The organism is Coprococcus eutactus (assembly GCF_025149915.1).
Taxonomy (GTDB): domain Bacteria; phylum Bacillota; class Clostridia; order Lachnospirales; family Lachnospiraceae; genus Coprococcus; species Coprococcus eutactus.
The window spans coordinates 2,860,344-2,975,686 of record NZ_CP102278.1; the positions used below are offsets into that span (position 1 = coordinate 2,860,344).

The window sequence follows — 115,343 nt, forward strand, 5'->3', positions numbered from 1 at the left end:
ATATCCAATCCAAACGGAACAACTTCCCAGATAATCGATGCAGAATCCATGGAGTTTATTGCAAAGATATGTGATGGCAACGATATTACCATGGTGGTAGATGAGGAATATATGGACTTTGTGGATGATATCAGTGTCAACTCTGCCATTCCTCTTATATCTGAATATGAGAACGTGGTCGTACTCAGGAACACTACCAAATTCTTTGCTGTACCGGGACTCAGACTTGCATATATGGCCACATCCAATCCTGTTCTTAAAAAGACTCTGGAGATAACTGAACTCCCTTATAGCATAGGCAAGCTTGTAGAAGCCGCCGGAGTTGCCATGTTCACCGATAACGAATACATTTCCAAGTCAAGGGAACTTATAAGGACAGAGCGCAATCTTGTGTACTCAGCTCTATCAACCCACAAGACGATAAAGCTCTACAAACCATCTGCAAACTTTATTCTGATAAAACTGCTCAAAAATGATGTTTCCGCGGGAGATGTTGTGGAACACTGTCTTCCAAAGGGACTATACATAAGGAGCTGTGCGGATATCAGAGGTCTTGACAACAAATATATAAGATTCTGTTTTATGAACCCTAAGCAGGATGACCTGTTGGTCAACACCATTCTAGAAATTGTGTAATGCTAATTTAACGAGCATACGTTTTTTACCAGAATATTCAATCTGCGACCACTCGCAAAATATTCTGCGATTATAATTCAAATTTTAAAAAGGAGAATAAAGGCTATGGAAAACATTACAACAAAGATTACATCATCCTATAACAACGCACTTGATATAAAGGTGGTTGACGGACATTTCGCAACCAACCACTCCCATATCAACAAATACATTGACATGACAACTCTCAAGAGCAGAAGAAAAATGGCTTTGGCCGCTGCCAAATCCATGGCGACAGAGTACGTGGCAACCACCATCGTCGATACCATCGTTTGTATGGACGGCACAGAAGTCATAGGTGCATATCTGGCAAATGCGCTCACTGAGAACGGCATAGTGTCAATGAACCAGCACCAGACCATTTACATCATGACTCCTGAGGTTCACTCATCAGGTCAGCTGATCTTCAGAGATAATCTCCAGCCTATGATCAAAGATAAGAATATCCTCCTGCTTCTGGCTTCAGCCACAACAGGAAAGACTATAAAGCAGAGTATTGAATGTATCGAGTATTACGGTGGAACCATTTCAGGTATTTCAGCTATATTCTCGGCAACTGACGAAGTAGCGGGACACGAGGTTCACTCTCTGTTCAACAAGAAGGATATAGACGATTACGCATCTTATTCCGTTGACGAATGTCCTATGTGCAAGGCCGGCAAGAAGATCGAAGCCATTGTTAACAGCTATGGATATTCCATGCTGTAATACGATCAGATAGCTACAATATGCACATAATCATTACTGTATTGCATAAAAACACAGCCGCAGAATTGTATGTCAGCAATTCTGCGGCTTTAATCTTATTTTTCTGAATATGTAACCTTGTCTGGAACAAATTCTTTAACTGCGTCTGTATTCATCTGCATTTATACAATGTAATCTATTTTTATGTATTAATTTCTGACCCTCTATCTGATAATGTGTCCGAAAGGCACGTTATGCATGCAAACAATGCATCTAGCTATCCAAATAGTAAAATCACCCCCTAAAAAACCCCCTAAATTCGCTTATTTAACGCATTTGTGCCATTCTATTGACTTTGATTTTCCAGTAATGTATCGTGTGACCTACCAGCTGGAATACGAATTCTAAGGAGATTTTTATTTGACATATACAGGCAACAACAATATACATAACGAGATGATATTTGACCGTGCTTTCAAGAAAATATTAACCCTCTCATCAAAGGCCGTGACCAATATGATAAATGGTCTTTTTAGCACAAACTACGATCCTGATACCGCAACCATCAGCTATCACTGGACTGAACACCAAGCCGACAGCACCCTCAAGGCCACTCTTGCGGACACTATCCTGATACTAAACAACAAAGACGCATATCATATGGAGGCCCAGATCACCGAGGACCAGGAGATCATATTCCGCGTATTTTCTTATGGGTATGGCTATGCAGATGTCAACAAAGAAGCCATACCGGCGGACGATACAGCTCATCCCAATTTTGTCCTTCATTTTCCAAATCCCTGCATAATATTTCTTGGCGACGTCTCATCAAAAGTGCCAGACAAATATAATTTACAGCTTGATTTCGGAGATCAGAAAATCTATACCTACACTGTGCCAACGGTGAAGCTTGCCGATATCAGTGCGCAGGAACTGAACAACAGAAAGATGGTGATACTCATACCTTTTCACCTTTTAAAGCTCAGAAAACTCATGGCTAAAAACAGATCACATGACACTATCTGTTCGTTGAAAAAGCTCGTTGAGACTGATATACTTGGCAGTATAGAAACTAACCAGCAGCTAGGAAATATAACTCCTTCTGATGCTCATCAGCTCATATCGCTGACGAAGAAATTATATTCCTATCTGTATGAAACCTATACAGAAAGTGAGGAGGTACATGATATGATCGATCAGTCCCTGGAGCTTGAATCTGATGAACTTGTATTAAAAATGCAGGCGTTGGAGGAGAAACTTAAAGAATTAAACATCAAAACCGCCGAAGTAGACGCAGCAAATGCCAAGTTAGAATCTACTCAAGCTAAACTGAACTCTACTCAGGCTGAACTGGACTCTGCTCAGGCTAAACTCAGCGACGCCGAATCAGAAATTACACGACTCAAAAAGGAGCTTGAGCAGGCAAAGAGATAGCACTGTATTTGTATGTTGCTCCGCACAATTAAAACGACTGCCTTGGTGGCATGTGATTATCTATTATTGAAAACCACACACCATCAGGGCAGCCGTTTATCTTATATTATTCTATTTCCCAAGATAAAATTTCTTTGACCTTTTATGATATACGATCACTCCGGCCAGTGCACCGATCACCGCTGCCACAATAAACCATGCCCATGTCGGCACATCTTTGATATTGTAGCATCTGATGTTGATCCACATCTGGTTGATATCCTTGGTGGCATCCTCATCGAAATACTCCATGACCGCACTTCTCTCTATGGCGTCCTGTGACGGATACTGAGCCCCAAGCTGTCTGTTGACCTGTTCCGCAGGAGCTCTGAGAACGTAGTCAGGATCTGAGTTGTCCCCTGTGAAGAAATATCCAAGTGGATAATCAACAACATCCTCCTCGTCATCCTCTGCACCATAAGTGTAATCCAGATAAGAATATACCGTATCGTCATCCCCACCTGCTATGACTGAGGTATAACCAATGTAATACATGTTGCGGACTGCATTGTCAGGTCTTGACACAAAGTTGATAAACGCCTCGGCCGCCTGCTTTCTGTCAGCGTCACCGTCTATTCCATTTTTCAGCATGACCCATCCGTCAAAGTACAGATTTGTGCACTCCTCAGGGACCGCAAAGTCAAGCTTCACACCATCCTCCTCAGCCTGATCCATGGCATAAACTGCATCTCCTGACCACTGATAATTCGCAACAACCTTTCCTGTTATCATGTCTGCCTTACCGCTGTCAGTCTCAAATGAATACACATTATCCTTTATGTCCTGAAGAAGATCCTGTGACTTTGCTATAGTCTCAGGACTGACATCGTTCATGATATCCTTGAGCTGCTCTGAGTAATCATCCTGAGCCCTGAATTCAGTGTCCATCAGCTTGTCCCTCTGCAGTGCTCCGACTGCGGCAAAGTAGGAATCTCTGACATTGTCTTTTATGGTGATCTGTTTTGCAAACTTAGGGTTGTTGAGGACTGTCCATGTTCCCGCCTCGTCAGCAGTCATCTTCTCCGGATTGTACAGAATTCCCGTAATTCCAAACATGAAACCAGCCGCATATTTGCTCCAGGTCTCACCATTTATCTCATGAGTCTCAAATGTATCTCGAATATATGGCGACACACCATTTATATAATAATTCTTGTCGTTGTTCTCATCGAAAAAGCCATCGGACAAAGGCTCAAGCTTGTTCTCAGACATAAGCTTCATGATCATGTACTCCGAAGGACATACAAGATCATACACATCGCCGAGAGTCAGCATATTATAGAGATCCTCATTGGTACCGAAGCATGAATATTGAACATTCACCTTCACACCATAATTCTCGTAATACCAGTTCTCGAAATCCTCCACCATGGAATTCTCACCAAATATAGTTGTTCCATTGTCCAGTTCCAGGGCTTCGTCTTCATCCCAGCCACCCTCGTCAATGTACTCTTCCCAGCTGCACACCCTGAGAGTGACCTCTTTTTCAGTAGCAGATGCACCGTTGTTCTTGATGGACGCCGCATCATTCGCTGCACTGTCATTTGCTGAACTTGCAACTGACTGAGAGTCATCTGCCGAAGCTCCTGCATCCTCCGCCGCCATTACCGGCAGCATCTGTCCGGCAAGCAATGAAACAGCCATGACTGCTGCCGCCAGCTTTCTGGAAATCGAACGTCTAAAACATCTATGTCTTATCATCGCTCCACCCTCTCTATAATGTATCGCCCCTCTCTGCTTCGCGAGCGGGGCAGATCGGTGGAGCGCATTAAAATTATTCACTCCGTTCATAAGCGCTCCACCTCCTTCTTTCTTCCGGCCACATTCATAGCCACAACGATTATGACAACCAGTGCAAATATGACTGTTGAGAGCGCCCACAGGGCTGTCTTGATCTCAGTCTGTGAACCCTTTGTCGCATTTACAACGTAAGTACTTATGGTGTCAAATGTCGCAGGCTTGGTGTATGTCGCGATGAAGTAATCATCCAGTGACAGTGTAACAGCCAGCGCAAATCCCGAAATAATACCCGGAAGTATCTGAGGTATCACTACCTTTGTGAGTCCCTGGAAAGGTGTAGCTCCCAGATCTAACGCAGCCTCATACAGACTGCTGTCCATCTGCTTGAGCTTTGGCACTACCGACAGATATACGAAAGGTGCCGACAAAACCACATGGCCGATGACAAGTGGAACATAGCTGTCCTTGCTCATGCCGAATGCAACTATGAGCAGTATACATATAGAGAAACCTGTCACAACATCTGCATTTACAACAGGCACCTCATTCATGGCATTTATCGATGCTGAAGCCCATTTTTTTGAATAAAAAGCACCTATGGCACCGAGTGTTCCTAGAATGGTTGCTATCAGTGCTGAACCGGCAGCCAGAAGAACAGTTCCAACGATCATTGACCTCAGCTCATCTTTGGTGAACAGAGTCACATAATTGTGGAGCGACCATCCGTGAATGCTTCCGATATTTGCCGATGTCGTAAAGCTGTACACAGCCAGTATCAGTATAGGCATATATATGAGAAGCAGCATAATGCATATAAATATAATCTTAGACCATTTCTTCATTATAACAACGCACCTCCTCTGCTTCCACCGTCGTCATCCGTGTACTTGTTTGTCACAAGTGTGAATACAAGTATTATCACAAGAAGGACGAGTGCTATCATAGAACCGCCGTTCCAGTTGTATGCTGAGAAGTAGCTTCCTATCAGACTACCCATGATGTATGTGCTGTTGTAAAGCATGTCAAGCACAACATAGTTAGTCATCGATGGCAAAAATACCATAACTATTCCGCTGACGATTCCCGGAACGGTGAGCGGAAGTGTGACCTTGACAAATGTCTGGAAGCTATTTGCCCCAAGATCCACAGCGGCCTCCATAAGGCTGCCGTCAAGCTTCAATATGGTTGTGTATATAGGAAGTATCATAAATGGCAGAAAATCATATGTCATTCCTATAACCGAATTGAGAAACGGGTGGAATGCCAGATTGCCCTCTATAACCGTGAGTACTTCCTTGAGTGCTGTGATCCTCAGTGTGAAGTTGATCCACATCGGGAGCACGAACATCATGACAATTACCGATTTCCTTTTCATCTCACTTCTCGCAAGTATATATGCGATCGGATAGGCCAGCAGCAGACACACCAAAGTAGTCGCTATGGCAAGCAAAAAGCTGTATGCCAGAGTACCTATGGTGTTCGGGCTGGTAAAGAATCCCGTCAGATTGTCAAATGTAAACCTGCCCTCGCCGTTGGTGAAGGCATAATAAATAATTACAAACAGTGGTGCAACTACAAAGCATATGAGAAATAATGCGTATGGGATGCCCAGCTGTTTTCTTGAAAAACGTAAGCCGTTCATGTATATCCCTCCATTTCTTGAACATCAGCCCATTAAAAGTCGCCTTCGGCGAGGGGCTGACGCTACATGTCAAGTTTTCAGAGAAAACTTGACACACTTATCTCTTAAGTGAAAACTTCATCTTATCCTCTGGAATTATCAGGCTGACTCTGTCCTCCATGTTCCACAGGTACTCGTCATCCACGATAAAGTCCTCCTCATTGTCAGTTCTCACCACATAGCTGTAGTGGTCTCCCTTATATATAAGATTGATGATATGTCCGCAGAGTATACCAGCTTCCTCGTCATCACTCATGTCGATATCCTCTGGAAGTATAGATACTATTACCTTGATCTTCTCACGGTCTATCGCCTCACCATTTGCATCCACCAGCACGCCATCCTTCATGGCTGAACCCGGAACGATCTCCGTGAGGTCGCATGATACCTTACCGTCAAATACGCCGAGGGCATAATTCCTATTGACTGAGCTCTCAATCTTGTTGATTGCAGTCTCCGATATCATGATGTGTATTCCATCAGGTTCAACATTGAGGCCAACCTTGTCTCCAACCTTGGCGGACTTTGTGGTCTGAATAACTATCTCATTTCTTCCGGACTCAACGGTGATCTCATAGTGAACACCCTTAAATACTACGGAGGTCACAACGCCCTTTACAGCGCCCTGTTCAGGTGTAGTGATCATCACATCCTCCGGTCTTACTACGGCGTCCACCTTTGTTCCAATCTCCACGTCATCCAGACAGACAAATTCTGCACCACAGAATCTTACCTTTAACTTGCCCGTCATGATTCCGTTGAAGATGTTACTCTCGCCTATGAAATCCGCAACAAATGCGTTCTTTGGCTCATTATATATATCTTCAGGAGTTCCTATCTGCTGTATCTCACCCTCGCTCATGACAACTATCTTGTCTGACATGGTGAGCGCTTCCTCCTGGTCATGTGTTACATAGATAAAAGTGATTCCCAGCCTGTCATGCATTCCCTTGAGCTCTATCTGCATCTCTTTTCTCATCTTGAGATCCAGTGCGCCAAGAGGCTCATCCAGAAGAAGTATCTCTGGCTCATTGACAAGGGCTCTCGCTATAGCTATTCTCTGCTGCTGTCCACCAGAAAGCGTGGCGACTTTTCTGTCCTCAAAGCCCTCAAGGTCAACCATCTCAAGGACCTTCTTGACCTTCTTCACGATCTCTGCCTTAGGAAGCTTCTTGAGCTTGAGGCCAAATGCTATGTTGTCAAAGATATTCAGATGTGGGAACAGCGCATACCTCTGAAAGACCGTGTTGATAGGTCTCTTATTTGGTGGAAGCTTGCTGATATCCTGTCCATCCAGTAATATCTCTCCTGAAGTAGGAATCTCGAATCCTGCTATCATTCTAAGTGTCGTGGTTTTTCCGCAGCCTGAAGGGCCTAAGAACGTGACGAACTCGCCTCTCTTCACTTCGAGGTTAAAGCCGTCAACTGCTGTGAATCCATTGTCATAGGTCTTGACAATGTTTTTCAATTCAATGATATTGTTGGAATTATTGTTGTTTTTTTCCATTTATTTCCTCCTTAAGTATCGTGACATACTCCGTCACTTACTTACAGTGCCCCAACAAAGCGCATTTGTCATCTGCCATTCCAAATGGACGACAAGAGCGACCGCCCCGCCGTCAGCGGACAACAAATCCACGCTCCATGTATCACTGCTGTATATCTCACCAGCCCGGGGAGCAAATAACGAAAAGCCTATCTGATAGCTCTCCTCGCATGAGCACAACTTTATCTTGCCCTCATACTGTCGGGGAATCAAAAACATGTTAAGAAAAAACCCCTTTATGATACCGGGTGATGGCATGGATCACGGTTAGTAGCCCTATCCACCTGCCTCTCCATGTCGAGATACATTTTAAGGCACGATATCAAGGGTAAAATAGCTAACAGACTTCCTATTTTTCCCAAAATCCACGAAGATCATCCTGCATTTTATGCAGAAAAATCGACCCTGTCTCCAAACATTCCGCATATTCGCGGCTGCATCCCTGCAATTTGAAACAAAGTCGATTTATTCTAACATATAATCATTGGTAATGATATATATTTTCATTTAATTCTTTAACAAAACAGGTCGTTACCTGTTATTTCATTCTGAACAATTCCGGAATGACTCAAGAGGCAGTCACATTTTACTGAATCCATCAAATCCGAATCACTATTCAGATAATAGCTAATAAATTCTAGATCAGAAGTACCGCCAGCTGCACCAGTGCTGACAGCCATATGAGAACCACCAGATATATCTTTGCCGCTTTTGTCATGTCGAACCTCCACACACATCCCTTTTACAACTTGTTATTATTATGTTCTACGAGAGGGATTTTATGCCTGAACAGGCACAAGTTTACGCAAAGATCGTGCAAAAATCATCTGATGATACTTCTTTCCGTTTTCCCATATTTCCATGTATATACATACGTAAGCTTCATCTGCCCGTGCTCTGACTGCCATTCAAGATGTCCGTCTTTCATCCGAAAATCTATGCTCAGCTTGTCCGTGTCTATCTCTCCTGGCTGGTATGTTCCATCTTGGCCGTCACGAGATGCATCGCTTATACCAGCGACCTCGTATCTCACCTTCTCAACATCCGCCTCCACCTGCGCTTTGGCCATGTAACCAGCCGCAGAAAACATAGCCAGATCAAAAATCACGGATACAAAGCCAGCCAAAAGTATAGTCATAATCTTCTTAAACAGATAGGTTCTTACCTTTCTGTCATCGACTGGTTCAAGCCTTCCTCTATATTTTCTATTGTCAGACTGTCTATAATATACAACTGCCCCAGCCACCCAGAATACAACAACAATACACAGGCATATTCCAGGAAGCGACACTCCGGGGAGCCAGCGCCACCACCCTACATAATACTTTATGACCACCACTGCAAAACAAAGTGCACATGCAGCCGTGATACATGCTGATATCACGCTATCCCTGTCCCTTCCATCAACGATGCAATAATCTTCTCGTTCTCTCGGCAGATTTTCTAGCACACAATTATATTTCCTTCTGTCATCTGGAACCTCATATCCGGCCTTGCCCAGTTCTCTCAGGTACAGCCATGCGTCCAGGCAGGCAAGCCACAAACCAGCCATAGGGCAAAATGTTATAACACCCGTAACCATCATAACATCGCAAAATGTACTGACAATATCATCAAAAAACACACCACAGATCATTCCTGCAAGTGTAGGAACAGATACCACCACCGCGGTGGTCAGAATTATACGCATTACGCGTCTGTCATATTTTATCTTCATACGACTTTACCCCATTTTCGAACATCAAATAACTTATTATCTCCTACCTGCACTACATCAATGCCAGCCCCACAAACATCTTAACTGCTGTCTCTATGATCTCATCCGGGAACTCGAATCCCGCCGTGTGGAGCTGGGCATGATCCTCACCATCACCTATGCCAAAGAATGCCCCCTTTGTCTCCTGCAGATAGTATCCGAAGTCCTCCGACCACCTCATCGGCTCAGCAAGTTCTGTGACCACAATATTCTGGTCAGCAGCACATTTTCTCAGTTTGTCCACATTCACAGCATGATTTTCCGTTGCCGGGAACCGCTCTATCTCCTGTATATCAAGGGTGAAGCCCCCATCGTCCGCAGTATTTTGTGCAATCTGCTTTATCTCATCCACATACCCGGCAAATATCTTTTCTCTCTCAGCCCTCACCGTCATGCGCAGCGTTCCTTCTGATGCAGCCACACCGTAATTGGCACTTCCAATATCCATTCCGATGAGCGTCATCCTGACAAATCCCCTGCTGCGATTGTACTCCTCCGTAAGCTTCTCTACCTCCAGCAACAGCCTGGCAAGCGCAGGTCCCGGATTCTTTCCCGCCTCAGGATATGCCGCATGGCTGGCAGCACCAGCCATATGTATCTCAAGCCCCGTTGATGCGCATGCAAATGTTCCATCTATCGTCAGCACATGATTTCTCGGATATCCCGGTATGTTATGAAGTCCATAAACCTCACCTATATTCTTCTCAACTATAAGATCTCTGCACAGCCTTGCCCCGGCACCAATCTCCTCGCCGGGCTGGAAAATGAAATAGACGTCCCTGTTAATTATCTGATTCTGGCAAATCACTCCAGAATTGTCATTTATATCACACACATGCGTATTTCCGCATTTTTCCATTGCACGGGACAGCCAGGCCGCAGCCCCACATAATATACTGCTATGTCCATCATGCCCGCAGTAATGTCCCGGCTTTCCATCCTGCCCACACACTGCATCCATGTCTGCCCTAAACGCGATCGGCGTTCTTTCTTCATCCCCTATTATGTCATAAGAAGATTTCAGCACCGCATAAAACCAAGCACCTCTATCCACGATCTCAAGGTCAGTATTCTCCCTGAGAAACGACATGAGCATCGCCTTAGTCCGCATCTCATGCATCGAAGCCTCAGGAATACTGTGAAGCCTGCGCCTGAGGTCATATGTCTTTATCATCAGCTCTTTGTCAATTTCCATAATGCCTCCGCGCTCCTTCTCATCTATCACAGCCCAAGACACATCCTTATAATACCGAGTATCAGCATATGCACTGGATAGAACAGGTAATTCACCAGCTTATTCTGCCTGCCGCGCTTGCCATTGTATGTCAAAGTCAGTCCAAACCCCAACAGTGCCCACGGTTCCTTGAACATCGCCAGGTAGCAGAACGGTATTGCAATTGCGGACTTTTCATGAAATATATACAGGAAATATCCTATAAGTATGGCATGGTAGTCATAATCAACCGCAAGATTCATCGATATAAGACACACTATGGCAACTATCGGTATCGTTGCTATAAACCATACTGCCTTGGGAAGCTTCTCCATTTTTTTCCTCAGCACATCTATGATCCATATCATTGCCAGCACCATCGCCAATGTAAACATAATATTATTTGCATTCCATTCAAAGAATACGCCACTGGAGAACATGTCATAAGGGATCTCAGATATCACACCAAATATAAGCAGCATTCCAAGATACCTCCACTTGTTTCTCGTATGAAAATATCCTTCCACAAGCATATATATGAATATTGGGAAGGCTATCCGTCCCAGGACATCAAATACATCACTTACAGCCGATATTATTCCACCGTCCAGATACGGATACAGCAAAGTCTTATTCGTATGATCTATAAGCATTGAAATGAACGCTATATACTTAAGCTGTGCTCCGGAAAGCAGACCTATACCGTTCAATGTTATTTTTCTGCATGTTCCACAAGTTGTATCCTCTGCCTGCTCAATGTTATTTTTTGTTTTATAATTATGAACTTTCATGCAATTTCTCCTTTATTTTCCCAACATTTACTGATGTTTTAGTCCTAATAAGTATAGTGGTCGTTTTTAGAAACCTAGCACTGATGCACTACCACACTTTTCAACAGTGTTTTCACTATAAGTATAACATAACTGCATTGAATAACAGAGCTTAACTTTTTTTCAATACGCTTAAATTTATGACATTGCGCATTTACATGTAGTCAGCATATTTGCTGGATAAATAAACAAAATACCAGTCTGCAAAATCAGATGTTTTTTCTAATCTTTGCAAGCTGGTATTTTTATCACATGTATTTAGGTTTTCAAGAATTTTATTGTATAATAAACTCTTCTATTTCTTTCAAAATTTGATCAATCAGAGCATATGACTTATATGTTCAGATCGTATTTCTCCACCTCAAGTTCCACACATCCGTCAGTTTCAAATACAATATCCTGAGCATTGCGCGGTGTATATATAACTGTAGACAGCACTTGTTCCCCATCATTTACAAATATCTCTATGGAATTCCAATCCATCACTATTCTCATTTTTGAAAGACCATTGCCATTCTTGATTTTGACCTTGCGCACACAGTTTGTATCACGTATCCATCCCGCAAATGTTCTGTCTATCTCAAGCATTTGTGTTCCCGGGGTATAGCTGACATTGGTTTCATGAATCTCATCCTTTGCAAAGTGCATTGTAAAATGTCCGCAGTCAGCTTTCTTTATATCAACTGTCATATCGATAACTCTGCCGTTAATGCCTTCATATGTCTTCTCACCACGCAAAGTATCATTAACTACCAGCTTGTTCTGCCTGTATCCACAAAGCTCTCTGACCGGAGTCTGGATCAGCTTGCCATCAGAGATCATTAGCTCTCTAGGAACTGACATCATACATGCCCACTTCTGTCCACGTGGCAGCGTATTTACGCTGTCCCAAGACTGCATCCAGCCAATCATCACTCTTCGTCCATCAGGTGTCATTATAGTCTGCGGTGCATAAAAATCAAATCCACTGTCCACAGATACCGCTTTTTCATACTTAAAAATATGGTTCTCTTCATCCACATCGCCTATGAAGAATACCACGTTATTTCCATTGTGAAACTCTCCATCTGCTGACATGTCCTGTGGGGATACTATAAGCAGCTTATGTCCATCCATCTCAAAATAGTCTGGGCACTCCCATACTACGCCAAATCTGCCTGTTTCATCCTTTGCAAATACTGATTCAAATTTCCAGTTGTACATATCATCTGAAGAAAACAGTACAACCTGAGGGATTCCATCATATGTCCGGTTTCCAGTCAGCATATAGTACCTGCCGTCCTCATCCTTCCAGACCTTCGGATCTCTGAAATCAGCACGGCTGCATTCCTCTGGCATGATCTTCCCATCGACAACAGGATTGCCGGATATTTTTTCATAACTAATTCCATCGCCTACAGCCATACACTGGTTTTGTATAACATTCTTAGTTCCATCAGCCAGTTTTTCCTCAACTACTCCTGTATAGAACAATACATGCTTCCCGTCATTCTCTATAGCAGTTCCTGAAAAGCACCCAAATGAATCAAATTTCGAGTCTGGCGCCAGCGCAGTTGGAAGCTCTTCCCATTTTATGAAATCCTTTGAACTGGAGTGTCCCCAGTGCATCGGTCCCCACTCTGTACTGTATGGATGGAACTGGTAAAACAAATGTGCCTTTCCTCCATATATGGAAAACCCATTTGGATCGTTTAACCAGCCCACCGGAGTTGTGAGGTGGAACTCCGGCTTATCTGCTCTGTCTACTCTGTTCTTTTTTATATATTCATCTGCCTTCTGGCATGTGTACATACTATGTCCTCCTTCTGCTTGATTAGATTGTTTTTTCGGTTGTGCTGTCAAAGAAGTGCAGCTTATGTGGCATGAATACAAACGAAACCTTGTCGCCTATCAGGCTTATCTCATACTTTGATACTCTTGCAACAGTCTTGCTTCCCGCAAACTGGAAATACAGATTATTTTCATTTCCCGTCCACAAGAAGATCACGCCAGTTCTTCTGCGAAGGGATACAACCGACTAATTCAATATTCAACAAAAAGATCAAACCGCCCACACCCCTTTATTTATCTGAGGTGTTGGCGGTTTTTATCAAAACTTTTGTCCTATAAGTTTAAATATCGGAAACCAGTTTCTTTTTTATTACCTTACATAGAATATCATTCTGTCTACTGCGCATGCTCGAACTGATGCTCTTTGTAGTGATGAGCCTCCTCCAGCATCATGTCCTTGACCTTCATAAGTCTGACCTGGGTGCTTCGCTCATTCTCATCAAGCTTCATGCTTATATACTTTATTCCCTCCCGGGTCTCCGGGATGATGACATGCTCAAGAGCATTTACACGCCTTCTGGTCTTCTCTATCTCCGCTGCGAGCATCTGGCAGGACTTCTCCACCTCCGCCAGTCTCAGCATATCAGGAAGTATATCCGATAGGGACTTCACTGCATCGTCCAACTCTCCAGATGTAAATGCAAATCCATACGAATAGATGTCATTTGAATTTGCGCTTTTCGTCTTATAGTCGTACACCGGAATGTCAACACTCATTACATTCCTGTCGCCAAGGGCGATCCGCACCTCCTGCTTCGGAGCCATGAGCGCCGTGCTCAATGTCTGCTCATTCATACCCGCCTTCGCTATTACAAAGCCTGTGTTGGCAGCTTTGATACCTGCCTCAACCTTCTTTCTCAGTTCCATATTCTCTCTTGCCATGTCAAGGAACTGCCTCATCAGCTCATCTCGCTTATCCTTAAGGAGCTTATGGCCTCTGGATGCCGTGACCAGCTTCTTCTTAAGCCTTGTCAGCTCCATTCTGGTTGGATTAACCACAACATTAGCCATCTGTCTTCTCCTTTCTTCCAAATATATTCTCAAGCTACTTGACATGTATTACAAGGACAACGTGTATATGGCAATTTTGAATTTCGTACATTTAATTGTGTCCCCATTGCGGCATATATTGCCAACCGGGGGTCGCTTCCGCTTATTTCGGTCTGCAGCGGTACTAAGGTGCCGCTTGAGGCGCCACCTAAGGACCGGCGACCTCAAACTCCCCCTATTGGCAATATATGCCGCAATGGGGACGAACACAACCTACGCCTTTCAAAATTGCCTACCCACTACTTTCCGTAATACATGTCAAGCCACTTGTCGTCGATACGTTTCAGCTCGGCTCTAGGAAGAATGGAGAGAAGCTTCCAGCCGATGGCAAGTGTCTCCTCAATACTTCTGTCGGTGCCGTACCCCTGGGATACATACTCCTTCTCAAATGCCTCTGCAAACTTTGCATATATAATATCTATATCTGAAAGTGCCGACTCACCCAGGATAGTCATGAGCTCCTTGGCATCCTTTCCTCTTGAATAAGCAGCAAATAACTGGTTCATGGTGCTGGCGTGATCTCCTCTGGTCTTGCCCTCACCGGTTCCCTTATCCTTAAGTCTGGACAGTGACGGAAGTACATCGATAGGCGGTGTGACTCCCTTTCTATACAGCTCTCTTGAGAGAATGATCTGTCCCTCTGTGATATATCCCGTAAGGTCTGGTATAGGATGAGTCTTGTCATCCTCAGGCATGGTCAGGATCGGTATCATGGTTATACTTCCATTCTTACCCTTCTGTCTTCCGGCTCTCTCATACAGAGTTGCCAGGTCAGTGTACATGTATCCAGGATAACCACGGCGTCCCGGAACCTCTTTTCTTGCAGCTGATACCTCACGAAGTGCATCCGCATAGTTCGTGATATCCGTGAGGATTACCAGAACGTGCATGTTCTTCTCAAATGCAAGATACTCAGCGGCGGTAAGTGCCATTCTAGGTGTGGCGATACGCTCAACCGCAGGATCATTTGCCAGGTTGATGAAGAGGACTGTTCTATCTATGGCACCAGTCTCCTTGAAGCTCTCTGTGAAGAAGTTTGCCTCCTCAAATGTGATACCCATGGCTGCAAATACAACGGCGAATGGCTCATCTGTTCCGCGCACCTTTGCCTGTCTTGCTATCTGTGCTGCAAGCTGGCTATGCGGAAGTCCTGAGGCCGAGAATATCGGCAGCTTCTGTCCTCTTACCAGTGTGTTCAGTCCATCTATGGCTGATATACCTGTCTGAATGAACTCAGACGGATAGTTTCTGGCAGCTGGATTCATCGGCAGACCATTGATATCTCTTCTCTCATCAGGAAGTATCTCAGGGCCGCCATCTATAGGTCTTCCAAGTCCGTCAAATACACGGCCAAGCATATCTTCTGATACGCCGAGCTCCATACTCCTTCCAAGGAATCTTACTTTGCTGTTTGAAAGGTTGATACCTGTTGAATTTTCAAAGAGCTGTACCAGGGCGTCCTCACCATTTATCTCAAGGACCTTGCATCGTCTGATCTCGCCGTCCGCCAGCTCGATCTCACCCAGCTCATCATAAGCTACATTCTCAACTCCGTGCACCAGCATCAGAGGACCCGCAACTTCCTGTATAGTTCTGTATTCCTTTGGCATAGTCTTAGTCCTCCTTCTCTATAGCTTCCTGAAGCTCTTTGTCAAGCTCCCTGGATATCTTCTCGTACTCTTCATCCACATTCTCAGGAAGCACATATTTGAATCGTCCGATCTTTTCTCTGATCGGCATATTCAGAATATTTCTTATGCTTGCTCCACCGGCAAGAGCCTGCGCCGACTCCTCATAAAATGCCATGATGAGCTCCATCATCAAAAACTGCTTGTGAAGCGGTGTGTATGTGTCCACATCATGGAATGAGTTCTGGTGAAGAAAATCCTCTCTGATGGATCTCGCCGCCTCCATCTTCAGTCGGTCTCCCGCTGAAAGAGCATCCATACCTACCATCTTAACGATCTCATCGAGCTCTGCCTCCTCCTGAAGCAGTGTCATCATCTTCTGTCTGTCGACCATGAACTTTTCATTTACATTTTCCTCGAACCATTTGCCCATATTGTCCACATACAGAGAGTATGAGGTCAGCCAGTTGATAGCAGGGAAATGTCTCTTGTACGCAAGCGATGAATCCAGTCCCCAGAATACCTTGACGATTCGAAGTGTTGCCTGTGAAACCGGCTCGGAAATATCACCACCCGGAGGAGAAACCGCACCGATAACCGACAGTGCACCGGTTCTGCCCTCGCTGCCGAGAGTCTTGACCATTCCGGCTCTCTCGTAGAACTGCGCAAGTCTTGAACCGAGGTAAGCAGGGTAACCCTCCTCTCCAGGCATCTCCTGCAGACGTCCTGACATCTCTCTGAGCGCCTCAGCCCAACGGGATGTGGAATCCGCCATGAGTGCCACCGAGTAACCCATATCACGGAAATACTCAGCTATAGTTATACCTGTATATATAGATGCCTCTCTGGCCGCAACCGGCATATCCGATGTGTTGGCTATGAGGACTGTTCTCTGCATGAGCGAATGTCCGGTCTTCGGATCCTTCAGCTCTGGAAACTCGTTCAGAACATCCGTCATCTCGTTTCCTCGCTCTCCGCATCCGATGTAGACTACGATATCCGCCTCAGCCCACTTTGCAAGCTGATGCTGGATGACTGTCTTACCGCTTCCGAAAGGTCCGGGAACCGCAGCCACTCCTCCCTTTGCTATAGGGAAGAATGTATCCACAACTCTCTGTCCTGTGATAAGTGGCATAACCGGTGGTATCTTCTCCTTATATGGACGGCCCTTACGAACCGGCCACTTCTGCATGAGTGTCAGCTCCCTGTCACCCTTGTCTGTCTCAACCACACATACAGTCTCCTCAACTGTGAATTCTCCTGCCTTTATCTCTTTGATGGTTCCTGTCACGCCATAAGGCACCATGATCTTCTGTGTGACAACCACAGTCTCCTGAACTGTTCCTATCACATCGCCTGCCGACACCTTATCGCCCACTTTTGCTGTCGGCACAAACGTCCACTTGATATCTCTCTTCAGCGATGGAACTTCAACTCCTCGCTTCAGGTTATTGCCACATATCTTCATGATGTCATCCAGCGGTCTCTGGATTCCATCGTATATACTGCTTATAAGTCCCGGTCCCAGCTCAACTGATAGAGGCATTCCCGTTGACTCGACCGGTGCTCCCGGTGCAAGTCCCGATGTCTCCTCGTATACCTGAACTGATGCCTGATCTCCGTGCATCTCTATGATCTCGCCGATAAGTCTGCTCTCACTTACACGCACAACGTCGTACATATTTGCATCACGCATGCCCTCAGCGATGACCAGTGGTCCGGCGACCTTCTTAATCTTTCCTGTAGCCACTTAACAGCTCACGCTCCCTTCTATACTCACTCGCTCCATAGATAATTGCAAAATCGAATTATACCGATTTCGCAATTACCTATATCCGCTCGTTTCACCATTATTTTCTAATCATTCTTCATTAAATAATATGTCCGAGCCTACAGCCTGCTCAACGGATTTTTTTACTCCCGCTATTCCAGCCCCTGTATTGCCTGATATCCCCGGTATGAGAATGATCGCTGGCTTCATAACCTCTCTGTATCTGTCTATCTCTTTATTGAGATCCGAAGCCAGTGCCTCGGTCATATATATAACTGCATAATTGTCCTCCGCCAGCCTTTTCAGCAGCGTAACCCCATACTCCGGATCATCTACAGGAAATGTATCCAGGCCCAGAGTTGCAAATCCGTATATACTGTCATAATCGCCCATAACAGCTATCTTATACATACATCTCCCTTACCCTTTCCCTGATAGCCTCCTCCGGAAGCCGGTTCAGCTTGCATGTCAATATGATCCTGACTGTCTTTATCTCGTTGAGCCTCGCCAGAATGTACGCCACTATCGGTCCCACCGTAAATGGGTTGTACTTCTGAGGCTTTATCGTCTCTATGATACGGTTATCACACCATCTCTCAAATGCCGATGCTGACTCAGAAAGTGCCTCTGCCCCACCGGCGTATGCTGTGTCCGCAAGGTATCTCTCTATCTCCTCCATGCCAGCCACCGCAGCCGTCGCCAGCCTGTCAATATCCAGAGTGTTGCACTCCGCCATGGCTCTCTTCATGAAATCCTTGTTTTTGCCTGTCTTCATGGATCTCACCGCTATCTTGATATCTGCAACAGCCACCGTCGTCTCTGCATAATCCCTGAGCAGTCTGTCATCTGCCTTCTTCGCAGCCTGCATGATCGCCAGCAGTGTTCCTCTGTCTATCACAGCATCGCACATCTGACCGTCTCCGGCCTGTGCCATACAGTCCCAAGCCTCCCTCGCGCAGTCTCTCATGTGTTCTGGAAGTCTGTCCCACGCCTTATCACTTACGATGGACAACATCTTCTGACCGTCTATCTCGGAATTGTCGAAGAACACATGGGCAGGAGTTTCCCCGGCAACCACAGTCTTGATCGCCGCCTTGAGATTGTGATACAGATCCGGAAGTCTTATGACATCGAACACGGACATATCATTCACCATCTCGGCCACGGCAGCCCACGTCTTGTCGGTCTCCGCCCTAAGTATGTCATTTTCATCCATACTGGCATTATCACTATCGCCCCAGCCCTTCTCTATGATGAACTGAACCGCCTTCTTGTAGGAATCTGTGGCCACGAGCTGTTCTATGGCCGCCTGACTCATAAGCGACATCTCAAGCGCCCTGATCCTGGCAACCGCATATATATATTTGTCTGCCATCTGCCTACCTCCAGCTATCTGTTATCAACAAATAATAATTCATTTACTTTGTCTGCCAAATGTTCTCTGTTCGCGTCCAGCATCGCCCTGAATGAACAGTTTTCCTCGATTCCTCCGTAAATGAGAACAAATCCTCCATCTATATCACAGTTTCCATCGGACACCTTCAGGCTTCCTCCATGAGCTGCAGCTATCTGCTCTATCTGCTTCTCAGTCTGTGGTGTAAGTCGTTTTCTATCTTTCCTGGAGAAGCATATCTCTCCGCTTTTCGGCTGTACCGACTTCTCCAGACATCTGATGATCACCCGGAAATACTCCTCATCCGGAAGCGCCACCATTGCGTCATATGCCTTATCCAGCATATTTCCGATGATGGTCTGTTTTGCCGCAAGTATCGCCTGTCTCTTCTTGAGTTCCGATGAGGACTTCGCCCTGAATGATCCGGACTTTTCTGCCTGAGCAACCTTCTCACCGGTATCCTCATTCATCTTATCCACAGTCTTTTTGGCATTTGCAATGATGGAATCCGCGTTTCTGGCAGCCTGAGCTTTGATCTCTTCAGCTTCCTTCTGCGCTTCCTGAAGGATCTGTTCTACGATTGTATCTAATCCTGTCATAAAGTACATCCTCCTTACTATCGTCTATTGTTCATGCGCATGAAAAATTAAAGTTTGATTCCATTTACCGCAAGAATTGATACCAGAAGTGCAAGGATCGCATATGTCTCAACCATGGCTGGGAAAAGCATCGCCTTACCAAACTGATCAGGCTTCTTTACAACTATTCCAACTGCTGCAACTGCTGTCTTGCCCTGATGCATTGCTGATACAAGACCAACTACTGCTATTGGAAGACATGCTGCAAGCATCATAAGTCCCTGTGCTACTGTGAGCTCCTTCGGTGTTCCTGAAAGGATTCCTATGTTGGACAATGCTATGAATCCAACAAGAAGTCCGTAGATACCCTGTGTACCCGGAAGAAGCTGGATGATAAGAACCTTTGCGAATTTGCTTGGATCCTCACTTACTACACCTGCTGCCGCCTGACCAGCAACTCCTACTCCATATGCAGATCCCATGCCTGCAAGAATTACTGCAAGCGCAGCTCCCACTAATGCCAAAACCGTTCCCATTGTCATAATATTTTCTCCTCCTAAAATTGGTTTTTTATTTCTTATTTCTGCACTTCTGTACCACTTACTATATCTACGTACTTCGTATTCTCCCTGAACGGCCTGAATGGATTGCCGCCGCCCTCGTAGAATTTGCCGAAGAACTCTACATACTGGAGACGGCATGTATGCACGTATGCTCCAAGCATGTTGATCGCAAGGTTGAACAGATGTCCTACTATAAATACGATGACGAACACTATGGCTCCGAATATTCCATCGCCAGCCATGCTTCCCATCTGGTTTATTACCTGTGCTATAACTCCCGTCGCAAGTCCCAGTGCAAGAAGTCTGGAATACGACAGCAGATCTGACAGCCAGCCTGTCAGGTTGTATATGTCATACAGTCCAAGTGCCAGTCTGAGCGCCGGATTCTTGTGGTCTCTTCCCGACATGAGCACGATGATCACAGCCCCCGCAATCGCCAGTCCGTAGCTTGTATTCCTAAGCCATCCAGGGAAATTGAACTGCATCTGTGCTATGGATGCGAACAACTCCGTCGGCATGAGCATCAGCACAAGTCCCGTGATGAGCATGAACCAAGATAGCACGTCGCATATGAACGCCTTCACATCGCCTTTCTTCAAGCACATATATCCCTTTAATGCCAATCCGCCGAACAAATGTATAAGTCCGAACAGCAGCGAGAAGAGCAAAAGTTTCATCGGGTCGTCGAGAGGCGCAAACCATACTGGCTTGAATGTCACCTCATGGTGGAAAAACGTCCTCGATACCACCGTTATCAGGTCTCCGAAGAAACCGCCAAATAATATTCCCCATATCAGTGTGGATATACCACAATACATGAACAGACGCAGGGACTTTTGAAGTCCGTTCTCCATCCTCGGGAATTTCCTGATCAAAATAAAACATGCCAGGAATATGATGAGTCCATACGCCGCATCGGACAACATGAGTCCGAACAGGAATATATAGAATATCGCCATCGGTGTGGTTGGATCCATCTCACCCTTGCCCGGAAGTCCAAATGACTCTAGTACGCCCTCCGCCGATGCGAACATCTTCGGATTCTGCAGTTGTATCGGTGCAGCCTCATTCTCCGGAACATCATATACATCAGCCATCAGACTAAAATTCTCATTGAGTACAGCCACTACCCTGTCTGCATCTCTTTCCAGCACATAACCCGATATGACAAATGTACTCTTAGACTGGAGAAGGCCTCCAAGAACCTGATATTTGTCCGCCCTTATGCGATAGTAGTCAGCCAGAAGTCTCAGCTTATTCCTGTCATCAGCCAAGGATACGAGTTCTTTCGTCTTGTCCTCTATACACTGCTCAAACTCCCGTATATCCTCTTTATACTTCTCCATTTTCTGCTCGGGTGTCCTTCTGGAGAAATAGGAGATTCTTGTAAATCCATGGGATCTCAGTATCTCCTCCACCCTCTGTGATACAGGTTTAAGGGCTATTGCCACCATACAAGTCTGGTCCTTATCAGATCCTACAACAGCGACTGTGTATCCCGCCATCTCCGGTTCCGCAGAGCTTATATATCCATGTATATCTGTCTCCGTAAGTCCCGGTGGCATGGTTCCGATCATCACATCCGTCTTCTCGGTTCCTGTGGTATTGATCGGTATGTCCATATTCAGCCACGGCACCAATCCGTCTATGGCCACCTGACATTTGACTATTCCCGCCTCGCATCCGGCTATGTCCTTGCTGATCCCCTGGATCTTTTTAACCTTACAGTTATAATCCCGTCTGCCAGCTATGATCTCCTGAATGTCAGCCTCTGACGCCTCCTGCCGTCCTTCCAAGCTGGCAAATATGGATTTCTCCTCCGGAACATACTTATCAAGTATCTGTAAGGCTTCATCTGTATTCTGTACTCTCTTCTCGTACTTTGCTCTCTGGCTTGTGGTACTCATCTTCCTGAAGTCATCAGTCTCTTCGTTATTAGTCTGTATCTCAACCATTCCCAGCGACTGGAGCTTCTCAAGAATTGCTTTTCTGTCCCTCTTCATGGCACAGATCTCAATCTTTTTCATAGGAAGTACCGCCATATATTTACCCCCTTTCCATATTCAAATGTTGATTAAATTTCAATTTCGTATACGCTTGCTGTACATTTAATATCAGCTTGCAGAATTGGTCAGCCAACCAGCTCCGATATGATCATGGATGTAACTTCACTCTCCATGGATGTGGCTCGGTCTCTAAGATGTCCTATCTCTGCCGTGGCAACATCCATAGCCTTCACCGTCAGCTTTTCCTCCTCTGTCCTGCGGTTTCCCTCAGCGTTTTTCATACTCTCTTTCGCACTCGCCCCTGCAGCCGCTATCATATCTGTGGCCTCTTTTCTTGCAGCAGCTACTGTATAGTCAGCTTCCTCCCTTGCCTTGCGGACTATCTCCGCAGCCTGAGCTTCCGCATCTGTTATTGTCTTCATAGTCTCCTGCAGCATAACATTCCTCCCTTCTGTGAAATTGAGCAGACACATACTTTATCAAAGCATCACTTTAGATTATTATGTGAAAACTCAAGTAATATTATTTTATAATGATATTGCTATATTGTAAATAAACATTTTGTAAAGTTTGTACAAACCCCTTGATATTTTTTTATTGTTAATGTACAATGTGACTATGTTGATAATACTTATGTTTATCCATTAATCATTTTTCTTCCTTTTAACGCAGTTTGATGTCGAATTATTGATGCATTTCGACGAAACTGCATAAAAAAGAACCCATGAACAGTCTTGACCAAACTGTCATGGGTTTCTTTTTTATGTTGTTCTGTTTTTATGAAATGTATGATTATCTCTCGTCCCAGCAGGCAATAACGGTTGCGGAAAAACGAAGTTGTAAGACATTTTTACTCTATCATTCCAATCCTTCTTACATGGCGCTCGTCATTTGAAAATGGTGTGTCGAGGAATATATCCACTATCTTGAGAGCCAGTCCCGGTCCTATGACTCTTGCTCCCATAGCAAGCATATTCGCATCGTTGTGCTCTCTGGTAGCCTGAGCTGAGAAGCAGTCGTGGCAGAGCGCAGCTCTGATACCCTTTATCTTATTTGCCGATATGGATATTCCTATTCCTGTTCCGCAGATGATGATTCCCTTATCACACTCGCCTGAAGCCACCGCCTTTGCTGCAGCCTGTCCATATATCGGATAGTCTACAGACTCTGTGCTGTAGCATCCAAAATTCTTGTACTCAAGTCCTCTCTCCTCAAGGTGCTTAATGACCTCCTGCATAAGCTCATATCCGCCATGATCACATCCAAGTGCTATCATAATTCATTCTCCTCCTTACTTCTTATTGTGCATGCGCATTAAAAGGCGCTTCGCGCGGCGCATGCGTCTTCGTAAGGAATCTCCCGCTTACGCGGGTCCTCCTTACTTCTTATTGTGCATGCGCATTAAAAGGCGCTTCGCGCGGCGCATGCGTCTTCGTAAGGAATCTCCCGCTTACGCGGGTCCTCCTTACTTCTTATTGTGCATGCGCATTAGAAGGCGCTTCGCGCGGCGCATGCGTACTTCGCAAGGAATCTCCCGCTTACGCGGGTCCTCCTTACGAAATTAATTAACATTTTATTATTCTGTGGCCTGCGGCCTTTATGAGTCTGTTCATGATGGCATAGCCCATGTCGCCCTCTTCAAAAGACTCACTGTATATATACTGTGCACCTATATCATCACATGTTCTTAACAGACTGTAAAGTCCTGCTGAAACTGTTATCTCATTCTTCTTGCTTCCGGCGTCATATATATTCTCACACACACCGTCATTGTAAAGGCCTACATTCTCAGTATCGCACAAAATAGCTGTCTTATACCCCTGTGCTCTCTTCTCAGCAACCAGACTTCTTATCCGCTCCGCGGCAACCAGCCTTTCGCCCTCGACTATACTGAGTTCGCCCTTTGGCGCATAATGAGTATATTTCATTCCCGGCGCCTTTGGTCTCAGGGCATTATTCATCCCTGTTATCGCTGGATCAATGGTCACATCCCCAACGATATTCTTTATCATTTCAGGGGTTATATATCCAGGTCTAAGTATGGTCGGTCTGTCACCTGTCATATCAACAATGGTCGACTCTATACCGATTCCAACCGCACCGCCGTCGATGATCATATCTATTCTACCATCCATATCCTGCTGCACATGATGTGCCGTTGTCGGAGATGGTCTTCCAGACAGATTTGCACTCGGCGCCGCAATGTACACCCCCGAGTCCTTTATAAGCTTCATTGCCACTGGATGGGAAGGCATCCTTATTGCCACAGTATCAAGTCCTCCTGTAGTGGTATGCGGCACGACCGCTTTCTTATTTAAAATGATGGTGAGCGGTCCCGGCCAGAACGCCTCCATCAGCTTCTTAGTGTCATCACTCACATATTCCGCAAGTTCATATACGCTGTCGGTATCCGCTATGTGCACTATGAGCGGGTTATCCGAAGGTCTGCCCTTCGCTGAATATATCTTGTGGGATGCATCCGGATTCAGAGCGTCCCCTCCAAGTCCATACACCGTCTCCGTTGGGAATGCCACAAGTCCGCCGGATCTCAGTATCTCAGCGGCCTGCTCATACATATGCTCATCATCCACGCCGGCCTTTGCTATTATCGTATTCATCGTTTTCAACCTCTGTCTCTGCAAATGCGGACACCTGTAACAAATGGCACCGCATACTCTGGCTAGTGCATTCAGCACCAGCATTTCAAATCACTATACGCCCATATTTTAGCCCAGCATAGTATCGCTGTCAAATGCATATAGATTATTGATAAGGAAATCAGGGATATATATCATGAAAACACAGCATAAACATTTTCTCCTGATCCTGGCGATCATTGCCTCGGTATCACTACCTCCAGTTATATGTTACCAGCGCTACGTGAAATCTTTGGGAACACACAGTTCATCCACATCGGTCAAAAATGGCAGCACCCCAACTGGCAAAGGAAATAAAACATCTGAAAGTCATGGAAACGAAGCTGACAAAACTCATATTTCAGAAGGCGACACCAGTCAGACCGATAAACAGGATAATTGCAATGACTTTTTAATTCTCATAGACCCCGGTCACGGTGGCTTTGATCCCGGAAAGGTGAGCCCTGATGGTATTGAGGAAAAGAAGATCAACCTAGAGATCTCCTTGAAACTGCAGGATGCCCTGGCGACAAAAGGCTTTTCAGTATCTCTGACTAGAGATTCAGACCGCTCACTGAACAGCCTGGATGCTGGCAGCAAAAAGTCATCCGATCTGCATTACCGGACCAACAGAGCTGCCGAGCTTAATGCCGATCTATACATAAGCATTCATCAGAACAGCTACTCCGCCGAATACGTCCACGGTGCACAGGTCTTCTACTATTCCACCTCCAGTGCAGGAAAATGCCTTGCAGAAACCATACAGCAATATTTGATTTCCGATGTGGATCCTGGCAACACCAGAATGCCCAAAGGTAATTCCGAGTATATGGTGCTTGTGGAAAGTCCCTGCACTGCGGTCATAGTTGAGTGTGGTTTTCTGAGCAACAGCCAGGAATGCCTGAAGCTGTGCGATCCCGAATACCAGACTAGACTTGCCAGTGCCATCGCAAAAGCAGTGAAAGCATGGTATGACTCGCAGACATGATAAGGTCCCACCGTGACAGCCGGCAGGACCAGTTTAAGCTCTATTACTGATATGTGTAATTCCGTGCATATTAAAATAAATAACTATACACTATCCCCATACTTTGTGTGCCTTATCCCCCTATAGGCATCACCCCCTGACGTATATATTTTCCCGTCGGCAAATGTGCAATGTGATTTTGTGATGTGATGTATTAACCCCATATACCCTGTAAATAAATACCTGTTTGCCTCTGAGAATATGTGAGCAATGACCTATTCGCTATCTCTCTGGGAATTGTATCTGAAACGATAAGGATCAGACAGAATTTATAGAATAATATAGAATTGAACTCACCTGTAATGAGTTGACCCGCTCACAGACTCACCATACATCATATGCGGCATTAATCCAACCCCTTTTCCTCATATTTAATGAAAACTTCATAAAGAAATCCATACTGTATTAATGTAAACGTTTACGATATGAAAGTTTATGAATTGTTAATCAATTTTCCAGTTTTTTCTCCCTACAGACTATTTACTTGTTTGACAAATGTGGTAAACTATAATACACATTTTAATTAGGTGTTTATTTTATTATAAAGGGGGTCGATTCTATTGAAGATTGAACGTTTAAGTGAAAATCAGATAAGATGCACACTCAACAAAGCAGATTTAAACGAAAAGCATCTCAAGATTTCTGAGCTTGCATATGGCTCTCAGAAGGCAAGAGAGCTATTTAGAGATATGATACAACAGGCCTCTGCAGAATTAGGATTTGAGATCGATGACACTCCACTTATGGTTGAAGCAATTCCTGTTTCCTCCGACTGCCTCATCCTGATCGTAACTAAGGTTGAGGATCCCGAGGAACTTGACACTCGTTTCTCAAGATTTTCAAAGGTCAACGAATACGATATAGATGACGATGATGATTTTGATGACTGCGATGATGTATATGATACGGATTCTGATTTCGACGAAGAAGCCGATGATGACAGTGAAAACAATGGCAACACTGTTGCGAGGATACAGATCAGCGGTTCTGAGAATGTTCCAGAAGAGATTAAGAGGGTTTTGGAGGGACTTCTGAAGAATCTTTCCGGACTTACAGCTGTGTCTTCCGATTCAGCAAGCACCTCATCTGACAGTTCAGCAACTGAGGATCAGAACAGTGCCGAGGATCAGAAAAACCTTCAGGCACTATATTCATTCGACTCACTTGAAACCATCATACGTGCGTCAAAGCAGATCGCTTCATTCTACTTTAGCGAGAACTGCCTGTACAAGAATCCGGCAAACAACAGGTACTATCTGCTCATATCCAACAGCAGCAACACTGCTCACGAACTCGCAAGGGTATGTAGTATCATTGCGGAATACGGTGTTATGGAAGACATGACATACGCGATGCCGGCACACTTTAAGGAGCATTACATCTCTATCATAACAGAGGATGCAGTCCAGACATTGTCTGCATTATAAGGCTGTAAGGCACTGTAGAGAATATTTATGAAGAATATTTGTAAATGATATTATATCAAGCTATTTTATTTCTGCACAAAAATGAAATGCCAGAGACCGTTTCAAGTTTTGTGTAAACGTTAAAAACTGATATAAGATTTGTGAATAGTTACAAATGGGCAGAGCCGATTTTCCGGATTCTGCCCATATCTGCATTATACAGTAGTTTTTAGGCATGTCAATAAAACCTGCCTAAAATTGACTGCTTTACAGGTTCCGTCCCGCCAGACGTTCTTCAAAATAAATTTCAAGCTGGGAATGGATCTGTCCCCAGTCCTGCCTGTGTCCGGTCCATTTTTTCGTGATATCCATGGTTGCCAGATACAGCATTTTCAAAAGGCTGTCATCCGACGGAAAAACCGTTTTGCTTTTGGTCACTTTCCGGAGCTGGCGGTTGAATCCTTCAATGGCATTTGTGGTATAAATCAGCCGTCTTACTGCCTCTGGATATTTGAAATAAGTGGACAGTGTTGCCCAGTTATCATGCCAGGATTTATAGATTTTCGGGTACTTGGAATCCCATTTATCCTTGAACAGTTCCAGTTCATTTAAAGCGGTTTCTTCCGTTGGAGCCGCATATACAAGCTTCAGATCAGCCATCAGTTTTTTGATATCTTTGTAAGAAACAAACTTCGTTGAATTACGGATCTGATGGATGATACACTGCTGAATCTCTGTTTTTGGATAAACAGCCTCGATTGCCTGTGGAAATCCATTTAAACCATCAACGCATGCAATCAGGATATCCTCAACGCCTCTGTTTTTTAATCCATTCATGATAGAAAGCCAGAACTTCGCACTTTCGTTTTCTCCAACATACATTCCAAGAACATCTTTTTTCCCATTCATATCGATACCAAGGGCAATGTAAACCGCACGTTTTACAATACGTCCTTCACTGCGGACGTGATAGTGGATTGCATCCATAAATACTACAGCATACACTTCTTCCAAAGGGCGTTCCTGCCATTCTTTTACAATCGGCAGGATTTTGTCTGTGATCCGGCTGATTGTGCTGTCAGAAATATCAATATCGTATAATTCACGCATGTGGGATTCAATGTCTCCAGTTGTCATTCCCTTGGCATACATGGAAAGTATTTTTTCTTCCATGTCCTGAGTTACGGTATTCTGATATTTTTTAATCAGCTGTGGTTCATAATCACCATTACGATCCCTTGGGATTGCCACATCCATATCTCCATAACTGGTGTGCATGGTTTTGCTGGAATGTCCATTTCTACTATTGTCTGTTTCTTTGTTTCGATAGTCGTACTTGGAATATCCTAATTCTTCATCCAGTTCTTCATCCAAAGCACCTTCCAAAATGACAGACATCATGTCACGCATGATACTGTTTACATCGGTGCCGTCTTTGATGCTGATATCATTATTCTTCAGATAATCACGCATCATTTCTCTCATTGCTGCTTTTTGTGGGCTGTCTTTTCTTCTTGCCATAAAAATAACCTCCAAACTGAGTAATTTTATCTTACATCAGTTTGGAGGTTTACACAAACTTTGGGATGCTCCCAAATGCCAAGTCAAGTACCAACCTGACCTGGCATTTCATTTTTTTGAATTTCCTTTTTGGATTTTCTATATGATATCGAACATATTCTATATGTCTATATCGTCATTTTCTATCACTGCTTTTGGATTCGTGTAGAACAATTCATTCATATAGTCCTCACCATACTTGCGTTCTATGTACTCAGCACACTCCCTGAGGTAAGGTGCTTTATCTTCTGAATCCAATGCATCTGATGCCACAAAATGAACCAATTCTTCCTTGAGAAGTTTTCTTGAAAAACTTTTGATATCATGTCCGAGACCTCCCACAACAGCCGCTGCACTTATCTGTACATATGCACCGAGCTGTATAAGCTCTTCCACCTTATCCTCATCGCTTTCAAGGCATTCATACTGCTCCACATCTGCTACAATCGGAATATATCCATCCATGTTGATATCTCTTATTGCTTCCGATATAGTCTCAAAATCTATATCGTACTGAAATCTGATCATGACATACTTGCTGTCAGCCATCGAATCCAGCTGACCAGAGATTATCTTCTGATGATTCTCATCATTGTATTCTATCTCTCTTCCAAGATATACCTTATAGTACGGATCTATCCTGCCAGCCTCTATGTTAAGCTGCTCCACGATCCTGTCCAGTTTGTCACCATCCATGATTGGATTCTTCTTGTTATATGGCGGTGTCGCCACTATTGTACGAATTCCCTCATCATAGGCAATTCTGAGCATCTCTGCTGCTTCTCTCAAATCGTCCGGGCCATCTTCCATCCCTGGCAGTATATGACAGTTAATGTCAATCAATCCCTTTATTTCCTGCCCGGGAGGATTTGTTCCATCAGTTTTCATATATATCTCCATTCTTTATAGTATACAACGCTTATTATTTGGCAAGTATACTACTCAGCCTCCTTTTTTGCAAGGTAATCGTTGATCTCCTGTTCAAGCTCAACTGCATCCAGTCCGTGAACTGCTGCTGCCTCCTCAAGACTCTCTCCTGCTGCTGCAAGACACCCTATGCAATGCATTCCTGCTGCCATGAGAATCGCCGCATTACCGGCATCTATTGCCAGTATATCATTTATAAGCATATCTTTACTTATCTTTGCCATATTATATATCCTCCTATGATTACTCGTATTCAGCACTTCTCATTATATTATACCCTTTTTTAAATGTCTATCCCTTTTATCTATATTGCCGGCGTCACAATTGTCTATATCGTTCTTTCTTATTGAGTCTTATTGAAAAATATACCTTGTTGATAAATATTATTATTACTTGCTTATTATTGTGTTTTGTTTTACAATAAGCGTGTGATTATTTTTACTTTATAAGGAGGAAACAATTATGGCATTCGTTATTGGCGATTCATGTATCGGTTGTGGTTCATGTGCTGGTTCTTGTCCAGTAGGCGCTATCAGTGATAATGGCGGCGTATTTGTTATCGATGGTTCACAGTGCATCTCATGTGGTGCTTGTGCTGGTTCTTGCCCAGTAGGAACTATCTCAGAGGAGTAATTCATACGATACGATACGATGTCAACATCATATCGCATGGTATCAATTATATATCTAAACTACAACTATTAAAGAAAAAGGAAACGGATTCTGTCCGTTTCCTTTTTTGTTTATTTTTGTATATTTTTATTGTCTATTCTGACACGTAAGTATATGACTCGTTCTGGCATACGACCATCATATCAATATACTCTTCCCTTGAGACAACAATTTCCTTGTTCTCCACAGGATCATAATATCTGACATCCTCATCATTGTAGCTTACTATGAGGACATATCTTCCATCATCTATTCTTGATATTACCGGTATTCCATCGCTGACATATCCGAGCAGCATGTCGAGGGACAGACCAGTCACATTTATTCCCTTTTTCTTGCCCAGCGTGTTTAATACAGTCACCGGATCGCTATACTGTTTAATCTCATCTTCAGTCACCTGTACACCCTGATAGTTCAAAACCATGTATAGGCAATCTGTAAGTGATGCATCCACTGTACCTGTGCTGTGGTGGAATATTCCCGCAGCTATGGTGTTGTACTCCTGACTCTCCATCTTTCTGTATATCACCTCACCATCACTGGATACCACTATTCCCGCCACGGACTCAGCATAATTTATTGCATCTCCCGCAACGTCATATATCTTGGAAAGGCCGAGGTTATCATATACATGATATGTAACCTTTTCCCTCTCTATCGTCATTATCATATATGAATTCTGATCATCTATTTTTTCCTTAGTTATGTTCAGGTTCGGAATGTAACTGAGATATATATTTTCAGGGACTGTAAAATACAGTCTGTCATAGCCTGTTATCGATGAGTTGTGTACTGTGCCTATGGTCTGCTTGCTGTCATCTTCCTTGAATGTGATAAAGTCATCCTTTATGGCAACAAACTTGCCGTTTGACTTCTCCCCCCTTGTCAGGTAGAGAAGATTGGCATTCACATCCACCTGCATAAGATAGCATCCATCCTTGGCATACTCTTTTATCTGTGAACCGTCACTTCCAACTATATACAATCTCTTTGCAGGAATATTATCTCTCGATTCCTCACTGTACTTCGTCTCAGAAAATGACTCAAGATCGGCATCCACTCCAGCATCCGCTATGTCCGACACTCCATACACCATGTCTGAATCCTTAAATCCATAACATATCAGACACTCGCCATCCCCGGCTGTTATGTCATAGCTGTTTCCCGTCTTCATATTCATAAGGGTTATTCTGGTATTCTGGCTCTGATCCTCATTCTCACCAAATGCCATGACTGACATGTCGGCTGACACTTTCACATCTCCAGCTGACAGATTTTCAGCAATATATGACTGCTTTCTGTTTTTTATATCCACAGCATTTACCTTGCCGCCCATCATATAATAAAACTTCTGTCCGTCATAATACGTGAGTCTCGAAGTTTCTGTCTTCATCGCCTCATATGGTACATTACACTCCACAAACAGAAGCTCATCGACCTCAAGTGTACTGTAGTCAAATGTAAACAGACCAATTCCTAATTTACCTTCATGATCTCCCCTGTTCATGTATCCATATACAGAAAACGTCAGATTACCGTCATCTGCAAACTCCATGATATTTATATTATGTGCATCATATGTTGCTGCATCCTCTGTATAGTCGTCAGCACAGAAACTATAAACACGAATTATCTCTCCCTGGTCATAATCGTACATCCACAGCTGTCCATTTCTGACAAATGCTATCTTCCTGTTGTTCTCAACGTACCGGTACTCAAGATCATCAGATGAAACTATTCCTATCTCGTACACGTTGTTGAGAGCATCTATTCCCGTCCTGTCAAAATACTCATCAACATACCGGTCATAGCTGAACATTGTAATCTTAGGCTCTGTATGCGATGTCTCTTCAGCCTGTCCACCCTGACTTTCTTCATCTGTATATGAATATTCCTCATCATATGAAGCATCGCCATATGAAGCATCGCCATATGAAGCATCGCCATACGAATCCTCGCCATCAGCTTCACTGTCACTCACCTCCACAAGGCTATACCCAGCCTTATAAAATTCCTTGACAGCATAATAGCTTGTGACATCCTGATCCGTGATGGAGCTCGCGTTATACTCCATCTCGATCACAGCATAATTGACATCTATCTCTTTTATATATATGTTGATGTCGCTGACCACCGTCGGCTTCAGACCATCCCACATGATGTCCGCATAGTCATTTGCCAGATTGACATGTCCAAGGCCAAATGAATCTCCTGTTGATGCGCCTGCATACTCCGTCTTATAGGTTCCTATAACAGACTCCGTCTCAAGTGCATTGAAGTCAAATGAAGCATCATGAAAATCCTGAACAGCCTTCAGAAGTTCCGCCTCATGGTAATCATCATTTACAACTATTCTGGTATAATACGATGCTGCCAATCCCTTCTCAGAGCTTGCCTTTACCACAAGCATGTATTCCATATCCTTCTTGAGATCCATCCGCACATTTATGTCCAACTCATCATATCCTGAACCATTGTCCGCCGCCTCGATATCACCCTTCTCAACAAGTGAATCCCCGGCTATAGACCTTATCTCATATGAATATCCGCTGGCATATTTTTTATCATTCTGCACCAGTATCTCTATATGCTTCTGCTCATCTATAGGTGTTATAGAATCCCTCAGAAGAGTTATATCCACATCGCTGGTATATCCGTGCATGCAATTGAGCAGAGTATCGCCATAGCTCACATAAGCTAGTGGCAATTCTGCATCATTCATCTCTTTAGCCAGATTCTTATAATTTCTATTCTCAAATATATTGACGAAGTAAATCGTGATGACAAATACCATTATCATTACAATCACTCTCACAAGTACATTTATTTTCTTCTTCACTTATCCAATTGACTCCTTTATCAATAAAACCTTCTTCTGCGCCTTCTATGTCTGTCTCGTCTGACACAGAACTCATTGCACACAAGCATCTCTATGATATTTCTCATAACACAATTCACATCACCTGGTCCATCAGGTACATACGGTGGCTCCTCCTGCCCTAAAGCTGCAGCCTCCGGACCGGATACCTTGTATTCATCGGGGATGTCTCCCCTCTCGTTAAGGTCACCATAAACCTTTCTCGCAATCTTTCTCATCTCTTCCCTGTCTGGGTATTCAACTAGCATTGAACTTCCCTCGTATTCAAGCTTATCGCACTCTTCCTCGACCGCATCGCTGATCCGCTTTATATTATCAGGATACATTTGCTTCATGTACTCTATATCCCGGAGCAGCTCATCAGAATCATACATACTGCCTGGAAGAAGAATACCTGACAATCCTTTTCCGGAAGCCTCTGCATATTTCAGATTGTAGACTCCTCCATCTTTTATCAGTCCCTTGAGATTCATGTCATACGGACTATATGGAATATATCTGAATTCTTCACTCATACAAATCTCCCTATCTGCATTGTTGTGTATCTATTACATAAGTATGCAGATAGGGAGAATATGTGACCGCAAATACTGTTTATTTATCTCCAAATGAAATTCCCAGTGTTCTTGCCTCGCTTACTATATCATCATCAGGTGATACATATTTCAGCTTTCCGGCACTCTCTGAAAGCGGTATTGCTGTTACCTTATTGTCAAGGAATACAACCAACTTGCCAAAATCCTTTGCCTTTATGAGCTCTGCAGCCTTAGCGCCAAATCTCGAAGATATAACACGATCATATGCATCCGGGCTGCCACCTCTCTGGGTATGGCCGGGTATTGCAATTCTTATATCCTGCGTTGTATATGCCTTGAGTTTGTCTGCAAGCTCATACGCAACTGACGGATATGGATTGTTTGCTATTACCTCTTTTCTCTTCTTCTTAGGGAGCTCTGCAACCTCCTTTGGAAGTGCACCCTCAGCAACTGCAACTATAGTGAATCCCTTATTGTCCTTAGTTCTCTTATCAATTGCCTTGTATACCTTCTCTATATCATATGGTATCTCTGGAAGCAGAATAACATCAGCTCCTCCTGCTATTCCCGCATGAAGAGTGATCCAGCCAACCTTGTGGCCCATGATTTCTACTATAAATATTCTGTTATGTGATGCAGCAGTGGTGTGAATACAGTCAATGGTCTGTGTCGCTATATCGACAGCACTCTGGAAACCAAATGTCATATCTGTTCCCCACAGGTCATTGTCTATGGTCTTTGGAAGTCCAATTACATTAAGGCCTTCCTCGCTGAGCATGTTTGCAGTCTTCTGTGAACCATTTCCACCAAGTACACAGAGACAATCCAGCTTAAGCTTCTTGTATGTCTCCTTCATTGACCTGACTTTATCAAGTCCGTCCTCTGTCGGCTCACCCATGAGTTTGAATGGCTGTCTGGAACTGCCCAGGATAGTTCCGCCTTTATTGATTATTCCTGAAAAATCTTCCGGCTTCATCTTAATATAATTTCCTCTCATAAGGCCTTTATAGCCCTCAAGGAAACCATAGATCTCTACCTCGTCAAAAAGCTCGTACAATCCCTTTGCTATGCCCCTCATGGTTGCATTCAATGCCTGGCAGTCACCGCCACTTGTCAAAAAACCTACTCTTAACATAACCCTGCACCTCTTTCTCTATAAATATGTGTAAATATAGTACATGTCATTCATATGACAGTCCTGTTTAAAGATACACTCTGCCCTCAAGTGCCCTGAGCAGTGTGACCTCGTCTATACATTCCAGATCGCCTCCGACCGGCACACCACTTGCAATACGGCTGACCTTTATTCCCGCCGGTTTTACAAGCTTGGATATGTACATTGCTGTTGCCTCTCCCTCCGGTCCTGAACCAGTTGCTATAATAAGTTCATCCACATCCTCACTCTGCAGCCTCCTCATAAGTTCGGATATCTTTATATCCGCCGGACCTATGCCAAGAGCCGGATTGATAACACCATGCAAAACATGATACACACCGTCAAACTGACCTGTTCTCTCGTAAGCTGCAAGATCACGGGGAGTCTCAACCACCATTATGAGTTTGTGGTTCCGGTTAGGGGAACTACATATAGGGCATACCTCCCTATCAGTTATAGTGTAGCAACAACTGCAGTATTTTATATTCTTCTTCGCGTTTACTATGGCATCCGACAGAGCAAATGCCCTGTCCTCCGGCATACTTATTATATGAAATGCCAGTCTCTGGGCAGTCTTTGTTCCTATTCCCGGCAGTCTACCCAGTTCCTCTATAAGCCTGTTTACTTCTCCTCCATAAACTTCCATTAGAATGGTAATCCTCCAAGTCCCATTCCGCCGGATATCTTGCTCATATTGTTGTTGTAATCCTCCTCCTGTGCTCTGAGAGCCTCATTCACTGCAGATATGATCAGGTCCTCCAGAGTCTCTATATCATCAGGATCAACAACCTCTGAATCCAGCTTTATCTCCATAAGCTCCTTTTTACCGGATACCTTAGCTGTAACCACTCCGCCACCTACAGACGACTCATATACCTTATCCTCAAGATTCTTTGTTGTCTCCTCCATCTGCTTCTGCATCTTCTGAGCCTGCTTCATAAGATTGTTCATATTGCCAGGCATCATGCCTCCTGGAAAACCGCCTCTCTTAGCCATTACAAAAATCCTCCTTAAATCTGTTTCTTTTATAGATTTTATTATTATTCCTGTTTTCTCTCAACTTTAAAATTGATAATATTCAGGATATTTTCCTGTTCAAGTTTAGTATTGTCCTTGTGTGAGTTCCTGGTACAGACTATTTCAAATTCCACACTCTTGCCAAGATACTCCTCTATGACACTCTTTACGTGTGCCACATTCTCCGCCTTTTCAAAATATAGCTTCGGAAGTTCATCATCCGTAAGCGGAATCATGAGCACCAGCTTCTTCCTGTCATCAGCAAGTATCAGCTTTGCTCTGCTGCCTGGATCATCATCATTTCTCTCGAGATATCTTCTCGCCGGACTTGAGAGTTTTCCAAGTATCTCATTCCAGTTGTCTGCTGCCCTCTGAAGATCCTCATACTCTGCCTGTGGAAGCTCCTTCGACAGCCTTTCCTGAAATGCCCTTATTGCGTCAGGATCTACATCTGTCCCTGCCGGCTTCTCGCCTGCACTAGATGACTGCTTCACCGGCTGCATCTGTATTCCGTTTGCCTGAAGCGCATCCAACTTCTCCTCAAGAAATCTCACCCTCTCAACGATGCTTGTGACATCCGTCTCCATCTGAGGCCGGCAAAGTTTTATGACCGCCATCTCAAGCACGATCCTCTTCTGTGTGGAATATTTTATACTCGCTGATGCATCAGAAAATACATTGATGTACCTTATGACAGTACTTTCATCCATGCCCACCGCAATGCCTCTGATCCGTTCAAGATTTTCCTTTGTCATATCCAGTCTGTCCCCCTCTGTCTGGGAGAGTTTTACCACCAGGATATTTCTAAGGAACCACGTAAACTCACTCACGAACCTGCCAAGTTCGCGGCCCTGCCACACGATCTCATCGACCACGTCTATCGCACCCTCGACATCCTCCCTGAGAACACACTCAAGCAGTCTTGCAAATGTATCTATATCCACTGCACCTATGGTCTCAAGTACCTTATCGTAGGTAAGCTTCTGACCGAGATTGAATGCTACGCACTGGTCAAGTATCGACAGCGCATCTCGCATAGAACCGTCTCCTGACTTTGCAACGTAATCGATAGCTTTTCTGTCAGCTTCAAGACCTTCTCTGTCCATCAGATCAGCCAGTCTGTCTGCTATGACATCCACCGGTATCCTCCTGAAATCATACTTCTGACATCTGGACGATATAGTTATCGGAATCTTGTGAGATTCAGTGGTCGCCAGTATAAATATAACATATGAAGGTGGCTCCTCCAGAGTCTTAAGCAGAGCGTTGAAGGCTCCAGGTGAGAGCATATGAACCTCGTCTATGATATATACCTTGTATTTTCCCTCAGTAGGTGGGTAGGCAACCTCTTCACGGATCTGTCGTATGTTGTCGACACCATTGTTGGATGCCGCATCTATCTCTATAACATTCAGAGAAGATCCATCAGCTATTGCACGGCAGCTTGCACACTCATTACACGGACTTCCGTCAACCGGATGTTCACAGTTACATGCCTTTGCAAATATCTTTGCTATAGATGTCTTTCCTGTTCCTCTCGTTCCACAAAATAAAAAGGCATGACCAAGTCTATCATTCTTAATCTGGTTTCTAAGAGTGGTAACTATATGATCCTGCCCCTTTACCTCATCAAAAGTATCAGGTCTCCATTTTCTATATAAAGCTACATACGACATGTCACTACCTACCTTTTTGTACGATAAAATGTGATTACACCCATAGCCCATGACATATATCCTTATATATCTGGATTTAGGGAAACTCATACACAGACTATTATATCTGAATTTACATTTTATATCAATCAGATAAGCAATATTTGGACAGTGTATTCCACGCCCCCTATTCTGAGGACGTCTCCTCCGGACAAAGGCCAATATCTATCTTTGCACATACATATCTCATTTACATATGTACCGTTTGTAGAAGAAAGATCCTTCACATATATCCTGCCGTTCTTCTCACCGATGACGGCATGTCTTCGGCTTATACTCCTGTCGTTTATGACGACATCAGCCGAGCCATCCCTGCCTACCGTCTGCTCACCTCCGGCCATATGTATCTCGAGTTTTTCTCCGCTCTGCCTGCCAGTCAGCTCCACCGATATATGTGCTGTCCGATTTTCTTCATGAACATCCGCAGCAAGTAGCGTGGTATCATCATCAGTATCATCAGGTTTCCTGAGTATCTGGGTTCCCTCACTCAAATTTACAGGAGGATTCATCGGATTTTGATCCACAGTTCTGTGCACATATTTTTCTGTATTTTGCCACTCGCTAATATATGATCCATCTTCCACCACGTCCGGATTACACGTCTGCCGCCTCAACATCTTCAATCCAGACGGATCACTGGTCATAACGGCTGGTGAACCAGGCATACCAACAGTCTCATCAGACACACCGGCGGCTATACCAGCCGACGCACCAGCTGGCACTCCAGCACTCCGAGGCATGGCGACATCATCCTTCCTCCGAAGCTCCAAATATAAAAACAGCTCAATGGCTGCCACCGCAACCGCCAGCATGAGCAGGCGAACATCCGCAATGTGTCCATAAACTGCACTTTGAAACACTGCCAGCCCAAGTCCCGCAGCTATAGTTATAACAAAGAGGATCAACAGCCATCTGTTTCTTAAATTCGACAAGTTCTTACATTCGAACGTTTTCCTACGCAAAAACAGATTTTCTCTTCTTGTGCCAGACTCACCAGCCAGCACAACACTGTTCATAGGCGCAGCTTCATCGCCAAACAACATGTCTTTCAGCGCATCATACTCATCACTGTTTCCACTGACCTCGCCGTGTTTTCCAAAGGCAGCTTTTTTTTCTCTGCATAAGACCTGCTTCTGCATCTCGCACACATCTTCACGCAATTTCTCCATATCAAAGTTGTCCATAACCACGGTCTCATACACTCCATACATGAAATCCACCAGTTTTCCATCACTGTGATCTATCCGTCGTATTATCTCCTCCGACAGATGTCTTACCTGCTTTTTCACATTCATATGCGCCCCCGGTGCATACACAAAACGGCACTCTTCCAAACCGACACTACAGAATATATATTCCGGTTTCAGCATGAGATTATCAGGATCGAGCATGTACTCCTCCGCCTCAACTACAGCATTGCATGCCGCCCCCATTACCGAGAGTGTCTGCTTTGCCGTAAGGAAATTTGCCTGCATATAATCCTTAAGACTCTTCTTTCCGTTTATCTTGTTATAGAGGAGCATTCTGCCGTCTATCGACCTGAACTCCGGCTGTATTATCCCTTCTACGAAATTGTTATAGAGCATATCAATCTCATATGAATTGACACTGTCCATCTCAGCTTCAACCACAAAAAATGAGTTTACACCTTCATTCTGACAGTAATTTACCATATGACTGCCACCTCCTCAGATTATTGCCTGTATTCCTGATCTCCCTCATTGTCTCAACTTTTTTACTCTTTTTATTCTCATCCACAAACTGTCCAATCCCGGGATATCTCTCCGTATAACTCACCTCATTCACACAGATTCCAAGCACCGCACTCGCCATGACGCCATGCTCGATTGCCCCCGTGTCTGTCATATATGACCTTGCCTCAACCTGCCCGGCAAACGTCGTCTTTTCTTCCACATTTGTCCTTATGACACTCTCTGCTGTCTGAGTGTCATCAGCATCTCCAAGCAGAATATATTCTTCTCTGTTGTAAAGCACTGTATATGCCTCCCCCGCCGCCACAGAATAGTTCATAACTATCACAAATAGATTGATCACCACAAATACTACACCGATCAAAACAGGTGTTATAAGACTCATTTCGATCATTAATGATCCTTCGTCATCCATCTTCACTTTACATTCCCCCTTCACCACAGTTTGAACACGGTCTCATATCCCCTATGTCATCCTTCTTCACTCTGTATACAGTACGCTTAAGTCCCGGACATTCCAGGGAATAATGATACTTATCCCCGCTCTGCGTTACATACAGAGTTCCACGACTTCGGTATCTCGCACACAGGCTGCACTGGGTAAGGCCTTCGCATTCCTTCTCAGCCGCGGTATATGAAACCTGCCTTATATTCAATTTTATATGAAAACAGCTTCTTGACTTGTGATAGACGTCACCGTTTTCCGCAACATATACATATGTACCCTCTGAATCTGCATCATTTGCCTTGTCATATCCCAGAAATGCTCTCTGGCGTATCCGTTCCTCGCACGGTATAGTCACATTGCCAATTACCGGAATACTGATCCTGATATCATATTCCAGCTTCACATATATGCAGTCATCGGCTTTTAACTCCGACTGTACTATGTTCAATCCAGAAAAGCTCCCGGCAACATATCTGTCAATCATATTCTGATCATCTATATAATCCCGCAGTTTTTTGTTTGCCGTGACCAGCGATACACCATCCTTGAACACCTCTGCTTCTCTTCCGGCATCCACACCATTCTCTATCTGTCTCCCAAGAAAACTGTACTCCGCCATATAAAGTGCAGTCTCATGCAGCCCCTCATACACTATTCCTCTGGTGTGGACCGCTCCTGCGACGCTCACTATTCCCAGCATCGCAAATATAAACACTGGCAGCACCATTGCAGCCTCAACACTTGCGCTTCCACGTCCAGAAAGAGTTGTCTTATATATCCTCCTGCCCGTTTTCTTCACGCTGCGGATATTTCTGATATGCGCTTGGAGAGGCGATCTGATCTTAAAATAAATAAATGGGATAACATTTTTGGAAATAAAAATATTTGCTATTAAGTTTTTAAAAAATGTTTTAATAATTTTTTTAGGATTATCATATCCGAGCCTGGCAACATGACAGGAGAACATATAACACCCCCTTTCCGAACGTTTTCGCCTACTTTTTAATACCCCGTTGATATCCTGAACCCGTGGCGGTAATAGCCGTCATCTATGCCATTTATCTCCGGAAAACTCTCTATGAATGGGGCAAATTTTTTCCTTTGCTCTATATCCACATCAATAGAAAATCCATATATCATATTCTTCATATCAAATGTCTCATCCTCCTGAGACAAATTTAGCTGTATCATATCTGCCATCCTGTAATATATGTCATTGTGTTTTTCAGCCAGCAAAATCGCCAGATATCCCTTGTAGCCTATGGCATCCGCCCCTTCATAGTCCTCATTCTGCATCGTGAGCAGATCTCCAAGGCTGTCTATATCCGTCTTCCACGTTTTTGAAGTCTTGATAAACTGCACATTATTCCCACACAGCATGCACCTTATGTCCGCAAGAGTCTCCGCATATGCCCAGCATCCGGCCAGCAGATATTTCACTGCAGAATATGTAACGCCCGGCAGCAGTGACAGCACAAATGCTATTGAATCTATGGCTGCCATCTTACTATCATCCGATAGAAGATATGCCAGATTTACCGGGAGACGGTGCGCTATGATCCTGTTCACAACACCTTTCAGATTGTCCCTGTCATTGTCCTTTCCCGCTATCATGTACTCAACCTCGCACTCCGCCGGCCGCTCCGCTTTCTTTGATGTGTATGTGTTGAACATCTCAATGGCATAACAGATTCCATAGAAATCATCTGTGACTCCCGTTTCATCCACAGCATCCCAATTGCCAAGCTGTTTTTTGAACGCATCAAGATCGTCAAATTCTATATCGGTCCACTTCTCATCGGCATCATTCCTGCTTCCCGACGGAAGATCCTCCTCACTGTAACTGGCGTCAGACGGTTCACCTCCTGACGGAGTTACTATTTTCAAGATTCCTCCCCGGAGTGTATGTTTAAGAACGTTCCTTGGATCCGTGCCTATCCACAGACTGTCGGTCGAGCTCTCATCATCCTGCCCATTGTCTATAGTGGTTTTCGTGTCCGTTCCTGCTTTTCTTTCAGTGGTTATCATCTCTAGAAGATCCTTTATGCCCTCTGTTTCTATATATATTTTCATATATTCTGTTATCTGCTTTTTCATATTTTCGCAGTCATTCTCAAGAAGCCCTCTGCAGTCGGCAAGCTCCACACTTTTCACCGTCATATCATAGTCATCACTCCCGTCAAATGTATATTCAAGGTAATCTTCTGCCATCTCCTCCATCTTTCCTTCCCCCTGTCCACCAAAATTCCTGTCAACAGCCAGCAGATGATATTCATCAAACAGTCTTCTGTTGTACGCCGCCTTGATTTCCTGGGCGGCACCATCAGCTGCCTCCGCAGCCCTGGCACCGCCCATACTGACTCTTACCATCTCCACAGATGTCAGGCCAAGTATCAGCAGGGACAGCAGCACAAGACACAGAAACACTGTAACCTGTCCTTTATTTCCCATATGTCCTCCGCTCTGTCATCATCAATAAATCTTCTTCGCATTCTTGTTTATGGAGTTCCAGATATTGTTTACCAGAGAGGTTATCTGCTGTTTAAATACTATGCACATCGCTATGAGGACCACCATTATAAGGATTATCTCAACCACTCCCATTCCTGACTCGTCTTCCATAAAATCATTCCATCTCTTCATAATTATTTTCCTCCTTGATTATTTTTCTGCTTTACATACTCTTTCTAAAAACTCATCACAGCTGGCAATACAACTATCACCATCACTACGCCGAGCAATACTATCATAGGAAACAACAGTCTCGTTCCTGCTTCCTCACCCTTCTTCCGGGCTAGCTCTTTCCTCGTCTGAAGCGCTGCCTGTTCCTCCCCCGCCATCATGATCATTATATCCTTCGTCCCTTTGCTGACATTCTGTGACAGCATTGACATAAGCTTCATGTATACCGGAATATTGATACGATGCCCCATATTGTAATATGCCTCGCCTTCTGGAATCCCGGCCTGTATCTCATTTAACGTGTATCGGAGTTCCTTCATAAGAGCGCTCTCATCATCATTCTGTACCATTCTCACAAATGAACCTCTTATAGTCACTCCTGCTCCCAGATAAAGGATCAGCCTGTCGACCAATTCAGGATAGTCAATCATGAGCTGCTGTTTCCTCTCCTTCTCCTGCTTTGAAAGCTTTGCCCTCGCGCCCATCCAGATGCATACTGCTGAGATGATACCCAGAAATATCACCGGTATAGCACCAGAACCGCCAGCCGTATCTTCAATGCTGTATCCCTCTATCTCCGAGGGGAGTTCTATCCGTCCGGAAGCCCTGTTCTCCATCTGGGTGTTTTTCACAAAATCGGAAATAGCCTTTTCAGCCTTCTCACCAGCATCAAGCACCCGCCCTGTAACACGGATGTTATATTCCCGCTCCGCGCTGTGCTCTCCATAGGACAAAACAGCCGTGAGCTTCACCAGTTCCGCGTCACCCTCATCACTCTTCAGCAATTTGCCTGTGGATGTCACAACATCCTGATCACTGCTTATCCATGCCACGTCAAGGCCTGTATCATCAAGTCTCTCTGGCAGATCCAGATCACTCTGAATACAGTCCGCACTCTCGTTCTCTCCGAGATAAATTTCCTCTATCTCTGTAAATCCTAGGTCAAACACATCCTCCAGCTCCGACTCGTCATACTCGATCGGTAGCACATCTACATTTACCTGTTTCTTCTGGCCATCAACCTCTGTCTCCAGTGTCTTGGTACCCTTATCACCCCCATAACCCGGCCTGTCAATTACCACCGTTTCAGGTCGCAGAGCGGTCCTGCCCCACAACAAAACTGCAAGCACCACCGAAGCAAGAACGACCACCAAGATCATGGATATCCTTTCCACATATACCCCACGGCACTTTGTTCTTGCATCCGCATCCGTGCAAGTGTATCCCCTCTTTATCCTCTGTATCGTCTTGTCCATATCCACATGCTTTTCCACCATGTCATAAATGATTCCCGCTAATTTTCTCAGCACGCTCTCACCGCCTTACACCCTTATATTTGTTATCTTTCGTCCCCAGGCCACCATCAGGAATATAACGATCAGGCAGACGGACATCGCGGCTATCCCAAATACATTTCCATACAGAGCATTCATATATCCCGGATTACACACCCGCATATAGAGAACTATCACAAATGGCATAGCAGACATTATGTTGTACTCCATCCGCTTTGCCGTTACCATCGTGTCGATCTCATCCTCCACCTCCAGCCTTTCCTCGATGGTCTGTACCATCTTCTTCATCATCTTTATGAGGTTTCCACCGGATCTGCCCGCTACCGCAGACACTTTGGCAAACTCCATGACATCATCAAGCCCCGATCTCTCAGCAAAATTCTTTAAAAGGATCTTCATATCGGTATTCATCTCAAGTCCCGCTATGATCATTTTGATTTCCCCCTGAATATAAGATCTACCCTGATACAGTCCCTCCATTTCCTGGTACACAGGCACAAAGGCCTTTTCCATAGAGTATCCGGCCGCCATATTCGCCGCCAGGGAAAGCAGCATCTCCTTGAATTCCATATTCAGCTTTTTCTGCATCCTTATACATTTACTCCGCGAGACCATCCTGAACATGGCGAGCAATCCCGGAACGCCTACAACACACACTGCTGCATTGTCATAAAACAACACTGCTATCGCCGCAGTCACAACCATATATGTGATAGCAATACCTATCTTTTCACCGGCTTTCAGCCTGTATACTCTGTAATCGGTCATACTGCCATCACTCCTGCTCCTGTGGGTTCCTTTGTCACTCTTATAAATCCTGCCGACATGAGTTTTGCCGTGTTGTGCAGATCATTTATTTTCTCCAATGTTCCTACTATCCGGCCATCTTCCAGCCCTCTCTCCCTAAACTCAAATAATTTATTCACCACAAATTCACCTCCTTCCAATCCGATCACCTCACATATCTCAAGGCATCTTCTTGATTTATCTCTTAGTCTTCCCAACTGGATTATTATGTCCACCGCTGATGCTATCTGCTGTCTTATAGCCAGCACCGGCATGTCAGCTCCCATAAGTACCATCGTCTCAAGCCTTGTCAGCATATCTCTGCTGGAGTTTGCATGCCCGGTGGACAGTGAGCCGTCATGGCCTGTATTCATAGCCGTGAGCATGTCAATTGCCGCCGCATCTCTGACCTCACCAACAATGATTCGCGATGGGCGCATTCTTAGACTTGTCTTGATAAGATCTCTTATGCTCACCGCATTTTCGCCTTCAACATTTGCACTTCTCGATTCAAGACTCACAAGATTGTCTATGCCCGTGAGCTGAAGCTCCGCCGAATCCTCTATGGTCACTATCCTCTCATCGTGTGGTATATACCCCGACAGAGCATTGAGAAATGTAGTCTTACCCGCACCAGTTCCGCCGGACACGATAATATTATATCCAGACACCACAAGCTTCCTGAGAAACTCTGCAACCTCAGTTGTTATTGAACCCAGTTGCAGAAGTCTCTCCATGGTCATTCCCTCCTTTGGGAATTTCCTTATTGTCATGACACAGCCGCCAAGGCTCACAGGGGGAAGAACCACGTTAACTCTTGATCCATCCTTCAGCCTGGCATCGACTATCGGAAACGACTCGTTTACCAGCCTGTTGCACTCTGCAACAATATGCTGGATTACCGACTTCAGTCTCTCCTCACTCTCAAATGTCCTGTCATAACGACACAACCTGCCAGCCCTCTCTATAAAAATATTGTCTGCGCCATTTATCATGATCTCCGTTATACTGTCATCATCAAGCATGTCCGAAAGCACATCCAGTCTTCTGAGGCTGTTGAACAGATCCCGTTTTATCTCTACCTTATCTCTGACACTCAGCGGTTTCTCCAAAGAATACTCAAGTATGCACATGTCGATAACACCACGTACCTGATCATCCTCTATATCACCAGATAGGTCTATGGTCTGCATGACCTTCGTTCTGATATTCTGCATATATTCACTATTTACCATTTGTCCATCACCTGGCTCTCAATGAATCTAATCATCTCCGCACTTCCCGGTGCAGCGTCTGGTACCCGGACCCGTTTCATCCTTTTTGCGACTTTTCCCAACTCCTCCGATTCGAGTAGCCTTTCAAATGTCCTGATCTTTTCCTGCGACTGCTCATCCGGCAGTTCAGGGACCACTATCACATCCAGAGCAGACAGCACAGACAGATCCTTTAGAACCGCCTGTCCAATATCAAGCACTATGGTCGTGTATCTTCCCCACACTCTTAGCTGTTCCAGCATCCACTCAACGTCAGATCTGTCAAGCTCCATGGCATCCAGATACGACCGCATGTATCCAAGGACACTGTAATCGTCAAGCTGCACTGTATTTTCACCTACATAATCCGTAAATCCGTCCGATCGCTCCTTTATGAGATATATGACATTCGATACCACATCTTCCCTGTCCTCAAATGAACTGAATTCTTCCAGACCTATATACAGCCCCCCACGGACCTCGTCATTCATGCACAGGCTTATCGCAAGCTTTGTCTTCCCGCATCTACCAACCGGAGATATAACACCATAGGATCTGAACAGCTTCCGCCTTCTCTCCGGCACATCGGCATCCATGTACTTCATAACTGCCCGGACTATATCCCTCGCCTTAGAGTACTTGAACAACACTCCGGGAACATTCCCACCGCCTGACTGTTCACCATATTCCAATGAACCAGACTCCGCTGATCCCCCGAACCATCCTTCGCCATATTTTGATATCTCCGAACCGGAATCTGTCCCGGCAGGTCTCTTTCCCGAAAGCACCACACATCTCTGCCCACGAAGTTCCTGCCATATATCTACATACAATTTCTCATCGATCAGCAATATATCCAGACTGTTTGCACGCAGATACCCCTGCAATTCATCGCGTCCAGAAAACGCCAACGCTAGAAACGGATTTTCCCTGTCTGAATTGATATGATTCATCAGACTCATCATGTAAGCCTTGTCATCATCATATATTCCTACTTTGTACTGCTGAATTGTCTCACCTCCATCAAATTCATCAAATACATCAATTTCATTCAACCACCCAAACAACCCTCAAAGGGTTGTGGCATAGTATAGTATTCCACCCAATATAGCGGCAGAAAAATGTACTCGTCTCTTTCCTACTCTCGAACATTCTGTTCTGTCTGATAATTTCTTACGATTCGTAATTGATAAAATAAACTCTTTTAAAAGATAAATAATAGAAATTACTCCCCCGGCCAAAAAGGAGTAGATCATAACCCTGTATATGTCCAGACCAACAAACGATCCGGCAACCGCCAGAAGTTTGATATCCCCGGCCCCCAAGGCTTTGATTAGAAATAATACATATAAGATCACCACCGGAATCACACATCCCTTTGCGCTGCTGAGGAGCCCTTCAGGCAATCCCCTCACAACAGCCGAAACGACAAATCCCTGTATCAGCCCCACAGCCACCAGTTTATTCGGAATCTTCCAACTCCGGAAATCAGTGACGACTGCCATACTGACCGTAGCGATCAATGGTATCAAAAAAATTATAAGCTGCTGTCCTCCTCTCTCTAAGTGGTAAGCACACATTACACCCCCATGAACCCTTTGTAAAGGGGTTGATTTATAAACAAATTTTTACTAATTTGTCCTTTTAATTTTTTGTAAAGTGTACTTTTTTACCCGCGCATTTTGCCGATATTTGCACAGTTCCAAAGGAGTCCAGCAAATACGCCATATAAAAGAAAGACCGTATATGACTGTCCCGATCTTATCAGACTGTCACACACGGTTTTCACTAGATTTTTTAACTTATCGGATTATGTCCTTTTTGATATCAATACTGGTTATTACTGTTTTTTCTCGCCGTCATCGCCTCGTCTATCGACTGTATCTCGCTGCGGCTTATCTCTATACTGTCCTTTAGAACACGTATATTGTTGAAATACTGCATCAGTTCCTGTGGTGGGTTACCCTTCGCCTGCTCATAAAAATACTTTCCGATCTCCACCATATTCCTGTCTATCATCTGGATCTCGTTGCTGATCTTGTTATTCAGCTTTGCTTTCTGTGCTGCATCTTTTGTCTCATCCACTGCATTATTTGCAAATTTCTTTGTCTTATTAAATACGTCCTGAAAAAAGTCTGCCATATCTCATTTTCCTCCATTATATTTATACAAAAAAGACCGGGAATGCGTGCAATGCACCTTTATCCCCGATCTTTTCTCTTTTATAGATTACTTACAGATCCATCGTATGCTCTGTAATCACATACTCTGTCATCATATGATCTGTCACAGCCTGACCGATATCTACTCGTCTATGTACTTGTTGAGGGTATCAACAACATCATTGAGATTGTATGGCTTTGCGATATAATCGTCCAGCTGATTCTCCAGAATCCTCTCCTTATCCCCGAACATTGCTCTGGCTGTAACTGCGATTATAGGAAGTCTCTTTCTCTTTTCCTTACGCTCTATCTCTCTGATCTCCTGTGTAGCTGCTATACCATCCATGACTGGCATCTGTACATCAAACAGAGCCGCGTCATATATCTTCGTCTTGAAAAGCTCAACTGCCTTCTGACCATTCTCCGCTATATCGTATGAGAAACCTGCCATACCGAGGAGCTTTCCGATAACCTGCTGGTTGACCGGTTCATCCTCTGCGACAAGAATCCTTGCCTTGCTGTGTGCATTGATGGAGAATACAGCCGGCTCCTCCTTCTCCTGAAGGAACTCATCCGCCGCATCAGCGCCCTTGATGACCTTAAGTGGTATCTCAACGATGAATGTGGAACCAATGTCTTCCTTGCTCTGTACTGTGATGTTACCACCCATGAGCTCTACGATCTGCTTCGTGATAACGAGTCCAAGTCCTGAACCGCCGTACTTTCTTGTATCGGATGCATCAACCTGACTGAATCTTATGAACAACTTGCTCATATTCGCCTCGGAGATACCGATACCTGTATCTGCAACTGCCATCCTTATCTTGATCTTATTCTCTCCGTCATCCATGGATGCGATCTTGACTCTTACACTTCCCTCAGATGTAAACTTGATCGCATTTGAAAGGAGACAGTTGAGAACCTGCTGGATCCTCTGTCCATCACCGCGGACAAGCTTTGGAATATTGCTGCCAAATGAACAGTCGAGCTGCAGTCCCTTGTTCGTTGCAATAGGAACCTGTGCAGCTACCGTATCTTCAATAGCTGTCCTGATATCAAATGTCTCTTCTTTGATCTTGTACTTTCCTGCCTCAAGCTTGCTTATATCAAGGATATCATTGATAAGTCTGAGCAGAGTGTCTGCACAATTCTTAGCTGTTATGAGGTTATCCCTGTAATCTGCCTGAAGGTCTTCCGCCATAAGTGTAAGCTGGAGCATACCGAGAATTCCGTTGATAGGAGTTCTTATCTCATGACTCATATTTGCAAGGAACTCAGCCTGAGTCTTATATGCAGCATTGGCATCCACTATAGCCTTGCTTAGTTTCTCCTCAGTCTCTTTCTGCTTTGTAACATCGATTACTACCATGTTGATGTAATCAGCCTCGGACTTATACATAACCGTGTTGAACACCTTCTGAAGTGACTCCATGGTGATTTCAACATCCATGAGGTCTCCCTCCTTGGTGCCCGAGTTATTGTATGCTGTGAACCAGGCATTTATATCCTGAAGGACCTCTATCTTGCTCTCCTTGAGGATCTTATCCTTGTAGTCTGACACATCAAGCTTGAAATACTCTCCAAATATCTCATTGGCATCAACTATCTCATAACTCGTTCCATTTACCGGATCATTTATTATCTTCGCCTGAGCAAATCCGATAGGAAGATTCATGAACAGTTTCTTGTACTTGTCACTCTTGTTCGCAGCTCCTGCTCTGCCTCCTCCAAAAGCAAGCATGATCAGCACTGCTGCCACCGCTGCCAGAACACCGCAAATGATAGCTCCCACTCCAACATTTGCTATGCCAAGCACTCCGGCGAGCAGCGCCAGAACTGCCACGACAATGGCAAGCGGTTTAATCCCAATTTCCTTAATTTTGTCCATTAATGCACCTCTGTTCCTATAAATATTTTCTGTAAATAGTGCTTTTATACACATAAAATATGTTTACGAGCAACCACATAGTTACATTATATTATAAATAACAAACCAGGTCAACGCTCACATCGTTTTTTATGCTGAAATTTTCACAAAAAATATTCATCATTTTGTACAATATAGACTATATTTTCATTTTGACACATCCTGATCTTTCTGATTGTTTTTATACAGCTTCTCGGCAAGCTTCATCGCCTCCTCAAGCTTTGTTGTGTCCTCCTCAAATATATACTCATCGGACTCCCCATTGTCACCCCCGTTCTGAGGATTCTTATTCCAGTGATCTGCATCTATGACATCCTCATTCTGTTCTTCCTCGCTCTGGATATCTGCTTCCCCCGCGGCATCGCTGGCTGCAGTTTCCTTCTTAGCAGCTTTTATACTCTTCTTTTTTTCCTTTATAGTCTTCGCGTTCATAAGGAATGCGAACACGAGCCATCCAATAAGCGTGAACAATATTCCCGGCTTAAGCCCCCTAGGGAAATACTTAAACACTATCGTGTGGGCACCCGCCTTGAGGTCAAGTGCTATGAACGCACCCGCAACAGTCTGGATCTCGGTCTTCTTTCCATCGACATAAGCAGTCCATCCGGAATCGTACGGTATCGAGGTGAACATAAGCCCGTCTTCCTCCGGTGCAATTTGTCCTTTCACATATCCATCCTCAAATACCGAGGTCTTAAACTGATCCTTCGACCATCTCTCATATGCCACATCAAACGCCGCACCATTCATTGTCGCGAGGGTAAGCCTTGCCGATGTGTTGTCCGGCACACCATCTGAAAAGCAGTATTCTATCTCCACATGGGCACCCTTTGACATATGTCCAATATGGTACGTCTGATACTGAAGTCTTTCATAGTTCTGTTCCTGGCCGTCAACATATGTCCTGATCTTGGTTATTCCGTTACAGTTCGCTATCATATACAGATCATTCTGTTCCTCTGTTATGTCAAAGCTCAGACTGAAACTGGTTATTCCTGGTGTTATATCTGACAGCGCAAAATATTCACTGTACTGATTGTCGTGTGTTATGGTTATGTCATTGCTGGAACCTGTGATCTCAGGGTATATCTGGCTGAATATTCCGGCAACTCCTGTGGACTTTTCCACAAAATCGTTGATACTCTCGAACATATTTCCCGCATCGCTGGTCCAGTCCTTAAGGTTGTTGTTTACCATGAATCCAAGCTTAAGTGCGCGCTCATTCTGATATATATCCACATCCCCTACAGTATCCAGATAATTCATGTCGTATGACATATATTCATCAGATCTCCTAAACACATATCTTATTCCAAGGACTGCGCTTGATACAGGGTTTGCTCCGTCAAACAGAAACTCATTTGCACCAGTGTAAAATCCAAGTCCGTGCATCGCATTTACCAGATCATTTGACACCGTCGATCCAAACAGGCTCACGCCCTGCATATTGTAGTATGTGGACTCATCCACCACATTAGTTTCAACCAGCTCCGATCTATAAGAGGAACCGTCATGTTTTACTGAGTCGATGGCTGCCTGGAGATTTTCAGCATCGCCATAATAATCTGGAATGTACACTGTTCCATTGCTCTCGTAGCCCTTGCCCGCGCTGAACACAACTTCCGTCAGGCACAGCACAGCCATGACTATAGACATCACAAACCTTCCCTTACCCTTGAGCATACTCATCAGCATCATAACAATAGAATATGTCACAAACAGTCCCCATGTGAGCATGATGACTGTCTTGTCAAATTCTATATTCTTGTCTGCATATACCAAAAAGCCAAATGCGACTATAATTCCAGCCATGACACCCACAACCTGTTTACGGTCAATGTTTACAACAGCCTCGTATCCCATGGATAACAGGACAAATATAAACAGAAATGAGAATCTGTTTGGTATTCCGTACTGGTCGTGGAATCCATGCCAGATATAGTTGAGGAGCACGTTGTTAAAGCTCATCATGAGGAACACCAGCAATATGATATTCTTCAGTTTCTCATACCACTTTATCTTCGTATTAAATATGTATATACCTATAAGAAGTATCGCAAATGTACCGCAGTACAGATTGACACCTCCGTCAAACCCTTGGCTCTTTATCGGCGGTGTGAATACAAACATCTGCTTTATCATATCCCAGATGCTGCCATACCACTCCCAGTTCGGGTAGTGTCTGGTTGCTGATGCCGTTGTGTTCAGTCCAATATATGCCGGAATCAGCAGAAATGCAGACATCGCAGCGGCAAGCACGGATGTTCCTGCAAATCTCAGTGTGTCCTCGGCGGCCTTATATATGTTCTTGTGGTTCGTCATGATGAACTGCAACACAAGAAACATGCATATCATGAAACATATATAGTAATTACAGAGGAGTCCGTAAAACAAACTCAAAGTGTACAGCTTATAGTTGCTTCCATCCTCCATCATCTGCTCAAATCCCTGAATGACCAGAGGAAGTATAAGTATACAATCCATCCACATGAGGTTCCATGAATAACCGATCACATAGTTGCTGAGTGCATATGCAATGGCAAATGGTATGATGAACACATTGTTCTTATCCTTACATTTATATCCGAGATAGCTTGCCATGGTAAGTCCCGACAGAGCGATCTTTATACTTATCAGAAGACACATAGCCACATACAGATGCTCTCTGTCAAATATAACTATGATAAAATTCAGAGGGCATGACATGTAGTATGCGATTATATCCAACAGATTGCTTCCCATACCAATATCCCATGTGTAAAAAAGGCTTCCCTCATTCTGAAGCTTATCATGGTAATCTGAGAAAAACGGAAGATACTGGTGAAGACTATCCACCATAGTCAGACTGTGGCCGCCAAATGGACCGATCTCCGCTATGATCCAGAGCACCAGCATGAACACAGCCGGTACAAGGAACGATATGACCATAATATAATTGTCCGACAGTATATCTCTGAGTGATCTCTTATTCTTTTTGAACACAAAACATTTGCTGAAAATATAGTTGATGACTAGTACCACTAGCTGTACCACTATCTTAGAAACAAGCTCATTATATCTGAACGAATCGCAGAGCAGATTGGTGCCAACGACCTCGACGATCATTGCGAACAGACGCATTCCCACAAAGGATACGAATTCCCTGACGATCTCTCCGACACGCTTCCTTTGTTCTGATCTGAACACATAAAATCCATTTGCAAAGTATGCGAATAGTATAGCCAGCATGATCGCTATGACATTGGCTTCACTCCTAGTCAGATCAGTGACTAATCTAAGTACAAAAAAAGATACCAGGTTAACAGCCGTTGTCATTCCTCCGGCTATCACATACCTGACCATCTCTTTCTCCATGAGTTTCTTTATCTTGTCCAAATATATATTCATATCACTATACCGTTTCCTCATATCTTATATCTCATACATGTACACAGAGTCAGGAATACCTCATCTGATAGTATTCCTGACATGCATACCCTGTTTATACTATTCAATAGTTATAACAAATATGATGTTCTATTGATAGTTACATGTTATTAATTTTGATGTCTGTTATTTCGTCAGCTCCATCTACTTCATAGCCGCAAGCAGATATACCAGTGGTGAATTCCAGTAGATCGTAACCTCGTTGCATGAATAGCTCTGTGCATTGTCCACATAGCATTTCTCCGGTGCCATGTCAGCAAGGACCGCCTTCGCATATGGGTCCTGAAGATTTCCATTTGCACCGCCTATGAGCATTCCAGGCATTGCCTTTCCAAGGACCTCTGATGGTCTGTGGTGTGGATTTTCCGGTGTCTGTGAACCGTAACCTGTCACATAACAGTAGCTGACCGGATTCCTTCCGAGCAGGTAGTTGAGCTGGTCTGCGGCATAATCGACATAAGAATCATCACCGAAGACCTTTGAAGCCATGAGCAGTAACATTCCGTCATTTGCCACAGCCATATTGCTTCCCCATACATACTCACCGCCGGTTGCAGAGCCAAATCCGCACTTGCCATAATTCTTGACAAGATCATCTGCGCCCTCCTTGAGGATGGCCTTCTCAGCTTCACAATCCTTGACATTCATGCAGTAGTCGTATATCGCATAGTAACCTACGTCAGCCCATCCAAGGCCATACTTCACGCTGGTCTTGACGGTTTTCTTGACATAGTCGTTGTAACTCTCATCCCCGGTCGCTATATAGAGTTCTGCAGCTGCCCACAGATACTCGTCAGTCATTCTTCCATCCGAATAAGAACCTGTTACTATGTCTCCAACATTTGTAAATCCCGGATCTTCCTCATGCTCTTCGAGATATTTCCATGCCTTCTGGGCCGCAGCAAGACATGTATCTGCAAAATCTTTATCTATATCCCTGTATATAACTGAGGCTTTTGCCATGACTGCGGCAAAATCGCCCGTGGCTGCAGTGGATATAGGTGACAGTATCATCTGTGCTGTCTCATCAACTGCAAGAACAGTCTCAGGGAACACCTCACCTGTAACCTTGTGGTATACACCACCGCTGTTCTCATCCTGCATCTTGAGCATCCAGTCAAGCTCGTATCTCGCCTCATCGAGAATATCCGGAACCCCATTGCCACTCTCAGGTATTCCTATAGTGTCATCCTTTGCAGCCTCAGCTGAGTCCTCATATGTGAGCAAAAGATCCTGCACAGCCTTCGCCCCCGGAACCACATATCTGCCGTAGTCTCCTGCATCATGCCAGCCGCCGGTCACATCCTTTGCCACATCTGATCCGTACACTATAGCCTGTCCGGTATGACATGCTTCATGGGCAAAATCACCTGCAGCTGCGCTGTCAAGTGCTGTTCCACATCTCTGGTCATAGAGCATGAGAACTGATGCCTTATAAATATCGTCATATATTCCATCCTTCACCTGGAACTCGTATGACTCCTCACCTGTATCTACTGTTATCTTGTATGTACCCTCAGCATTCACATCGCTGAAATCCACGATCGTATATCTGAGATCAGCGCCGGAATCATAATGCCAGTCGCCAAGCTCGCCCGTCTTAACAGACTTTCCTGTCGCAACGTCCACAACATCAAATGTCTTTGCCGACTCATTTGTTATGGTCGCAAGCTTCTGGGCATTCTTCTTATATCCGAGCTGGTTGACATTTACGATCTTAGGCTCCGGAATGGACTCGACCTGCTGTGCCTTTGATGCATCCACGACCGTAAGCTTTATATTGTCAAAATATATCTTATGTGGAGTACTGTCATCACCCTTGCCTTCAAAGTGCCCGAGGTTCATGCAGAGTCTAGGCGCCGGATCCGACTCCTCGCTCATGGTGAACTGTGTCGAAACATGCTGCGTGTCTGTTCCAACCATCGCCTCGTCCATGACATACGCATGGTAATCTCCGCCATTTATCTGTATCCTGTACTGAAGTGCCCTCTCTATAGTGCTGTGAACATCAAATGAAAGCTCGTATACACAATCCTGATTGAGTGCAAATCCGTCATAAAATATCTGGTTTGCATAGTCGAGCTTGCCTGTCGATGTCACATCAAGACACAACTCACCATTCTCATTAAGCAGTTCCGCCTGACCGCCGTTAAAATATGTGGCACATCCATCTGTATCATTGTCATCAAAATTCAGATCAACGAGCACATCCCCATCTGTCACCTGACTGTTCTCCTCCTCAGTGACCGCCTCAGATGTCTCTGTCTCCTCTGTCTCCGTGGACACATCCCCCGACTCCGTCTCAGTGCTCTGCACTGTCTGCTCCTCTGTACCGTCTGTCTTCTTGTCCCCGCAACCGGCAAGCATCGACATGGTCATAGCCGCTGCCATGGTAACTGCAAGTACCTTTCTCATCTTCGCCATTATTTACCCTCCATAAACCTTATAATGTCCTGAAACGCCATGTGTCCCCCGAAGATATCAAGTGCGCTCCCTATCGTCACATCTATCCTGTTCCTTCCAAGACTTCTAAGCTGTTCCAGATCGTCAAATGATGCCACTCCTCCCGCATATGTCATAGGCAGCTTCCCCCATCGTCCAAGCATGTCAGCCACATGCTCCTCGATACCGGAGGCCTTGCCCTCCACATCCACAGCGTGGACCAGGTACTCATCACAGTACTCAGACAACATATCAAGCGTATCATCGTCCACCTTTACATTGGTGAATTTCTGCCATCTGTCAGTGACAATGTAATACTCCCCATCCTTCTTACGACATGACAGATCCAGCACGAGATGTTCCCTGCCGACAGCCTTCTCAAGGGCATTCAGGTTGTCGAAATTTATCTCGCCATCCCTGAACACAAAGGATGTTGCTATGACATGGGATGCACCCATATCTATGAATTTCTCCGCATTGCCGGCATTTATTCCGCCACCGATCTGCAGACCTCCCGGATATGCCTCAAGGGCAAGCCTTGCCTGATTCACATCCGCATCATAATACTCACTGGATGCCGGATTCAGCAAGATGATATGTCCGCCTGTAAGCCCATATTTCTTATACAGATCAGCAAAAAAACTGCCATCCTGATGTGACACAAAGTTCTCGTCCGCCCTGTCGCCCTCATCGCAGAGGCTTCCTCCAACTATCTGTTTCACCTGTCCATTGTGAATGTCTATACATGGTCTGAATCTCATATCACCTGTCTCCTGTCATGTTAGTTATGTACACGCATCATTTGTCCATATAGTGGTTATTCTAACATACTAATTCCAAATATGACACAATAAATGGCTTAACCGGTCAAAACTTTATTTGATTACAATAGACAAAGGCTTTACAATAGAATTGATTATGTTCATCGTGAAAAAGAAAGGGGAACTTACTTATGAATTACTCACTGAAAGCCGAACTGGATAACTGCTATTCATTTGCCGATTCTTTGGACAACGACGGCTATGGTGCACGTCAGAAAGCAGGGCTCAAGACAAGGGAGATGCTGCAGTTCGATGTTCTTCAGTTTCTTGCATATCTGTCCAGTTCTAACCAGGCTGAACTTACCCTGGAGATAAAATTCATCCGCGAATATCTGAATCAACATTTTACAACTGACAGGTTCCGCACATTCAAATACGAGAGGACGACCGGAGATTTCGCCAGCACTCCGCCCCGTTCACTGACGTATTTCGTTCAGGGTGACCTTGCCCGCATGAAGGTTAATCCCAATGCGGTGTACCGTTCAAGAGACTATGTACGGACATTCAAACTCATGGGACAGGAATTTATCGCCTGCAACAACCTGACAGACGAAGGCGAGATTGCGAAGCTCACCGGCTACTGCCTGATGCTTGACAAGTACCTGAAGTCCATGAACCTTTACGCGATAGATCCAAGCCCGCTTCTCGACAAATATAACGCACTGCCTAAGAACACTCCAACAGCAAACCAGACCGGATCCACTACTGTCACAGCAAAACCGGAACCGGTGAAGGACGTGGATACTCTTCTTGAAGAACTCGACTCCATGACCGGACTTGAGAGTGTGAAGAAGGATATCACAAACCTTGTAAACCTCCTGAAGATCAAGAAGCTCCGTGAAGAAAATGGCATGAAACAGCCATCCGTATCCCTCCACCTCGTATTTTCGGGTAATCCAGGTACAGGAAAGACAACCGTTGCCAGACTTCTTGCCAATATCTACAAAGGACTGGGGGTTCTGTCAAGGGGACAGCTTGTAGAGGTCGACCGCGGAGGCCTTGTGGTCGGCTATATCGGTCAGACAGCCATCAAGACATCTGAGGTCATAGAGTCCGCACTAGGCGGCATTTTGTTCATAGATGAGGCGTACACCCTCACTGCCGGAAAGGGCGAGAACGATTTTGGACAGGAGGCCGTGGACACTCTTCTTAAAGCCATGGAGGATCACAGGGATGACTTCATAGTCATCGTAGCCGGATATCCTGACCTGATGGAGCAATTCCTAAGTTCCAATCCAGGGCTGCGCTCAAGATTCAACAAGTTCATCACATTTGAGGACTACACAGGCGATGAACTGATGTCCATATTCGAGAGCATGTGTTCAAAGCAGGAATACAAGCTGGATGATGCCGCCCGCGATTACGCACAGAACTACTGGGCAGACAAGGCAGCAAACCACGACGAGACATTTGCCAATGCCCGTGAGGTACGAAACTTTATGGAGTCTGCTATTTCAAGACAGGCCACACGTATTGTTTCAATGGACAAGATAGATGTGGATACCCTTGCAACCCTTACCGCTGCAGATCTAATGGAATAGTTTCTACTTTGTTCACACTTATTTTATTGTATATATTGCCGGATACATATTATAATGAAGGACATTGATATATTTGATTATCAGACAGAAAGAGAGGTATTTTATTTTGATCAGATCGGTTACAACAGACAATCCCGTTATGAACTTTTTAACCATCGTGTGTGATATAGTCATACTGCACTTTTTATGGCTGCTGACTTCCCTGCCAGTTCTCACAATAGGAGCATCCACCACTGCACTCTACTATACCACCATGAAGTGTATCCGAAATGGACAGGGTGGGGTGGTAAAGATGTTCTTCAAGAGTTTTAAGGACAACTTTAAGCAGGCAACTGGCATCGGTATTCTGGCTTTGATCGCAGGTTTTATATGTGTCTTCGACATGTACTTTGCCATCAATAAAAATCTCAAGAGTATGATGGTCATTTTCACCATCATGTCCCTGATATACCTGTTCACAGTGCTATATGTATTTCCACTTCAAGCACAGTTTGAGAACACCGTCAAGACGACTATCAAGAACGCTTTCCTGCTGTCCATCAAGAACCTTCCGTGGACACTGCTGCTCACAGCCATCACCGCTCTCATGGTCGTGATGAGCTATCTGAACTCTACAGTTCTTGGAATCATGCTCATATGTGCTGCAGGGCTTCACGCATACCTCTGTTCCCTCATATTTGTGCACATCTTCCGCGAATATATGCCAGAGGAAGATAACAAAGCTGATGAAGATTTCCACATTAAGGAAACTACAGATACAGTGGAAACTACAGATACCGATGACAGCACTCAGGACTAACGTCCCTTGCCTATACATACAGATGAATAATACACATTACACGCGCCAGCTTCCTTTAGGAGACTGGCGCATACGTCTATAGTGACTCCTGTCGTGTATATGTCATCCACTATGAGTATGTTTTTGTATTGTGGATAAACCTTGCCAATAGTCATGGACTCTTTTATATTGTTTGCCCTCTCCAGATTGTCGAGTGACTTCTGGGGCGCGGTATATCTGTCCCTCACGAGCATATCTGAGCGCAGCGGAAGTCCAAGCTCATCCGCCACCACCCTGGCAAGTTCCTGAGCCTGATTGTACCCTCTTTTCCTGAGTTTTTTCCTGTGAAGAGGAACACAGGTTACTGCATCTATCCCATACTGGGCTGCATAAGGACGCACCTTGTCCGCCATCTGTTTTCCATAAAAATCGCAATATTCTATTTTCTCATGATATTTTATCGCCAGGACACTGGTCTTGACGGGCTCTAGGTAGTTGAACACCGGAAACCCTTTCTCGAAATTCCTGAAATGTCTCTCACAATCAAGACAGAATTCTCTTTCCTCAGAATCGATCTCTTTCCCACACCTCATGCACACAGGAGGCTTCACATAGGGCAGGTCTGTGTGACTGCTGCACACAGATCCCCCACCATATGGAATGACCTCATCACATATAGCACATCTACGCGGAAATATCAGATCCGTGATAATGTCAAATATTCTCAATCTGTTCCTCTATTCTACTTTTCTCTGAACTCATAGCTATCATCTGTCACGCTCCGCCCTCGGCAGCCTCACTGAGCCGTAGCGCAAATGTGGTAAATCTCTTCTGTTCATCTTCATTGTCTATCATGGCATTTGCCAGTCCTATATTGCCGACTATGACCACACATCTTCTTGCCCTTGTCACCGCAGTGTACAGAAGGTTTCTGTTGAGAAGCTTTGGCGGGCATCTGAGAAGCGGAAGAACCACCACCGGGTACTCACTTCCCTGGGACTTGTGGATAGTTATCGCAAACGCATGCTCCAGCTCCTCCAGCTGGTTATACGGATACTCACTCTGTCTTCCATCGTCAAATTCAACTATGATCTTCTGGTCATAGTCATCCACCGTCCTGACAAATCCTATATCTCCGTTGAACACACCGACACCTTCCTCTTTCGCAAACCTGCCGGTGGGATCCATTATCTTCCATTCCTGCTTGTAGTTGTTCTTCACCTGCATGACTTTGTCTCCCTGACGGAACACAACATCTCCTCTCACATACTCCGGCTTTCCCTTCCCGGATGGGTTGAGTATCTCCTGGAGCTGTCTGTTGAGATTCTCTATTCCAAGGTCAAATTTCCTCATAGGTGTGAGAACCTGTATATCCGAACTGTTCACCTTGAAAAATGATGGAAGCTGCTTTGTCATCAGAACCTTCAGTTCAGATATTATCTCATTATACCCATTTCTCGGTATAAAGAAAAAATCCTCACTCTTGTTCTTTATCTCGATATGTACACCCGCATTGATCTTGTGGGCATTGCCTATGATATCGCTGTCCTTTCCCTGCCTGTATATCCTGTCGAGAACCGACACATGGAATACTCCAGAGGCAATGATATCCTTGAGCACGTTTCCAGGGCCAACTGATGGAAGTTGGTTGGAATCTCCCACAAGGACAAGTCTAGTACCCGGAGTCACAGCCTTCAAAAGGCTGTAGAATATTCCACTGTCCACCATGGACATCTCATCGATTATTATAACATCCGCTTCCAGGGGATTGCTTTCATTTCTCGCAAATACATATACCGAATCACCATCATCGTCCACACCACCATTGAGTTCTAGAAGTCTGTGTATGGTCTGGGCCGCATATCCTGTGGCCTCAGTTATCCTCTTTGCAGCCCGCCCCGTAGGAGCAGCCAGCACTATGTTCATGCGAAGGCTTTCGTATATCCTGATAAGAACATTGATTATGGTGGTCTTACCTGTTCCCGGTCCACCTGTGATAACGGCTACGCCATGTCCCACTGCCTTTTCCACCGCCTGTCTCTGCGCATCCGCAAGTTGTATCTTCTCCTCGTCCTCAACAGTTTTTATAACCTTATCTATATTAAGTTTTGCCTTTGAAAAGTCTATATCAAGCGCGGTGAGCATTCTCGCCGAATTCAGCTCCGTATAGTAGTCACCGACTCGGTAGACTATATTCTCAGTATGTGTTTCAGGAGGCGCATCTATCTGCACTTCCGCCTGGGTGTCAAACACGGAATCAAATCCATCATCAAACATACTCTCGGATCCTTCAATCCCGGCTTTTTCACTTTCTGATCCTACATCCCTGGACTCCCCATTTAATCCAAGCTCCTTTACGATGATCTTTCCCGCAACACTCAGTTCCAGTATCTGATTACATATAGTCATCTCCAGCTCCGGATCATACGGCATGTATTCATTCATAAGAAGATCGTAAGTCTTGTCTACAAGCATCTTCTGCGGGAGATACATATGTCCCAGCCTGTTCGCCCCCGACAGCGCATACATTATAGCCGCCCTGACTCTGAAATCAGAGTCCTTGCCTATGCCAAGTCTGTCCGCTATCTCATCGGCAGTCTTGAATCCAATGCCGGTTATATCCTCCGCTATCTTATAGGGATTTGTCCTGACAACGTCATATAACCTGTCACCGTATTCATTGTATATCTTAACCGCAAGATTCACTGGAATGTTAAGTCCCGAGAGGAACATCAGCGCATCCTGCATCTCTTTTTTTTCGTTGTAGGAGACTGCTATCTCCCTTGCCTTTCTCTCAGATATTCCTCTGATCTCCGCAAGTCTCTCAGGCTCCTCCTCTATAATCCTCAGCGAATCCATCTTGAACTTCTTCACGATCCTCTTCGCCAGGGCTTCGCCTACACCCTTTATCACGCCTGAACCAAGATACTTCTCAACGCCGATAATGTCATCCGGCATCTTTATCTCACAGGATGTGAATTTGAACTGCAGATCATAGCTGGGATGTTCCACAAATTCTCCCTCTGCAGATACATACACGCCCTCCGCCACGCCTCGCAGATTCCCCACAAAAACATCTTCGCCGTCCTCACCTTCTACGGTGAAGACGGCGTATCCATTGTCTTCGTTCTTATATATAACCTTTTCTACATATCCTTCTCTAACCAAGTTCTGTCTCCCTTGAAATTCTTATCCAAAGTGCTCATCCGAAGTCATATATACCAGACCAATGCCCTGATCCAAAGACACTAGTTCTTCTTCTCACTCAAAAGCTCTATATACTTGCCGGTTCCTATCGCCACAGCTCTGAGTGGATCCTCGGCTGTCATTGTAGTGATTCCTGTCTTCTCCTCAAGAAGTTCCTCAAGTCCGTGGAGAAGCGCTCCACCACCTGTGAGAACTATTCCTCTATCCGCAATGTCTGCGGCAAGTTCAGGCGGAGTTCTCTCAAGTACAGAGTGAACAGCCTCACATATCTGTGATGCCGGCTCACGAAGTGCCTCCTCTGTCTCATCCGATGTAACAGTGACCGTCTTTGGAAGTCCAGTCACAAGGTTTCTTCCTCTTATGTCGAGTGTTATATTCTCAGGTCGTCTGTAGCATGTACCTATCTTGATCTTGATCTCCTCTGCGGTTCTCTCTCCTATGAGAAGGTTATGCTTCTTTCTCATAAATCTTACGACAGCCTCATCAAAATCATCACCTGCGACCTTGATGGACGCACTTACAACAGGGCCACCAAGTGATATGACTGCGATATCTGCAGTTCCTCCACCTATATCGACTATCATGTTGCCACACGGTCTGTATATATCTATACCTGCACCTATCGCCGCAGCAACAGGCTCCTCTATAATCGAAACATCCCTGGCCCCGGCTGCATATGTCGCATCCTCGACCGCCTTCTTCTCAACCTCTGTTACCTGAGAAGGTACACATACACTTATCCTAGGCCTTCTGCCAAAGTAACTTCTTCCAACGGCCTTCTGAATAAAATACTTCAGCATCTTCTCAGTTATCGTGTAATCCGAGATAACGCCCTGTCTGAGGGGTCTGATGGCAACTATATTACCCGGAGTCCTGCCAAGCATAAGTCTTGCCTCTTCACCGATTGCCACTATCTTATTCGTATCTCTGTCATATGCAACTACAGAAGGCTCTTTCAATACAACGCCTTTTCCTTTTACATATACCAGGATACTGGCTGTACCTAAATCTATACCAATATCTGCGCTTGCCATAACAAGTCTCCCTTCTATTCGTTCACGTCTCTTAATATTACAAGAGATGCATTGCTGCCGTCAAGCCATTTCATGCGTACTTCTGTCAGATCCATGATCTTGTCAAGGCTTCTTATGTAACTACGCCAGTTAACTTCCTTCTCTTCAACGCCTATATGCTGATCTGGACCGCCCATAATCTTATATTTATCTCGCAGATTCTCTATAAGAAGCTTGCTATCTTTATCTGTGAAATCATAGCCAAGCATATCATTTAATGCTTTGTTTGAGAACAGTACTTTTCCAGTATCGACTTCCCTTATAAATATGCCCTCATCCATGTAGTTATATGTATCGAGAAGAACACTGTTAATCCTCTTCACACTGTCATCACTCTCTATCTTCTCCAAGCAGCATCTTATGACCTCAGAGGTCTGCTTTGCAAATTCTATCTCCTCCACTGACCATATCTTATTCACGGATGTGTTGGCAAGTACAAACACCGCACCGCTGCGTCCATTCACATATACCGTCACCGCCACAAAGCTCTTAACCGTGCTTCCAGTAAGAATCTTCTTCGCAACATCATCTATATGTCTGGCATCTATTACCATATATCCCTTGTCTGCCATCTGGACTTTGCCCTGTCCATTCTGCCATGATCTGAATCTTATATTGCCCCGCTGCCAGTCTGATACATACTCTTCAGCCGACATGCTCTGATTCTTTGACCATAGATACTGACAGTCAAGGCTTCCATCGTCATCCCTGACATACACAGCCGCAACATCAGAATTAAGACATTCACCCACCTGGGATATAACATCATTTATAACCTGCTGCTGGCTCTTATCTGAATTGTTGAGGGAATCCACAAGTATCTTCTGCCACTGAACCTTGTTCTCCATCATGACTTCCAGTGACTTGGCACGTATCGCTTCCTTCGCCAGTATGTTCGAGCTGAATGCATACTCGGAAAATATCCTTCCAAGCTGCCACTGTACCTTATATACCTTCTCCATCTGCTTTCCGTCATCTGCATCGTATGAACAGCAGATCCACGTTGCAACATGCTTCCCATCAATCATGATCGGAGCACCGCAGATCTTACTTCCGTCAATATCATCATCCATATCCATCATGACCGGAACATTGTTTCTGAGTATCACCTCATTGAGCTTCATGTATATCTGCTTGTACTGAGGTTTCTCGAACATATCATAGAAATAACCCATATGCTTCTGAGGTCCCGCCGGCTCAACCATCTTCTTACCTACAGGATCTATGATGGTTGTATATAGACCTGTAAGCATTGAAAATGCCTTGGTTATCATCGTCCACTTCTTTGTATCCAGCTGATTTCTCTCATTATCAGACTGACTGTTCGCCTTCATAATATAAGAAATCTTGTCGTCAAATTCCTTTTTCGCCTTCTCAACGCTGTTCTCAAGAGTCTTTTTGTCCGTTATATCAGATATGAAATATTCTACTGTGTAGGAGTTGTCCTCCGCCTGTGTCACGGAACTCTGGGACTTGACCCAGATTATCTCTCCCCTGTCGTTAACTATCCTGAACTCCTCTTCATAATCCTTATCCTCGCGCTTTGTAGCATTTTTGACATTCGCAAACACCCTGCTTCTGTCCTTCGGATGGATGTAATCTTCTATAAGTCTGTCTCCAAGCCTTATGGCATCAACATTGATACCCATCTGCCTGGCGTTAGGCGTGATATACTTGAACTCTGGTCTTCCGTTGTTATATCTCTGAACCATGACAAAGCTCTTGATTTTTGACATGGCTGACAGAATATACGCAGCCTGATCCTCGTTATATCCGGTCTCCTTGTCCTTGATGAACAAAAGCTCTATTCCATCCATATCGCCCTCAGATGTCCTGACTATATGACACTTCAGTCTCATCTTGCTTATATCTCTTCTGGACGACACGATCCTTGTCTCCATCTCGAAATCATCTATATTCGTATTCTGAGCCTTATACAACTGTCCTATGAGCACATCATAATCACTCTTTGGAATGAGATCACTGAGTCCAACTAGTCCGCTGTAAAAGTTGCCATCTGTGTATCCGTACTCTGTTATGTTCTTCGACACATAACGTGTTCTCCATACACCCTCCGGCTTATACAGGTACAGAGCCACAACCCCTATATGATTTATTATCCTCTCAAGACTGACGCTTCCGATGGTTACATCCGATCTCAGTTCAAAAAGAACCATATATGCCTTTTTGCCCTTGTACTCAAACTGATTCACAAATCCACTTACAATATATCGCTCACTGTCATTCACTATAAGCGCAAGTCTGTGCCAAATGAGAGCCTTCTTATCCTCAAGTGTAGGCCAGAATTCATCGCTTATCATAAATTTGTCAGGTTCCATTCCAAGTGTCTCCACACCTGTCCCTATGATCTTGACTGCGGCATTGTTAATACTGAGGACTTCTCCATCTTCACAAAACATCACCGCAGGATATTCCACTATTCCCAAAAAGTCTGAATAGCTGCTAAGTTTATTTATCTCCATCTATCTTCTCCATTTATATTTATCCATTTCGTATAATATCCCTTTATACACATAAAACTTTCCTATGATGACATTAAAAGCCCATAGAAAAGTTTCATGCTGATACACAGAACTCATCATATCATGAGCATCTGCTTTATTCATAAATATTACTGCTGTGAATTCTCCGCGTCACTGACCATAGCTGTCGCTTCGCTCTTCAGCCCCGTAAATGCCTTATCTGCAACTTCCTTTGTCGAAGCACACGCTGCAACCACACTGTCAAGCGATGATAAAAGATCTGACATGTATCTGCTCACGCTCTCACATTCCTTTTTAACATTGTTTCTAAGTCTTGTGGCATCCTCTGTAGCTGCGTTTCTTGTGTTCGCTGCATCTCTCTGTGCCTCTTCACGCATAACCTTACACTCATAATCTGTCTTTGCCGAGAGTGCCTCCGCATCAGAATGTGACTTATTTCTAGTCTTTTCAGCCTCTGCGTATGCCTCTTCCTTCATGCTGTTGCACTTTGCCTCAGTCTGGTCATACATCTGCTGGCACTGTATCTCTGTGTCTGTCTGAAGCTTGGTACATCTGTCTCTCACTTCTGTCTCATAAGCCTCAAGTTCAGATGTTATTGTATTTTTTTTGTCGGTACACTCTTTCTCGGTCTGTGCGATAAGTGCATCAGCGCTCTCTCTCGCCTCCAGAAGTGTTCTTGATATAGACTCATATCTTCCAGCGTTCTCAAGCTCTCTCTGCTTGTAAGCATTCACCTGCTCCTTGAGTGCTTCAAGTTCACTCTCAAGGTCTGAATTAGCTTTTTTCAAAGTCTCTATAGTCTTGGATGACTCAGTCATGTTAACCTCTCTCATCGTCTTAAGACTGAGCACTGCCTCACTGAGCTTACTTACGTTCTCCTTCAGATCTTCAACTTCCTTGTTGTGCTTCTCCTTGAGCTCGTCAATATAGTAGTCAACGGATGCTTTGTCATATCCTCCGAATTTTACAGTTTTAAGTGACTCAACTCTTTCATCTGCTATCTCTTCTACCTGTTTTGCCATGACTTTACCTCCAAAATCCAATCGTACTTAGTCGTATTGTAATCGTATGCTATGCCAATAACCTTCTTGTCAAATGTAATCAATCCCGCTGTACTACCTTATCGGTGCGCATCAGTGCGGTTCATATTATATCACACATCATAGTTTAAGCAAAGCACTTTTGTCGTTTCTGTATTTTATTTAATTGATTTTATGATTACAAACAAATATTTTTATGCTATATTGTTTATGCTGTATAATATAGAAGTAATTTATGCACTTTACACTAAACAGAGTTTTTACTGTTGTTAATACGGAGGATCAATATAGATGAAAAACCACTTAAAGAGATATTCCAGACTGATGTTACTTGGTCTTACGACCACCTTCACACTCGCATCCCTAACAGGATGTCTGCATCGCAAAAAGACAACATATCAGACATATATGCAAAACATTTTGGATGTTAACTACAAAGGCAGCTTTGACGGTTATGTTGACGACAATGACGGTTCAAAAGATGATGCACAGGCGATGTACGATGATACCATAGACTACCTGTCCGTTCAGCTCATAAATCATTATTCACTGGCAAATGCTGACTCAGACGAGGTAAAGAATATATTCAACGATACTGCAAAGACGATATACTCCCAGGCAAAATATGAAGTATCACAGGCGTACAAAAACGGAGACGATTATTACGTTGATGTAACTGTGTACCCTATGGATATTCTCAACCAGGTGTTCGATGACGTATTTGCGTATATTGAGGACTCCAACAAGAAGATCGCAGCCGGTGATTACAACAATACAGGAAAAGAAGACTATGAGGCACAATTCGCACAGGGAGTTGCAGATATAATCCAGGAGAAAACCTCAAATATGGAATATCGAAGTCCAGTGGTCATATCCGTGAAGATAACCGATGACGGAGACTATTACTGTGCCGACCCATCCGGTCTGTCACAGGTGGATGCATCGATGCTCGCCATTGAGGGTTCCCATGACGGAGACTCCGGCGACTCCGAATCAGATTCCTCTAAAGATGGTTCTTCTGAGGACAGCTCATCTGATGACAATGACGGAGGAACTGATATCAGTTCCGGCGTAGAGGCTGAATAATCCAAGCAGAACAACAAGCATAAAGAACAAGGTTCAAAACAAGAACCCCGACCACAAAATCTATCGTAGTCGGGGTTCTTGTTTTATTATAAGATATCTTATTTCTCCTTGAAGGTGAACTCTTCATTTGCAAGTTTGAATCTGATACCGTCTATAAGCATCATATCTGTACCACTGCTTATAATCTTTCCGCCAAGATATGTATGGTTTGTCGACTTGTTGTCTCTCAGATAATATACACCATTGACGTTTATTATGTATGCATGGCGACGGCTGACTGAGTTGTTGTCAGTAACCTGATAGTCAACCCCCTGTGTAGACTTACCAATACAGAATATAGGCTTGTCAATCCTGATTCTCTCTCCTGTTCTTGTTCTGATAATAACAGGACCGCTCTTCACCTTGCTGTTCGCTGTCAAAACAGTTGTAGATCCATCGTCATTACTGTCAAATCCTATATCATTTGAAGAGAAATCCTTAACCTCTTTTGCAAGCTTGAATGATGATGTAGTTGTAGTATGTGGTGTCTCCGGTATCTCCACTTTCGCCATATTGGCAGGCTGAACATCTTCTAATTTCATGAGTTCCTGCTCATCCTCCGGATGTGCTATGTTGTCATTTTTCAGATCTGTTACAAATTTATAAAACTCTGACAGATAGAAAGTAGAATTATGGTCGAAATACTTGATAAGTTCATATCCCGCATCAGAAGCTTTTTTATTTGCAAACTTGACATTCGCCATGAAGTCCCTTATAAACTTCTCCATATTGCACTTGTCCATAGGCTTATCTATTGGCAGGAACACAAGCTGCACTGCCATGTTCTGAAAATCTATATACATGTATCCTTTGTTCAATATGACTTTCCCTATGGACATATCGTTTGCTTTCAGATACATCAACTGATCGGCTATACTGAATATTATATCCACCAATTCATCCTTGTGAATTTTCTTCTCAAGGAACTGGTTCATAGTTGTCATAGCCGGGATTGAATATGTGAGCGCCCTCTGCCCATTTATATACTCCTCATGGCAAAAAGCGTTGTTGCCAACAAACTGAGCATTGTACAATTCAACCTCGTTGTGAAGAACCTCAACATCATCTTCAATCTTAAAGTACAATTTGTACTCATCACACAAATACATCTTATCACTCATAAAAAACCCTCCGATATTTATCGCACGATATCCATGTAAGTCCCGGAGTCAATTATTCTACTGTAACTGACTTTGCCAGATTACGTGGCTTATCTACGTCCAACCCCTTTGCATCGGACGTATAGTACGCTATGAGCTGAAGGATAACAGCGGCTGAGAACACAGTGAACAGACCATCCTGCTTAGGAATCGATATATGCTTATCGCACACATCTCCGTCATTGTATTCCTCATCCATGCTGACAAGAATAACATATGCCCCCCTTGCCTTCACCTCGCGTATGTTGGAAATCATCTTTCCATATACAGATTCCTGTGTAGCCAAAGCTATGACCGGAACGTTGTCTGTTATGAGCGCAATCGTTCCATGTTTTAACTCCCCTGCTGCATATGCCTCGGCATGAACATATGAAATCTCTTTTAGCTTTAGCGCACCCTCCAGAGACAGAGTATAATCAAGTCCTCTTCCTATAAAGAACGCGTCTGGAGCCATTTTTATATAATTTGCTACGGTTTTAACTTCGTCAGCCTGCTTGAGCGTCTCCTCTATAACCGGGATAACGTCCAAGAGCTGTCTGATAAATTCCCTAGCTCTGTCTTCAGAATAGATTCCCTTTACATAACCTATCCTGCAGCCTATGAGGTACATAGCTGCCATCTGCACTGAATATGCCTTTGTGCTAGCAACTGCAATCTCTGGTCCCGCATGTGTATAGAGAACATAATCGCTCTCCCTCGCAATTGTTGAGCCTTTGACATTGACTATGGACAAAACCTTAGATCCACATCTCTTGGCAAGTCTAAGTGCCTCGAGTGTATCTATGGTCTCTCCGGACTGTGATGTGACTATCACAAGAGTTTTTTCATTTATGAGTGGTTCCTTATATCTAAATTCTGATGCTATTTCAACATTAACAGGAATCCTTAACTCCTTCTCTATCATGGCTTTGCCGACAATCCCGGCGTGCATGGCTGTTCCACATGCCACAACCGTAATGTTCTCAAGATTTCTTAACACATCATCATCAATTCCGTCCTCGGTGAAATCAGGAAGCGAATTCACTATACGAGGTGTTATTGTATTTCTAAGTGCATCAGGCTGCTCATAGATCTCCTTCAACATAAAATGAGGGTATCCACCCTTCTGAGCTGCCGTAATATCCCATGTGATCTTAAGTATCTCTGGCTCTACCACTTTCCCCTTCATATCTTCTACCTTGATCCCAGCGCCTGAGAGTGTCAGTATATGATACTCAGGCACTACAAAGTAGTTCTGTGAAAATGCAATTATAGCTGTAAGATCTGAGGCAATGATAGCCCCATCCTCTGTATATGAAGCAATCATCGGACTTACATTTCTAACTGCATATATCTTGCCAGGTCTGTCTGCAAACATAATACAAAGTGCAAATGAACCTGCAATTGCTCTAACAGCCCTTCTTATGGCGTCTATAGGGTCCCCCTCATATAAAGTATCCAAAAGTGCTGCTACAACCTCTGTGTCTGTCTCGGATACCAGCTTGTCAGCCAGTCCGTACTCTCTGATAATCTCATTATAATTCTCTATAATTCCATTATGTATGAGAGCAACATTTCCGCATTTGTGTGGATGTGCATTCACATCCGTAACTCCGCCGTGAGTAGCCCATCTTGTATGACCTATTCCACAGGTAGACTTGTATACAGGACTATCGTCACTGCACATCTCTCTCAGATCATCTACTCTTCCGGCCTTCTTCTTGATCGTCAGTGTATCATCATCATTAAGCAGTGCTATACCAGCACTATCATATCCCCTGTACTCGAGTTTTGCCAGGCCATCTATCAAAATATCCTTGGCCGGTTTCTTTCCTACATATCCTATGATTCCACACATATTTAATTATTCTCCTTTCGGCTTATACCACACTGCATACTGATACTATTATTATATGGCACACTAAAAAAAGGTGCATTCACCGTTCAACTTTCACCATACAAAGCAGCTGTGGGTGTCCGGTCATGATTCTTTGTTTTGAGGTCACCCTCATATTTGGATATCATGTGCGCATCCAGACTCTGCGTGAAGGCATCCGCCGAATATTCGATAACCTTCAACCTCGTTATCCCTGAAAACATACTGTCCAGGGTTCATGGCGCTAAGATTTCTAAATCTTTCCAAAGGCGCACTCCTCCCACCTGTACACCTAACAAAATTTTATCATGGAACATCTAATTAATCAATAAAGACATTACATGACATATTACCCAAATATTACCTGCAGTTTACCCGTATGGCGCCCCACCAAAATATATAAAGGGGATCACAGCGCCACGATATCCACCATGTGCCACAATCCCCTCTAATATTTAATACACTCTATTATATATGTCGGATCAGCTTATAAAGCATCCACCTGGGAAGTCTTTCTCTGTGGTGAGGAGTGAAAGATTGCCCTCCGGATCCTCAGCACACAAAAGCATACCCTCTGATATAACTCCGGCAAGCTTACATGGCTTAAGATTTACTATAGCCACAACCTTCTTACCTACCATATCCTCTGCTGAGTATGTACCCTTGATTCCTGATACTATCTGCTTTACATTGTTCTTGCCAAAGCTTACCTGTGAGCAGAGAAGCTTTCTTGAATTTGGAACTTCCTCGCAGGCTACAATCTCTCCGATCATAAGCTGCATCTTCTGAAATTCATCTATACTTATCTCCTCTTTGTCCACAACATCAGGGTTGCTCTTGAGAGACTGAACCTTCGCCTCAGCTATCTTGATCTTCTTGGTCTCAGCGGAATTTTCCTTTTCTTCCTTCTGTTTCTTTGCCTGCTCGTACATTGATTCTTTCTCTACAGGAGCAAACTCAGCTACCTTTGCCATAACCTCCTTCACGTCAAGTCGTGCAAAGAGTATCTCAGGCTGTTCTGTAACCTTTGTTCCTGACTTGTACAGACCGAACTTGCCAAGCTCTGTGACTTTTCTCTTCTCTGTGCTGAGCTGAGCCATGATCTTCTCTGTTGTCTCAGGCATATATGGCTCAAGGAGTGTAGCACCTATAATGATGCTCTCGACAAGGTTATACAGAACTGTATTGAGTCTGTCTTTCTTGTCCTCCTCCTTTGCGAGTGCCCAAGGCATTGTCTCATCTATATACTTGTTGCATCTCTTGAACAGTGCGAATATCTCTGTGATAGCATCTGCAACCTTGAGCTTGTCCATGCACTCTGCAACCTTATATCTGCAATCCATGACAACCTTCTTCAGATCCTCATCAACTGGCTCTGTGACATTTGTGTTGGTCACAATGCCGCCGAAATACTTGTTGGACATTGATATGGTTCTGTTGACCAAGTTTCCAAGTGTATTTGCAAGCTCTGAGTTGAGTCTCTCAACCATGAGCTCCCATGAGATAACTCCATCATTCTCAAATGGCATCTCGTGAAGAACAAAGAATCTGACAGCATCAACACCGAATATATCGACCATATCGTCAGCATACATTACGTTGCCCTTAGACTTACTCATCTTGCCATCACTCTGGATAAGCCAAGGATGACCGAATACCTGCTTTGGAAGCGGAAGTCCGAGTGCCATCAGCATGATAGGCCAGTAAATAGTATGGAATCTCAGGATATCCTTACCGATCAGGTGAAGATCTGCCGGCCAGTATTTATAAAACTTCTCATCGCTCTTTCCATCTACGTCATATCCAAGTCCAGTTATGTAGTTTGAAAGCGCATCAACCCATACATATACAACATGTTTTGGATCAAAGTCTACCGGAATTCCCCACTTAAATGATGTTCTTGAAACACACAGATCCTGAAGTCCCGGCTTTAAGAAGTTGTTGACCATCTCGTTACGTCTTGACTCAGGCTGTATAAACTCAGGATGCTGCTCTATATGCTTCATGAGCTTGTCCTGATATTTGCTCATCTTGAAGAAGTATGCCTCCTCCTTTGCCTCCTGAACAGGTCTTCCACAGTCCGGACATTTGCCATCTATGAGCTGTCCATCTGTGAAGAATGACTCACATGGTGTACAGTACTTTCCTACATAATGTCCTTTATATATGTCACCCTGATCGTACAGTTTCTTGAATATCTTCTGTACCTGTTTCTCATGATAATCGTCTGTTGTACGGATAAATTTGTCATATGATGTGTTCATGAGGTCCCAGATCCTCTTGATCTCACCTGATGTCTCATCAACGAATTCCTTTGGTGTCTGCATGTTCTCGAAAGCCTTGTTCTCGATCTTCTGTCCATGCTCATCTGTTCCTGTCATGAATCTTACATCATAACCTGCGAATCTCTTGTACCTTGCAATGCTGTCAGCCAACACGATCTCGTAGGTGTTGCCTATATGAGGTTTACCTGATGCATATGCAATGGCGGTTGTAATATAATACGGTTTTTTTGCCATTTCAAAAACCCTCCCTGAAAAATACTACAAGCACAAATGAAATGCTTGTGCAACTTTACCGAAAAACTCCTCGGTAATTGTAAATTATATGCCCTTTTATTATTTATTGTCAAGAAGATGGAATATTAAATAAGCCTGTTTGGGCAGTCATTCCACAATGCTGCCAACGAACTTGTCAAAGTTCCTCTCAAAAGCGCATCACATTCCAACGGACTTGTCACCGTCTCTCTCAAAAGCGCATCACATTCCTGAGAACGGCAAACATCACCGCCCCGGCAATACATATAAATATAAGTATATTGTCAAATCGCGATAATTTTCTGTTTCCATATCTTACGAATACATAATCGTTTTTTACAATTATGTATGCCAACACCGGAAGAACTATAAACGTGAATTGATTATAGGCAAATGCCTTTGCAAAATCCAGCCTTACGGCCGCAAGGATAGCCCTTGTTATCCCGCACCCTGGGCATAAAAATCCGGTTATCTTTCTGAATATACACGGAACCGCAAGTCCCGTTATTCTTATGAAAATATAATAGAGGATGCCTATCCCCAAAAGGACGGCATCCCTTTTTATTATCGCATTTCTTCTCGATATCTGTATCTGATCCATGCTTTGTTATATTATTTCCTGTTACTGCTGATCGCTGCCTGTTCCATCATTGTCATTCTGTGTATTCTGTCCACTCTGCTGACCAAATGTACTCTGATCTATGCCAGGCTGCTGGCTATATGTATTCTGATTATACTGCTGCTGACCATACGCGTTCTGATTGTACGCATTCTGATCATACTGCTGCTGACCATACGCATTCTGGTTATACTGCTGCTGGCCGTATGCATTCTGATTATACTGCTGCTGACCATACGCATTCTGGTTGTATGCGTTCTGATCATATCCCTGCTGACCATACGCATTCTGGTTATACTGCTGCTGGCCGTATGCATTCTGATCATATCCCTGCTGCTGACCATACGCGTTCTGGTTGTATGCATTCTGATCATATCCCTGCTGACCGTATCCATTCTGATTGTATGAGTTCTGATTATAACCCTGCTGACCATATCCTGTATTCATCTGAGGTATAGCCTCTGCATATTTGTTTGCAGTGTCCTGCATAAGCGCATATGCAATAATTCCAAGTCCAAACACCTGAAGAAGAACGTATAATATGCCTGAGTTGCTTGATGGTACACCGTTCTTATTTTTTATGATATCAACTTTCTCACCCATCTTATATGCCCAGAACCATCCATAGATGTTACATGTAACGATAGTGAGCAAAAGCGACATTCCTCCACTTGTTGCATCTGTCTCTCCTGACTCCTGATTGATATCGTCTGTCAGCACAACAAACCAATACAATCCATATATTCCGCATGTCACAATTGAAAGCAGAATACATATTCCAATATTCCTCTGTTTGATCATAATTGATAATCCTCCTTAAATTTAAATCCTTAATTACATATGTATAACCTGTGTATGACTTGTGTATGACTGCAATTATACTCTTCCTATATAACCACTACATAACTGCAATAAAAATAATAGAATAGTCCCGCAGACACAAGTCAGTCTACGGGACTATTTTCTCATACATTTTGTCTGTATGCAACTGCATCTATACATTTTTCAATGTATATTTGTATGCAATTTGATTCATTACGCATTCTTATTGATGGTATCCTGCATAATAGCATATGATACAATTCCAAGTCCACATAACTGGAGCAGAAGGAAAAGTATGCTTGAATTTCCTGCTGACTGCCCATTCTTTGTCTTTATTGCGTCAATCTTCTCGCCCATCTTGTATGCCCAGAACCATCCATAGATATTACATGTAACGATAGTAAGCAACAATGCTACCCCACCGCTTGTTGCATCTGTCTGTCCAGATTCCTGATTAGCATCGTTTGTAAGGCAAACGAACCAATACAGTGCATAAATTCCAAATGTAATGATTGAAAATACTATGCACAAAGCAATATTCCTCTGTTTGATCATAAAATGTCCTCCCTTGATTTAATTATAAATTTTTTATAAAAATTTTATAAAATATATAAAACCATATATATACATCTTTGTCAATAAAAATCAAATAATTAAGTTGTTTTTTACTTTATTTTCTATATTTTTTTATGATCAGGCATAAATCCGCAAATATTTGCATTCTTGATTTATGTGATTTCGTAAACTGTTTTACATTTGAATTCATGTGCTATATAATGAAATTTCAGGCAGGCATATCTCAACACCTATATCCTAATATATTGTCAGGATTCTCAGATTATGTTTGTCCGTATTGCAAGTAATTTATAATTATAAAGAAAAGAGGACATTTGTTATGAAAAACATGCTTAACTTCAAGAATTTCACAGCTGATGAGCTGATGGACATTCTTAATCTGGCACTTGATATGAAGAAGACCCCTGAGAAGTACGCTCACGCTCTTGAGGGCAAGAAGCTCTACACTCTTTTTGAGAAAACTTCCACAAGAACGTTTCTTTCATTTACAACAGGTATCACTGAGCTCGGCGGTACATATTACAACCAGCTCTGGAAGGATTCCAACTTTACACTTGGTGAGCCTGTATCAGAGATTAAGTATGTATGCAGAAATGTAGATATCATCATGGCACGTCTTGTAAAGAACGAGACCGTTGAGCTGTTCGGAGACAACGTTACTGTTCCATTTATCAACGGATGTGACAGTTCTTATCATCCATGCCAGATCCTGGCAGATGCCCTCACTATTATAGAGAAATTCGGAAGCCTTGATGTAAAGCTTATGTACATCGGTGCAAAGAACAATGTATTTAACTCACTTGTTGAGTTCTTCGCAAAGATGAAGAAGGGAACCATCTACGGACTCACCCCACTTGTAAACAACACTGTATGCGGCGACGATTTCTTTGAGGCAGCAAAGGCTACAGGCCACTATGTTGAACTCGATCCTACCATGAGCATGGAGGAGGCAAAGAAGTACGCAAAGGATATGGATATCCTCTACACAGATACATGGGTAGACATGGAGTTCTTCAACAACCCTGCATACAAACAGCAGAAAGAGGAAACTCTTGCAAAGATGATGCCTTACCAGCTCAACGAAGAATTTACCGAGGGCAGCAAAGCTATAGTATTCCACGACATGCCTATGCATCAGGGATTTGAGATTTCACAGGGCGTTATCGACAAGAACCTTAACCACATTCTGGATGAGGCTGAGAACAGACGTCACGCTGAGAAGGCTGTTATGTACACCCTTCTTAATTCTTAAAATATTTATTCTGATAAGCTAAGGAGGATCATGTCAAATGAGACATTTAATAGACCCAATGGACCTGTCAGTTGAGGAGGTTGACCACCTTCTCGTGCTGGCACAGGACATCATCGACAATAAAGAGAAATACAGCGAAGTCTGTAAGGGCAAAAAGCTTGCAACTCTGTTCTTTGAACCAAGCACACGCACAAGACTTAGCTTCGAGGCTGCCATGATGGAACTTGGCGGAAACGTTCTCGGATTTTCATCTGCGAGCTCCTCATCTTCAACAAAAGGTGAGAGTGTGGGCGATACCGTCAAGATCGTCAGCTGTTATGCCGATATTATAGCTATGAGACATTATAAAGAGGGTGCCCCGATGCTGGCTTCCATGAAATCAGATGTTCCTATTATTAATGCTGGTGACGGCGGTCACAATCACCCTACGCAGACATTGGCCGATCTTCTCACTATAAAGAGAGAGAAGGGCAGACTAAACAATATGACCATCGGTTTCTGCGGGGATCTTATGTTTGGTCGTACGGTTCATTCACTTATAAAGGCCATGTCACGATACGAAGGCATAAAATTTATTCTCATATCACCGGATGAATTAAAATTACCTGATTATATAAGAACAGAAGTCATCGAAAAGAATAATATACCATATGAGGAGATTTCCTCTCTTGAGGATGCTATCGGATCTCTGGACGTTCTCTATATGACAAGAGTCCAGAAAGAACGTTTCTTCAACGAGGCGGACTACATAAGACTGAAAGATACCTATATTCTTGACAAGTCAAAGCTGGCTCTCGCTAGGCCTGACCTGTCGATTCTTCACCCGCTTCCTCGTGTAAATGAGATATCTGTTGAGGTGGATGACGATCCGAGAGCATGTTATTTCCGACAAGCACTCAACGGCAAATATGTCCGAATGGCACTCATCATGGACCTTCTCGGACTCGACAAGGATTTTAAGGCATAGGAGGAATAATCATGAATATTGACAGTATTCAGAATGGTATTGTACTTGACCATATAACAGCAGGCAAAGCCCTGCAGATATACAACGATCTTCATCTTGATAAGCTGGATTGCTCCGTTGCTATAATCAAGAATGTTAAAAGCGAGAAGATGGGAAGAAAGGACATTCTTAAGATAGATCAGGATATCGACATAAACCTTGATGTTCTGGGGTATATCGACCCGGATATATCCGTCAACATCATAAAAGATGGCAAGCTCGTTGAAAAGCGCAAGATAGAGCTTCCTGAACGTCTGGTCGGCATCAAGAAATGTACCAACCCGAGATGCATCACCACAACGGAGCAGGGGATCACCCACATTTTCAAGCTTACCGACAGGGAAAAACGTATTTACAGATGTATCTATTGCGAAGCAGACAGGTGAATGGATAATATTGGAAGCATACAGATAAGCGCATGCAGTGCATAAAGTTGTTTACTTTTAATATTTATGTGCTATAATCTATAAAGTTGTGATAATCCGAGAATTATCTAAGAGGTGAAATATGGAACAGTATGTTATCAAGGGAGGTCGTCCTCTTGAGGGTGAAGTGACCATAGCCGGCGCCAAGAACGCGGCTCTTGGAATCCTTGCCGCTGCAGTGATGACCGACCAGGAAGTTACAATAGAAAACGTACCGAATGTCAGAGATACCAGAGTGCTGCTTCAGGCTATCCAGGGAATAGGTGCAACCGTCAATTATGTTGACGAGCACACCGTAAGGATCTCCGGAGGCACGATCAATCCTAACTCTGATCTGTGTGTCGATGACGAATTTATAAGAAAGATCAGGGCATCCTACTACCTGCTTGGCGCATTACTCGGCAAATACAAGCACTCACAGGTTGCTCTTCCAGGCGGATGTGACATAGGTGCCAGACCTATAGATCTGCACATAAAAGGTTTCGAAGCACTTGGAGCAAAAGTAGATATCTCCAATGGCATGATATCTGTAAACGCTGACGAATTGGTTGGAAGCCACATATACATGGATGTTATTTCTGTTGGTGCGACCATCAATGTCATGATGGCAGCCGTAATGGCTGAAGGTAAGACCACCATCGAGAATGCGGCTAAGGAACCTCACATAGTAGATGTTGCCAACCTTCTCAACAGCATGGGCGCCAACATCAAGGGAGCAGGAACAGACGTCATCCGTATCCGCGGTGTAAAATCATTACACGGAACCACATACTCTATCATTCCGGATCAGATAGAGGCTGGAACATTTATGGTGGCTGCTGCTGCCACAAGAGGAAATGTACTTATAAAGAATGTTATTCCTAAGCATCTTGAGGCAATAACATCCAAGCTGACCGATATCGGCGCACACGTAACTGAATATGATGACTCAGTTCGTGTAATGTGCGACAAAAGGCTCAAAGCAACCAATATAAAGACACTTCCATATCCTGGTTTCCCTACGGATATGCAGCCACAGATGGCTGTAACACTTGCTTTGTCCAACGGAACAAGCATAGTCACAGAGAGTATTTTTGAAAACAGATTTAAGTATGTAGCTGAGCTGTCCAGAATGGGTGCACACATAAGAGTCGAGGGCAACACCGCCATACTTGATGGTGTTGAGACTTTTTCCGGTGCAAATGTTGCAGCACCTGATCTGAGAGCCGGAGCAGCGCTCGTGATAGCTGCACTTGTTGCAGACGACTTCTCTGTAGTTTCAGATATAAAGTATATACAGCGCGGTTATGAAAAGTTTGATGAAAAACTCCGCGGTCTCGGAGCTCTCATAGAGAAGGTTGAGACTGACAAGGATATCCAGAAATTTAAGCTGCGCGTTGGGTAGTCTGAACTCTCAGAATCTACCAGCAGAAACAGACGATTTTTAAGGTTTTTACAGATCAGCATGAAAGCTGATTTTGTAGAAACCTTTTTTATTGCATTTTTATTACTTTTTTATAACTTTTTTTATAAAAATGATGTCTATTTACAATAATTATGGTAAACTTATACTGATTTTTTATTTTTTACGATATTGACTTATCATTCTACGTTTGGGAGGAATTACAATGAATACCAGCAATTGTGCCAACAATAAAAAGACAAGAAACATCGTATCTCTGGTGATGCTGCTATGGGCGGTATTGTGTATCATTATCACAGGCTTCTACGTCGGTGGCAATAAGGCAGAGGCAGCATCCACGGGAACTCTGATAGAGGATTATGTTTACTTCCGTGATGCGCCATCCGGCAACACCATAAAGTACAACGGCAAGGACATCCTTCTCAGAAAAGGTCAGAAGATGACCATTGTCAGTACTTCAAACAAAACATGGTACAAAGTAAGCCTCACATATAGAAAAAAGAGTTACACGGGCTATATATATTCAAAGTTTATAAAAGTTACCACCACAGCTTCATATAAGACCGGTCACCTTGCAAAAAATGAGAACTATGTATACTTCCGTAAAACACCATCAGGAACCCCCATCACCTACAATAATGCTCCTATAATGCTCATGGGCGGTCAGAAGATGACTATACTCAGCACTGCAAACAAGACATGGTACAAAGTAAAGCTTACTTATAAGAGCAAGAGCTACACAGGATATGTATACTCAAGCTTCATAGTCATCGACAAGGCTAAAACTAAACCTACAAAGGCAACGACCAAAGCAACAACCCAGGCTACTACTCAGGCTCCAAAGAGCACAAGCGGCTATATAAATGAAAACTATGTTTATTTCCGCAAGACTGCAGGCGGAACACCGATAACATACAACGGAAAATCCATCATGCTCATGTTTGGGCAGAACCTTACTGTCACCGATAAGTCTGACAAGACTTGGTACAAGGTAAAGCTCACATACAAGAGCAAGAGTTACACAGGATATGTATACTCCTCTTACATAACAGCCGGAACCTACAAGACTCCTGGCAACGGTAAGTCAGACGCTGCATTTGAAAAGCAGCTGACAAGTCAGAAGTTCCCTGAGAGCTACAAAGCACTCCTTAGAAAACTTCACAAGGAGCATCCTAACTGGGTATTCAAGGCTGTTCACACCAACCTTGAGTGGAGTGATGTGGTGAAGAACGAGGTTAACGTCAAAGGAAGGGTCACTAACCTTGTAAACGGCACCTCCCTGTATCCTAACTATGGATGGCGTTCCCAGACTGTAGGCTATAACTACAAGACAGACACGTACTCTTCATATGACGGATCAACATGGTTCGCCGCATCGGATGATCTGATAAAATATTACCTTGATCCTAGAACATATCTGTCATCATCAAGTTCTGTATTTGCATTTGAGAAATTATCATACGATTCTTCTCAGACAAGATCAGGAGTTGAGGCTATATTATCTGGAACATTTATGCACAACTCAAGGCCTAGCGGCTCATCATCAACATATTCGTCAATGATAATAACAGCTGCAAAGAAGTCTGGTGTCAGTCCATACCACATTGCATCAAGAATCAAGCAGGAGGTCGGCGGCTCCATGACATCTGGGACAAACGGCAAGAATGCAAGCTACCCTGGAATATACAACTTCTACAATATCGGAGCTTTCCAAAGCGCTGCAGGAAACGCCATAACAAACGGGCTCAAGTGGGCTGCATCGGGAACAACCTACAACAGACCATGGACATCGCCTTCCAAGTCCATAATCGGCGGAGCGATATACATCGGAGAGGCATACATCAACGTGGGACAGAACACTCTGTACACACAGAAGTTCAACGTAACATACAAGGATTGTCTCTACTGGCATCAGTACATGGGCAACGTACAGGCACCGAGAACCGAGGCTGCCAAGGTATACGAGGCATATAAAGCATCTGGTGCACTGAACAAGTCCATAACATTTGCGATACCTGTATATAAAAATATGCCGGCCGCCACAGCTAAAATGCCGGCTGCCGATCCTGGTAATCAAAACAATTACCTGAAGTCGCTTAAGGTCGGCAGCGCCAAGCTTTCACCGACATTTGCAATAAACAAAACTACAACATACACAGTCAACGTAGCAGCTTCTGTGGGCAGCATAAAGATAGCTGCCTCACCTGTGAATAGGTACGCTACAGTCAGTGGAACAGGTACAAAGAAGCTTAAAAAGGGGAAAAATACATTCAAGATAGTCTGCAAGTCCCAAAGCAAAAAAGCGCGTACTTACACAATAATAATAAACAGAGGATGAGGAGGAAACGGTAAAACCGTATAATTATAATGAAGACAACAACTAAACGCATTAAGTTATTTATGACAACTCTTTTAGCATTCATATCGATCACAGTCCTGTTGAGTTATACAGCATTTGCCGCATCTGTCACATTCAATGTGAATGTACCATCATTAAGTGTCGGCGTTGGTGATACCGTTGAGATCACTGTTGGAATTGATTCTAATGAAATGAATATATCTAGCTACAGCTACGAGGTTCATTATGACTCATCCCTGCTGGAGTCCATAAGCGGAGGAACAAAGCTGGAAGATGGGATCATAAGCTACAGCAGCAATGGGGAAAGCGGAAGTTCTATGACCGCAACATTCAAGTTCAAAACTCTGGCAAGCGGCACAGCCAGCATAGAAACAACTGCCACAGAAATAATTTCAGCCGACGGCGAGAGTATCGAAATGACTCCGGCATACAACTCGATAAACATAAGCGACTCTGCCGCTCCTGCAAGTGAGGTAGCCTCTGACTCTCCATTATCCGATACCGAAACATATGACAGCACCACAGTCAGCGAGGAGAATGAGGTCGGAACACTCACCGAATCTGAGAATATTCCAGACAACACTCTCGTCAGCGTGCATTCAAGCGGAAACACATACTACATCGTCAGCAAGCCTGACGCAGTTGAAGTTCCTTCAGCATATCTTCCAGTTAAGATCAAACTCAATGACACAGACGTCAAAGCCTACATGAAGGGCACAGACGGAAACACAGTACTGCTGTACGCAGCCAACACCGATGGACATCAGGGATGGTATTACTTTAACACTCAGGAGGGAACATTCCTTGATGCGGCAGACATTCTCGGTAGTACCGGAACCGACTCCCTCTCAAACTTCATGAGCAAGAACAAATTTGTGATAATGCTCATAGCCATAATCGTTCTCGTTATCCTTGTGGTGGTTATCGTCATTCTTGCAGTTTCACTCAAGGGCATGATCACTGATTATGAATCTCAGATCGACAGACTTAAGAAAGGCCTGGATAAGAAGGATGAGGATAAGAAAGCAGCAAAAACACAGGCAGCCGAAAAGACTGCAGACACACCAGAGCACATAAGGCTCTCGTCACACAATGCTGCAAATCCTATTATAGGCGATAAGGCTCTCTTCCCTGACGACAATACCCATGAGAGCTACGCAGATTCAGATTATGACAATCAGGTATCACCTGATGAGGATGATTACATCCACACTGATGACTACGATGATTCAGCTTTTGATGATATGGACGACGGTGCGGACAGTGTGGACAACTCGGACAATTCGGATAATTCGGACAATTCGGATAATTCGGATAATTCAAATGAAGCAGTTGACACATCTGATACAGACGAAGAGAAGCAGCGCCAGATACAGGCATCCCTCGATGAGATAGATGCAGCTCTGGAATCCGCAAAGAAATATAAGAGCTAAGACCTATAAGACAAAACGTGTGATATATAGAACAAAATGTGTTGATAAAAACCGGCTTCAGCCCTGATAATAAAGGGCTGAAGCCGGTTTAATCTTTTCTATCTTAGAGGTATGCCTTCAGTGCATCGACTCTGTCAAGCTTCTCCCACGGAAGATCTAAGTCTGTTCTTCCAAAGTGACCGTAAGCTGCTGTCTGCTTGTAAATAGGTCTTCTGAGGTCGAGCATTCTGATGATTCCGGCTGGTCTCAGGTCAAAGTTCTCTCTGATGATCTCAACAAGCTTCTCATCTGAAAGCTTTCCTGTGCCAAATGTGTCTACCATGATCGATGTAGGTCTTGCAACACCTATGGCATATGAAAGCTGTATCTCACACTTGTCTGCCAGACCTGCTGCAACTATGTTCTTGGCAACGTAACGAGCCGCATAAGCCGCTGAACGGTCAACCTTGGTACAATCCTTGCCTGAGAATGCTCCGCCGCCGTGACGGGCATATCCGCCGTATGTGTCAACGATGATCTTACGTCCTGTGAGACCACTGTCACCATTTGGTCCGCCGATAACAAATCTTCCTGTTGGGTTGATGAAGAACTTTGTGTTCTCATCAATGAGCTCCTGTGGAAGGACCTCGTCAAATATATGCTTCTTCACGTCAGCGTGGATCTGCTCCTGGCTGACTTCCTCTCCGTGCTGTGTTGACAGAACAACTGCGTCAAGTCTTACAGGCTTGTCATTCTCATCATACTCAACTGTAACCTGTGTCTTTCCATCCGGTCTAAGGTATGGGAGTGTTCCGTTTTTTCTCACCTCTGTAAGCTTTCTTGCAAGCTTGTGGGCAAGAGCGATTGGGTATGGCATGTACTCAAGTGTCTCATTTGTGGCAAATCCAAACATCATACCCTGATCTCCAGCGCCTATAGCCTCGATATCATCCTCGCTCATGAGATGCTCTTTTGCCTCGAGAGCCTTGTCAACACCCATAGCGATATCTGATGACTGCTCATCTATAGCGGTGATGACGCCACATGTATCGCAGTCAAATCCGTACTTTGCTCTGTCATATCCGATCTCTCTGATCGTCTCACGGACTATCTTCTGAATGTCCACATATGCGTTGGTTGTGATCTCTCCCATGACAAGTACAAGACCTGTTGTTATGGATGTCTCACAGGCAACACGGCTCATTGGATCCTGCTCCATCAGTGCGTCAAGTACTGCATCTGATATCTGGTCACAGATTTTGTCAGGATGTCCTTCTGTTACTGATTCCGATGTAAATAATCTTCTTTCCATACTGTTCCTTTACTACTTCCTTTCTTTTTGTACATAAGAAAAACCGCTTCGTATGAGCGGTTTGATCGTGTCTGTCAAGCCTCTCATTGTTCGATCACAGGTCACTCAGCAAGTCATATATAAATATGCTTTGCCGGCGTCCGCGTCGCTCAGGTCGGCACCTTCCGATATCTTACATCGGGGTTGCCATGGCTTCACAGTCCCTTATGACTCCACCATTCTGAATAAGAGCGTTTTTCTAATATTTATAAAATGCAATCATTACTCTATATCATCTAAAGCCAATAGTCAACAGTTATTTTTTCCATATAATCCATATAAACCATATGATGAGCAAATGCGCCGGATAAAACATGTAAAACACGTATTTCAAATTCCATCTTCCGCGCTCTCCGTTGTACATATTTATAGGGATGAGCGCCAGCAGTGCATACAGCTGTCTCATGCCAAGGCAGAGTATATATGTAAGAGCACTTATTATGACCACCTCAATATTCTGTCTGAGACTGAAATACGACAATTTTACAGCAGAATCTGCACCTGTAGGCAACTCAGCCCGACTATCTTTATCGCACCAATAAAATACGACTATGACTCCCACTCCCGCCATTCCATAGTCAAACCTCAGAAATTCCGCCAGAAGTGCTGTGGCCAGCGCAATCTCGCCCCGCCACCTTCCAAGCGGTCCTCGGCTCTCCATACAATATATGACAAACAGTCCAGCTGTCAGTGTAAAGAATATGTTTTGTGCTCCAAGATACCACAGCCTGTCATGTATCGCCAGATCAAACGGGATCTCTGATATCAACGCAAATACGGCAAGTCTTAAAATATATTTCCTGATATTCGATGTATGTGCAGCCCCCTGAACTATTAGGAATGCAAATATTGGAAATGCAAGACGCCCAACGGCTCGCATATACCATTTATTGTACATAAGTACAAGTCCAACATGGTCTATAAGCATACATATACATGCTATGACTTTCAATGCATTTGATGACAGTATTCTTATCCCTGTATTTTGTTTTTCCTGACCGGTTGTTATATTTCTCTCCATGAATTCCCCTGCCTAAAGAAAAACAGCACATGACTTATGTTCATCATGTGCTGCTCTTCTCACAAAACTTATATATTCTATCTGAAATTGCCTAAATTCTCTTTCTGAGCGCTTTAGACAATGTAGACAGCTCCTCTGTGTCTGCCTTACCAGGTATCCATGTCATTGTTACGTTGTCCTTGATGTATCTAGGAACAAGGTGCATATGGAAATGGAATACTGTCTGACCTGCTGCCTCTCCGTTGTTCTGTAATATATTCAAACCATCAGGATTCAGCTCCGCCTTCTGAGCCTTTGCTACCTCTGTAGCTATGGTAAATATCTTGGCTGCGGTCTCAGCATCTATGCTATATATATTGTCAAAGTGTTCTTTCGGGATTATAAGCGCATGGCCTTTGTTTGCAGGATTCACATCCAGGATAACTCTACACACACTGTCCTCATATACAGTCGCTGATGGAATCTCGCCGTTGGCTATCTTACAAAAAATACAATCATCCTTGTTCATATAAGCTTTACCTCCTCATTGCCTTTATACATTGTAAACCATATGACAAGAATTTACAAGTGTGAAAGCGCCAGCCCCATTCCATAGTATCTTAACAAATATAAACTGTAAATGTTAACCTGCATTTATTTTTATAGTTGACATTTCTGGCATAGCCCTATATAATGTCAACTATAGCCCTTGTGTATAGGTTAACATTCCAGGCAGTATTCAGCATCAGCCCGCTGGAGCTACCTGGTTTTGTTATGAATAGCCGAGAGGCCTCACCTACACACAACAGGCATATCAAATGTTCTAATCATTTTACAAATTGGAGGACTATACAATGAAAAACAAATTTACGACAACTGAGCTGGTCATGATGGCAATGTTTACCGCTATCCTGTGTGTCTCTGCATATCTTAGCATACCTACACCGCTTCCGAATGCAGCGCACATCACACTGCTCAACTTCATGATCATCCTGATTGCCCTTGTATTTGAGCTCAGGGATTCTACTATAATAATCGCGCTGTGGATGATCCTTGGTGCTATAGGAGTTCCTGTATTTATCGGAGGCGGTTCAGGACTTGGATATCTGTTTGGAGTATTTGGCGGATATACATTCTCATTCATCATCGCTTCCATAATTATCGGACTCATAAAGGGAAAGAAATACAACCGGATCAAGTACACTGTATTTGCCATTCTCGGCGCAGTGATAATAGATGTGATCGGAATGATCTGGTGGAAGTTTAACGGAAACCTCACATGGAAGGTAGCTTTCATCTCTGGCTTCGTTGCATTTATCCCACTTGACCTCGTCAAGGCTGTCGTAGCAGCCCAGCTTGTACCTCTGTTCAAGAGACTTCTTCCAGACAGATCGGAATACAGCGAACAGTCAACCACCCAGAATTAAGCACAAATAATATGACCCGCTGGTTATCACCCTTAGATATGAATAATATCTAACAGTGATAATTTGCGGGTTTTCTTTTATTTTTGTCTAGTAAATATATTTACTAGAATCCAAAGCGTCACCCCGTCATATGCTATCATTTTTTTCGGGTGATTGCATGAATTATACATATTTTGATGATGATAAAAAGTACATACAGCGCATACGCGGACTGCGGGAGGACCACGATTATTCACAGAAGTATGTTGCCGATTATCTCTGTACCTCTCAGACTATGTACGCCCGCTACGAACGGGATGCAAGCGCCATGCCCATACGCCATCTGATATATCTCGCTAAATTATATAATGTATCTACCGATTATATTCTTGGGCTCACTGATATGCCATCTTCATACAATGAACTTGCGTCAGCGGAAACTGCAGTCTCCCAGAAAAGCTGTTCCGACAGCAGATACAGTATACGCTGGAAGACCTCAGATAATCCATCACATAAAGCTTCAGATAAATCGTCAAATAAAAGTCTGGATAAAAAGTTAACTAAAAATCCAGATAAAACCTCCAGGTAATAGTTCTGACACATCACGACTGTGCCACGCATTTTACCACTATTAGTTTATCTCCTTTCTGTATATTGTCATTTTCCAGATCATTCATCTTTCTAATAGAGTCCAGACTGGAATAATATTCCTTCGCAATGGACCAGATACTGTCCCCATCTTTGACAACGTATCCCACTATCCCCGGCGATGCAGCCTTTTTCTTCATATCGACAGGGGATATCGTCATATCATCTATAAATTCAATTTCTTTCCTGGTGAATATAGTCATCCCCATATCCACTATAGACTTGATCTCCACCTCATCATTGCCCGGCAGGGACGCCGATATCTGACTCAGTGCGGGCGTTATTCTGATGGAATCCTGCGATCTCAGCGGAACTGTCTCGAGCCGGTATGTGAACGGCGCCGCAATCTCCATCTGGCATAGCGGTCTGCTATCATCCGAGGAAACATACATAACCGCAGCCTTCACGGCCCCCTCAACTATCACTGCGTCATCCGATGGTCTCACCTCGTCTATATCCACATTTCCCGTGATATTAACGACCTGGAGGATCGGCGGCTGGCTACTCTTGATCTTCTCCTTTTTTACGACCTTGGTCTTTGCGTTATTTCTCATGAGTAGATTCTCATAGCTGAAGCTGGACCTCACCGGCTCCACATCGGCCGAATAGGAAAACATATCGCGAAGCAGCTCTGTCTCCACATCCTCATACACTTTCACATCGACATTGAGACTGCTCTCCACCTGAAGTATCCTGTCCTCGCCATGGTCATCAGCCCTCACCGACACGGTTCCGCGCCCCACTGATATTATGTCATCAAGCACCATGTCTTCATTTATGCCATCGCAGCCTATCGTGTCCTGGAACTCTCTGGAGGCATTTACATACTGGACAGGAGCAAGTTCATCCTCAGGCTTATATATGACAAATATATCCATTCTGCCACTTATATGTACGCCCATATCCGTAGCCCGGCTCTCCATCTCGGCAAATGTCACCTGATCCCAAAGGATCTGACCTATATCCGGCTTGCTGGCAGGAATCTCAACATCTTCCTTGATCTTCACAATATCCTTTGACGATGCCACTACATTTGTAAAACACACCTTCTCCGTCATACACTCGATACCTGAACCATTTGCGATTCCAGTAGCGCCCTCCGCAGTGATCTGCTGGCACGCCCACAGTTTTACCTGAACCAGCCCCCTGACCTCATACTTGCGGGAATTTATCACCGTAACGTACAGATCTTCAAGGCTGCTCTGCACCGACACCTTATCCCCAGGCACAAGTCCATCAGCATTAATGACCTCCTCAAATGGTATCTCGCCCTCATGATTCTCAAACGTGCTTCCATCCGCATCCGTCTGGTACAGAATAGCATAGCTCACGTTTCCAGATATCCTGACTCTTCCGTCAAGTACCTCCGTCTCATCAAGAGTGATCTGCCCCTTGCTGGCTATAAATCTATCTATATCGCCCTTTGCGTCCGGCACATTAAAATCTTCATCCACTGTGAACTCCATATATTTTGCAGCTTTTAGATTGGTTGTTGTGATCCTGTTCTTCGTCAGCTCCATATTTTTACCACTCCTTATATTTGTTCAGGTTATTTATTTGAATACCACCGGCAGATCCATCTTCATTATCCTTATTACAGTATATGGAAATGACACTCCATCCCCGCGTACCCCATCTGACGGCGTGGCTGTCTGCCTGAGCAGAGTCTTGACGTAAACGGCATTATCATCCTTGTACATCTCTTCAAGTTCCACGCCAACGTCATCCCTCTCCTGCATGCCTGCAGCGACTACGATATATGTATATGTATTATTGGAATACACCATGTTGAACGGTTTTTCTTTCTTCCTCTCTATTATTGCAGACAACTCCTCCGGCAGCATAGTGTCATCGCACACGTCATATACAAGTTTTTCCCCACTGTCCGATATGTCAAATCTGCCGCAGCCGGCACACAGCTCACAAACTACAAATGCCATAGCAAGGATCAGCATCACCCTTCCGCAGACCCAGCCATATCTATACGCTTTCTCACCTTCCATGCGCTTCACCTCCGATATTATATATATGCCAGCAAACAGATATTTATGCTTGTGTTTATATCCTCCTTTTTCCGCAGGATGCTGCATGGTATGAAATTTGCATGAAATTAGCAGACGCAAAAACAGGCTCCCCTGTTAAATCCGAAGACACAAAAACAGGCTATCTATGCTGATTTACCCTATCCGCCAGATATCCGGCAAATAAGGCAAATCAACAGAGATAGCCTGTTCCGCATCAATTTATTAAATATCGATGATTTATTTATACTGTGACTTTTTACTCAGTAATATTCTCTGACTCCTTAGTTTCCCCCTCTGGAGAAACCTCGATTCCAAGCTCAGCGAGCTGCTTGTCATCCACACGGTCAGGCGCATTTGTCATTGGACATGATGCATCCTTTACCTTAGGGAATGCGATAACGTCACGGATAGAATCCTGCTTTGCCATGAGCATGACCAGACGATCAAGGCCATAGGCAAGTCCTGCGTGAGGTGGTACTCCATACTTGAACGCATCCAGAAGGAATCCAAATCTCTCATGCGCCTGAGCCTTTGTGAAGCCAAGACACTCAAACATCTTCTCCTGTACATCGTTCTGATGGATTCTCACCGAACCACCACCGATCTCATTACCATTTAACACGATATCATATGCCTTTGCACGAACTCTGCCCGGATCAGAATCGATGTACTGAAGATCCTCCTCCATAGGCATTGTGAACGGATGGTGCATAGCTGTAAATCTGTTCTCCTCATCAGACCACTCAAGGAGTGGGAACTCTGTGATCCACACGAATCTGAACTCATTCTTGTCAACAAGTCCCATGAGCTCTGCCAGATGGCATCTGAGCGCTCCGAGGACTGTCCATACAACCTTCTTCTTGTCTGCTGCAAAGAGGAGAAGGTCGCCCGGCTTTCCTTCCATTGCATTTACAAGGGCTGACATCTGCTCATCTGTCATAAACTTTGCAAATGATGACTTGTAGCTGCCATCCTCGTTGATAACTATATATGCAAGTCCCTTTGCACCGTATGTCTTTGCATACTCGATAAGGGCATCTATCTTCTTTCTAGGCATGCTGCCCTGGCCTTCGGCGTTGATACCACGTACTGTACCGCCATTTTCAAGAGCACCTGTAAACACGCCAAATCCGCAGTCTTTAACTATGTCGCTCACATCCTTAAGCTCAAGTCCGAATCTGAGGTCCGGCTTATCTGAACCAAATCTGTCCATAGCCTCCTGCCATGTCATTCTCTGGATAGGAAGCTGAATGTCAAGATCAAGCACCTCCTTGAAAAGCTTTGCAAGAAGACGCTCATTTACATCTATTACATCCTCAACATCGACAAATGAAAGCTCCATATCCATCTGCGTAAACTCAGGCTGTCTGTCCGCACGAAGATCCTCGTCACGGAAACATCTGGCTATCTGGAAATATCTGTCATATCCTGAACACATGAGGAGCTGCTTGAATAACTGTGGTGACTGTGGCAGGGCGTAGAATGAACCCGGATGCACACGGCTAGGCACAAGGTAATCTCTGGCTCCCTCCGGTGTTGACTTTGTCAGCATAGGGGTCTCTATCTCAAGGAATCCCTCATCTGCCATAAACTGTCTGGCAATGCCCGCAACCTTGCTCTTCATCATAAGATTTCTCTGAAGATCAGGACGTCTAAGATCCAGATATCTGTACTTAAGTCTCAGTTCTTCCTTAGTCTTACTGTTCTCCTCGATAGGGAATGGAGGTGTCTCCGCCTCTGACAGGATACGAAGGCTTGTCGCAACAACCTCTATATCTCCTGTGGCGAGATTCTCATTCACCGCACCGGCACGCTTGCAAACTGTTCCCTCTATGGCAACAACAAACTCTGAACGGAGCTTTCCTGCCTTATCAAAACATTCTGTTCCGCACTGTGCCTCCTCGAAGATAACCTGTAAAATTCCGCTTCTATCTCGAAGGTCGACAAATATTATTCCACCTTTATTTCTACTCTTGGCAACCCAGCCCATAACCGTAACTTTCTCTCCGATATTTGTGCTGTTTACCTCTGTACATCTGTGGCTTCTCTTAAGCCCCTGCATAGATTCTGCCATCTTTTGCTGTTCCTCCTATTAAAAAACTTCCTTATGTCACTATACACTTTTTTCACTTTTCGTCAAGACCTGGTATGCTTCCATGGAGCACATAGTCTATACGTTCTATCACATCCGACGTGTTTATCATGCGTTGGAATGCTAGAAACACCTTCATATCAAAATGTCTGACCTCGTCTATGACCATCCCAAACGCCGTATCCGCGTCAAATGCCCTACGGTATGGTCTGTCACTCACAAGAGCGCTGAATACATCACATACCCTTATTATGCGGGCTCCTATGGGTATCTCATCCCCGCGCATCCTGTATGGATAACCCGAGCCGTCATAATTCTCATGGTGATAGTGGACCATGTCTACTATATCCTGATCATAGCCCTCTCTGCTCAGTATATCAGCGCCGAGCTTTGCATGAAGGCGCACATACTGCATCTCCTCTATCTTCATGGTGTTTCTCCTGCGTCCGTATATATACGGACTGATCTGGAGCTTGCCCACATCGTGGAGCATTCCCGCCACAGCCACCTTGTGGATAAATGCGTCGTCCATTCCAAGCTCACTTGCCAGCTCAGACGACAGGATACTGACGCACATGCCATGCCTAACCGCATCATTCATATCCACAGAGTAACAGTCCTCCAGGTTCTTCTCCGTTACCACTTCTGCTAATCCCATATAAATCCCGCCTTTTTCCTTGCTATCATCTCATCTATACGCGATATATAATCATCAACACTCTTGCAATTCTCTATCCTGTCTATGCGGGTTCCCTCTGTGACGCCATCATGTCCGGGTCTCACCACAAGCTTTGAGGAACTTCCTGCGCCGAGTCCCACTATATCAGTTCTCTCTTCCATGATGAGTATATTATAGAGACATTCTAGACCTTCTTTTGAATATCCCACATTTTCAAGATTACCTGTCATGTTCTTCTGTCTATAGAGATAATACGGACTGAGCCCCATGTCATCAGCCGCCCTCGTCACCGCATCAAGCTGGCTCTCTATGTCGTTCTTCAAAAGATCCTTATATCTGTCCATCTCTATATTCAATGTCGCAGCCCTCTTTACTGCCAGTGTATGCACTGTCAGGCTCTCTGGTGCAAGCTCCCTTATCTGTCTCAGGGTGTTCTCAACCGCATCTGTATCCTCCCCCGGAAGACCCACTATGAGATCCATATTGATATTGTCAAATCCAACTCTTCTCGCCATCTCCATAGCTTCTCTAGTCTGATCAGGAGTATGTGCCCTTCCTATGGTCCTGAGTGTCTGCTCATTCATGGTCTGCGGATTGATGCTTATCCTCGTCACACCATGTTTCTTCATCACCGCCAGCTTGTCATAGGTGGTGCTGTCCGGCCTTCCTGCCTCTATCGTAAACTCCCTGACATAACTAAGGTCAAATGCCCTCTCGATCATGCCGCAGAGTCTGTCCATATTCTCCGCCGATATGGATGAAGGGGTTCCCCCTCCTATATATATGGATATGAGCTTCTTCCTGCTATAGGCTTCTGCAACATACTCCATCTCCTTCTCAAGAGCATCTAGATAAGCCTCCACCTTGTCCTTATACACAGCTATGGGATATGAGGTAAAAGAGCAGTACAGACATCTGGTAGGACAGAACGGTATGCCTATATACAGGCAGTACTCATCCTCCTCCGCCACGGAGTCTATGATCATCTTCTCTCTACCAGCCACGTCAAATGCAAGCTCAGCCTTTGCCCTGGATGTTCCATAAACATTGATGTAATTCGAGATAACAGACTCCCTGTCCTCACCATCTTCTATCTGGGCTACAGCGATCTTTGTCGGCCTTATTCCGGTGAGCGACCCCCACGGAAGTGTCCTTCCCGTATAAGCCGAAAGCATCTCATATATGGCAAGCTTGAGCGGATTTCTGACAACAGCCTTATCTCTGCTGTCACCGTCTATATCCACTCTGTTGCTGCACACGGGCGCCTCGTCCGGCTTTTCTCCTGAAATAACGGCGTCTATGACCGCTTCTGCAAGTTCTGCTTTGCCGTCATCCTCCAAAGTCCCGGCATACATCTTTATCTCTATAGATTGTTCCCGGATATCCGCCGCAAACACCTTATCCACTTCTCTCTTAAGCTCTGGTTTCTTCTCAAATATCTCAGGTACGATGATCCTCTCACCGCCGTAAAATGCCTGAAGGCTCACTCTGAAATCATTGTTATAATCTTCAATATTCTGAATCAGTAAAATCATTCTATCTAAATCCCACACCTGTCTCACTCATATAGTATAACGGAGGCTTTACACCCCCGTTATGCTAAAAGAATGGATTCATCTTTTTCTCTTTTCCAATCTGTGTCTTGTCACCGTGTCCCGGATATACTACCGTGTCATCCGGCAGGACAAACAGCTTCTCGCGTATGTTCTCAAGCAGGGCATGTTCATCCCCCGTTGGGAAATCTGATCTTCCAACACTGTATTTGAACAGTGTATCACCTGAGAACAGTATATGCTGTTCATCAAAATAATAACACATTCCGCCCTTGGTATGCCCCGGAACACTTATACATCTCATCTCCGTGCCAAGTATCTTCTTCACATCGCCCTCGGTCAGATAGTTGTCTGCCTTAGTCTCGACCACTTTGCCAAACACCGCCGTCATCATAGCAGAGAGATTCACCTTGCTGCTGCCAAGGACTTCTTCCTCATCCTCCGATGCGTAAGTCGGAGCACCGGTGAGTTCCCTGATCTCGTCCATTGCAGCCATGTGGTCTATATGTCCATGCGTGAGATATATTCCGACGCACTTCAGTTTTCTCTCGTCCAGTCTGCCCTTGATAAATGCCGCATTCCATGAGGGATCGATAACTATCGCCTCGCCCGTGTCTGCATTTGACACGATGTAGCAGTTGGTCTGAAATCCCCCCAGTTCATATGCGTCTATGTTTAACTCTGCCATAAATCCTCCGTTCATGCGTTTACTTGAAAAAACTGCATTTTATTAAATGCTTATTTGAAACGTTCTGTCTTTATAAGTTTTCCGGACGCATTGTACGTTCTGATTCCATATGAAAAACCATTTTTGTTGTACAGATACATCTCGTATTTATTCAGTCTGCCTCTGGAAGTATAGTATCTCACCTGAGATATCTGTCTGTCCACAGCACCGTACTCATACTCCTCTATCCCTGTGACCTTTCCCAGTCTGTTCTTGTATGTGTATCTGACGCCTTCATTTGTCACCGGCATCCTGGATGGATTCACATATCTCTTTCCGCCATACACATAATATGAGCTTACCCAGAACACTCTCTTGTATCCCTTTCTTGTCGTTCTGCCAAGATTCAGGACAGACGATCTCGTATATCCGAGTACCTTTGATTTTTTAACATTTTCCTGGGAAATTTCCCGGACATCCTGATAATATATCACATATCCTGTACTTCCCTTGGCTTTTGTCAGTTCAAGTTTATATCCGTGTATGTACATATATGGTGCATCCGTGCCAGCCATCTCATACATACCGCGCCTATTCTTCTTGAGCACATAATTCTCATAGCACATGGACTCCGGTACAGACTTGGGCACAGTCGCCGTCCTGAGTCCGGCTGAATATACACCGTAATACCGCTGTCCCTTGTACTTCATATATGCTCTTACCTTGTATGTGTATCCCTTTGCGGACGTCTTGTTTGTATCTTTGTACACGAGCCCAGCCGTCTCTGTCAGCATTGACCACTTTCCTGATGCACGGTTGTATCTGTACACCTGATAACCATCAGCCCCTGTGACCTTATTCCACTTTATATATGTGTTTGAAGTGCTTCTAGCTCCAAGCTCTGAGAGCTTCGGACTACCCGGAAGAGTCTTTGAAGTTATCGTGGCAAGAGGCGTGACTGCCACGATCCTGCCCTGATCAGCCGAGTATCCTCTCACTGCTATCTTGTATTCATTTCCCGATTTTGCAAGTCCGCTTACCTGATAAGCACCTGTCTGTGTACGTCCCTTTTCTTTATATGCCTTTTTCGCCACATCATATACATATATGCGATATGTATCCACCCCGGCAATCGTCTTCCACTTTAGCTGTATAGATGAAGCACTCTTTGGAACCGCATTGAGTCCACTTATGCTGACGGCATCTGTGTCCGTAGCTGTATTCTTCTGAGATGTACCGTTGGCTGCATCTACGTGGAGCTTCACGGCTCCCGGGCAGCTCATTATGCCAAGTATCATCATCACTGCCAATACCAGCGAAACATATCTCTTCATGTAGCCTTTCATAATATTTCCCTTCCTCCGATCGGACATTAGTCCTTTTATCAGCCGGTTGTTCTCTCTATATCAATGATACTGTCGACATTTCTGATCTTCGCAATGATAGTATTCAGCTGTTCCTTCGACTTTATTGCAAATGATATAGTGATCGTTGCCTTTCCCTGCTTGCTTGTACGGCTGTTTATGCTGTTGACATTGATATTCGCCTCGCTGAGTATCTTGGTAATGTCAAACAGGATTCCGTTCCTGTCATCAGCATATATATTTATCTCTGTCATGTATGTGCCTTCTGCCACGGCATCGTCCTTCCACTCTGCCTCTATGACTCTGGCCCTGTCAGCCTCGCTCATGCATAACACGTTTACACAGTCTGTTCTGTGGATGGACACTCCTCTTCCCCTGGTTATGAAACCAACTATCTCGTCACCCGGAACAGGTGAACAACACTTTGAGAATCTGACTGCCACATCATCTATACCGTTGACAATGATTCCACCCTTGCCAACATGGTTGCCGTGGTTCTTCTTCACTGAGAATTCGTCAAGAACTTCCTCGTTGGTGGCTGTCTGCTGCCTGTGATCCTTGTTGTATTCATCTATGAGACGGTTTACTATCTGTCCTTCCTTTATTCCGCCGTGCCCCACCGCCGCAACGATGGAATCCCAGTCCTGGAAGTTATACTTCTTGTATATCTTCTCCTGATATTCAGGCTTTGAGTACATGAAATAATCGATTCCCTTGGACTTGCAGTAGCTGAGGATCAGCTCCTTGCCTCGGCTGATGTTCTCATCCTTGAACTGGTGCTTGAACCACTGGTTGATCTTAGTCTTCGCCTGGGTGCTCTTGACGAGGTTCAGCCAGTCACGGCTAGGACCTGTGGAATTCTGTGATGTTATGATCTCCACTCTGTCACCGTTGTTCAGCTTTGTGTCGATAGGCACCTGACGGCCATTTATCCTGGCTCCCACCATCTTGTTGCCGACCGCCGTATGGATCGCATACGCAAAGTCGATAGGTGTGGAACCGCTCGGCAGATTCTTAACATCGCCCGCAGGGGTGAAACAGTATACCTGCTCTGCGAAGAGGTCGAGATCCGTCTTGACGAAACTCATGAACTCCTTGTTATCGTCGGTATCCCTCTGCCACTCCAGGATCTGGCGGAGCCATGAGAGCTTCTCCTCCTCCTTCTGCATGACCGTACCAGTTATGTTCTCCTTGTACTTCCAGTGTGCAGCAATACCATACTCAGCAGTTCTGTGCATCTCGTATGTTCTTATCTGTATCTCAAACGGCTGTCCCTCCGGTCCTATCAGTGTAGTGTGGAGTGACTGGTACATATTAGACTTCGGCATGGCTATATAATCCTTGAAACGTCCCGGTATAGGCTTGTACATCTCATGGATAATACCAAGTGCCGAATAACAGTCACGGACAGTATTCACCTTTATACGGACCGCGAATATGTCATATATCTGATCCAGAGTCTTGTTCTGGTTCTTCATCTTCTTATATATACTAAAGAAATGCTTTACTCTTCCATCGATCTCAGCCTCAAGACCGGCATTGTCGATGTGTTTCTTGACATCCTCAACCACCCTCTTGATGTACGCATCTCTCTCCGTCAGCTTCTCATCAATCTGTGCCTTGAGGTCATTGTACACCTCCGGCATGAGGTACATCATTGACAGATCATCCAGCTCGACCTTGATCTTGCTGATACCAAGTCTGTGTGCTATAGGCGCATAGATATCCATGGTCTCCCTTGCCTTCTCTATCTGCTTCTCTGGAGACTGGTACTGTAACGTCCTGAGGTTGTGAAGTCTGTCGGCAAGTTTTATCAGTATAACTCTGATATCCTTCGCCATCGACAGGAACATCTTTCGCAGATTCTCTGCCTGAACCTCTATCTTGTCCGTCGTCATCTTGAGCTGTGTCAGCTTTGTTACGCCGTCCACAAGAAAAGCTACCTCCTCGGAGAACTCAGAGGCTATCTCCTCGGATGTCATGACCGTATCCTCCACAACATCATGGAGTATTCCGGCAACTATGGTCTCCTTGTCCAGCTCAAGCTCCGCCAGTATGATCGCCACGTTAAGCGGATGCATGATATAAGGCTCTCCAGACTTTCTGAGCTGTCCCTTGTGGGCTGCGTCAGCGACCTTGTACGCCTTCTCTATCATGGTTATATCAGCCGATGGGTGATATGTGAGGATCCTTGTTATGAGCTCCTTGTAAAGGTCCTCCGGAGGAGTAAAGTCGGCAGGTGTCGACAGATCTATCTCCCTCTTTGCGCGCGTCTGCTTGTTATTCTGCTCATCGATCTTCATAAGCTGATTCTGCGGAACAGCCTTTCCTGCGGCAAGTGCCTTCTCTATAGCTGCTATACCCTCCTTCGTAGCTTGCTCCGTCGTGATCACGCCGGCTTCGGCTGCCTTCTTAGTCTCTTCTGCCACTATATTGTCCTGTATATTATCCAATGTCTCACTCATACGATCACCACGCTTCCTATATTTGTTATTCTGTCACGATCATTCTCCCTCAAACTTCACAACTGAAGCTACATCGTACTTGGACAGTCTCTCCCTACCCTTCAGATCAGAAAGTTCTATGAGGAACACCATCTTTACAACTATTCCGCCAAGGCTCTCTATAAGCTTCGCAGCCGCTTCGATCGTTCCTCCTGTCGCGATGAGATCATCCACGAGCACGACCTTCTCACCCGGCTTTATTGAATCCTTGTGTATCTCTATGGTGGCCTGTCCATACTCGAGATCATAGGACATCTCCACAGTCTCCCTTGGAAGCTTTCCCTTCTTTCTCACAAGTACAAGTCCTTTTCCATTCTTGTATGCCAGGGGAGCGCCAAATATGAATCCTCTAGACTCAGCTCCTGCTATGACATCGTAATCAACACCCTCCAGAAGTTTATCCATCTCATCAATGGCAAGTTTCATACCTTCAGGATCCTCTGTGACACTCGTCACATCTCTGAATATAATTCCCGGCTTTGGAAAATCCGGAATGCTCTTGATATACTTTTCTACCTCGCTCATTTTATCCTCCCGTTTCTAATCACATTTGTCATATCTCTCCAGCCTTATCTGGACATTTCTTGTATTGCGAAACTCATTTATCTCTGGATAATACACCATATCAATTACCACTTTGTTCGGCCGGCCATTTAACATTTTATCACATTCGTCCGCACCAAACCACTGTTTTATATTATTAACAAACTCATCCGGATCAAAATATATCGCTTCCATGTATTGGTTTTCCCCAATATCAAGCACAAGTTTCAATAAATTTCTATTTTTGCCCAAAATTGACGCTTTTCTCACGGGAACATTCGCCTGTCCAAACAGCGCTTTCCTGTTCCCCTTGCCATATGGTTCGAGCAGGTAAAGCTGTTCGGTTATCCGCATACTCTGCCTTGCAAGGTACTGTAGTGGCATCCCGACATCTATCCTTACCTTCGGAGTTATGTCCTCATCCGTGAGCGCACATTGTTCGTTGAGCACCCGTCTCAGCTCACCCAGTCTACTGCTCTCTATGGAAAATCCTGCCGCCATGGCATGCCCGCCAAATTCCCTAAAGTATGACTTCACCCGGCTCAGATGTTCATACATATTATAACTCTCTATGGACCTTCCCGATCCCTTGAGTATCCCCGCATGCTCACTATCCGTAAATATCATGACAGGTCTGCTGTATGCCTCCTTCAGCTTACTCGCTATTATTCCCACCACGCTCTCATGCACATCCGGAATGTATGCAACTATAACGTGGTCGGCAAGAGTCGCCGTATCGCCAATTTCCCCTGCTATCGTCGCATCCTCAAGCATTTTGGTTATGAGCTTTACACCATTTTCAGTCATGGACTTTCTGTCATTGTTGATCTGGATAAGCTCCGCTGCTTTTGTCTCCGCCTTTGCTGCATTCTTTTCCAGTAGGAACTCCAGACTCGTCCTGGCATCCCCGAGGCGCCCTGCGGCATTGATACATGGGCCAATGAGGAATCCCAGATCGTACGTGGTTATCTTTTTTTCATTTTTTCCGCTGAGCCGCATGAGAGCATTAAGTCCCGGATTCCGGCTATCCTTCAGACTCTCAAGAGCATATTTGACAAATATCCTGTTCTCATCAACGAGATCCATCATATCGCAGTTTGTTGCCAGTCCCAGGACCTCGAAGAATTCCTGTATCTCTCGCTCATCTATGCCACAAAGCCTGTACAGATACTGTATGAACTTGCAGGCTACGCCGGCACCACATAGCCCCTTGAACGGATACTGGCAGTCAACCCTCTGGTTGTCAATGACTGCATCTGCAGGTGGGAGGGTATATGTCTTCGTTCCATCCCCGTTCTCCTGATACGGAACCTGGTGATGATCCGTGACAATGACCGTCATCCCAATGGTTTTCGCGTATTTTATCTGTTCAAATGCCGCTATGCCGTTATCGCAGGTGATTATAGTGTCAACACCGTCCGCTTTCGCAGCATCTATAAGCCTGTTCTTTATTCCATATCCATCATGTATGCGGTGAGGGATATCATAATCCACGATCTCACACTCTTCCGGCCTGGCACCATGGATCTGTGCCCAAACCTTCCTGAGTCCGAGCAGAAGGATATAATTCGATGTCACTCCATCCACATCGTAATCCGATATGATACGGATCCTGCTGCCATTCTCTAGCTTGTCCATCACTATCCGGCATCCCTCCGGCAGATCTTTCATCAGGCCTGGATCATGGAGAAGGTCTGCCCCACCGTTCAGATACATATTTATATTGTCGTCACCGCATATCCCTCTGTTGGTTATGACTCTTGCAACCACCGGATCTATGCCAAATTTCCTGCCTATCTCTGCAAAATCGGCTCTTTTGCTCATTATCGTCCATTTAGGTCTCATAACATATCTGTCTATTATCTGCTGTTCTTCAGGGGACCTCATCATTTCCTATTCCTCACGTTCTATATTTCTCTGACCATTTTATCAAACCATCCACTCTATTACAACTTTACTTTGTCCTCAATTCATGCCATTTCGACTATAAATACATCCATTTTGACTATTATTTACATTGATTATTTTTGTATAAATGTTATAATAGTATCAGTATTTTAATATTACTTTTGTGCAATATGCACTTATAAATTGGCGGTTACGCCACACCTAAGGAATATACGGCCACAAGATTCCATCATCGGGGTGCCGCTATATTTTTCAAAGAAGGAGGAGATAATTTTATGGCAAACAGATTTGTACTTAACGAGACCTCATACCACGGTGCAGGTGCAATCGCTGAGATTGCCACAGAGGCTATTGGAAGAGGGTTCGCAAAAGCACTTGTATGCTCTGACCCGGATCTTATCAAATTTGGTGTCACAAAGAAGGTCACAGACGTTCTCGACGGTGCCGGTCTTGCATACGAGATCTACTCAAACATCAAGCCAAACCCAACAATAGAGAATGTTCAGCAGGGCGTGGAGGCTTTCAAGGCAGCCAATGCTGACTACATTATCGCAATAGGTGGCGGTTCTTCCATGGACACAGCGAAGGGTATCGGAATAGTTATTGCCAACCCTGAATTCGCAGATATCAGAAGTCTTGAGGGTGTTGCACCTACCAAGAACAAATCCATACCTATATTTGCAGTACCAACCACCGCAGGAACAGCGGCTGAGGTAACGATCAACTACGTTATTACCGATGTAGAGAAGAACCGCAAAATGGTATGTGTTGATCCTAAGGATATTCCTGTTGTTGCATTTGTGGATCCTGAGATGATGAGTTCTATGCCAAAGGGACTTACAGCTGCCACAGGTATGGATGCTCTGACTCACGCCATAGAGGGATATATCACAGCCGCTGCATGGGAGCTGTCCGACATGTTCCATCTGAAAGCAATCGAGATCATCAGCCGCTCTCTTCGCGGCGCAGTCGCAAACACCCCTGAAGGACGTGCAGATATGGCACTCGGTCAGTATGTTGCAGGCATGGGATTCTCAAACGTCGGACTTGGAATCGTTCACTCAATGGCACATCCACTCGGTGCACTGTATGACACACCTCACGGTGTTGCCAACGCGATCATCCTGCCTACTGTAATGGAATACAATGCAGAAGCAACAGGAGAAAAGTATCGTGAGATAGCAAGAGCCATGGGCGTTAAGGGCGTAGACGACATGACCCAGGAAGAATACAGAAAAGCTGCAGTTGACGCAGTACGCCAGTTGTCCATCGATGTAGGCATTCCTACAGACCTTAAAGACATTGTAAAGCCAGAGGATATTCCATTCCTGGCACAGTCAGCCTACGATGACGCATGTCGTCCGGGCAATCCAAGAGAGACTAGCGTGGAGGATATCACCAAGCTCTACGAGTCATTGATCTAACTGACCCATTAGATCAAAATATGTCAGACCTTTGCCGGGACTTACATATTATATATGGGACCTCACCAGTCCCCTTAAAACCCTAAAAACAACTAAAAGAACTCCTGTTACAGAGATTTTGCTCTCTCTGCATCAGGAGTTCTTTTTATATATTTTCTGTATCTTATTCTGTTTTAAGTATCCCCGTCATGCTGTGACAAGTTTCATGATATACTCTTTAAACCCGTCCATGTTATCAAATATGATAAGGGCTTTTTCTCGCATCTCAGCATCAGGCTGAACCAGATCCGGTATCATGACCACCTTCATCCCCGCAGAATGGGCGGCTCTGACTCCATTATACGAATCCTCCACAGCAAATGCATTCTCTGGAGCTACGCCGAGCTCCCCGCATGCCTTGAGGAAAATATCGGGAGCTGGTTTGCTTCTCTCCACCATATCTCCACATATCAGCTTGTCAAAGTAAGCTATCACTCCCAGATTGGTTAGTTCCATGGTCACGACCTCTTTTCTGGTGGACGTTGCAAGAGCACATGGAATATTTTTATCCCTGATAAGCTTCAGAGTATCGGCGACTCCATGCTTGAGAACAAGTTCTCCATCCGCCGCCGCACGGTGAAACTCTGATGCCATCTCTGCCTTGAGCACTTCATACCTCTCTTCATCTCCATATCTGCCATCATACATCCGAACAAACAGCTTCTTTGCCGCCTCGCGGTTGAGTCCAAGTGCCGCCATGCAGAAACCTTCTATATTCTCTATACCGTATTTGCCCGCAATCTTCTGCCAGCTCCTCACCACCAGCTGCTCCGAATCAAGAATGACCCCATCCATGTCAAATACAACTGCACCAACCATGTCCTCACCTCCGTTTTATTCCAGGTTATTTCACTCAGAATTATTTCACTTCAAACTATTTCACTACGGATTATTTCATGTCATTGTACTTCAGATCATATCATCTGTAAACTGCAAATGCCTCCACAACATAACTGTCATGGAGGCATTTGCCTGTTTTTATTATATTTCACGATATCGTACGATATTATTCTAATCCGTCTTTTCTGGCTTTGCCAAGCTTTGTCTTCATAGTGTACCAGAGTGGACCTGTGATACATACTGAAGAGTAAGCACCGATGATTATACCAGCCATAAGTGTAAGAGCGAACTCCTTGATGGATGCCACTCCCATGATATACAGAACGAATATTGTAACAAATGTTGTGAGTGATGTATAAATAGTTCTGCTGAATGTCTGGTTGATACTCAGATTGACTATATCTTTATATGTTGCCTTCTTAGGTCTCATTATATCTATATTCTCTCTTATACGGTCGAATATGATGATAGTCGCATTGATCGAGTAACCAACTATGGTGAGCAGACACGCGATACATGTGTTACCAACTGTAAGTCTCAGTATAATATACAGACAGAATACCATCGCAACATCGTGGAGAAGTGCGATAACTGCACTTGCACCAAACTTCACATCATGGAATCTGATAGCTATATATATAAGCATGAGGATTGCTGCAAGGATGACTGAGAATATAGCATTCTTGGACATCTCGCTGCTGACTGATCCACTTATTACATTTGCCTCCTTGACATCAGCTCCAAGCTTGTCTGTCAATGCAGCTCTTACCTTTGACATCTGTGAATCATCTGTACCATCATCAGAAAGCTCAGGCATCTTGAACACGATCTCGTTTGTTCCTGAAACAGTCTGAACTGAGATACCTGCTTCGCCGATACCTGCCGCCTCTGCAATAACCGGAACTATATCTGACTCAGCCTCGCTAAGTGAGTACTCTTTGTCAAAACCTACTGTAAGGCTTGTACCGCCTGCAAACTCAACACTGAAGTTAAGTGGTGAACCCTTTGACTTATTGTTAACAGGCATCATACAGAAGCATGCGATTATCACGATGAGTGATCCGAGCATACAGAACTTGCCTGCTTTCACGAAGTTTGTCTTCTTTGGCTCTCTTGCAACACCGAAATACTTGGCATCTGCAACACCGAGATTCACAAGCGCTGTGAGCAGTGACTGGCTGACTGCCAGAGCTGTAAATACTGAGAGAACAACACCGATAGCCAGTGTGATCGCAAATCCCTTGATAGTACCTGTTCCGAATATTCCAAGTACAAGAGCTGCGATAAGCGTTGTAACGTTACCATCTATGATGGCTGACAGGGCATTGTGGAAACCACCCTTTACCGCCTGTTTTACGGACTTGCCATCCGCCAGCTCCTCTTTGATACGTGTGAATATGATTACATTGGCATCAACCGCCATACCTACTGACAGGATAACACCGGCTATACCAGGAAGTGTCAGTGTTACGTTGAACAGGTTGATAACCAGCAGATCAAGTATTGTGTAGAATGCCAGGGCAAATGAAGCCACAAGGCCCGGAATCCTGAATACTATGATCATGATAAGAAATACAAGTGCAATACCGATCGCACCTGCCTTAAGGCTTGTGCTGATGGCATCTGATCCAAGTGTAGCACCTACTATATTGGAACGAACCTGCTTAAGTGTAAGAGGAAGTGCACCGATACGGATAGTAGTAGCAAGCTGCTCGGCCTCCTCGTAGCTTCCGATCTTGTTGATTTCTGCGCTTCCGCCTGTTATGGCTGACTGTACTGTTGGTGCACTTACGACCTTGTTGTCATATATAATGTATACTACTTTTCCAACATTTGCCGCGGTAACATCAGCGAACTTCTGAGCTCCCTCATCGGTGAATGCAAGCTGTACCACATTGTCATTGCCGTTATCTGAGTCAATTCCGGCTGTGGCATTCTTGATGTCATCTCCTGTAAGAGCAGCCTCATACTCCTGTCCCTGTGACCACTTTGTGTAGTTGTCAGGATCAAGGAACTCAAGCTTTCCCTCAATATTCAAAGCCTCAAGTATCTCATCCGCATTGGTAACTCCAGGTATCTCTGCTGTGATCTTCTTATCTCCATCCTCGTATACTGAGTACTCGTTGGTATATGCCTCAACTCGTTTCTCAATCTTATACTTGGTATCCTCGAGATCTTTGTCACTGTAATCGTCTTCCTGAATCTCGTAAGTTACACTCAGACCGCCTTTAAGGTCAAGTCCAAGCTTGATGTACTCAACTTTACCTCTATCTGCAACACCGAATATCGCTGTATATATAGCAACACCCAGTACAAGCAGAAAGGCTATGATGACGAGCACAGCATTTCTCTTTGTTTTCTTCATCGTCTTCTCCTTTTACCCTTTTTATTTCCTCTTAGACAACAGACTGTCTGTATACCACAGCAGCTGTTGTTTAGTTCTTTTCATCTGTGCAGGAAATCTATGTATTCTCCCTTACACCGTCTTCTGAGCTATCCTCAGCATCTTATTTGCTTTCGTCAACTTCATCATTTTCATCAGCTTCATCAGCCATGGCTGCCTTGAGCATGATCGCACACTCTATACGCTTCTTCTGAAGCTCACAGCCTATATCATACGCATCAAGTATATTTCCATGGAATTTGTATGAGTTGGCTGCACATCCGCCACTGCAGTAGAATCTTGCAAAACAGTCTTTACACTTATCTTTTGCATATACATTGCAGAGTTTGAATTCATTGACTATATCCTGATTCTTGATTCCGTCAAATACGTTGCCTATGCAGAAATCATCCTCGCCTACAAACTGGTGACACGGATACAGATCTCCCCAAGGAGTAACCGCCATGTACTCTGTTCCTGAACCACAGCCGGAAAGTCTCTTGGCAACGCACGGGCCTCCCTCAAGATCTATCATAAAGTGGAAGAAATTGAAGCCTCTTCCTTCCTTATGTCTCTTTATCATCTCTTTTGCAAGGATATCGTACTGTTCAAGCAGCACTGGAATATCCTCTTCCTTTATGGCATAAGGCTCGTCAGGGAGCGACACAACAGGCTCAACCGATATCTGATCAAATCCCAGATCTGCCATATGCAGAACATCGTTTGAAAAATCAAGATTGTTGTGAGTGTAAGTGCCTCTCACATAATAGCTCTTGCCAGCACGTTTCTTTGCAAATTCCTGGAACTTGGAAAGTATTACGTCATAACTTCCTTTGCCGTTTCTGGTTGGACGCATGTAGTCATGTACTTCTTTTCTTCCATCTATGCTGAGTACCACGTTCGCCATCTCTCTGTTGGCAAATTCCATGATCTCATCATTCAGAAGCACTCCGTTGGTCGTGAGGGTAAATCGGAACTTCTTGTCATACTTCTCCTCAAGACTTCTTCCGTACTCAACTGTCTTCTTCACAACATCCCAGTTCATAAGAGGCTCGCCGCCAAAGAAATCCACTTCAAGGTTCCTTCTAAATCCTGAGTTTGCAACCAGAAAATCCAGAGACTTCTTTGCCACCTCAAGCGACATCAGGGCTCTGTCTCCCTTATATTCTCCCTCACCTGCAAAACAATATCTGCATGCAAGGTTACAGTCATGGGCTATGTGCAGACACAATGCCTTTACAACTGTCTTTCTCTTCTTAAAATCTATAATATAATCTTTGTATACATCATCTGTAAATAACGTTCCGTCCTCTACCAGCTGGGCAACCTCGTCATATGCCTCTGCGACATCTGCGCTGTCGTACTGTGACAGGGCTTTAATCATCTGCTCTTTATCCTTCTCTTCATATAAAGAAATAATATCATAGACAAGATCGTCTACAACATGCACAGAACCACTACAGACATCAAGCACTATATTATAACCATTGTTCTTGTACTGATGAACCATAATTCTCCTTCAACAAAATCCGCGCATTTCTTGCAATCCACTCAGGATCTCAATAAATATACACGAATTATAATCTTCCAGACACCACACACGGTATCCCTTATACACGCACTAAAGAGGACTGTCATCATAAACGACGGTCCCCTTTAGCTGATCAAATACAAACTGTTACAAATTACTTGTTGTTAACATTCTCACAGCTCTGATTACCAACTGTGCATGATGTCTTACAAGCTGACTGGCATGATGTCTGGCACTCGCCGCATCCACCCTTGACCATTGTATTCTTCATAGTCTTATTTGTGAGTGTCTTAATTCTCTTCATTCTAGATACACCTCTCTTTTTATGTCATATACCGCGATTATAACATAAAGATATATAAAGTAAAAGAGTTTTTTCAGGCCAACATAGCCCCAAGCATGCCGCCGGCGACACACATTACACACTTAGTTATGCGAGGTACCAAAGTTCCCGCTTCAGCTCCTCCCACGATCGCGGACAGTGCCACAGCTATAAGTATGTACGTAAATCCAAATAGCGCCCCCCAAACAAACTTCTTCTCCTGAACCTTTTTTCCCGTTACAAAGCCCCCCAGGAACGTCGCAAATATGTATACTGCCGTTATTAGTCCGCTCAGAACCGTATCACTTATCCCCACTTTATAAACCACGACTGCAACTGCAAACAGCAGAATAATCGTGATCAGATAGGATATTATAAGTCCCTTCAGCACACCAAGCATTTTCTGTCCTGCCACTACAAAACCACCATTTATTTCTTCATTATATAAATATGTCATTATGCACGGATTTATTAGTATAAAAATATGAAAAAGGCGGTCAAACCTTTTCAGATCTGACCGTCTTCAATCTTTTATGTCTTTTTTAAAACAGACTACATATATCCTTGATATCGTAAAACGTCTGATCAGCATGCTGCTCTGTGATATCGTTTGGCTTTATGAGATCTACCACCATCACGGTATAAAGTCCTGCAGTGTCCGCTGATATAACTCCGTTTACTGAATCCTCAACAGCAACTGCCTCTGCCGGTGATACTCCGAGCTTTTCACACGCCCGGATATATATATCTGGATCAGGCTTGCCCTTGACTATCTCGTCGCCACAGACCATCTCATCAAAGAAATCAAGAATACCAACATCTGAAAGTCTCTGCATCGCCCGTTCTCTGCCTGTGGATGTGGCTAGAGCGATCCTGACGGCCCTATCCTTCAGAAATCCAAGTGTCTCTGCTACATGATCTTTTATATCAATTCCATGTTCTGCAACGTATTCATCGAACAGATCCATCGTCCTCTGACGAAATGGAAGATACTCAAAATCCTCACCCATTATGTCTTTGAATACACGGGCATTGGTGGTTTTATTGCCGCCGGCGACCCGGTCGCACACACGTTCCATATCATCTTCCGAAATACCAATATTCACACCGTTTTTCTTCCAGCACAACCGGTATATCCGCTCTGTGTCCACCAGCACGCCGTCCATATCAAACACTACTGCTTTATACATTCACCGTCTCCTGTGATCTTATTTATGCTGCACTTTTCTTCTTTCTCTTTCTGCCTGCTATTATGACAAATATCAGCAGTGCTACGAGAAGGATCGCTGCTATTATTATCAGTATCAAAGCGACTGATGAGATCTTCTCGCTGAGCTTGAATGTGAATACAGCTCCAGTCTTTTCATCAACCGTGGATGAGATATTTCCAGCCTTATCTGTAGCTGTTACTTCTATTGTATATGAATCATACTCCTCCACATGCATCTTGTACTGATTGTTGCTCTTGTACTGAGCAGGATCGATGGTATTGCCGTTTATCACGATCGATGTGATCTCATCTTCCTCGTTCTCAAGTCCGATCGTCATGTCAAATGGCTCTCTGACTGTCTCGCCATCCTCCACACCGCTTATTATGATTCTCGGTGCGGTTCCATCATATGTAAATCCAAACTCCTGGCTGGTCTCGTGTCCAACCTCATCAGTTGCCTTTAATGTTATCTTGTGGTATCCGTCTTCCATGTCCGAGAAATCGATGAAATCGACTCCATCCATCTTGACATTTACATCGAATACCGATGTATCGTTTACATTCCAAAGTGCATCGTATCCTGAGTTCAGGATATCCGCAAAATCATCTGCATTGAGAAGTACGCTTCCATCCTCACCTGCAGTTGACTTAGCCATGAGGCTGAGAAGCTTTGATGTGGACTCTATCGTAGGTGCTGTGTTGTCCACGGTGAATACGATGTTGTAATCATCCGTCTTATTTCCAAGCTCATCCTGGGCTGTGACTGTTATCTCGTATACACCATCCTCATCAAATCTCTGACTTCCTGTACTCACAGCTGATGAGTTGCTGTAATTTGTGAAGCTCGATGCTGATATATCCTTGCCATCCTTGTTAACTGTTATCTTGACATTGTTTGTTCTGAAGAATGTCTCCTCAACTGACAGTGACATGTCAACGTAGTTTGGATCAAGCATATCTGTGCTTCCCACTGCATCGTAGCTCTTTATCGTCTTGCTGTTCTTATCAGATACAGACATCTTGATGACAGGTGCCTTTGAGTCTATCTTGAAAGTCTTTGTGGCACTGGCTGCAACATTTCCTGCAAGATCCTTAGCATTTGCAGTGATCGTATACTCACCATCCTCTGTGAAGCTGTAGGATGCTGTGTGTGGATTGCCGCCTGAGAAGCTTCCCGCTGTGAGCTCTGCAATATTTGATGCTCCTGTTCCATCTGTCTTCTTTGTTATCGACACCTTTATATCTGACGCACCAAGACTTCTGCCTTCATAGTCAAATGAGAATGCCTCGTCCACGCTGATAGTTGCTGTGCCTGTTGTCGTCTGTTTGTCATTTACACCACTTATCGTGATGACTGGTGCAGTCCTGTCGATCCTGAACTTTGATATCTGCGCATCTGACTTATTGCCAGCCTTATCCTCTGCTGATACAGTAACCACATAGTCTCCCTCATCAGCAAATGTGCAATTCTTGGTGAAGTCTGTGCCGGTCCACGTTCCGTTTTCAAGGTCTGCGTCATATACCTTGCTGCCATTTGCATCTGTTCTGACAACATGGACTGTATATTTTGATCCCTCCATGTTATCTCTAAGTGTCACAGGAAGAGTTACATTTCCTGTATTCAGAGGCTGAACCGTGCCAAGCTGTACTGTAGGCTTTGTCTTATCGATAACAAACTTTGTTCCGACTGTCGATGAATTTCCGGCAGCATCTGTAACCTTTATGGTAAGGTCGTAGCTTCCCTCATCTCTGTATGTCGGACTGTACATATATTCATTGAACTCAAACTTCTCTGTCCGTTCAGGGGCGGTTCCATTTGCATCAGTTATTGTAAGTGTATGCTTTCTGTTAAACTGCTCCAATATGCTGATATCAAATGACACATTCTCTTTGTAGTAACCGTCATTCTTTGACTCCGGCTTTGGCGAGATCTTGACCTCCGGCTTTGTCTTATCGATATAATATCTGTTCTTTGCAAGATCCACTTTGTCCATAACAGCATTTCCGGCCTTATCGTTACCCTTGACCTCGACTCTGTAGACCGATGCCGCTCCGCCGACCGGCTTGAGATTCATGGACGCCTTTATCGTCTCATTATTCACTCTTTTGAGCGATCCGATCATCGTTCCGCTTGCACCGTCATACGTTCTGTAATATACAGTGGCAGTGACATCACTGCTAACTATCCTGTATGAGTCATGTACAGTAACTTCTATAGTCTGGCCGCTGTTATCCTTTGCAGATGGATCTGTAACCTTCTCTGTGTACTCAACTACCGGATTCTCCCTGTCTATCACAAACCTGACATTTGCTGAGTCGCTTACATTTCCGGCGGCATCGTATGCGTAAATATCGATGTCATATTTTCCGTCTTCTTTAAATGTATAGCTTGTCTCTGTGCCCTTAAGACGGAATGTGCTGATCTCATGCTCTGTCTGATCTACCTTTCCGGTCGTCTTGTTGTAAACACATACCGTTCTGGTTCCTTCTATCTCAATATACTTGACGTCCTCTTTATCCTTGGCAGTCCAAGCAACTTTAACCTTCTTATTATTATAAGGTGTCACCTCCGCTGCTGTCATATTTGGTGCCGTGGTATCATACACCAGTGAATAACTTGCAGTCTTTGTGACATCAGTACCATGATTACGCACGGTCATCTTGAACTTGTAATGTCCCTGCATATCTTCCTTCTTGGTATTTGATATCACATATGTGAATATGACTGTTCCATTCTTCTGATTTGATATGCTCAAATGCTTATCTGAATTGATAACTTTACCATCAACTTCTACCTGCACATCAACATCATCAGTTGTCAGACAAAATCCCTCTGCAGTTCCGGTAACCACTACCTTGTCAGCAGAAACATATTTACCACTCTTTATCTCCTCAGCGTCGGCCTCTGCTGAGATCTCAGCAGAGAAATCTGATTTGTTCACAAATACAGGTACGCTCTCGGTCGTTTTGTTTCCGGCATGATCATAGATCGTTATCTCCAGCGCGTACTCTCCACTCTCCACGGCATTGCTCATTGTGACATGTCCTTTGCCTGCCTCATCCCTGTTGACCTTAAGTGTATAGGATATTGCTGAGTTGAACAGTACTGCAGTCGTAGCGCTCTCATCTACACCTGATGTTGCATCCTCCCATGCCACATCAATCTTATCTGTGCTTTTCGACAACGAATAGTACTTCTTTGAACCGACCTTTACCTTAGGGGCGTCTGATGATAACTTCAGAACCGGTGCTGTATTGTCTATATACACATCGAGATCCTTTGTGCCATCATTGCCAATATAATCCTTTGCGCCAAATGTCAGCTTGTACTGACCATCTTCAAGGGCTATGCTGCCCGCATCTATACCTGGATGAGCCGTTCCTGTTATTCCTATCTTTGCATTCTTGCTGAATACGTTCAGATCCTGCGCAATCACTGTCTCTGCGCCGCCATTTTTATAGTACATCTTGTCTATATAAGCATAATCATCATTTGCCGACATAACAAATGACATCGACTTTACCCAGTTGTTATCATCTTTTGCCTTATACCCTTCGCCTCTGATCTGTGTCATCTTGGTGAAATCGATTGTCGGTGACTGATCGCTGACAAATACTATATGATTTTCCAGATCTGTATAGCATGATCTGTTGTCGAATTCATCCTTTACACAGATAGCCATCTTTGTAAGTGACTTCTTATCCAGTGAATTCACTGGGATCACAAATTCTGCCACGTATTTGCCCTGTGCATTCTTTGTGACTTCGCATATGGTCTCCGGCGAATCCACTGTGTTATCATCTGAAAGAAATCTGTAACAAAGCTGAGCGCCAACAACCACCGTCGAATCACCGTCTCCGGCTGTAGACATATTTATCTCAGCCTGAACTGTCATAGTCTCAGGTGAAACTATGAATTCCATATTGTTGATCAATTTCTTCTGCGCCTTGTTGTTTGAACTGCTCAGATTTATCTTGCTGATCGATGGAGCGCCATTCAGCTTTTTTATAACAAGTGGCTGTGTGTCAGCACTTACATTTCCTGCCTTGTCATATACTCTGAATATGTATTCTCCAGTCTCGTCTGGGACACCGAACGTATACTTTCCATCTGTTTCCTCAATCTCAGTCTCTGTGGTCTCGCCCTTTTTCAGATATACGACCTTTGCCACTCCTGTGTCCGTCTCCTCTGTACCATCATCTACTGTGATGGTAAACTGAGGCAATGCCACTCCATCCTCAGTCACATCGAGAAGATAATATCCATCCTTCACGATCATGTTGCCGCTGTTTGATGTCAGCTCTACACTCTCTATCTCCGGATTCTTGTTGTCATAGACCGCTCTGAGTTTGCCCATGAACTTGATATTTTCGATCTCTCCATCATCATTGTACTCCACATAGTAGAACGCATACTTAGACACCTTGTTGTCATTCGTAAACGCTTCCTCTGTGCCAATGCTGTTGTACTTTGTAACATCTGTTGATGTTGGAAGTTTTTCCTCCGGATCATCACCAGTATATGACTTATACACGATCTTGCTCAGATCCACATCATCAACCGGCTTGCTCGCAAATTTATACTTCGTGATCTCTTTGGATCCAAAAAGCATATCCGTCTCATCGCCCTTGAGCAGATCAGTGATATCTACGGTCTTTATCTCTTCTTCCGCAAATAGATGCACTTTGGAATCTATCGCCACCAGGGTCAGGACCATAACCACTGACATTACAAGTGCTATAAGTCGATGAAGCAATGACTTATTATGTAATATCTTTTTCATACCTTCTCCCTCCTATATACTCTCATCTGTATGAACGATCACAACGTTCTTGACCATCTTAAGCATACTATTTTCTCCCTGACTGAGTCTTCCCGTAAAATCTGACTGTCCGGTCAGCACGCTGGTCGCCTCAGTATCATCATTTCTAAGGACATCGGTTGCATCATCGTCATCGGCTCTGAGCACATCCGTTGCTGCCTCGTCGTCATTGGCTCTGAGTACGTCCGTTGCTGCCTCGTCGTCATCGGCTCTGAGCACATCCGTTGCCTCTTCGCCGTCGTCTTCTGCTCTGAGCACATCCGTTGCCTCTTCGCTGTCGTCATCGGCTCTGAGCACATCTGTTGCCTCTTCGCCGTCGTCTTCTGCTCTGAGCACATCTGTTGCCTCTTCGCTGTCCTCATCGGCTCTGAGCACATCTGTTGCCTCCTCGCTGTCCTCATTCTCCATTAGTACATCCGTTGCCTCCTCATCGGAGTACATGTTCCTTGCCAGCTCCTGCATATCCTCATGGAGAATATCTGTAGCCTCCTCATGTATAGACTTCAGATAATCTTCGTTTTTCTTTTTATTCTTTATATCTGCAACCGCCTTCTCGTAATTTGCTCTTCCCTTTTCAGCTCTCTTACTCGATTCAGATGACTGAACATCTCGCACAGAAATCTTCGTTGTATGGTTCTTTATCGCTTCCTTCTTGGAAATTCCAACACCCTGTACACTTTCATAGCCTTTCTCCCTGATCTCCTCGATCTTCTTTCTGGCAGTTGAGCCTGTCACATCTCCGATCGCTTTCGGTATCTTCAGTGTAAAGAATAATACGATTGCCGTAACGGCAAATATGACTGCAAGTGCAAGGCCGCCATATAGCATTATGTTGTAAATTGTTGCCATATCTTTTCCCCCTCTACTTGCCTGTCTTACTTCCGGTTCCTGAAACTATAGCCTCTATAACCGGTTTGTGTATCAACGTGTTCCACTGTGGCTTCTTTCCATCCGCCAGCATGCTTATCCTGCTGCCACTATTGTATACCGAAATAACTGTATTCCTTGCGCTCTTATCCCATGTATCAGGAGCGCTTCCATACAGATCCGTGTATCTGTTATACAGATATGTAAGATGACTCGTGTAGAGATCTGCCGAGTAATCATCAACACCCAGCATCTGCTCTGCCGAAAGGTATACATTCTCTGCAAGTTCATAGTTTTTGTCGTCACCACTGATGTCGCCCATGCTCACATATATCTCAGCTTTTTTTCTGGAATACTCTGCGTACACATTCTTTGTCTTCTCGGTGACAGCATCTCCGTTCATATCTAATCCTGACAGATATGAATCAATGCTGTTTATAGCCTCTCTGTAATAAGCTACCTGTTCAACAGGATCGCTCTCCTTCTCTGCAAGATATGTGTAGACTGAACACAGGATCGCTGAGTACTGACCGCTGTAATAGTTAACTCCTCTCTCCTCTGGGAACTC

96 protein-coding genes and 1 riboswitch (2 of these 97 cut by a window edge) are annotated in these 115,343 nt (G+C 44.3%); of the genes, 18 read left to right on the plus strand and 78 right to left on the minus strand.

All coding sequences use genetic code 11. The features are described 5' to 3' along the window. The 3 genes from NQ536_RS12710 to NQ536_RS12720 form a co-directional block, all read left to right on the plus strand. Positions 1-636, plus strand: partial view of a pyridoxal phosphate-dependent aminotransferase gene (locus NQ536_RS12710; protein ID WP_004850747.1) — the 3' portion only. Its footprint begins 435 nt before the window's first position; only the last 636 of its 1,071 coding nucleotides appear in the window; its start codon lies beyond the left edge, outside the window; it ends in the stop codon at positions 634-636. A gap of 105 nt (positions 637-741) precedes the next feature. After that, a complete protein-coding gene (locus NQ536_RS12715; protein ID WP_004850749.1) occupies positions 742-1,383 on the plus strand; it encodes a type I phosphoribosyltransferase in 642 nt (213 codons plus the stop codon). 399 nt (positions 1,384-1,782) lie between these two features. Then, complete coding sequence (locus NQ536_RS12720) at positions 1,783-2,796, plus strand: coiled-coil domain-containing protein (protein ID WP_049937725.1); 1,014 nt, start codon at positions 1,783-1,785, stop codon at positions 2,794-2,796. Between the two features lie 111 nt (positions 2,797-2,907). On the opposite strand, the gene NQ536_RS12725 is transcribed toward NQ536_RS12720, so the two are convergent. From NQ536_RS12725 to NQ536_RS12825, 21 genes are all read right to left on the minus strand, one after another. Further along, on the minus strand, positions 2,908-4,626 hold the full coding sequence (locus tag NQ536_RS12725) for an extracellular solute-binding protein (protein WP_004850753.1): 1,719 nt from the start codon (positions 4,624-4,626) through the stop codon (positions 2,908-2,910). After that, positions 4,623-5,417, minus strand: a complete 795-nt coding sequence (locus NQ536_RS12730; RefSeq protein ID WP_004850756.1) for an ABC transporter permease — start codon at positions 5,415-5,417, stop codon at positions 4,623-4,625. The genes NQ536_RS12725 and NQ536_RS12730 overlap by 4 nt, the downstream gene beginning before the upstream one ends. After that, the gene (locus NQ536_RS12735) at positions 5,417-6,217 is read right to left on the minus strand and encodes an ABC transporter permease (protein WP_004850757.1); all 801 of its coding nucleotides are present in this window, start codon (positions 6,215-6,217) and stop codon (positions 5,417-5,419) included. The genes NQ536_RS12730 and NQ536_RS12735 overlap by 1 nt, the downstream gene beginning before the upstream one ends. Before the next feature lie 97 nt (positions 6,218-6,314). Further along, complete coding sequence (gene potA / locus NQ536_RS12740; protein ID WP_004850758.1) at positions 6,315-7,763, minus strand: polyamine ABC transporter ATP-binding protein; 1,449 nt, start codon at positions 7,761-7,763, stop codon at positions 6,315-6,317. 33 nt (positions 7,764-7,796) lie between these two features. Continuing rightward, positions 7,797-8,021 (minus strand): hypothetical protein, encoded by a 225-nt coding sequence (locus tag NQ536_RS12745; protein WP_015534264.1) that lies wholly within the window; start codon positions 8,019-8,021, stop codon positions 7,797-7,799. Positions 8,022-8,625: 604 nt separating this feature from the next. Further along, complete coding sequence (locus tag NQ536_RS12750; protein WP_004850763.1) at positions 8,626-9,519, minus strand: hypothetical protein; 894 nt, start codon at positions 9,517-9,519, stop codon at positions 8,626-8,628. 52 nt (positions 9,520-9,571) lie between these two features. After that, complete coding sequence (locus NQ536_RS12755) at positions 9,572-10,753, minus strand: M20 metallopeptidase family protein (protein ID WP_227909617.1); 1,182 nt, start codon at positions 10,751-10,753, stop codon at positions 9,572-9,574. 26 nt (positions 10,754-10,779) lie between these two features. Continuing rightward, a complete protein-coding gene (locus tag NQ536_RS12760; protein WP_004850767.1) occupies positions 10,780-11,562 on the minus strand; it encodes a TraX family protein in 783 nt (260 codons plus the stop codon). A 372-nt stretch (positions 11,563-11,934) separates the two neighbouring features. Then, on the minus strand, positions 11,935-13,392 hold the full coding sequence (locus tag NQ536_RS12765; protein WP_044997937.1) for a glycoside hydrolase family 32 protein: 1,458 nt from the start codon (positions 13,390-13,392) through the stop codon (positions 11,935-11,937). A 22-nt stretch (positions 13,393-13,414) separates the two neighbouring features. After that, entirely contained in the window at positions 13,415-13,588 is a 174-nt protein-coding gene (locus NQ536_RS12770; protein ID WP_004850769.1) for a hypothetical protein, read from the minus strand. A gap of 179 nt (positions 13,589-13,767) precedes the next feature. Beyond that, entirely contained in the window at positions 13,768-14,442 is a 675-nt protein-coding gene (locus NQ536_RS12775; protein WP_004850770.1) for a V-type ATP synthase subunit D, read from the minus strand. A gap of 278 nt (positions 14,443-14,720) precedes the next feature. Next, complete coding sequence (locus tag NQ536_RS12780) at positions 14,721-16,091, minus strand: V-type ATP synthase subunit B (RefSeq protein ID WP_004850771.1); 1,371 nt, start codon at positions 16,089-16,091, stop codon at positions 14,721-14,723. 4 nt (positions 16,092-16,095) lie between these two features. After that, positions 16,096-17,859, minus strand: a complete 1,764-nt coding sequence (locus NQ536_RS12785; RefSeq protein WP_004850772.1) for a V-type ATP synthase subunit A — start codon at positions 17,857-17,859, stop codon at positions 16,096-16,098. A 111-nt stretch (positions 17,860-17,970) separates the two neighbouring features. Further along, the gene (locus tag NQ536_RS12790; protein WP_004850773.1) at positions 17,971-18,291 is read right to left on the minus strand and encodes a V-type ATP synthase subunit F; all 321 of its coding nucleotides are present in this window, start codon (positions 18,289-18,291) and stop codon (positions 17,971-17,973) included. Next, a complete protein-coding gene (locus NQ536_RS12795; protein ID WP_004850774.1) occupies positions 18,284-19,255 on the minus strand; it encodes a V0D/AC39 family V-type ATPase subunit in 972 nt (323 codons plus the stop codon). The genes NQ536_RS12790 and NQ536_RS12795 overlap by 8 nt, the downstream gene beginning before the upstream one ends. A gap of 14 nt (positions 19,256-19,269) precedes the next feature. Continuing rightward, on the minus strand, positions 19,270-19,872 hold the full coding sequence (locus NQ536_RS12800) for a V-type ATP synthase subunit E (RefSeq protein WP_044997938.1): 603 nt from the start codon (positions 19,870-19,872) through the stop codon (positions 19,270-19,272). Positions 19,873-19,919: 47 nt separating this feature from the next. Further along, entirely contained in the window at positions 19,920-20,393 is a 474-nt protein-coding gene (locus NQ536_RS12805) for a V-type ATP synthase subunit K (RefSeq protein WP_004850778.1), read from the minus strand. 35 nt (positions 20,394-20,428) lie between these two features. Beyond that, complete coding sequence (locus NQ536_RS12810) at positions 20,429-22,456, minus strand: V-type ATP synthase subunit I (protein WP_004850780.1); 2,028 nt, start codon at positions 22,454-22,456, stop codon at positions 20,429-20,431. Positions 22,457-22,545: 89 nt separating this feature from the next. Next, positions 22,546-22,842 (minus strand): Vacuolar (H+)-ATPase G subunit, encoded by a 297-nt coding sequence (locus NQ536_RS12815; protein ID WP_227135322.1) that lies wholly within the window; start codon positions 22,840-22,842, stop codon positions 22,546-22,548. A gap of 428 nt (positions 22,843-23,270) precedes the next feature. Beyond that, positions 23,271-23,696: a ribose 5-phosphate isomerase B gene (rpiB, locus tag NQ536_RS12820; protein ID WP_004850785.1), complete on the minus strand. Its 426-nt coding sequence runs from the start codon at positions 23,694-23,696 to the stop codon at positions 23,271-23,273. A gap of 289 nt (positions 23,697-23,985) precedes the next feature. Beyond that, a complete protein-coding gene (locus NQ536_RS12825) occupies positions 23,986-25,038 on the minus strand; it encodes an L-threonylcarbamoyladenylate synthase (protein WP_004851275.1) in 1,053 nt (350 codons plus the stop codon). A gap of 175 nt (positions 25,039-25,213) precedes the next feature. Here NQ536_RS12825 and NQ536_RS12830 point away from each other — a divergent pair, with 175 nt between their 5' ends. Next, on the plus strand, positions 25,214-26,044 hold the full coding sequence (locus NQ536_RS12830) for an N-acetylmuramoyl-L-alanine amidase (RefSeq protein ID WP_004851272.1): 831 nt from the start codon (positions 25,214-25,216) through the stop codon (positions 26,042-26,044). A gap of 599 nt (positions 26,045-26,643) precedes the next feature. Further along, positions 26,644-27,510, plus strand: coding sequence for an adaptor protein MecA (locus tag NQ536_RS12835; RefSeq protein WP_004851270.1), 867 nt, complete (start codon positions 26,644-26,646; stop codon positions 27,508-27,510). Between the two features lie 246 nt (positions 27,511-27,756). On the opposite strand, the gene NQ536_RS12840 is transcribed toward NQ536_RS12835, so the two are convergent. The 3 genes from NQ536_RS12840 to NQ536_RS12850 all read right to left on the minus strand — a co-directional run bounded on the left by NQ536_RS12840 (position 27,757) and on the right by NQ536_RS12850 (position 30,200). Beyond that, positions 27,757-28,974, minus strand: coding sequence for an IS256 family transposase (locus tag NQ536_RS12840; RefSeq protein ID WP_167530854.1), 1,218 nt, complete (start codon positions 28,972-28,974; stop codon positions 27,757-27,759). Between the two features lie 195 nt (positions 28,975-29,169). Beyond that, positions 29,170-29,937, minus strand: a complete 768-nt coding sequence (locus NQ536_RS12845) for a CpsB/CapC family capsule biosynthesis tyrosine phosphatase (protein ID WP_022058588.1) — start codon at positions 29,935-29,937, stop codon at positions 29,170-29,172. 50 nt (positions 29,938-29,987) lie between these two features. Continuing rightward, entirely contained in the window at positions 29,988-30,200 is a 213-nt protein-coding gene (locus NQ536_RS12850; RefSeq protein ID WP_004852411.1) for a DUF1858 domain-containing protein, read from the minus strand. A 238-nt stretch (positions 30,201-30,438) separates the two neighbouring features. On the opposite strand from NQ536_RS12850, the gene NQ536_RS12855 reads away from it, so the two are divergent. Then, complete coding sequence (locus tag NQ536_RS12855; RefSeq protein WP_004852414.1) at positions 30,439-30,609, plus strand: DUF362 domain-containing protein; 171 nt, start codon at positions 30,439-30,441, stop codon at positions 30,607-30,609. Positions 30,610-30,742: 133 nt separating this feature from the next. On the opposite strand, the gene NQ536_RS12860 is transcribed toward NQ536_RS12855, so the two are convergent. From NQ536_RS12860 to hisA, 21 genes are all read right to left on the minus strand, one after another. Continuing rightward, a complete protein-coding gene (locus tag NQ536_RS12860) occupies positions 30,743-33,487 on the minus strand; it encodes a cysteine peptidase family C39 domain-containing protein (RefSeq protein WP_004852416.1) in 2,745 nt (914 codons plus the stop codon). Between the two features lie 20 nt (positions 33,488-33,507). Then, positions 33,508-34,041, minus strand: coding sequence for a hypothetical protein (locus NQ536_RS12865; RefSeq protein WP_004852418.1), 534 nt, complete (start codon positions 34,039-34,041; stop codon positions 33,508-33,510). A 79-nt stretch (positions 34,042-34,120) separates the two neighbouring features. Continuing rightward, the gene (locus NQ536_RS12870) at positions 34,121-35,197 is read right to left on the minus strand and encodes a 6-phosphofructokinase (protein WP_004852420.1); all 1,077 of its coding nucleotides are present in this window, start codon (positions 35,195-35,197) and stop codon (positions 34,121-34,123) included. Between the two features lie 67 nt (positions 35,198-35,264). Beyond that, positions 35,265-35,864 carry a recombination mediator RecR gene (gene recR / locus NQ536_RS12875; protein ID WP_004852422.1) on the minus strand — a complete coding sequence of 200 codons (600 nt, stop codon included), beginning with the start codon at positions 35,862-35,864 and terminating at the stop codon, positions 35,265-35,267. Continuing rightward, positions 35,864-36,214: a YbaB/EbfC family nucleoid-associated protein gene (locus NQ536_RS12880; RefSeq protein WP_004852423.1), complete on the minus strand. Its 351-nt coding sequence runs from the start codon at positions 36,212-36,214 to the stop codon at positions 35,864-35,866. Before NQ536_RS12880 ends, recR begins: the two co-directional genes overlap by 1 nt. Before the next feature lie 44 nt (positions 36,215-36,258). Then, entirely contained in the window at positions 36,259-37,911 is a 1,653-nt protein-coding gene (dnaX, locus tag NQ536_RS12885) for a DNA polymerase III subunit gamma/tau (protein ID WP_044998233.1), read from the minus strand. 128 nt (positions 37,912-38,039) lie between these two features. Beyond that, positions 38,040-39,623, minus strand: a complete 1,584-nt coding sequence (locus tag NQ536_RS12890) for a DUF6382 domain-containing protein (protein WP_004852426.1) — start codon at positions 39,621-39,623, stop codon at positions 38,040-38,042. Beyond that, on the minus strand, positions 39,601-40,083 hold the full coding sequence (locus NQ536_RS12895; protein WP_044998234.1) for a TadE/TadG family type IV pilus assembly protein: 483 nt from the start codon (positions 40,081-40,083) through the stop codon (positions 39,601-39,603). Before NQ536_RS12895 ends, NQ536_RS12890 begins: the two co-directional genes overlap by 23 nt. 1 nt (position 40,084) lies before the next feature. Then, the gene (locus NQ536_RS12900; protein ID WP_167530868.1) at positions 40,085-40,909 is read right to left on the minus strand and encodes a TadE family protein; all 825 of its coding nucleotides are present in this window, start codon (positions 40,907-40,909) and stop codon (positions 40,085-40,087) included. 203 nt (positions 40,910-41,112) lie between these two features. Beyond that, entirely contained in the window at positions 41,113-42,561 is a 1,449-nt protein-coding gene (locus NQ536_RS12905; RefSeq protein ID WP_004852432.1) for a DUF5702 domain-containing protein, read from the minus strand. Positions 42,562-42,582: 21 nt separating this feature from the next. Continuing rightward, complete coding sequence (locus NQ536_RS12910; protein WP_004852434.1) at positions 42,583-42,753, minus strand: Flp1 family type IVb pilin; 171 nt, start codon at positions 42,751-42,753, stop codon at positions 42,583-42,585. 44 nt (positions 42,754-42,797) lie between these two features. Further along, a complete protein-coding gene (locus NQ536_RS12915; protein ID WP_004852437.1) occupies positions 42,798-44,102 on the minus strand; it encodes an immunoglobulin-like domain-containing protein in 1,305 nt (434 codons plus the stop codon). A 12-nt stretch (positions 44,103-44,114) separates the two neighbouring features. Next, a complete protein-coding gene (locus tag NQ536_RS12920) occupies positions 44,115-44,855 on the minus strand; it encodes a type II secretion system F family protein (protein WP_004852438.1) in 741 nt (246 codons plus the stop codon). Continuing rightward, positions 44,852-46,108 (minus strand): CpaF family protein, encoded by a 1,257-nt coding sequence (locus NQ536_RS12925; RefSeq protein ID WP_004852440.1) that lies wholly within the window; start codon positions 46,106-46,108, stop codon positions 44,852-44,854. The genes NQ536_RS12920 and NQ536_RS12925 overlap by 4 nt, the downstream gene beginning before the upstream one ends. Then, positions 46,102-47,181 (minus strand): P-loop NTPase family protein, encoded by a 1,080-nt coding sequence (locus NQ536_RS12930; protein WP_227909616.1) that lies wholly within the window; start codon positions 47,179-47,181, stop codon positions 46,102-46,104. The genes NQ536_RS12925 and NQ536_RS12930 overlap by 7 nt, the downstream gene beginning before the upstream one ends. A gap of 15 nt (positions 47,182-47,196) precedes the next feature. After that, positions 47,197-47,658: an A24 family peptidase gene (locus NQ536_RS12935; RefSeq protein WP_187116308.1), complete on the minus strand. Its 462-nt coding sequence runs from the start codon at positions 47,656-47,658 to the stop codon at positions 47,197-47,199. 295 nt (positions 47,659-47,953) lie between these two features. Next, positions 47,954-48,268, minus strand: a complete 315-nt coding sequence (locus tag NQ536_RS12940) for a hypothetical protein (RefSeq protein ID WP_004852447.1) — start codon at positions 48,266-48,268, stop codon at positions 47,954-47,956. A 162-nt stretch (positions 48,269-48,430) separates the two neighbouring features. Continuing rightward, positions 48,431-50,176: an ATP-binding protein gene (locus NQ536_RS12945; RefSeq protein WP_044998235.1), complete on the minus strand. Its 1,746-nt coding sequence runs from the start codon at positions 50,174-50,176 to the stop codon at positions 48,431-48,433. A gap of 186 nt (positions 50,177-50,362) precedes the next feature. Next, the gene (locus NQ536_RS12950) at positions 50,363-53,602 is read right to left on the minus strand and encodes a YfhO family protein (RefSeq protein ID WP_259805367.1); all 3,240 of its coding nucleotides are present in this window, start codon (positions 53,600-53,602) and stop codon (positions 50,363-50,365) included. A 183-nt stretch (positions 53,603-53,785) separates the two neighbouring features. After that, positions 53,786-56,065, minus strand: a complete 2,280-nt coding sequence (locus NQ536_RS12955; protein ID WP_004852454.1) for a glycoside hydrolase family 9 protein — start codon at positions 56,063-56,065, stop codon at positions 53,786-53,788. Then, positions 56,065-56,844, minus strand: coding sequence for a phosphoribosylformimino-5-aminoimidazole carboxamide ribotide isomerase (hisA, locus tag NQ536_RS12960; protein ID WP_004852456.1), 780 nt, complete (start codon positions 56,842-56,844; stop codon positions 56,065-56,067). The genes NQ536_RS12955 and hisA overlap by 1 nt, the downstream gene beginning before the upstream one ends. 191 nt (positions 56,845-57,035) lie before the next feature. On the opposite strand from hisA, the gene NQ536_RS12965 reads away from it, so the two are divergent. Both NQ536_RS12965 and NQ536_RS12970 read left to right on the plus strand, forming a co-directional pair. Then, the gene (locus NQ536_RS12965; RefSeq protein ID WP_004852458.1) at positions 57,036-58,445 is read left to right on the plus strand and encodes an AAA family ATPase; all 1,410 of its coding nucleotides are present in this window, start codon (positions 57,036-57,038) and stop codon (positions 58,443-58,445) included. 106 nt (positions 58,446-58,551) lie between these two features. Next, on the plus strand, positions 58,552-59,244 hold the full coding sequence (locus tag NQ536_RS12970) for a YesL family protein (protein WP_155803876.1): 693 nt from the start codon (positions 58,552-58,554) through the stop codon (positions 59,242-59,244). Here the strand turns inward: NQ536_RS12970 and NQ536_RS12975 are convergent. The 5 genes from NQ536_RS12975 to NQ536_RS12995 form a co-directional block, all read right to left on the minus strand. After that, positions 59,241-59,951: a ComF family protein gene (locus tag NQ536_RS12975; RefSeq protein WP_044998236.1), complete on the minus strand. Its 711-nt coding sequence runs from the start codon at positions 59,949-59,951 to the stop codon at positions 59,241-59,243. The two genes, NQ536_RS12970 and NQ536_RS12975, sit on opposite strands and share 4 nt — an antisense overlap. 46 nt (positions 59,952-59,997) lie before the next feature. Continuing rightward, positions 59,998-62,391 (minus strand): SF1B family DNA helicase RecD2, encoded by a 2,394-nt coding sequence (recD2, locus tag NQ536_RS12980; RefSeq protein WP_004852464.1) that lies wholly within the window; start codon positions 62,389-62,391, stop codon positions 59,998-60,000. A gap of 80 nt (positions 62,392-62,471) precedes the next feature. Next, complete coding sequence (gene mreB / locus NQ536_RS12985; protein ID WP_004852466.1) at positions 62,472-63,464, minus strand: rod shape-determining protein; 993 nt, start codon at positions 63,462-63,464, stop codon at positions 62,472-62,474. Between the two features lie 14 nt (positions 63,465-63,478). Beyond that, entirely contained in the window at positions 63,479-65,986 is a 2,508-nt protein-coding gene (locus NQ536_RS12990) for a PAS domain-containing protein (RefSeq protein WP_004852468.1), read from the minus strand. A gap of 149 nt (positions 65,987-66,135) precedes the next feature. Next, a complete protein-coding gene (locus NQ536_RS12995) occupies positions 66,136-67,029 on the minus strand; it encodes a hypothetical protein (RefSeq protein WP_004852471.1) in 894 nt (297 codons plus the stop codon). Positions 67,030-67,338: 309 nt separating this feature from the next. Here NQ536_RS12995 and NQ536_RS13000 point away from each other — a divergent pair, with 309 nt between their 5' ends. After that, positions 67,339-68,133, plus strand: a complete 795-nt coding sequence (locus NQ536_RS13000; RefSeq protein WP_022058609.1) for a hypothetical protein — start codon at positions 67,339-67,341, stop codon at positions 68,131-68,133. Between the two features lie 98 nt (positions 68,134-68,231). Here the strand turns inward: NQ536_RS13000 and NQ536_RS13005 are convergent, their stop codons facing one another. The 6 genes from NQ536_RS13005 to NQ536_RS13030 all read right to left on the minus strand — a co-directional run bounded on the left by NQ536_RS13005 (position 68,232) and on the right by NQ536_RS13030 (position 75,720). Further along, positions 68,232-69,293 (minus strand): DUF6382 domain-containing protein, encoded by a 1,062-nt coding sequence (locus NQ536_RS13005; protein WP_004852475.1) that lies wholly within the window; start codon positions 69,291-69,293, stop codon positions 68,232-68,234. A 52-nt stretch (positions 69,294-69,345) separates the two neighbouring features. Then, positions 69,346-71,169 (minus strand): glutamine--fructose-6-phosphate transaminase (isomerizing), encoded by a 1,824-nt coding sequence (gene glmS, locus NQ536_RS13010; protein ID WP_004852477.1) that lies wholly within the window; start codon positions 71,167-71,169, stop codon positions 69,346-69,348. 500 nt (positions 71,170-71,669) lie between these two features. Further along, the gene (gene metG / locus NQ536_RS13015) at positions 71,670-73,706 is read right to left on the minus strand and encodes a methionine--tRNA ligase (protein ID WP_004852479.1); all 2,037 of its coding nucleotides are present in this window, start codon (positions 73,704-73,706) and stop codon (positions 71,670-71,672) included. Positions 73,707-73,935: 229 nt separating this feature from the next. Then, on the minus strand, positions 73,936-74,325 hold the full coding sequence (locus NQ536_RS13020) for a DUF2752 domain-containing protein (protein WP_004852483.1): 390 nt from the start codon (positions 74,323-74,325) through the stop codon (positions 73,936-73,938). Between the two features lie 21 nt (positions 74,326-74,346). Then, on the minus strand, positions 74,347-75,144 hold the full coding sequence (locus NQ536_RS13025) for a DUF4234 domain-containing protein (protein ID WP_004852485.1): 798 nt from the start codon (positions 75,142-75,144) through the stop codon (positions 74,347-74,349). 234 nt (positions 75,145-75,378) lie between these two features. Further along, entirely contained in the window at positions 75,379-75,720 is a 342-nt protein-coding gene (locus NQ536_RS13030) for a DUF4234 domain-containing protein (RefSeq protein ID WP_004852487.1), read from the minus strand. A 340-nt stretch (positions 75,721-76,060) separates the two neighbouring features. Here NQ536_RS13030 and NQ536_RS13035 point away from each other — a divergent pair, with 340 nt between their 5' ends. The 6 genes from NQ536_RS13035 to NQ536_RS13060 all read left to right on the plus strand — a co-directional run bounded on the left by NQ536_RS13035 (position 76,061) and on the right by NQ536_RS13060 (position 83,618). Continuing rightward, positions 76,061-76,993, plus strand: a complete 933-nt coding sequence (locus tag NQ536_RS13035; RefSeq protein ID WP_004852490.1) for an ornithine carbamoyltransferase — start codon at positions 76,061-76,063, stop codon at positions 76,991-76,993. Positions 76,994-77,030: 37 nt separating this feature from the next. Next, positions 77,031-77,960 (plus strand): aspartate carbamoyltransferase, encoded by a 930-nt coding sequence (pyrB, locus tag NQ536_RS13040; protein ID WP_004852491.1) that lies wholly within the window; start codon positions 77,031-77,033, stop codon positions 77,958-77,960. 11 nt (positions 77,961-77,971) lie between these two features. Beyond that, positions 77,972-78,385, plus strand: a complete 414-nt coding sequence (locus tag NQ536_RS13045; RefSeq protein WP_004852493.1) for an aspartate carbamoyltransferase regulatory subunit — start codon at positions 77,972-77,974, stop codon at positions 78,383-78,385. 121 nt (positions 78,386-78,506) lie between these two features. Further along, positions 78,507-79,808, plus strand: coding sequence for a UDP-N-acetylglucosamine 1-carboxyvinyltransferase (locus tag NQ536_RS13050; RefSeq protein WP_004852496.1), 1,302 nt, complete (start codon positions 78,507-78,509; stop codon positions 79,806-79,808). Between the two features lie 223 nt (positions 79,809-80,031). Next, complete coding sequence (locus tag NQ536_RS13055) at positions 80,032-82,164, plus strand: cadherin-like beta sandwich domain-containing protein (RefSeq protein ID WP_004852497.1); 2,133 nt, start codon at positions 80,032-80,034, stop codon at positions 82,162-82,164. Positions 82,165-82,193: 29 nt separating this feature from the next. Beyond that, positions 82,194-83,618, plus strand: coding sequence for a cohesin domain-containing protein (locus NQ536_RS13060; protein ID WP_004852498.1), 1,425 nt, complete (start codon positions 82,194-82,196; stop codon positions 83,616-83,618). Between the two features lie 103 nt (positions 83,619-83,721). Here the strand turns inward: NQ536_RS13060 and metK are convergent, their stop codons facing one another. From metK to NQ536_RS13075, 3 genes are all read right to left on the minus strand, one after another. Continuing rightward, positions 83,722-84,909, minus strand: a complete 1,188-nt coding sequence (metK, locus tag NQ536_RS13065) for a methionine adenosyltransferase (RefSeq protein WP_004852500.1) — start codon at positions 84,907-84,909, stop codon at positions 83,722-83,724. Between the two features lie 120 nt (positions 84,910-85,029). After that, positions 85,030-85,140, minus strand: a riboswitch (SAM riboswitch). Positions 85,141-85,204: 64 nt separating this feature from the next. Continuing rightward, positions 85,205-85,969, minus strand: coding sequence for a TraX family protein (locus tag NQ536_RS13070; RefSeq protein WP_004852502.1), 765 nt, complete (start codon positions 85,967-85,969; stop codon positions 85,205-85,207). A gap of 91 nt (positions 85,970-86,060) precedes the next feature. After that, entirely contained in the window at positions 86,061-86,477 is a 417-nt protein-coding gene (locus NQ536_RS13075) for an HIT family protein (RefSeq protein WP_004852504.1), read from the minus strand. Positions 86,478-86,802: 325 nt separating this feature from the next. On the opposite strand from NQ536_RS13075, the gene NQ536_RS13080 reads away from it, so the two are divergent. Then, entirely contained in the window at positions 86,803-87,375 is a 573-nt protein-coding gene (locus NQ536_RS13080; RefSeq protein WP_004852506.1) for a biotin transporter BioY, read from the plus strand. 157 nt (positions 87,376-87,532) lie between these two features. Further along, complete coding sequence (locus tag NQ536_RS13825; RefSeq protein ID WP_004852508.1) at positions 87,533-87,943, plus strand: helix-turn-helix domain-containing protein; 411 nt, start codon at positions 87,533-87,535, stop codon at positions 87,941-87,943. A gap of 13 nt (positions 87,944-87,956) precedes the next feature. Here NQ536_RS13825 and NQ536_RS13090 read toward each other — a convergent pair whose 3' ends face one another. The 10 genes from NQ536_RS13090 to recJ all read right to left on the minus strand — a co-directional run bounded on the left by NQ536_RS13090 (position 87,957) and on the right by recJ (position 101,318). Continuing rightward, positions 87,957-89,522 carry a DUF3794 and LysM peptidoglycan-binding domain-containing protein gene (locus NQ536_RS13090; protein WP_004852511.1) on the minus strand — a complete coding sequence of 522 codons (1,566 nt, stop codon included), beginning with the start codon at positions 89,520-89,522 and terminating at the stop codon, positions 87,957-87,959. A gap of 33 nt (positions 89,523-89,555) precedes the next feature. Further along, on the minus strand, positions 89,556-90,005 hold the full coding sequence (locus tag NQ536_RS13095) for a protease complex subunit PrcB family protein (protein WP_022058620.1): 450 nt from the start codon (positions 90,003-90,005) through the stop codon (positions 89,556-89,558). Positions 90,006-90,282: 277 nt separating this feature from the next. Then, positions 90,283-92,100, minus strand: coding sequence for an aspartate--tRNA ligase (aspS, locus tag NQ536_RS13100; RefSeq protein ID WP_004852514.1), 1,818 nt, complete (start codon positions 92,098-92,100; stop codon positions 90,283-90,285). 52 nt (positions 92,101-92,152) lie between these two features. Then, entirely contained in the window at positions 92,153-92,776 is a 624-nt protein-coding gene (locus tag NQ536_RS13105) for an HD-GYP domain-containing protein (protein WP_004852517.1), read from the minus strand. Next, positions 92,767-94,332, minus strand: coding sequence for a coproporphyrinogen dehydrogenase HemZ (gene hemZ / locus NQ536_RS13110; protein WP_004852518.1), 1,566 nt, complete (start codon positions 94,330-94,332; stop codon positions 92,767-92,769). The genes NQ536_RS13105 and hemZ overlap by 10 nt, the downstream gene beginning before the upstream one ends. Before the next feature lie 64 nt (positions 94,333-94,396). Then, positions 94,397-95,038, minus strand: a complete 642-nt coding sequence (locus tag NQ536_RS13115) for an MBL fold metallo-hydrolase (RefSeq protein WP_022058622.1) — start codon at positions 95,036-95,038, stop codon at positions 94,397-94,399. Positions 95,039-95,088: 50 nt separating this feature from the next. Beyond that, complete coding sequence (locus NQ536_RS13120; RefSeq protein ID WP_155803878.1) at positions 95,089-96,351, minus strand: fibronectin type III domain-containing protein; 1,263 nt, start codon at positions 96,349-96,351, stop codon at positions 95,089-95,091. A 50-nt stretch (positions 96,352-96,401) separates the two neighbouring features. Further along, positions 96,402-98,846 carry a RelA/SpoT family protein gene (locus NQ536_RS13125; RefSeq protein WP_004852525.1) on the minus strand — a complete coding sequence of 815 codons (2,445 nt, stop codon included), beginning with the start codon at positions 98,844-98,846 and terminating at the stop codon, positions 96,402-96,404. A gap of 39 nt (positions 98,847-98,885) precedes the next feature. Continuing rightward, positions 98,886-99,410, minus strand: coding sequence for an adenine phosphoribosyltransferase (locus NQ536_RS13130; RefSeq protein ID WP_004852527.1), 525 nt, complete (start codon positions 99,408-99,410; stop codon positions 98,886-98,888). Positions 99,411-99,425: 15 nt separating this feature from the next. Further along, positions 99,426-101,318: a single-stranded-DNA-specific exonuclease RecJ gene (gene recJ / locus NQ536_RS13135; RefSeq protein ID WP_004852528.1), complete on the minus strand. Its 1,893-nt coding sequence runs from the start codon at positions 101,316-101,318 to the stop codon at positions 99,426-99,428. A gap of 293 nt (positions 101,319-101,611) precedes the next feature. Between recJ and fucO the strand changes: the two genes are divergently transcribed. Further along, the gene (fucO, locus tag NQ536_RS13140) at positions 101,612-102,760 is read left to right on the plus strand and encodes a lactaldehyde reductase (protein ID WP_004852530.1); all 1,149 of its coding nucleotides are present in this window, start codon (positions 101,612-101,614) and stop codon (positions 102,758-102,760) included. A 186-nt stretch (positions 102,761-102,946) separates the two neighbouring features. Here fucO and NQ536_RS13145 read toward each other — a convergent pair whose 3' ends face one another. The 9 genes from NQ536_RS13145 to NQ536_RS13185 all read right to left on the minus strand — a co-directional run. Then, positions 102,947-103,618, minus strand: a complete 672-nt coding sequence (locus NQ536_RS13145) for an HAD family hydrolase (protein WP_004852531.1) — start codon at positions 103,616-103,618, stop codon at positions 102,947-102,949. A 187-nt stretch (positions 103,619-103,805) separates the two neighbouring features. Continuing rightward, entirely contained in the window at positions 103,806-106,004 is a 2,199-nt protein-coding gene (locus tag NQ536_RS13150; RefSeq protein ID WP_004852532.1) for a protein translocase subunit SecDF, read from the minus strand. Between the two features lie 142 nt (positions 106,005-106,146). Next, a complete protein-coding gene (gene scfB, locus NQ536_RS13155) occupies positions 106,147-107,532 on the minus strand; it encodes a thioether cross-link-forming SCIFF peptide maturase (RefSeq protein WP_004852533.1) in 1,386 nt (461 codons plus the stop codon). 175 nt (positions 107,533-107,707) lie between these two features. Then, positions 107,708-107,857, minus strand: a complete 150-nt coding sequence (gene scfA / locus NQ536_RS13160; protein WP_004852535.1) for a six-cysteine ranthipeptide SCIFF — start codon at positions 107,855-107,857, stop codon at positions 107,708-107,710. Between the two features lie 73 nt (positions 107,858-107,930). Next, on the minus strand, positions 107,931-108,290 hold the full coding sequence (locus NQ536_RS13165) for a TIGR04086 family membrane protein (RefSeq protein WP_227135408.1): 360 nt from the start codon (positions 108,288-108,290) through the stop codon (positions 107,931-107,933). 127 nt (positions 108,291-108,417) lie between these two features. Continuing rightward, positions 108,418-109,065, minus strand: a complete 648-nt coding sequence (locus tag NQ536_RS13170; protein ID WP_004852539.1) for an HAD family hydrolase — start codon at positions 109,063-109,065, stop codon at positions 108,418-108,420. A 22-nt stretch (positions 109,066-109,087) separates the two neighbouring features. After that, complete coding sequence (locus NQ536_RS13175; RefSeq protein ID WP_004852542.1) at positions 109,088-113,869, minus strand: Ig-like domain-containing protein; 4,782 nt, start codon at positions 113,867-113,869, stop codon at positions 109,088-109,090. 12 nt (positions 113,870-113,881) lie between these two features. Further along, positions 113,882-114,757: a hypothetical protein gene (locus NQ536_RS13180; RefSeq protein ID WP_004852544.1), complete on the minus strand. Its 876-nt coding sequence runs from the start codon at positions 114,755-114,757 to the stop codon at positions 113,882-113,884. Positions 114,758-114,770: 13 nt separating this feature from the next. Next, positions 114,771-115,343: the 3' portion of a serine/threonine protein kinase gene (locus tag NQ536_RS13185; protein ID WP_004852545.1), read on the minus strand. Its footprint extends 1,563 nt past the window's final position; the window shows 573 of its 2,136 coding nt (coding positions 1,564-2,136); its start codon lies off the right edge, out of view; the stop codon is at positions 114,771-114,773.

Coding starts and splice junctions, on each gene's coding strand:
- NQ536_RS12745 (WP_015534264.1), bottom strand. CDS start 8,021: ATGTTTTTGATTCCCCGACAGTATGAGGGCAAGATAAAGTTGTGCTCA.
- NQ536_RS12790 (WP_004850773.1), bottom strand. CDS start 18,291: ATGTATAAGATAGCTGTTATGGGCGATTATGACAGTATATACGGATTT.
- NQ536_RS12905 (WP_004852432.1), bottom strand. CDS start 42,561: ATGGGAAATAAAGGACAGGTTACAGTGTTTCTGTGTCTTGTGCTGCTG.
- NQ536_RS13075 (WP_004852504.1), bottom strand. CDS start 86,477: ATGAACAAGGATGATTGTATTTTTTGTAAGATAGCCAACGGCGAGATT.
- scfB (WP_004852533.1), bottom strand. CDS start 107,532: ATGGTTCATCAGTACAAGAACAATGGTTATAATATAGTGCTTGATGTC.
- NQ536_RS13125 (WP_004852525.1), bottom strand. CDS start 98,846: ATGAGTGAGACATTGGATAATATACAGGACAATATAGTGGCAGAAGAG.
- NQ536_RS13145 (WP_004852531.1), bottom strand. CDS start 103,618: ATGGTTGGTGCAGTTGTATTTGACATGGATGGGGTCATTCTTGATTCG.
- NQ536_RS12865 (WP_004852418.1), bottom strand. CDS start 34,041: ATGAGTGAAGAATTCAGATATATTCCATATAGTCCGTATGACATGAAT.
- NQ536_RS12735 (WP_004850757.1), bottom strand. CDS start 6,217: ATGAACGGCTTACGTTTTTCAAGAAAACAGCTGGGCATCCCATACGCA.
- metK (WP_004852500.1), bottom strand. CDS start 84,909: ATGGAAAGAAGATTATTTACATCGGAATCAGTAACAGAAGGACATCCT.
- NQ536_RS13060 (WP_004852498.1), top strand. CDS start 82,194: ATGAAGACAACAACTAAACGCATTAAGTTATTTATGACAACTCTTTTA.
- NQ536_RS13005 (WP_004852475.1), bottom strand. CDS start 69,293: ATGAGTGATAAGATGTATTTGTGTGATGAGTACAAATTGTACTTTAAG.
- pyrB (WP_004852491.1), top strand. CDS start 77,031: ATGAGACATTTAATAGACCCAATGGACCTGTCAGTTGAGGAGGTTGAC.
- NQ536_RS12955 (WP_004852454.1), bottom strand. CDS start 56,065: ATGGCGAAGATGAGAAAGGTACTTGCAGTTACCATGGCAGCGGCTATG.
- NQ536_RS13095 (WP_022058620.1), bottom strand. CDS start 90,005: ATGGAAGGTGAGAAAGCGTATAGATATGGCTGGGTCTGCGGAAGGGTG.
- NQ536_RS13000 (WP_022058609.1), top strand. CDS start 67,339: ATGAAAAACCACTTAAAGAGATATTCCAGACTGATGTTACTTGGTCTT.
- NQ536_RS13130 (WP_004852527.1), bottom strand. CDS start 99,410: ATGAGCGAGGTAGAAAAGTATATCAAGAGCATTCCGGATTTTCCAAAG.
- NQ536_RS13180 (WP_004852544.1), bottom strand. CDS start 114,757: ATGGCAACAATTTACAACATAATGCTATATGGCGGCCTTGCACTTGCA.
- NQ536_RS12855 (WP_004852414.1), top strand. CDS start 30,439: ATGGCATTCGTTATTGGCGATTCATGTATCGGTTGTGGTTCATGTGCT.
- NQ536_RS13105 (WP_004852517.1), bottom strand. CDS start 92,776: ATGGGATTAGCAGAAGTGGTAACGGAGAAGAACCTGGAGGACTGTTAC.
- NQ536_RS13020 (WP_004852483.1), bottom strand. CDS start 74,325: ATGGATCAGATACAGATATCGAGAAGAAATGCGATAATAAAAAGGGAT.
- NQ536_RS12910 (WP_004852434.1), bottom strand. CDS start 42,753: ATGAAGAGATGGAATGATTTTATGGAAGACGAGTCAGGAATGGGAGTG.
- NQ536_RS13175 (WP_004852542.1), bottom strand. CDS start 113,869: ATGAAAAAGATATTACATAATAAGTCATTGCTTCATCGACTTATAGCA.
- NQ536_RS12845 (WP_022058588.1), bottom strand. CDS start 29,937: ATGAAAACTGATGGAACAAATCCTCCCGGGCAGGAAATAAAGGGATTG.
- NQ536_RS13090 (WP_004852511.1), bottom strand. CDS start 89,522: ATGGAGCTGACGAAGAACAGGATCACAACAACCAATCTAAAAGCTGCA.
- NQ536_RS13080 (WP_004852506.1), top strand. CDS start 86,803: ATGAAAAACAAATTTACGACAACTGAGCTGGTCATGATGGCAATGTTT.
- NQ536_RS12925 (WP_004852440.1), bottom strand. CDS start 46,108: ATGGTAAATAGTGAATATATGCAGAATATCAGAACGAAGGTCATGCAG.
- NQ536_RS12830 (WP_004851272.1), top strand. CDS start 25,214: ATGAAAACACAGCATAAACATTTTCTCCTGATCCTGGCGATCATTGCC.
- NQ536_RS12725 (WP_004850753.1), bottom strand. CDS start 4,626: ATGAACGGAGTGAATAATTTTAATGCGCTCCACCGATCTGCCCCGCTC.
- glmS (WP_004852477.1), bottom strand. CDS start 71,169: ATGTGTGGAATCATAGGATATGTAGGAAAGAAACCGGCCAAGGATATT.
- NQ536_RS12765 (WP_044997937.1), bottom strand. CDS start 13,392: ATGTACACATGCCAGAAGGCAGATGAATATATAAAAAAGAACAGAGTA.
- NQ536_RS12880 (WP_004852423.1), bottom strand. CDS start 36,214: ATGGCTAAGAGAGGCGGTTTTCCAGGAGGCATGATGCCTGGCAATATG.
- rpiB (WP_004850785.1), bottom strand. CDS start 23,696: ATGATAGCACTTGGATGTGATCATGGCGGATATGAGCTTATGCAGGAG.
- aspS (WP_004852514.1), bottom strand. CDS start 92,100: ATGGCAGAATCTATGCAGGGGCTTAAGAGAAGCCACAGATGTACAGAG.
- metG (WP_004852479.1), bottom strand. CDS start 73,706: ATGGCAAAAAAACCGTATTATATTACAACCGCCATTGCATATGCATCA.
- NQ536_RS12950 (WP_259805367.1), bottom strand. CDS start 53,602: ATGAATATATATTTGGACAAGATAAAGAAACTCATGGAGAAAGAGATG.
- hemZ (WP_004852518.1), bottom strand. CDS start 94,332: ATGATTTTACTGATTCAGAATATTGAAGATTATAACAATGATTTCAGA.
- NQ536_RS13150 (WP_004852532.1), bottom strand. CDS start 106,004: ATGAAGAAAACAAAGAGAAATGCTGTGCTCGTCATCATAGCCTTTCTG.
- NQ536_RS12730 (WP_004850756.1), bottom strand. CDS start 5,417: ATGAAGAAATGGTCTAAGATTATATTTATATGCATTATGCTGCTTCTC.
- NQ536_RS12795 (WP_004850774.1), bottom strand. CDS start 19,255: ATGGCAGACAAATATATATATGCGGTTGCCAGGATCAGGGCGCTTGAG.
- NQ536_RS13115 (WP_022058622.1), bottom strand. CDS start 95,038: ATGGCAGAGTTAAACATAGACGCATATGAACTGGGGGGATTTCAGACC.
- NQ536_RS12945 (WP_044998235.1), bottom strand. CDS start 50,176: ATGGACAAAATTAAGGAAATTGGGATTAAACCGCTTGCCATTGTCGTG.
- NQ536_RS13045 (WP_004852493.1), top strand. CDS start 77,972: ATGAATATTGACAGTATTCAGAATGGTATTGTACTTGACCATATAACA.
- NQ536_RS12920 (WP_004852438.1), bottom strand. CDS start 44,855: ATGACCGATTACAGAGTATACAGGCTGAAAGCCGGTGAAAAGATAGGT.
- NQ536_RS12755 (WP_227909617.1), bottom strand. CDS start 10,753: ATGGAAATTGACAAAGAGCTGATGATAAAGACATATGACCTCAGGCGC.
- potA (WP_004850758.1), bottom strand. CDS start 7,763: ATGGAAAAAAACAACAATAATTCCAACAATATCATTGAATTGAAAAAC.
- NQ536_RS12990 (WP_004852468.1), bottom strand. CDS start 65,986: ATGGAGATAAATAAACTTAGCAGCTATTCAGACTTTTTGGGAATAGTG.
- NQ536_RS12800 (WP_044997938.1), bottom strand. CDS start 19,872: ATGACAGGATTAGATACAATCGTAGAACAGATCCTTCAGGAAGCGCAG.
- hisA (WP_004852456.1), bottom strand. CDS start 56,844: ATGAGATTCAGACCATGTATAGACATTCACAATGGACAGGTGAAACAG.
- NQ536_RS12850 (WP_004852411.1), bottom strand. CDS start 30,200: ATGGCAAAGATAAGTAAAGATATGCTTATAAATGATATACTGGCAATA.
- NQ536_RS12760 (WP_004850767.1), bottom strand. CDS start 11,562: ATGAAAGTTCATAATTATAAAACAAAAAATAACATTGAGCAGGCAGAG.
- NQ536_RS13055 (WP_004852497.1), top strand. CDS start 80,032: ATGAATACCAGCAATTGTGCCAACAATAAAAAGACAAGAAACATCGTA.
- NQ536_RS12715 (WP_004850749.1), top strand. CDS start 742: ATGGAAAACATTACAACAAAGATTACATCATCCTATAACAACGCACTT.
- NQ536_RS12750 (WP_004850763.1), bottom strand. CDS start 9,519: ATGAAGATAAAATATGACAGACGCGTAATGCGTATAATTCTGACCACC.
- NQ536_RS12825 (WP_004851275.1), bottom strand. CDS start 25,038: ATGAATACGATAATAGCAAAGGCCGGCGTGGATGATGAGCATATGTAT.
- NQ536_RS13035 (WP_004852490.1), top strand. CDS start 76,061: ATGAAAAACATGCTTAACTTCAAGAATTTCACAGCTGATGAGCTGATG.
- NQ536_RS12940 (WP_004852447.1), bottom strand. CDS start 48,268: ATGGCAGACTTTTTTCAGGACGTATTTAATAAGACAAAGAAATTTGCA.
- NQ536_RS12995 (WP_004852471.1), bottom strand. CDS start 67,029: ATGGCAAAACAGGTAGAAGAGATAGCAGATGAAAGAGTTGAGTCACTT.
- mreB (WP_004852466.1), bottom strand. CDS start 63,464: ATGGCAAGCGCAGATATTGGTATAGATTTAGGTACAGCCAGTATCCTG.
- NQ536_RS12810 (WP_004850780.1), bottom strand. CDS start 22,456: ATGGCGGTACTTCCTATGAAAAAGATTGAGATCTGTGCCATGAAGAGG.
- recJ (WP_004852528.1), bottom strand. CDS start 101,318: ATGATGAGGTCCCCTGAAGAACAGCAGATAATAGACAGATATGTTATG.
- recR (WP_004852422.1), bottom strand. CDS start 35,864: ATGGAAGTTTATGGAGGAGAAGTAAACAGGCTTATAGAGGAACTGGGT.
- NQ536_RS13050 (WP_004852496.1), top strand. CDS start 78,507: ATGGAACAGTATGTTATCAAGGGAGGTCGTCCTCTTGAGGGTGAAGTG.
- fucO (WP_004852530.1), top strand. CDS start 101,612: ATGGCAAACAGATTTGTACTTAACGAGACCTCATACCACGGTGCAGGT.
- dnaX (WP_044998233.1), bottom strand. CDS start 37,911: ATGTCGTATGTAGCTTTATATAGAAAATGGAGACCTGATACTTTTGAT.
- NQ536_RS13030 (WP_004852487.1), bottom strand. CDS start 75,720: ATGATCAAACAGAGGAATATTGCTTTGTGCATAGTATTTTCAATCATT.
- NQ536_RS12815 (WP_227135322.1), bottom strand. CDS start 22,842: ATGAAGACAATAACAGATGCGGAAGCTCAGGCTGCGGAGATAGTCCGC.
- NQ536_RS12780 (WP_004850771.1), bottom strand. CDS start 16,091: ATGCCAAAGGAATACAGAACTATACAGGAAGTTGCGGGTCCTCTGATG.
- NQ536_RS13070 (WP_004852502.1), bottom strand. CDS start 85,969: ATGGAGAGAAATATAACAACCGGTCAGGAAAAACAAAATACAGGGATA.
- NQ536_RS13825 (WP_004852508.1), top strand. CDS start 87,533: ATGAATTATACATATTTTGATGATGATAAAAAGTACATACAGCGCATA.
- NQ536_RS13120 (WP_155803878.1), bottom strand. CDS start 96,351: ATGAAGAGATATGTTTCGCTGGTATTGGCAGTGATGATGATACTTGGC.
- NQ536_RS12965 (WP_004852458.1), top strand. CDS start 57,036: ATGAATTACTCACTGAAAGCCGAACTGGATAACTGCTATTCATTTGCC.
- NQ536_RS12890 (WP_004852426.1), bottom strand. CDS start 39,623: ATGGTAAATTACTGTCAGAATGAAGGTGTAAACTCATTTTTTGTGGTT.
- scfA (WP_004852535.1), bottom strand. CDS start 107,857: ATGAAGAGAATTAAGACACTCACAAATAAGACTATGAAGAATACAATG.
- NQ536_RS12870 (WP_004852420.1), bottom strand. CDS start 35,197: ATGTTAAGAGTAGGTTTTTTGACAAGTGGCGGTGACTGCCAGGCATTG.
- NQ536_RS13170 (WP_004852539.1), bottom strand. CDS start 109,065: ATGTATAAAGCAGTAGTGTTTGATATGGACGGCGTGCTGGTGGACACA.
- NQ536_RS12775 (WP_004850770.1), bottom strand. CDS start 14,442: ATGGCTAATGTTGTGGTTAATCCAACCAGAATGGAGCTGACAAGGCTT.
- NQ536_RS13025 (WP_004852485.1), bottom strand. CDS start 75,144: ATGATCAAACAGAGGAATATTGGAATATGTATTCTGCTTTCAATTGTG.
- NQ536_RS12805 (WP_004850778.1), bottom strand. CDS start 20,393: ATGACAATGGGAACGGTTTTGGCATTAGTGGGAGCTGCGCTTGCAGTA.
- NQ536_RS12840 (WP_167530854.1), bottom strand. CDS start 28,974: ATGAGAGAAATGATGCGTGATTATCTGAAGAATAATGATATCAGCATC.